This window comes from Leyella stercorea, assembly GCF_021531655.1.
Genome location: NZ_JADYUF010000005.1, coordinates 1 through 105047, shown reverse-complemented (window position 1 = coordinate 105047; position 105047 = coordinate 1). Strand labels below are relative to the sequence as shown.

At 46.3% G+C, this 105047-nt stretch carries 83 protein-coding genes and 6 pseudogenes; 71 read left to right on the top strand and 18 right to left on the bottom strand.

Features of this window, described 5'->3' with window-relative positions:
* The 12 genes and pseudogenes from I6E49_RS02655 to I6E49_RS02600 all read left to right on the top strand — a co-directional run.
* Positions 1-507, top strand: a pseudogene (locus I6E49_RS02655) (hypothetical protein); the annotation flags it as partial.
* A 46-nt stretch (positions 508-553) separates the two neighbouring features.
* Entirely contained in the window at positions 554-1507 is a 954-nt protein-coding gene (locus I6E49_RS02650) for a glycosyltransferase family 2 protein (protein ID WP_235400286.1), read from the top strand.
* Between the two features lie 4 nt (positions 1508-1511).
* Positions 1512-2465 carry a glycosyltransferase family 2 protein gene (locus I6E49_RS02645; protein WP_235400285.1) on the top strand — a complete coding sequence of 318 codons (954 nt, stop codon included), beginning with the start codon at positions 1512-1514 and terminating at the stop codon, positions 2463-2465.
* Between the two features lie 2 nt (positions 2466-2467).
* Positions 2468-3643, top strand: coding sequence for a glycosyltransferase (locus I6E49_RS02640; protein ID WP_235400284.1), 1176 nt, complete (start codon positions 2468-2470; stop codon positions 3641-3643).
* Between the two features lie 3 nt (positions 3644-3646).
* Positions 3647-5047, top strand: a complete 1401-nt coding sequence (wzy, locus tag I6E49_RS02635; protein ID WP_235400283.1) for an O-antigen polysaccharide polymerase Wzy — start codon at positions 3647-3649, stop codon at positions 5045-5047.
* The gene (locus tag I6E49_RS14510) at positions 5040-5561 is read left to right on the top strand and encodes an acyltransferase (protein ID WP_303645482.1); all 522 of its coding nucleotides are present in this window, start codon (positions 5040-5042) and stop codon (positions 5559-5561) included. The genes wzy and I6E49_RS14510 overlap by 8 nt, the downstream gene beginning before the upstream one ends.
* 6 nt (positions 5562-5567) lie before the next feature.
* A complete protein-coding gene (locus I6E49_RS02625) occupies positions 5568-6671 on the top strand; it encodes a pyridoxal phosphate-dependent aminotransferase (RefSeq protein WP_235400282.1) in 1104 nt (367 codons plus the stop codon).
* Positions 6672-6819: 148 nt separating this feature from the next.
* A complete protein-coding gene (locus I6E49_RS02620) occupies positions 6820-7836 on the top strand; it encodes an NAD/NADP octopine/nopaline dehydrogenase family protein (RefSeq protein ID WP_235400281.1) in 1017 nt (338 codons plus the stop codon).
* An 11-nt stretch (positions 7837-7847) separates the two neighbouring features.
* Positions 7848-8993 (top strand): adenylyltransferase/cytidyltransferase family protein, encoded by a 1146-nt coding sequence (locus tag I6E49_RS02615; RefSeq protein WP_235400279.1) that lies wholly within the window; start codon positions 7848-7850, stop codon positions 8991-8993.
* A 33-nt stretch (positions 8994-9026) separates the two neighbouring features.
* On the top strand, positions 9027-10226 hold the full coding sequence (locus I6E49_RS02610; RefSeq protein WP_235400277.1) for a sulfatase-like hydrolase/transferase: 1200 nt from the start codon (positions 9027-9029) through the stop codon (positions 10224-10226).
* Between the two features lie 3 nt (positions 10227-10229).
* On the top strand, positions 10230-11045 hold the full coding sequence (locus tag I6E49_RS02605) for a glycosyltransferase (protein ID WP_235400276.1): 816 nt from the start codon (positions 10230-10232) through the stop codon (positions 11043-11045).
* 1 nt (position 11046) lies between these two features.
* On the top strand, positions 11047-12108 hold the full coding sequence (locus tag I6E49_RS02600; RefSeq protein ID WP_235400275.1) for a nucleotidyltransferase domain-containing protein: 1062 nt from the start codon (positions 11047-11049) through the stop codon (positions 12106-12108).
* Between the two features lie 188 nt (positions 12109-12296).
* On the opposite strand, the gene I6E49_RS02595 is transcribed toward I6E49_RS02600, so the two are convergent.
* Entirely contained in the window at positions 12297-13682 is a 1386-nt protein-coding gene (locus I6E49_RS02595; protein ID WP_235400274.1) for an ATP-binding protein, read from the bottom strand.
* A 195-nt stretch (positions 13683-13877) separates the two neighbouring features.
* On the opposite strand from I6E49_RS02595, the gene I6E49_RS02590 reads away from it, so the two are divergent.
* The 9 genes from I6E49_RS02590 (at position 13878) to I6E49_RS02555 (ending at position 24393) form a co-directional block, all read left to right on the top strand.
* On the top strand, positions 13878-15167 hold the full coding sequence (locus tag I6E49_RS02590; protein WP_235400273.1) for a DegT/DnrJ/EryC1/StrS family aminotransferase: 1290 nt from the start codon (positions 13878-13880) through the stop codon (positions 15165-15167).
* A 160-nt stretch (positions 15168-15327) separates the two neighbouring features.
* Positions 15328-15921 carry a sugar transferase gene (locus I6E49_RS02585; RefSeq protein WP_235400272.1) on the top strand — a complete coding sequence of 198 codons (594 nt, stop codon included), beginning with the start codon at positions 15328-15330 and terminating at the stop codon, positions 15919-15921.
* An 889-nt stretch (positions 15922-16810) separates the two neighbouring features.
* A complete protein-coding gene (locus I6E49_RS14555; RefSeq protein ID WP_308268464.1) occupies positions 16811-17056 on the top strand; it encodes a DUF3791 domain-containing protein in 246 nt (81 codons plus the stop codon).
* Between the two features lie 456 nt (positions 17057-17512).
* Positions 17513-19015 carry a 2-isopropylmalate synthase gene (locus I6E49_RS02580; protein ID WP_235400271.1) on the top strand — a complete coding sequence of 501 codons (1503 nt, stop codon included), beginning with the start codon at positions 17513-17515 and terminating at the stop codon, positions 19013-19015.
* A gap of 68 nt (positions 19016-19083) precedes the next feature.
* Complete coding sequence (gene leuC / locus I6E49_RS02575; RefSeq protein WP_235400270.1) at positions 19084-20481, top strand: 3-isopropylmalate dehydratase large subunit; 1398 nt, start codon at positions 19084-19086, stop codon at positions 20479-20481.
* A 27-nt stretch (positions 20482-20508) separates the two neighbouring features.
* Positions 20509-21096, top strand: a complete 588-nt coding sequence (gene leuD, locus I6E49_RS02570; RefSeq protein ID WP_235400269.1) for a 3-isopropylmalate dehydratase small subunit — start codon at positions 20509-20511, stop codon at positions 21094-21096.
* Between the two features lie 5 nt (positions 21097-21101).
* Complete coding sequence (locus I6E49_RS02565; RefSeq protein ID WP_235400267.1) at positions 21102-22628, top strand: alpha-isopropylmalate synthase regulatory domain-containing protein; 1527 nt, start codon at positions 21102-21104, stop codon at positions 22626-22628.
* Between the two features lie 24 nt (positions 22629-22652).
* Positions 22653-23714, top strand: coding sequence for a 3-isopropylmalate dehydrogenase (gene leuB, locus I6E49_RS02560; RefSeq protein ID WP_235400266.1), 1062 nt, complete (start codon positions 22653-22655; stop codon positions 23712-23714).
* 4 nt (positions 23715-23718) lie between these two features.
* Positions 23719-24393, top strand: a complete 675-nt coding sequence (locus I6E49_RS02555; protein WP_235400264.1) for a tetratricopeptide repeat protein — start codon at positions 23719-23721, stop codon at positions 24391-24393.
* Positions 24394-24449: 56 nt separating this feature from the next.
* Here I6E49_RS02555 and hemW read toward each other — a convergent pair whose 3' ends face one another.
* Positions 24450-25586 carry a radical SAM family heme chaperone HemW gene (gene hemW, locus I6E49_RS02550; protein WP_235400263.1) on the bottom strand — a complete coding sequence of 379 codons (1137 nt, stop codon included), beginning with the start codon at positions 25584-25586 and terminating at the stop codon, positions 24450-24452.
* Between the two features lie 199 nt (positions 25587-25785).
* On the opposite strand from hemW, the gene I6E49_RS02545 reads away from it, so the two are divergent.
* The 6 genes from I6E49_RS02545 to I6E49_RS02520 all read left to right on the top strand — a co-directional run bounded on the left by I6E49_RS02545 (position 25786) and on the right by I6E49_RS02520 (position 34334).
* On the top strand, positions 25786-27945 hold the full coding sequence (locus tag I6E49_RS02545; protein WP_235400262.1) for an elongation factor G: 2160 nt from the start codon (positions 25786-25788) through the stop codon (positions 27943-27945).
* A gap of 190 nt (positions 27946-28135) precedes the next feature.
* Positions 28136-28837, top strand: coding sequence for a glycoside hydrolase family 25 protein (locus I6E49_RS02540; protein WP_235400261.1), 702 nt, complete (start codon positions 28136-28138; stop codon positions 28835-28837).
* Between the two features lie 71 nt (positions 28838-28908).
* Positions 28909-29994 (top strand): zinc ribbon domain-containing protein, encoded by a 1086-nt coding sequence (locus tag I6E49_RS02535; RefSeq protein WP_235400260.1) that lies wholly within the window; start codon positions 28909-28911, stop codon positions 29992-29994.
* A 110-nt stretch (positions 29995-30104) separates the two neighbouring features.
* Positions 30105-31856 (top strand): phospho-sugar mutase, encoded by a 1752-nt coding sequence (locus I6E49_RS02530; protein WP_235400259.1) that lies wholly within the window; start codon positions 30105-30107, stop codon positions 31854-31856.
* A gap of 98 nt (positions 31857-31954) precedes the next feature.
* Complete coding sequence (locus I6E49_RS02525; RefSeq protein WP_262911500.1) at positions 31955-34165, top strand: GH92 family glycosyl hydrolase; 2211 nt, start codon at positions 31955-31957, stop codon at positions 34163-34165.
* Between the two features lie 10 nt (positions 34166-34175).
* Entirely contained in the window at positions 34176-34334 is a 159-nt protein-coding gene (locus tag I6E49_RS02520) for a hypothetical protein (RefSeq protein WP_235400258.1), read from the top strand.
* A 153-nt stretch (positions 34335-34487) separates the two neighbouring features.
* Here I6E49_RS02520 and I6E49_RS02515 read toward each other — a convergent pair whose 3' ends face one another.
* A complete protein-coding gene (locus tag I6E49_RS02515) occupies positions 34488-36185 on the bottom strand; it encodes a putative transporter (protein ID WP_235400256.1) in 1698 nt (565 codons plus the stop codon).
* A 115-nt stretch (positions 36186-36300) separates the two neighbouring features.
* Positions 36301-37782, bottom strand: a complete 1482-nt coding sequence (proS, locus tag I6E49_RS02510) for a proline--tRNA ligase (RefSeq protein ID WP_235400254.1) — start codon at positions 37780-37782, stop codon at positions 36301-36303.
* A gap of 170 nt (positions 37783-37952) precedes the next feature.
* Between proS and I6E49_RS02505 the strand changes: the two genes are divergently transcribed.
* The 3 genes from I6E49_RS02505 (at position 37953) to I6E49_RS02495 (ending at position 41900) form a co-directional block, all read left to right on the top strand.
* Positions 37953-38627 carry an OmpA family protein gene (locus I6E49_RS02505; RefSeq protein WP_235400253.1) on the top strand — a complete coding sequence of 225 codons (675 nt, stop codon included), beginning with the start codon at positions 37953-37955 and terminating at the stop codon, positions 38625-38627.
* Positions 38628-38708: 81 nt separating this feature from the next.
* Positions 38709-39452, top strand: a complete 744-nt coding sequence (gene mtgA / locus I6E49_RS02500) for a monofunctional biosynthetic peptidoglycan transglycosylase (RefSeq protein WP_235400251.1) — start codon at positions 38709-38711, stop codon at positions 39450-39452.
* A 159-nt stretch (positions 39453-39611) separates the two neighbouring features.
* Positions 39612-41900, top strand: a complete 2289-nt coding sequence (locus I6E49_RS02495; protein ID WP_235400250.1) for an ATP-dependent helicase — start codon at positions 39612-39614, stop codon at positions 41898-41900.
* Positions 41901-42086: 186 nt separating this feature from the next.
* On the opposite strand, the gene I6E49_RS02490 is transcribed toward I6E49_RS02495, so the two are convergent.
* The gene (locus tag I6E49_RS02490) at positions 42087-43016 is read right to left on the bottom strand and encodes a glucosaminidase domain-containing protein (protein ID WP_235400249.1); all 930 of its coding nucleotides are present in this window, start codon (positions 43014-43016) and stop codon (positions 42087-42089) included.
* A gap of 215 nt (positions 43017-43231) precedes the next feature.
* Here I6E49_RS02490 and fabD point away from each other — a divergent pair, with 215 nt between their 5' ends.
* The 4 genes from fabD to pdxT all read left to right on the top strand — a co-directional run bounded on the left by fabD (position 43232) and on the right by pdxT (position 47840).
* The gene (gene fabD, locus I6E49_RS02485; RefSeq protein WP_235400248.1) at positions 43232-44119 is read left to right on the top strand and encodes an ACP S-malonyltransferase; all 888 of its coding nucleotides are present in this window, start codon (positions 43232-43234) and stop codon (positions 44117-44119) included.
* The gene (locus I6E49_RS02480) at positions 44094-46265 is read left to right on the top strand and encodes an alpha-amylase family glycosyl hydrolase (RefSeq protein WP_235400247.1); all 2172 of its coding nucleotides are present in this window, start codon (positions 44094-44096) and stop codon (positions 46263-46265) included. Before fabD ends, I6E49_RS02480 begins: the two co-directional genes overlap by 26 nt.
* A gap of 105 nt (positions 46266-46370) precedes the next feature.
* Positions 46371-47246, top strand: a complete 876-nt coding sequence (gene pdxS, locus I6E49_RS02475; RefSeq protein ID WP_235394113.1) for a pyridoxal 5'-phosphate synthase lyase subunit PdxS — start codon at positions 46371-46373, stop codon at positions 47244-47246.
* Between the two features lie 9 nt (positions 47247-47255).
* Positions 47256-47840 carry a pyridoxal 5'-phosphate synthase glutaminase subunit PdxT gene (pdxT, locus tag I6E49_RS02470; RefSeq protein WP_235400246.1) on the top strand — a complete coding sequence of 195 codons (585 nt, stop codon included), beginning with the start codon at positions 47256-47258 and terminating at the stop codon, positions 47838-47840.
* A 130-nt stretch (positions 47841-47970) separates the two neighbouring features.
* On the opposite strand, the gene I6E49_RS02465 is transcribed toward pdxT, so the two are convergent.
* A complete protein-coding gene (locus I6E49_RS02465; RefSeq protein ID WP_235400245.1) occupies positions 47971-50190 on the bottom strand; it encodes a RelA/SpoT family protein in 2220 nt (739 codons plus the stop codon).
* 164 nt (positions 50191-50354) lie between these two features.
* On the opposite strand from I6E49_RS02465, the gene I6E49_RS02460 reads away from it, so the two are divergent.
* The 3 genes from I6E49_RS02460 to I6E49_RS02450 all read left to right on the top strand — a co-directional run bounded on the left by I6E49_RS02460 (position 50355) and on the right by I6E49_RS02450 (position 53026).
* Complete coding sequence (locus I6E49_RS02460) at positions 50355-51872, top strand: DUF4301 family protein (RefSeq protein WP_235400244.1); 1518 nt, start codon at positions 50355-50357, stop codon at positions 51870-51872.
* Between the two features lie 192 nt (positions 51873-52064).
* Positions 52065-52514 carry a DUF4186 domain-containing protein gene (locus I6E49_RS02455; protein ID WP_235400243.1) on the top strand — a complete coding sequence of 150 codons (450 nt, stop codon included), beginning with the start codon at positions 52065-52067 and terminating at the stop codon, positions 52512-52514.
* Positions 52511-53026: a methylated-DNA--[protein]-cysteine S-methyltransferase gene (locus I6E49_RS02450; protein WP_235400242.1), complete on the top strand. Its 516-nt coding sequence runs from the start codon at positions 52511-52513 to the stop codon at positions 53024-53026. Before I6E49_RS02455 ends, I6E49_RS02450 begins: the two co-directional genes overlap by 4 nt.
* Before the next feature lie 181 nt (positions 53027-53207).
* On the opposite strand, the pseudogene I6E49_RS02445 reads toward I6E49_RS02450, so the two are convergent.
* Together I6E49_RS02445 and I6E49_RS02440 are read right to left on the bottom strand one after the other, a co-directional pair.
* A pseudogene (locus I6E49_RS02445) lies at positions 53208-53456 on the bottom strand (DUF1016 N-terminal domain-containing protein); the annotation flags it as partial.
* A 178-nt stretch (positions 53457-53634) separates the two neighbouring features.
* Positions 53635-54072, bottom strand: a complete 438-nt coding sequence (locus tag I6E49_RS02440; protein WP_235400241.1) for a DUF6078 family protein — start codon at positions 54070-54072, stop codon at positions 53635-53637.
* A gap of 560 nt (positions 54073-54632) precedes the next feature.
* Here I6E49_RS02440 and I6E49_RS02435 point away from each other — a divergent pair.
* From I6E49_RS02435 to I6E49_RS02405, 8 genes and pseudogenes are all read left to right on the top strand, one after another.
* Positions 54633-55055: a flavodoxin family protein gene (locus tag I6E49_RS02435; RefSeq protein ID WP_235400240.1), complete on the top strand. Its 423-nt coding sequence runs from the start codon at positions 54633-54635 to the stop codon at positions 55053-55055.
* A gap of 6 nt (positions 55056-55061) precedes the next feature.
* A complete protein-coding gene (locus I6E49_RS14550) occupies positions 55062-55391 on the top strand; it encodes a 4Fe-4S binding protein (protein WP_369681599.1) in 330 nt (109 codons plus the stop codon).
* Between the two features lie 71 nt (positions 55392-55462).
* On the top strand, positions 55463-56245 hold the full coding sequence (locus tag I6E49_RS02430; RefSeq protein ID WP_235400238.1) for a ZIP family metal transporter: 783 nt from the start codon (positions 55463-55465) through the stop codon (positions 56243-56245).
* A 35-nt stretch (positions 56246-56280) separates the two neighbouring features.
* Entirely contained in the window at positions 56281-56409 is a 129-nt protein-coding gene (locus tag I6E49_RS02425) for an AzlD domain-containing protein (RefSeq protein WP_235400288.1), read from the top strand.
* 185 nt (positions 56410-56594) lie between these two features.
* Positions 56595-57620, top strand: coding sequence for a CNNM domain-containing protein (locus I6E49_RS02420; RefSeq protein WP_262911499.1), 1026 nt, complete (start codon positions 56595-56597; stop codon positions 57618-57620).
* 169 nt (positions 57621-57789) lie between these two features.
* A pseudogene (locus I6E49_RS02415) lies at positions 57790-58517 on the top strand (PLP-dependent transferase).
* Positions 58518-58554: 37 nt separating this feature from the next.
* Positions 58555-58728: pseudogene (locus tag I6E49_RS02410) on the top strand (cystathionine beta-lyase); the annotation flags it as partial.
* Between the two features lie 673 nt (positions 58729-59401).
* A complete protein-coding gene (locus I6E49_RS02405) occupies positions 59402-59509 on the top strand; it encodes a smalltalk protein (protein ID WP_235400236.1) in 108 nt (35 codons plus the stop codon).
* Between the two features lie 165 nt (positions 59510-59674).
* On the opposite strand, the gene I6E49_RS02400 is transcribed toward I6E49_RS02405, so the two are convergent.
* Together I6E49_RS02400 and I6E49_RS02395 are read right to left on the bottom strand one after the other, a co-directional pair.
* Entirely contained in the window at positions 59675-62095 is a 2421-nt protein-coding gene (locus I6E49_RS02400) for a TonB-dependent receptor (protein WP_235400235.1), read from the bottom strand.
* Positions 62096-62223: 128 nt separating this feature from the next.
* Entirely contained in the window at positions 62224-62565 is a 342-nt protein-coding gene (locus tag I6E49_RS02395) for a hypothetical protein (RefSeq protein WP_235400234.1), read from the bottom strand.
* Between the two features lie 219 nt (positions 62566-62784).
* Here I6E49_RS02395 and I6E49_RS02390 point away from each other — a divergent pair, with 219 nt between their 5' ends.
* The 3 genes from I6E49_RS02390 to I6E49_RS02380 are packed head-to-tail and all read left to right on the top strand — an operon-like array spanning position 62785 to position 65332.
* Positions 62785-63714 carry an Rpn family recombination-promoting nuclease/putative transposase gene (locus I6E49_RS02390; RefSeq protein WP_235400233.1) on the top strand — a complete coding sequence of 310 codons (930 nt, stop codon included), beginning with the start codon at positions 62785-62787 and terminating at the stop codon, positions 63712-63714.
* A gap of 42 nt (positions 63715-63756) precedes the next feature.
* Positions 63757-64218 (top strand): peroxiredoxin, encoded by a 462-nt coding sequence (locus I6E49_RS02385; RefSeq protein WP_235400232.1) that lies wholly within the window; start codon positions 63757-63759, stop codon positions 64216-64218.
* Between the two features lie 40 nt (positions 64219-64258).
* Positions 64259-65332, top strand: coding sequence for a glycerate kinase (locus I6E49_RS02380; RefSeq protein ID WP_235400231.1), 1074 nt, complete (start codon positions 64259-64261; stop codon positions 65330-65332).
* Between the two features lie 86 nt (positions 65333-65418).
* Here I6E49_RS02380 and I6E49_RS02375 read toward each other — a convergent pair whose 3' ends face one another.
* Entirely contained in the window at positions 65419-66285 is an 867-nt protein-coding gene (locus I6E49_RS02375) for a hypothetical protein (RefSeq protein ID WP_235400229.1), read from the bottom strand.
* Between the two features lie 55 nt (positions 66286-66340).
* Positions 66341-68130, bottom strand: a pseudogene (locus I6E49_RS02370) (TonB-dependent receptor plug domain-containing protein); the annotation flags it as partial.
* Between the two features lie 207 nt (positions 68131-68337).
* Here I6E49_RS02370 and I6E49_RS02365 point away from each other — a divergent pair.
* Positions 68338-69972: an ABC-F family ATP-binding cassette domain-containing protein gene (locus tag I6E49_RS02365; protein ID WP_235400228.1), complete on the top strand. Its 1635-nt coding sequence runs from the start codon at positions 68338-68340 to the stop codon at positions 69970-69972.
* Between the two features lie 94 nt (positions 69973-70066).
* Positions 70067-71121, top strand: a pseudogene (locus I6E49_RS02360) (glycerate kinase).
* Between the two features lie 117 nt (positions 71122-71238).
* On the opposite strand, the gene rprY reads toward I6E49_RS02360, so the two are convergent.
* The 5 genes from rprY to I6E49_RS02335 form a co-directional block, all read right to left on the bottom strand.
* Positions 71239-71937 carry a response regulator transcription factor RprY gene (gene rprY, locus I6E49_RS02355; RefSeq protein ID WP_235400226.1) on the bottom strand — a complete coding sequence of 233 codons (699 nt, stop codon included), beginning with the start codon at positions 71935-71937 and terminating at the stop codon, positions 71239-71241.
* Between the two features lie 88 nt (positions 71938-72025).
* On the bottom strand, positions 72026-73585 hold the full coding sequence (locus I6E49_RS02350) for a sensor histidine kinase (protein WP_235400225.1): 1560 nt from the start codon (positions 73583-73585) through the stop codon (positions 72026-72028).
* Positions 73586-73818: 233 nt separating this feature from the next.
* On the bottom strand, positions 73819-75354 hold the full coding sequence (locus tag I6E49_RS02345) for a DUF5687 family protein (RefSeq protein ID WP_235400224.1): 1536 nt from the start codon (positions 75352-75354) through the stop codon (positions 73819-73821).
* A gap of 24 nt (positions 75355-75378) precedes the next feature.
* Complete coding sequence (locus tag I6E49_RS02340) at positions 75379-76005, bottom strand: LolA-like putative outer membrane lipoprotein chaperone (RefSeq protein ID WP_235400223.1); 627 nt, start codon at positions 76003-76005, stop codon at positions 75379-75381.
* A 6-nt stretch (positions 76006-76011) separates the two neighbouring features.
* The gene (locus tag I6E49_RS02335) at positions 76012-78579 is read right to left on the bottom strand and encodes an FtsK/SpoIIIE family DNA translocase (RefSeq protein WP_235400222.1); all 2568 of its coding nucleotides are present in this window, start codon (positions 78577-78579) and stop codon (positions 76012-76014) included.
* Between the two features lie 155 nt (positions 78580-78734).
* On the opposite strand from I6E49_RS02335, the gene I6E49_RS02330 reads away from it, so the two are divergent.
* The 5 genes from I6E49_RS02330 to uvrA all read left to right on the top strand — a co-directional run bounded on the left by I6E49_RS02330 (position 78735) and on the right by uvrA (position 87165).
* A complete protein-coding gene (locus I6E49_RS02330; protein ID WP_235400221.1) occupies positions 78735-79355 on the top strand; it encodes a 3'-5' exonuclease in 621 nt (206 codons plus the stop codon).
* Between the two features lie 47 nt (positions 79356-79402).
* A complete protein-coding gene (locus I6E49_RS02325) occupies positions 79403-80584 on the top strand; it encodes a class I SAM-dependent rRNA methyltransferase (RefSeq protein ID WP_235400220.1) in 1182 nt (393 codons plus the stop codon).
* Between the two features lie 25 nt (positions 80585-80609).
* Complete coding sequence (gene tilS / locus I6E49_RS02320; protein WP_235400218.1) at positions 80610-82016, top strand: tRNA lysidine(34) synthetase TilS; 1407 nt, start codon at positions 80610-80612, stop codon at positions 82014-82016.
* Positions 82017-82370: 354 nt separating this feature from the next.
* Entirely contained in the window at positions 82371-84356 is a 1986-nt protein-coding gene (rho, locus tag I6E49_RS02315) for a transcription termination factor Rho (RefSeq protein WP_235400217.1), read from the top strand.
* Between the two features lies 1 nt (position 84357).
* Positions 84358-87165: an excinuclease ABC subunit UvrA gene (gene uvrA / locus I6E49_RS02310; RefSeq protein ID WP_235400216.1), complete on the top strand. Its 2808-nt coding sequence runs from the start codon at positions 84358-84360 to the stop codon at positions 87163-87165.
* 126 nt (positions 87166-87291) lie between these two features.
* Here uvrA and I6E49_RS02305 read toward each other — a convergent pair whose 3' ends face one another.
* Positions 87292-88098 (bottom strand): MBL fold metallo-hydrolase, encoded by an 807-nt coding sequence (locus tag I6E49_RS02305; protein ID WP_235400215.1) that lies wholly within the window; start codon positions 88096-88098, stop codon positions 87292-87294.
* 214 nt (positions 88099-88312) lie between these two features.
* On the opposite strand from I6E49_RS02305, the gene I6E49_RS02300 reads away from it, so the two are divergent.
* The 16 genes from I6E49_RS02300 (at position 88313) to mnmE (ending at position 104513) form a co-directional block, all read left to right on the top strand.
* On the top strand, positions 88313-88714 hold the full coding sequence (locus I6E49_RS02300; RefSeq protein ID WP_235400214.1) for a hypothetical protein: 402 nt from the start codon (positions 88313-88315) through the stop codon (positions 88712-88714).
* Positions 88715-88725: 11 nt separating this feature from the next.
* A complete protein-coding gene (locus tag I6E49_RS02295; protein WP_235400213.1) occupies positions 88726-90678 on the top strand; it encodes an ABC-F family ATP-binding cassette domain-containing protein in 1953 nt (650 codons plus the stop codon).
* Between the two features lie 224 nt (positions 90679-90902).
* Positions 90903-91496, top strand: coding sequence for an imidazole glycerol phosphate synthase subunit HisH (hisH, locus tag I6E49_RS02290; protein WP_235400212.1), 594 nt, complete (start codon positions 90903-90905; stop codon positions 91494-91496).
* Positions 91493-92212, top strand: coding sequence for a 1-(5-phosphoribosyl)-5-[(5-phosphoribosylamino)methylideneamino]imidazole-4-carboxamide isomerase (gene hisA / locus I6E49_RS02285; protein WP_235400211.1), 720 nt, complete (start codon positions 91493-91495; stop codon positions 92210-92212). Before hisH ends, hisA begins: the two co-directional genes overlap by 4 nt.
* A gap of 9 nt (positions 92213-92221) precedes the next feature.
* A complete protein-coding gene (gene hisF, locus I6E49_RS02280; protein ID WP_235400210.1) occupies positions 92222-92980 on the top strand; it encodes an imidazole glycerol phosphate synthase subunit HisF in 759 nt (252 codons plus the stop codon).
* Positions 92981-93004: 24 nt separating this feature from the next.
* Positions 93005-93619, top strand: a complete 615-nt coding sequence (gene hisIE, locus I6E49_RS02275; protein ID WP_235400209.1) for a bifunctional phosphoribosyl-AMP cyclohydrolase/phosphoribosyl-ATP diphosphatase HisIE — start codon at positions 93005-93007, stop codon at positions 93617-93619.
* Positions 93620-93644: 25 nt separating this feature from the next.
* Entirely contained in the window at positions 93645-94343 is a 699-nt protein-coding gene (locus I6E49_RS02270) for a cell division ATP-binding protein FtsE (protein ID WP_235400208.1), read from the top strand.
* A gap of 13 nt (positions 94344-94356) precedes the next feature.
* A complete protein-coding gene (locus tag I6E49_RS02265) occupies positions 94357-95679 on the top strand; it encodes an aspartate kinase (protein WP_235400207.1) in 1323 nt (440 codons plus the stop codon).
* A gap of 20 nt (positions 95680-95699) precedes the next feature.
* A complete protein-coding gene (gene lysA / locus I6E49_RS02260; RefSeq protein WP_235400206.1) occupies positions 95700-96851 on the top strand; it encodes a diaminopimelate decarboxylase in 1152 nt (383 codons plus the stop codon).
* Positions 96852-96854: 3 nt separating this feature from the next.
* Positions 96855-98009 carry a glycosyltransferase gene (locus I6E49_RS02255; protein WP_235400204.1) on the top strand — a complete coding sequence of 385 codons (1155 nt, stop codon included), beginning with the start codon at positions 96855-96857 and terminating at the stop codon, positions 98007-98009.
* A 1-nt stretch (position 98010) separates the two neighbouring features.
* Complete coding sequence (locus I6E49_RS02250) at positions 98011-98826, top strand: hypothetical protein (protein ID WP_235400202.1); 816 nt, start codon at positions 98011-98013, stop codon at positions 98824-98826.
* A gap of 22 nt (positions 98827-98848) precedes the next feature.
* Positions 98849-100846 (top strand): fructose-1,6-bisphosphatase, encoded by a 1998-nt coding sequence (locus I6E49_RS02245; RefSeq protein ID WP_235400200.1) that lies wholly within the window; start codon positions 98849-98851, stop codon positions 100844-100846.
* Positions 100847-100880: 34 nt separating this feature from the next.
* Positions 100881-101363 (top strand): GNAT family N-acetyltransferase, encoded by a 483-nt coding sequence (locus I6E49_RS02240; RefSeq protein ID WP_235400199.1) that lies wholly within the window; start codon positions 100881-100883, stop codon positions 101361-101363.
* Positions 101364-101420: 57 nt separating this feature from the next.
* Positions 101421-101693 carry an ACT domain-containing protein gene (locus I6E49_RS02235; protein WP_235400198.1) on the top strand — a complete coding sequence of 91 codons (273 nt, stop codon included), beginning with the start codon at positions 101421-101423 and terminating at the stop codon, positions 101691-101693.
* 21 nt (positions 101694-101714) lie between these two features.
* The gene (locus I6E49_RS02230) at positions 101715-103079 is read left to right on the top strand and encodes a PFL family protein (RefSeq protein ID WP_235400197.1); all 1365 of its coding nucleotides are present in this window, start codon (positions 101715-101717) and stop codon (positions 103077-103079) included.
* A gap of 21 nt (positions 103080-103100) precedes the next feature.
* Positions 103101-104513, top strand: a complete 1413-nt coding sequence (gene mnmE, locus I6E49_RS02225; RefSeq protein WP_235400196.1) for a tRNA uridine-5-carboxymethylaminomethyl(34) synthesis GTPase MnmE — start codon at positions 103101-103103, stop codon at positions 104511-104513.
* The last annotated feature ends 534 nt before the right edge of the window (positions 104514-105047 follow it).

The following is a 105047-nucleotide window of genomic DNA, read 5'->3' as shown; positions in this document are numbered from 1 at the left end:
GATTATGATATAAGATTTCCCAATAATATAATTCTATGGGAAGATTTGTATGTAGTATGTTCTTTATTGACCCATACTATTAAATGTGCATATTTGCCTAAGGTTTTATATCATTACGATTTAATCCTTAACAATAATAGTATTGTTCGTTACCCGACATTGAAGGGCCTAAATTCGCAAATCTATTTTATAAACCATTTCATAAGTTATGGTTACCCTGTAGAATGGCTTTATGAGTCAATGGTTTCTACAAAAATTCTGGCTTATAGATCAGGTTTATTGAAACATAACGAAATTATAGACTTGTTTGCTGAAGTAAATGACAAATACATTAAAAGTAATAGTTATTCAAGTTTGCTGCAAAAAGGGCTAGCAGCATTGCTTAAGAAGAATTATTTGGCTTCACAGTTTTATTTGAAGATGTACAGTTTACGTATGTATCTGACAGAATTATTGAAAAGTAACGATATCATATTATACATCTACAAAAAGATAAAGGGAAGATAGAGTGCCTCTTATTTATTGTTAAAAGCTATAGTTATAATATTCAGATATGCCAAAAGTAAGTGTAATAATTCCCGTTTATGGGGTTGAGAAATATATAGAGCGTTGTGCTCGTAGTCTGTTTGAACAGACTCTTGATGGTATTGAATATATTTTTGTTGATGATTGTTCGCCAGACAAATCGATAGCTATTCTTGAAAATATCATTAAAGAATATCAACCACGCTTAAAAAAAGAGCATAAAAATGTACGTATTGAAAGATTGTCGAAAAATTGCGGTTTACCAAATGTACGTAGATATGGAATCAATCTGGCGACAGGTGATTATATAGCGCATTGCGACTCTGACGATTGGGTGGATGTACATATGTATGAGGAAATGTATAATAAAGCTATCGAGGAAGATGCAGATGTTGTGGTGTGTGATTTCTGTTCAACGGATTGTGAAAATGAGCAGTATTCTAAAGGGCTTATTTCTAAAGAAAGAGAAAATGTCATTGTGGATGTTCTTTTATGGAGAATAGCTGGTTGCTTATGGAATAAACTTGTTAGACGGAAAGAATATACAGACCATGATTTAAATTATCCTACTCATAATATGGGTGAAGATGCAGCCCTTATTGTGCAAATATTATGGAACGCAAAACGGATTTCTTACTTGCCTGAACCATTTTATTATTATTATATGAATCAGACATCAATTACTAAAGATGTCTCCGATGATAATAAAATTCGACAGCGTTTTCTGCAAGCAACTGCTAATGTAGAGATTATAGAGCAATTCCTCGATGGTAAAGCCACTGGAAAGATCAAGGATGCTTTGACAAAATATATTTTTGAGCAGAGTTATTTGTTAGTTTCACTGGCAAGGAAAAACAAAGAGGACCTTTCGATATGGAGGAGAAGTGTTGGTAAAATAAGGTCGCGTGTATATAAGTGTTCATATTTGTCGATTAAAAATAAACTGGTGTTTTACTTCCTTTTGTTTAAAAGTGTAATTTAATATTATGGTAACAATAGTGATACCTTGCTATAACGTAGCTAAATATATAAAAAGGTGTATAGATTCATTAGTTGATCAGTCGTTTCAAAAGTTTAAAGTGATTCTTGTAGACGATAAGTCAACGGATGATACTTATCAATATCTACTTCAATTGCAGGCAACTTCAGGGTTGGATATAATGGTTTTGCAGAACTCATGCAATAGTGGACCAGCTGTCAGTAGAAATAAGGGAATATTAGAGGCTGATACTAAATACATAACCTTTTGTGATAGTGATGATTGGTATGAACCAGATTTCTTGAAAACAATGGTTAGTTTGCTTGAGGATAATGCTGCAGATATGGCATTTTGTGGATATAAGGTAGTTGATGAACATGGTAATTCCCAATCCCGTCCTGTCTATAATCGTTCGGGATTGATTAGTAGAGAAGAGGCTTTCTGCCTTGATGCCGATTCGCTTTGTATGCTTATGGTGAAGACAGACATTATGAAGGATACTCTTTTGCCGGATTTGCGCAATGGAGAGGATGTTGCTACAGTTCCACTTCTTATGGCTAAAGCAAATAGGTATGCAGCAACTGTGTCATGTCTATACAACTATTTTAGAAGATCGGATTCGGCATCGGAAAGGCCAACAATGAAAGCAGTAGAATCGCTTGTGTGTTCGTATAGATATGTTCAAGAGAATTTTCCTGATGAATATATTAAAGAGAAAGAATTCTTAGGAATAAAGAACTTACTTTATTCTACCATCATTACGCTTTTTAGTTGTTCTAATGACAAGCGTACGGCAAAAGAATTATTGAATGAGTTTGAGACTATCTATCCAAATTGGAAAAACAATCTATATATAACTTCTTTACGAATATATAAGAAGGTGATATTACGTATGGTTTCGTTGAAACTTTTTGGTGTTGTTAGATTGGTTGCTATTCTACGAAATGTAATTTTTAGATAGATATGGTTAGAAAAATAAAAACATTAGTTGTTATTGATAATCTCTACACTGGAGGTGTTGCAACTTCACTTTATAATTATCTTTATTTTGCACATGAGTTAATGGATATTCATTTGCTGGTTTTTGATAAGGATAGTATTGATAAAACCAAGGTTCCAGATAATGTAGAGATTGTAACTCCAGATAAGGGACTTCATATATTGGGCAAAAATCATTCAAGAATCAAGCAAGAGTCATTTCTTATGATGTTATATAGGTTGATAATGATATTCCTTGCTCGTAATATAAATGGCGTTGTATCTCGAATGATATTATGGCCATTTGTAAAAAGGCAGTCTGGTTATGATCTTGCAATAGCATATGCACAAGATGATAGTTATAAATCAATTTCTAAAGGGTGTATTGATTATATTATTAAGCGAGTTGTTGCTAAACATAAGTCTGTTATTGTCCATTGTGACTATAAAAACTTTGGAGGTTATGATCTAAGGCAGATTAACATGTTCAAGAAACTAAATTCAATAATTTGTGTTTCAGATTCTTGCAAGAGAAATTTTATAGAGTGCTTTCCAAATCTTAGAGATAAAACTATTGTTTGTGAGAATTTTACTAATGTTGATGCAATTCGTAAGTTGGCAGCAGAAGGTGTATCTTACCCAACAGAAACTGTGAATTTTGTTTCTGTTTGTAGGTTGAGTGAGGTAAAAGGGTTATATAGAACAATTGAGGCTTTGGGTGAGTTGAGAGATAACGGTATTGTTAATTTTACATGGACAATAGTAGGTAATGGTCCAGAATATGAAAAATTAAATTGTATAATTAAGGAAAAACAACTAACTTCAAAAATAACACTAGTTGGCAACAAAGAAAATCCATATCCATATATTAAGCATGCTTCATATTTTGTATTACCTTCACTCCATGAAGCTGCCCCTATGGTTTATGGAGAAGCTGCAAGTTTAGGCGTGCCAGTACTTTCAACAGAAACATGCTCAGCAATTGAACTTGTACAAGAAAGAGAAATTGGGGTTGTTGTACCTAATAATTATGATGGCTTGTTGCAAGGGTTAAGGAAATTAATTATGAATCCGAATAGTATCCATATTAAGAATAATATGGATTTCAACAAGTTTGCTATGATACAATTGAAAAACTTTATTGAATCCATAAAAAACTAAAATATGCATAAAAAATTATTTGCACTATTATATGGCTTAATAGCATTAGTATGTTGTTGGGTAGCTTTTTCTTCTGGTTATACTATTTCATCTTTAGAAAAGGTTGGTTATTGTTCTTCAATAATCTTATTTGCATATCTATATATAGATTTTAAAATAAATAAAAGATTTACATATTCTGCACTTTTTGTCATAATATTATATTTGTTTCATTTTGGCCAGTTAGTTTTGTTGACTTTTTTTTCAGGCTCTTATGAACATATACGAATATTATTATTACTGGATACAAATCATGTTTTGTATGGCTTCAGAATAATGACCGCATCTTTGGCTGCATTGTGTCTGGGTATTTTATGGAAATCGGCAGGATATATAAATAGAAAAGAGAATGAAAAACAATACAATGTTGATTGGATAAAATTATCAAAACGCATTATTTATGCGACCTTTTTTGTTAAGTTAGCTCTTGATATAACTACATTATTTATTTCCTTAACAGCAGGAGGAGATGCGGCTAGATTGTTCGTAAATACATTTCCCAATGTATTGCTTTTTTATGGCAAGATTTCTTTATTAGGCTTTGCCATATTGCTCGTGTCTCTTAAATATCAGCCACAAAAACAGAAAAGACTTTTTTTCTTTATTATTGGTTATATATTAATAATGATGTTAAGTGGTATTCGAAGTGAGAATGTAGGATATCTTGCTATTTTCCTTTTTCTATACTTGCAAACGCGATTAAAACCGTTGAAAGTTAGGCAATTCATATTGTATGGAGTTTATGCATTCTTTGGTTTGACATTTATAGTAGCCGTTGGACAATTCCGTAATTATACAAATAAGAGCTTTGATTCCTTTTCTGATTTGACAGATGAATTATTGACAAAACAAAATGTAGTGTTAGGATTGTTTGATACATGTGGTGACACCGGTTATACGGCACATGAGACATTGAACGCTTATTTACCTCAATTTGGTCCTTCATATGGTGATGCATATTATAAGGGTATAACTGCTGTTATTCCCAATTTGTTGCCGTCAATAATAGATTTTGGCGCAATTACAGAGTCTTCATCATGTCCTATTAAATTGCAACAGTCTAATGTCTTGAATAGAGATTATCTGAATATTGGTGGCTCATTTTTAGCTGAACTGTATATGAATTTTGGTGTGTGTGGTGGAGTTGTAATGTGTTTTATATGGGGCTTATTCTTTGGATGGGTCGGGAAAAAATCAGCTGTTGCTTTTGAGCAAGATAATATATACCAACTAATTATTTTGATTCCTATAATGCTAGCCTCAATATATTGGGTTAGAAGTTATTTTGGTGGAGGTGTTAGAGAGGTCGTCTGGGATATTTTGTTTGGGTTATTAATATTAAAAAAAATGTCTAAATATGCGTAAGATTCTTGCATGTATATGTTATGTCCTTTATATTACTATCGGTAAGCATTTGCCTACATTTCGTAATAGTTATAAAGATCTATTTGTGTTCATACGTTTTTGTCTTGTTAGAGGATATGTTGAAAAATGTGGTAATAAAGTAAATGTTCAACCACATACTACAATAGCAAGACGTGTTTGTATTGGAGATTTCTCAGGTATAGGACGCAAAAGTCTTGTTTCGGGGGGGGTAAAAATAGGCAAGCATGTTATGATGGGGCCTGAAGTCCTTATCTATACGCAAAATCATGATTTTAGTAGAACAGACATAACTATGGATCAACAAGGCTGGTCTGAAGAAAAACCTGTAGTTATCGAAGATGATGTTTGGATAGGGTCACGAGTTACAATACTTCCTGGTGTAACTATAGGCAAAGGCAGTGTTATTGGTGCTTCTGCTGTTGTGACTAAATCAGTTCCTCCATATAGTGTGGTTGCAGGTAATCCTGCAAAAATAGTAAAGACAAGAAAATAAAGACAAATGAATAAAAACTTATTGACAGAGGATGATAAATTCCTCAAAAAATATTATAGCCGTTACGGAGGCTTTTGGGTATATCCAGATATGCTGGACTATTGTTATCTTGTAAATCCATACTTTAATCGGTCTAAGATTATTGACGAGATGCAGGATAACTTCCGTATGCTTGTATCTGAATATCCTGCAGGTATGGCTGTTAATAGCAAACTCGCAAGTGAATGCTGGAATGTAAAAGAAGAATATATAATTCCTGGTAATGGTGCAGCTGAACTGATAAAGGCATTAATGGAGAACCTTGAAGGAAATGTGGGAGTTGTGCGCCCAACCTTTGAGGAGTATCCAAATCGTTTGCCAAATGAGCAGGTTGTTACTTTCGTTCCTCATAATGACAGCTTCCGTTATGATGCAGATGATATGATAGAATTCTTTGGTAACAATCCTGTAGATACTGTCTTGTTGATAAATCCAGACAACCCATCGGGTAACTTTATTCCTATGAGTGGAGTGCATAAACTGGCTCAATGGTGTGAAGACAATATGGTCCGCTTGATTCTTGATGAGAGTTTTGTGGATTTCAGCGTTGGTTTTAAGGATAATACTTTTATTAATAATAATATTTTGGAAAAGTATCCTCATACATGTGTAATGAAGTCTATCTCCAAGAGCTATGGTGTGCCTGGCCTTCGTCTCGGTATTCTGTGTAGTGCAGACACTGCTCTCATTGCAAAAATGAAGAAACAAGTTAGCATATGGAATATCAATTCATTTGCCGAGTTCTTTATGCAGATATACCCAAAATATCGTGAAGATTATGAGCTTGCTTGCGAACATTTTATTAAGGCTCGTGAAGACTTTGAGATTGAGTTGAGAAAGATTCCTTTCATAAGGGTAATGCCATCGCAAGCAAACTATTTCTTCTTGGAAGTATTGCCTCCTTATAAGCCTAAAGAACTCTGCGCCATTCTCTTGAAAGAGTATAATATACTTGCAAGTGCTTGTCTCGCTAAGAAGGGTATTGAGTCAAATAAGTATATGCGTATAGCTGTCCGCAATCATGGCGACAATGCAAAGTTTATTGATGCTATGCGTGAATTGATAAAATAAAAATAAGATAAACAGTGAAAATCATTTCAGAACAATTGATACGTTCTCTGGGTATTTTCCATAAAGAGGATGTTCCAAATATCGAAATAGTAAAGGAGATTGATAAATTTTGGGTCTGAAATGGTTTTCTGAATAAAAAGAAAACATTATGTTAACAATATGTATATGTGGAGGAGGTTCGCTTGGACATGTGATTGCGGGATGGCTTTCAGCTCGCAATCATGCAAAGGTAAACATTCTCACTAATCGACCAGAAAAATGGAATTATGAGATAGAGGTTGATACTCCAGATGGATCTGTTCTTAAAGGAAAGATTTCTATGATTAGTAAATATCCAGAGAAGGTTGTCCCTATGGCAGATGTTGTCCTCTTATGTCTTCCTGGATTCTTAATAAAAGAAGAACTTGAAAAATTGAAGCATGTTCTTCCACCAAATGCATTTGTAGGGAGTGTGTTTTCTTCAACTGGTTTTTTCTTTGAGGCTCAAAAAATATTGAGTGATAATCAGCCATTGTGGGGATTTCAGCGAGTACCATTTATTTCGCGTGTTGAGGAATATGGAAAATCAGCTCATCTTCTTGGTTATAAGAATGCTCATAATATTGCAGTAGAATCAGTGTCAGACGAAGAAAAAACAAACTTTGCGTTGTTAATGCAGGAGTGGTTTGAACGACCAGTTAAATTGTTGAAGAATTATTATGAAGCAAGTTTAACAAACAGTAATCCTCTTCTTCATACTTCTCGGCTTTATACAATGTTTGGAGGTGAAAATGAGGGTAAAGTTTATTCTCGCATGCAATTGTTCTATGAAGAATGGACAGAAGAAGCTGCTGATCTTTACATTAAGATGGATGCTGAATTCTTTAGTTTGTTGAAAGTTCTTCCTGTTACGGAGGGTTTTCTTCCAACAGCACTTGATTATTATGAGAGCTATGATGCAAAATCACTTGCTGCAAAATTATCTTCAATTGAAGGGTTTAAAGGTATCACTTCACCTATGGTAAAAGTTGATGATGGTTGGATTGCTGATTTTAATAGCAGATATTTTACCGAGGATTTTCCATATGGATTAAAGTACATTTGGCAGTTAGCGCACAAGAATGATATCTCTTGTCCTAACATAGACAAGGTTTATGTTTGGGGCATGAGTAAAATAGAAAAATAAATTATTTGTTTATGTCACATATAAAAACTTCAAAAGGATTTCTTGAATACAAAAGCCATCTTCTTTACTTTGGCGACAAGGTTATGAATAAGGAGGTGATGCTTGATAATTTGCGGGTGCTTGCACTCTATATGGACAAGATAGATATCAATTGGGGACCTGCATTTGGAACACTAATTGGTATTGTGAGAAATGATGATTTTCAGCCTTGGAAGCCATTGTTTGATATTTATATCCTTAAGGAGGATGAAGAACGCTTTAAGGATATTCTCTGGCTGATGATGGAAGTTGGTTTTAATCTTGTTCGTTATGAGCGTCGGGGACTCTATATTTTGGAACGAAATGAGGAGTATATCAAAGTCTTCGTGCTTCATAAAATCAGTAGTGATGTTCGCCATACGGGGGGCTCAGATTTTATTCACGAAAAGTATTTGCAAAATACTGTAAAGTGGGATTTCAAGGGTATATTATTGAATGTACCTGTAGACGTTGACGAATATCTAACATTCCAATATGGGGAGGATTGGATTACTCCCAAGCAAACTATTACCTACTCAAAAGGATTGATTCCTCAATGGATTCATTGGATGCAGACGAAACTTCAAGATATAATGCCTGATTGCATGTATTATTCTTGGTTGCTTCATCATCGACAAAAGGACTTTAGTAGGTTTAAAACTCGTTGTGATAAGGCAGGAATTCCTCTTCCCGAGAATGTGCAGTTAGCTAATATGAAGCCCCGTAAGTACAAGAAGGTGCTTACTGTAGGAGTATATGATCTCCTTCATAAGGGACATGTTGAACTTTATCGTCGTGCAAAAGGTTTGGGAGATTATCTAATTGTGGCAGCGCAAGATAGCGATTTTATTTTAAAGTATAAACCTACAGCAAAAGTGCTCAATTCTACAGAAGATCGCAAGTATATGATTAAAGCCATTCGTTATGTGGATGAGGTGATAACTTATACAGATGTAGACAAAATTGTGCAAGAAGTTGACTTTGATGTTTTTGTTACAGGTCCAGATCAATGTCATGAAGGTTTTCAACGTGCTATTCAGTGGTGTGAAGAACATGGCAAGGAACACATTGTTCTTGGTCGTACTGATGGCGTTAGTTCAAGTGAATTGAAAGCAAAGATTGCAGCAAAGAAAGGCTAATGAATCAATGTTTAAATCTTGTATGGAATAAATATGAATAAACAAAAAAAATATATTATCCTGTCAAAGGATGCAATGTGTACGGATTATCTGAAGTGCTATTCTTTTGGGAAAGAGTGTACGCCTACTCCCAATATTGATGAATTAGCAGAAAACGGTACTGTTTTTACAAATTATTATGCCGCTGGAGCCTCAACTGTAATGGCGTTTTATAGCATGTGTACTGGGCAATATAGTTTTCAGAGTAATACACAGGTCTATGAAAGAAAAAGTAAACCATATGATGGAGATACTCTCTTTACTAAATTGAAAGAGATAGGATATACTCAGCGTCATATTATTTGGAGTGATGGGTGGGAAACTCTTCCAAAATTTGAGGACTACTTTCATAATGATGTGGAATTGCATACTATAAATCATTTACGTTCATTAGTTGTTGGTAAGAATGTAAGTGAGGATTCTAATGTAGACGAGCAGTTGGCAGAACAATTCTTACACAAAATAGAAAAGATAATTGTTGATATCTTGGCTAAGGGAGAAAGAACCTTTATTTGGTTGCATTTGCCTCACGTTATAGCAGGTCGTGCGGGATATGGTTCTGATATGGATCTTTTTGACAGATATGTTGGAATGGTAAGAAAGTATTTCCAGGATGATGAAATTACAATTACGGCAGATCATGGTAATATGAACGGACATAGAGGTAAATTGGCGTATGCTTATGATGTTTATGATCCTGTAGTGAGAATTCCTTTTATACGCCCACGAGTAGGGGGAATGCACGTGTGCAAGGATTATGTTTCTTCAACTCAATTCTATAATCTTATATTCGAGGATTTGGTTCCAAAGGAGGATTTTATTTACTCCGAAACTGCTTATAAGGCACAAAAGCACAGAAAGCTTGCTATATTGTATAAGGGTTATAAGTATATCTATAATAAGGCAGATAATACCGAAGAATTGTATGATATGGAATTGAATCCGGAGGAGAGTCTTTCGCTTGTGTCTGAGAAAATATATGATCCAGATAGAAAAATCAACGTATATATTAGGGATCAGTATTATTACCCGAAATGGAAAGAGGCGCATGAGGCTTATAAAGTGCTTCATGATGAGAAGGAACGTATCTGGCAGAACGGTGATTTGAAGTATGTGCTCCAAGAATTTGTGAAGAGCAAGTTGCGACCTTTGAAAGATGCTTACATACAGTTTAAATTTCAGAAAGGAGAATAGGATATGAACAACTCTATTGCAGTCATTATGTCGCTTTACAAAAATGATAGGTTGGATTTTGTAAAGTTGGCGGTTGAAAGTATTCTTCATCAGACTTATAGTAATTTTGATTTTTATATTCAGTACGATGGGGTGATATGTGAGGAGGTAGATGCTTTCTTATCCAACATATCTGATGAACGTGTCAAGATTTATCGACGGTCGGAAAATAAAGGATTGGCGCATTCTCTTAATGATTTGCTCCAAATTGTAATGCCTAAGGGATATGAGTTTATAGCTCGTATGGATGCGGACGATATCAGTGAGCCGAATCGTTTTGAACGTCAATTGTACTATTTCGAAAGTCATCCTGAAGTGGAATGCTTGGGAACTTGGGCTGTAGAGATTATGAGTGATGGTAGTGAATATTACCGCAAACAAATGCCTGTAACTCATGAAGAATGTAGAAAATTGTTTCGTAAGCGCGATTGCATGATTCATCCTACGGTTATGTTTCGTCGTTCTTACATAGAAAAAGCAGGTTTGTATTCTCTTGATACCTATTTTGGTGAAGACACTATGATGTGGGCACAGGGCTTTGCTGCTGGGTGTACGTTTGCCAATGTGCCTGAATATTTGTTTAGATTCAGATTGGATGATAAGTTCTTTACGCGTAGAAGAGGTTGGAAACATGCAATGAATATATTTTTGCTTCGTCATAGAGTAAATAAAATGCTGCATTATGGCATGGTTGCAGATTTATGGGCGTTGGCTTATGCTGGTGCTAAGATGATGCCAACTTGCATTTTGAATATTTTGTACAAAACAGTGAGAAAATAAAATGCTAAGACTTGAATCGTCTCATCATATTTTATTTGCTCTTATTCGGAATCTGTTCATGCCTGGCTTTTTGGATGAGGTTTCTTTCCAAAACATTACCAGAAATGAGTGGACTAAAATAAGAGAAATGGCAATTACTCAAGGATTGTCAGGCGTGTGCTTGGATTCATTTGAGAGATTGCCAACTTATAACCGTCCGAATTCAGCGGTTTTATTGCCTTGGATTGGAAGTGCTTTAGCTATTGAGCGTAGCTATTATTATCAATTGAAGGTTTTAAAACGCTTTGTAAACCTCATGCGGGATAATGGGGTCAAAGTTCTTTTGCTGAAAGGTTATGAGCTAAGTAAATATTATCCAGTACCGTCTCATCGCCCAAGTGGTGATATTGATGTGTATTTAATGGGGAGTTATGAAAAAGGAATTGATATTGTTAGGCAGTTAGGTATAAATATTGAACATGAAGATGATAAGCATTGTTCTTTTGTGTTTTATGGTGTTGTTGTAGAAAACCATAAGACTCTTTTGGCAATAAACCAGTATTCTGCCGATAAAATTTCAGAGGAGCAGATAATGAAGAACATAGAATATCTGGATTTCCAACCCGAGGGTTATTACACTTTAAAACCTTTGAATAATTATATTTTCCTACTTAGGCATCTTGCAAGACATTTTGGAAGTGAAGAAGGATATAATTCACGTCAGTTGCTTGATATAATGTTATTTCTTTCAAAGAACAAGAATAATATTGATAAACATGATTTGCTGCAATGTCTAAAGGAGTCACGAATGGTGAAAACGAATGACCTTTTCCTAACTTTGGGTTTCCAGTTGTTTGGTATTGATTTGTCTGAATTTGTTTTCAATGGTGTGGATGAAAGGTATCAGCAGTTGGCTTTGCTTGATTTGATTGAGACTAAAGATGTAAAACATCGAGATAAGGATGGAATGTTGGCAAAATGGAAGGAGTTATTTGATATTCGATGGAAATATAAAGTATTGCCAGAATCGTTCTTCGAACGTTTGATTTTTGGATTGAAAAATACGATCAAGCAAAGTTTTTGAATTTAGATTTTGAAGAAAAATTAAATTCAGATATTCATGGAAATACAGGGACGTGGCACACTATAGCACGATTGGCTATGTGTGGCAGTTTGTGTATGGATTCTTAAGATGAAAAGAGTGATAAAGTTGAATCACATGGATTTTGTGCTGAATGTAAATAAAGCAGCACAAAATCCATGTGGGATAGTTTACTGAGGATTGGATGTTGTGGATCTTATTATCTGTGAAACGGCATAGAGAGGGAAAACGTTGACGTGACGAACGGTATCGGCATTTTCCTTGCCGGTGTAACTAAATTCTCCGAAATTCTCTAATGAGCAACGAACGGCTTCGGTGATATGCTTTTCACGCATAAAAGCCCACAAACTTTTCATTCCACCTTGACTGCCTGCTTTGACTTCAATGGGGAGAATATTAAGATGTGATGGCAGGAGATAGTCGATTTCTGCTAATGAATTCTTTGACAAGCGTACCCAATAATATAACTCATGCCGTAAGTTGGGTGTCATATAGTGAAGCATCTCCAAACCGGCAACAAGCTCTGCCATGGTACCCTTGTTGACAAGGTCGGCTGCTGTGGCTGTAAGTATTTGGGTGGTAAGCATGGTTGTATCTCCTATAGTGATGCCCAAAAGTCGCAGCATAAGTCCACAATCAAAGAATAGAATCTTACGATAGGAATTGTCTGCTTCGCTACCTAAAGGAAGTCCATTGGCACTGGTATGAGTTACGGGGATTAGTAATCCTGCAAGAATGAGCAGGTTGAGCGCACTCTTTACTTCTGCTGTCTTATAGTCGCCTACTTTGGTATAGACAAACTTCTTCGTGGCTTGTACGGCAGCACTACGCAATATGTTGCGAAGTAAATTGACATCAGCCTTTTTCTTGTATTTAGGAAAGTCGTCCTCATAGCTTACAAGTATATCATTTTGAACTTCCTGACAAAGCAAGTAATCGTGAGTCTCAACCCATTTGCCAACACATTCGGGCATTCCTCCTACAAGCATGTATGTGCGAAGAAGACTGACTAACTTTTCGTGCAATGGCTCAGGAAGAGGTGATTGTGAAGATGATGCGTTGCGAGCTTCGAGTAATAGATCTTCGTTGTTGGCAAGAAGAAATTCATCGAAGGTCATTGGATACATAAACATAGAATGGATTCGACCTACGCCAAATGTTGGTAATTCTGCAAGGGCGAACTCTAATAGGGAACCTGCAGCAATGACATGAAGTCGTGGCATGTTCTCCTTGAAGAAACGTAATGACATGATAGCCTCTGGACACTCCTGTATCTCGTCCATAAAAAGAAGTGTCTCGCCTTCTTCTATCCTTGAGCCTGATATTGCAGAAATCTGCATAACGATACGATTGACATTTAGGTCGGGCTGGAAGATAGCTTTGTATTGAGGCTCCATCTCAAAATTTATTTCCAAAAAGTTTTTGAATTGCTTGCCTAAATGACGCACAGCAGAAGACTTGCCTACCTGGCGTGCTCCTCGAAGTAGAATAGGTTTACGTGTATCGCGTGAAGCCCATTCTGATAGATATTTATCTATAATTCTCTTGTAGTACATAGTGATTTGTAAATTGTTGTATTTCAGTGACAAAGATAACGAAATAAAATTATCCAAACAAATAAATTGCCGAAAAATGACATTTTCCAAACAAATAAATTGACGAAAAACGAAATTATCCAAACTAATAAATCGTTGAAAAACGAAATTTTCCAAACAAATAATTTAATCAATTAAATATTTTATAATCATATTATGACAATGAAATTGCGTAATGTGCCTTTCTCTCCGCCTGATATGACGGAGGCTGAGGCTGCAGAAGTGCGTGATGCTATTTTGTCTGGTTGGATTACAACCGGACCGCGCACCAAGAAGTTAGAGAAAGAAGTAGCCGAGTTTATTGGTGTGCAGAAGGCTGTATGCCTTAACTCGCAAACTGCTTGTGGTGAGATGGCTCTTAGATTGCTTGGCATTGGTGAGGGCGACGAGGTGATTGTGCCTGCTTATACCTATACAGCAAGTGCTTCTATTGTGGAACATGTGGGTGCCAAGTTGGTGTTTGTGGATGTGCAGAAGGATTGTCTTGAGATGGACTATGAGGCAGTGGAGAAGGCCATCACTCCTAATACTAAGGCTATCATTCCAGTTGACTTGGCTGGTATTCCTTGCGACTACGACAGACTGTATAGTATCGTGGAAGGCAAGAAGGAGATGTTTACTCCTAAGACCGACTTGCAGAAGATGCTTGGTCGTATTGCCATCTGCTGCGATGCTGCCCATGCTTTCGGTGCATCACGTAAGGGAAAGATGGTGGGAGCTATTGCCGACTTCTCGTCTTTCTCTTTCCATGCTGTGAAGAACTTCACTACTGCTGAGGGTGGTGCCTTGTCGTGGAATCTGCCTTTTGGTAATGAGAAGGTGGTGAAGGACTTGGACAAGAATGTGGATAATACATTTAGTGGTGTGCCTGAGATAGAGGGAGAGACTTGGAATGAGAATCTTTATCGTAAGGCGCAGCTGTTGAGTCTGCATGGTCAGAACAAGGATGCTCTGGCTAAGACTAAACTCGGTGCTTGGGAGTATGACATCATTGGCACTTGGTATAAGTGTAACATGACGGATGTTGTGGCTGCTATCGGACTGGTACAGATGCAGCGCTATAAGGGAATGTTGGAGCGCAGACGCAAGATGATAGAGCGTTATGATGAGGCATTGAGACCTCTGAACGTGGCTGTGCTGAATCATTATGACGAGGAGCATACTTCATCGGGACATCTTTACCTGGTGCGTCTGTTGGGCAGAACACGTGAGGAGACAAACAAGGTGATTGAAAAGATGGCTGAGCGTGGTGTTGCCACTAATGTTCACTATAAGCCGCTGCCTATGATGACAGCCTATAAGAAGTTGGGCTTCGACATCAAGGATTTCCCTAATGCATATCATATGTTTGAGAATGAGATAACTCTGCCGTTGAACACGAAAATGACGGACGAGGACTTGGAATATGTAATAGAGAATTTTGTAGAGATTGTAAATAATTTGTAAAATTCGATTATAAAAGAATGTCAAAGGATATATTTAGGAGGGTATGGCATCCCTGCCATACCCACTAAATAGGTTTTGTACAATCTTGACACGCCCTCCTCCTACAGATTGCCGCTCATATATAAAGATAAAAATGAATACATACTTATATTAAAAATGTATGAAAAGATTATTTGACATAGTTGCCTCTGGTTGTGGATTAATTGTTTTAAGTCCATTATTTCTGATATTGGCTGTTTGGATTAAATTGGATTCTAAAGGTCCGGTGTTTTATAGACAAGTGCGTGTGGGACGTGGAAATAAGGACTTCCGAATTTTTAAGTTCCGCTCAATGCGTGTAGGAGCAGATAAGGGTTCATTAGTGACTATTGGCGGAAGAGACCCTCGTGTGACCCGTTCGGGTTATTATATCCGTAAGTATAAATTTGATGAACTCCCCCAACTTATAAACGTGTTTATCGGTGATATGAGTTTGGTTGGTCCTCGTCCTGAGGTGCGCCATTATGTGAATTACTGGACACCCGAACAGATGCACGTATTGGATGTTCGTCCTGGTATCACAGATCCTGCAAGTATCAAGTTTCGTAATGAGAACGAACTGATGGAGAAGGCTGAGGATCCTGAGGATTACTATATCCATGTGATTATGCAGGAGAAGATAAAGCTGTACTTGGAGTATGTGAAGAACAGCTCGTTCTGGTATGACGTGAAGCTTATCTTCCAAACATTCAAGGTTATTGTAACTGAACGATGAGTACCTTGCTGAATTAGGAGTTGGTTGCCAGAGGCAATTTTGAGTTTTGAGTTTTGAATTTTGAGTTTTGAGTTGTTCGCTGCTTCGCATGCGATGACGAATTGCTCAATTTTGAATTTAACACTTAAACCAAAGAAATTCGTGGTAATTCGTGACAAAAAGATTGCGTGAGTCTTAGTCACAAATTATCGTAAATTAATCATAAATTCTATCGAGATATTCGTTTGATTCGAGTGATTCGTGCTCTATGAAAGAGTTTTGAGTTTTGAATTTTGAGTTTTGAGTTGTTCGCTGCTTCGCATGCGATGACGAATTGCTCAATTTTGAATTTAACACTTAAACCAAAGAAATTCGTGGTAATTCGTGACAAAAAGATTGCGTGAGTCTTAGTCACAAATTATCGTAAATTAATCATAAATTCTATCGAGATATTCGCTTTCGATTCGAGTGATTCGTGTTCTATGAAAGAGTTTTGAATTTTGAGTTTTGAGTTTTGAGTTTTGAGTTGTCGGCTTTGCCGATGAGGAATTATTCAATTTTGAGTTTAACATTAACCAAAGTAATTCATGGATAATTCGTGGTAATTCGTGACAAAAAGATTGCGTGGGTCATAGTCACAAATTATCGTAAATTAATCATAAATTCTATCAAGATATTCGTTTGATTCGAGTGATTCGTGCTCTATGAAAGAGTTTTGAGTTAGGAATTTTGAGTTAGGAATTCTTCTCGGCTTCGCCTGCGATTTGGAATTGAACAATTAGGAATTTGCTCATAATTCTTGCTTTGGTAAGTGTCTTTATGGGCTGAGCGCAACATTCCTTCTAAATCAAAAGATTATGGTAAGAATACTTGTAAATGTCGGGGAAAAAACGTAAATTTGCGTTTGAAGATGAACATAAGTAGTTTGTCCAAATATGATATGATAGCCGATAAGATAGAATATATAATCATGCTCATAAAACTGTTTGCGCGTCATTTCGGTTTGAGCTATATGCAGGCTTTCCGATATGTTAGTCTGCACGATGGAATAGAGTATGCAGAGAGACATTATAACATTTTGCATACTCTGTCGTTTGAGGAACAAGTAGAAGGACTTGCTGCTTTTTGCCGTAAAAAAGGAGGGTTGCTGACATGAAACTATATCATGGGTCTAATGTAAAGGTTGAGAATATTAACCTTAGTAACCTGAGTTCGGGATAAGAAAGTCTTTGTAAAAGTTGGTAATATTCTATTATATAATAAGGTGTAGGAGGACTTGAAAGTGCTACGGCATAACAAAATGCAATAAATATGATAAAAAAAGTGATAAATTATTTGTGAGCTACCGATATTTTCTTACCTTTGTAACCGAAATAAGACGTATCACCATAAATATATTATAAATATGAATTTGTCGTACAACATTATTAGCATTATTATTCGAATTCGACTTTGGAACAATGTCGAACGGGGTAGTGTATGCTAATAGGTTGCCGCAAACAATACAGTCTCTCTTATGAGCAGATGACAAGAAAAACCTTTCTCACTAACCCCTACAAGGTAGTGTGAAAGGTTTTTTCGGTTTAAGTAATAACGTAAAACACATATAAGGATGAGTGAAAGATTGTATATTTTTGACACTACGCTCCGCGATGGCGAGCAGGTGCCAGGATGCCAGTTGAATACCGTTGAGAAGATACAAGTGGCAAAGCAGCTTGAGCAATTGGGTGTAGACGTGATTGAAGCAGGATTTCCTATTTCCAGTCCGGGCGACTTCAATTCGGTCATTGAGATTTCAAAGGCTGTGACATGGCCAACTATCTGTGCTCTGACACGTGCTGTAGAGAAGGACATAGATTGTGCTGCCGAGGCTCTGAAGTATGCCAAGCGCGGACGCATCCATACAGGTATCGGTACGTCAGATTCGCACATCAAGTATAAGTTTCACTCAAACCGTGAGGAGATAATAGAGCGTGCCGTTCGTGCCGTGGCCTATGCCAAGCGATATGTAGAGGACGTAGAGTTCTATGCCGAGGATGCCGGACGTACCGACAACGAGTATCTGGCACGTGTGGTTGAGGCTGTCATCAAGGCTGGCGCTACCGTCATCAACATTCCCGACACTACGGGCTACTGTCTGCCCGAGGAGTATGGAGCCAAAATAAAGTATCTGATAGAGCATGTGGATAACATCGACAAGGCCATACTTTCAACCCATTGCCACAACGACTTGGGTCTTGCCACAGCCAATACGCTGAGCGGAGTGCTGAACGGAGCGCGTCAGGTAGAGGTGACAATCAATGGTATCGGTGAGCGTGCGGGAAACACTTCGCTCGAAGAGATTGCCATGATTCTGAAGTGTCACAACGGCATCAATATTGACACCAACATAAACACTACAAAGATTTGCCCCACAAGCCGCATGGTTTCGAGCCTGATGAACATGCCCGTTCAGCCTAACAAGGCCATTGTGGGTCGTAACGCATTCGCCCACAGTAGCGGCATCCACCAGGACGGAGTGCTGAAGAATGTTAGCACATACGAGATTATCGACCCGAAGGATGTAGGTCTGGACAGCGGCAGCATAGTGCTGACAGCACGATCGGGCAGAGCCGCCTTGAAGTATCGCCTCGGAGTGCTGGGTGTGAAGATAGACGACGAGTCGAAGATAGACACTATCTACCAGCAGTTCCTCAAGCTTGCCGACCGTAAGAAGGAGGTCAACGACGATGACATACTCATGTTGGCAGGTGCTGACGCCAAGGCTTCGCACGCCGTGAAGCTCGACTTCCTGCAGGTTACTACAGGCATGGGCGTTAAGAGTGTGGCAAGCATCGGACTCGACATCTCAGGACAGAAGTTTGAAGAGGCTTCTACGGGCAACGGTCCGGTAGATGCTGCCATCAAGGCTCTCAAGAAGATCATTCAGAAGCAGATGACCCTGAAGGAGTTTACAATCCAGGCCATCTCGAAGGGATCGGACGACGTGGGCAAGGTACACATGCAGGTGGAGTACGACGGAAGCGTGTACTACGGATTCGGAGCCAATACCGACATCGTGACGGCTTCTGTTGAGGCTTACATTGACTGTATCAACAAGTTTCGCGTGAAATAGGCTGCCCGCTCGTTCAGCCCACAATCAATACAAACAATCAATAACATTAACAATATAAACATATTATAATGAACACATTATTCGACAAAATCTGGGATAAGCATGTTGTGCAGACGATCAAGGATGGTCCTACACAATTGTATATAGACCGTCTTTACTGCCATGAGGTGACTTCGCCTCAAGCCTTTGCCGGCATGCGTGCCCGCGGACTCAAGATGTTCCGTCCCGACCACATATTCTGCATGCCCGACCATAACACTCCTACACACGACCAGGACAAGCCCATTGAAGACCCCGTATCAAAGCGTCAGGTGGACACATTGGCTAAGAATGCTGCTGATTTCGGCGTTACACACTTCGCCATGAACTCTAAGGACAACGGTATCATCCACGTTGTAGGACCGGAGAAGGGTCTCTCTCTGCCAGGTATGACAATCGTGTGTGGCGACTCGCACACATCTACCCATGGCGCTATGGGTGCTGTAGCTTTCGGTATCGGAACTTCTGAGGTAGAGATGGTTATGGCCTCACAATGCATTCTGCAGACCAAGCCGAAGTCGATGCGTATAAGCGTCAACGGAAAGTTGGCAAAGGGCGTTACGCCTAAGGATGTAGCTCTCTACCTGATGAGCCGACTCACCACTTCGGGCGCTACCGGATATTTCGTTGAATATGCTGGCGACGTAGTGCGCGACATGTCTATGGAGGGCCGACTCACACTCTGCAACCTCTCTATCGAGATGGGTGCGCGTGGCGGATTTGTTGCTCCCGACGAGACAACATTCGAATATATCAAGGGTCGCGAATATGCTCCTAAGGGCGAGGATTGGGACAAGGCCGTGGCTTACTGGAAGACTCTGAAGAGTGGCGACGATGCCGTGTTCGACAAGGAACTCGTGTTTGATGCTGCCGACATAGAGCCGCGCATCACTTACGGCACTAATCCTGGTATGGGTATCGGTATTACAGAGACCATCCCGACACTCGATGAGATAGACAAGGCTGGTCAGGCTTCGTTCAAGAAGTCGCTTGCATACATGGGATTTGAGCCAGGCGAGAAGCTTCTCGGTCATAAGATTGACTATGTATTCCTCGGTGCCTGCACCAACGGACGTATTGAAGACTTCCGTGCATTTGCCTCTATCGTGAAGGGACGCCATAAGGCAGAAGGCGTTACGGCATGGCTTGTGCCGGGCTCATGGCTCGTAGACAAGCAGATTAGAGAGGAGGGACTGGACAAGGTCCTTACCGAAGCTGGTTTCGAGATTCGCCAGCCGGGCTGCTCGGCATGTCTTGCCATGAACGATGACAAGATACCAGCAGGCAAGTATTCGGTATCGACATCCAACCGTAACTTTGAGGGTCGTCAGGGACCAGGCTCACGCACCATCCTTGCTTCACCTCTGGTAGCAGCTGCAGCAGCAGTTACGGGAGTGGTAACAGACCCGAGAGAACTCATGTTCTAATGTTTAATGTTTAATAATTGAAGAATAATGAAACAGAAATTCAACGTTATAACCTCCACATGCATCCCACTTCCACTTGAGAATGTGGATACCGACCAGATTATACCAGCCCGCTTCCTTAAGGCTATCGACAAGGAAGGTATGGGCGACAACCTATTCCGCGACTGGCGATATAATGCCGACGGTACTCCCAAACCCGACTTCGTTATGAACGATCCGTCGTATAGCGGAGTGATACTCGTAGCAGGTAAGAACTTCGGTTCGGGCTCTTCGCGCGAGCATGCAGCTTGGGCTATTGCCGGAGCCGGATTCCGTGTGGTCATCAGCTCGTTCTTTGCCGACATTCACAAGAACAACGAACTCAACAATCTTGTGCTGCCGGTAGTGGTGAGCGAGGAATTCCTTAAGGAACTCTTTGCCAGCATCGACAAGGACCACAAGACAGAGGTGAAGGTGGATCTGCCCAATCAGACTGTGACAAACCTCGCTACAGGCAAGAGCGAGCATTTTGAGATAAACGGATACAAGAAGCATTGCCTTGAAAACGGACTCGACGACGTAGACTTCCTTGTACAGAACCGTGATAAGGTTGAAGCATGGGAGCAAGAACAATAGAAATAATGGACTGTACACTCCGCGATGGCGAGCAGACCAGCGGAGTGTCATTCCTTCCTCATGAGAAACTCATGATGGCACGTATGCTTCTTGGCGATGTCAATGTGAATCGTATAGAAGTGGCTTCGGCACGTGTCTCTGAGGGTGAGAAGGAAGCTGTGCGCATGATATGCCGTTATGCCGAGAGTGTGGGCAAGCTGAATAGGGTAGAAGTGTTGGGCTTTGTCGATGGTGGCAAGTCAATCGACTGGATTGACGAATGCGGATGCAAGGTTATAAACCTGCTTGCAAAGGGTTCGCTCAAGCATTGTACGCATCAGCTCAAGAAGACTCCCGAAGAGCATATTGACGGAATATACGAGTCGCTCACCCTTGCCATGCAGAAGGGTATGGCTGTAAATCTGTATCTTGAGGATTGGAGTAGTGGCATGAAGGATTCGCCCGACTATGTGTTCAAGATGATGGACGCCCTCGTGGAGAGTGGAATCAAGCGTTTCCTTCTGCCCGATACATTGGGCATACTCAACCCTATGGAGGTGACGAAGTATTTCGGCCAGATGGTGGAGCGCTATCCCGACACCAACTTCGAATTCCATGCACATAACGACTACGACCTTGCCGTAGCCAATTCGTTGGCTGCTGTGGTGAGTGGCGCAAGCGGTCTGCATGTCACGGTGAACGGACTGGGTGAGCGTTGTGGCAATGCCCCGCTTGCAAGCGTGCAGGCTATACTTAAAGACCAGCTCGGTATTGAAACCAGTATCCGTGAAGACCGATTGGGCGAAATAAGCCGACTGGTAGAGGGATATTCTGGTATTGCCATTGCGCCGAACCAGCCTATCGTAGGCGAAAATGTGTTCACGCAAGTGGCTGGTGTTCATGCCGATGGCGACAATAAGGACAACCTTTACTGCAACAATCTTGTGCCTGAACGTTTCGGACGTAAGCGCGAGTATGCACTTGGTAAGAATAGCGGTAGGGCAAACATCGCAAAGAACCTGGAACTGCTCGGACTGGAACTCACTCCCGAACAGACACGTCGTGTGACACAACGCATTACCGAACTGGGCGACCGCAAGGAGATTGTAACTCAGGAAGACCTGCCATTCATCGTGAGCGACGTGCTGAAGCATTCGGCTCCCGAAGACAAGATAAAGCTTGTGAGCTATATGGTGTCGCTTGCCTACGGACTGCGCCCTATGGCAACTGTTAAGGTGGAGATTGACGGCAAGCAGTATGAGGACAACGCTCTTGGCGACGGACAGTATGACGCTTTCGTGAAGGCTATGCGCAAGATATACCGCGAACGTCTTGGACGCACATTCCCAACACTTGAGAATTATGCCGTGTCAATACCGCCTGGCGGACGCACAGACGCACTCGTGCAGACTGTCATAACATGGCGTAGCGGCGAGAAGATACTGCGTACACGTGGACTCGATGCCGACCAGACCGAAGCTGCAATCAAGGCTACAATCAAGATGCTTAACATCGTGGAGCAGGAACAACTGCAAGACTCAGAATCAAAATAAACAATACAATAAAAAACAAAGGATATGAAATTATCAATAGCTGTACTTCCCGGCGACGGTATCGGACCCGAGATTATGACCGAAGGTGTGAAGGTAATGAAGGTTGTGGCTGAAAAGTTCGGTCACGAATTCAGTTTTAAGGAAGCCATTTGTGGAGCTCATGCCATTGACGAAGTGGGCGACCCCTTCCCTGAAGACACTTTCCAGACATGTCTGAATGCCGATGCTGTGCTCTTTGCAGCTGTAGGCGATCCACGTTTCGACAACGATCCTACTGCCAAGGTACGTCCTGAGCAGGGCCTTCTGGCTATGCGCAAGAAGCTCGGATTGTTTGCCAATGTGCGTCCAGTTGCCACTTTCGACTGCCTTCTACACAAGTCACCCCTTAAGGACGAATTGCTCAAGGGTGCCGACTTTGTTGTAATACGTGAGCTTACTGGCGGTATGTATTTCGGCGAGAAGTATCAGGACAACGACAAGGCATACGATACCGACATCTATACCCGTCCGGAGATAGAGCGCATCCTTAAGGTTGCATTCGAGTTTGCCATGAAGCGCAACAAGCACCTTACCGTTGTTGACAAGGCCAACGTTCTGGCTTCGTCACGTCTGTGGCGCCAGATTGCCAAGGAGATGGAACCGCAGTATCCTGAGGTGAACACCGACTATATGTTTATCGACAACGCCTCAATGCGCGTGCTTACCGAACCTACTTTCTTTGACGTTATCGTTACAGAGAATACATTTGGCGACATTCTTACCGACGAGACTTCTTGCATCACAGGTTCAATGGGATTGCAGCCGTCAAGTTCGCTTGGCGAGCACACTCCGTTGTTTGAGCCGGTACACGGTTCATGGCCGCAGGCAGCAGGCAAGAACCTTGCCAACCCAGTAGCACAGATTCTTTCGGCAGCCATGCTTCTTGAACATTTCGGACTGAATGAGGAAGGAGCGCTTGTACGTAAGGCTGTTGACGCTTCGCTTGATGCCAACGTACGTACTCCTGAGATTCAGGTTGAGGGTGGCGCACAGTACGGTACGGCTGAGGTTGGTCAGTGGATTGCCGACTATATAGCTAAAGCTTAACTTTATGAAGACCTTAATACTTGTTCTGGCATTAATTGCGCTTAATGCAAACACTATGTTTGCACAGACAAGGCAGCAGCTTCGCGACAGCTTGTCGGCTGCTTCTGAGGCATTGTCGTTCCATCCCGATTCCTTAAACCTGCGTTTAAGGAAAGCGTCGTGGAATGTGCAGCTTGAGGAATGGCAGTATGCCCGTGATGAGTACGATTATGTCTTGCGACGTGATCCGAACAATCTGGCTGCTCTGTTCTATCGCGCCTTTGTCAACGAACAGCAGAAACGCTACAAGTTTGCCCGTCTTGATTACGAGCATTTGTTGAGTCTTGTGCCGGGCAACTTTGAGGCCACACTCGGATTGGCTTTGCTTAATCAGAAAGACAGTCACTATACTGAGGCTTTGGACATGATAAACCTATTGGTGACTCAGCATCCCGACAGCGCTGTGGCGTATGCCGCACGTGGCGGAATGGAAGTGGAGCGCAAGATGTACGGTCCTGCCGAGTACGATTATAGCAAGGCAATAGAACTGAAGCCGCTCAATACCGACTTCAGACTGAATCGTGCCAATGTGCGCATATTGATGAAGCGCAAGAAGGAGGCACGTGAAGACCTGGACGAAATGGTGAAACTTGGAGTTCCAAGAGCCAACCTTATTGAATGGTATAGAAAGTGTAAATAAAAAAACGATGAGGCATCACCAACAAATGCAAGTTGGTGATGCCTCGTCGTTTTATGTTAAATTTTAATCAAGTCGCTCATAATCATATCGCTGACAAACAATCCCTCGCGTGTCAGTTGCAGACGATTGTCGGTATGCTTTAGCAATCCGTTCTTGATGTGAATGTCGGCACATTGTAGGGCGTATTGTCGGAATGTGGGGCTGATTGAGTCGAGATTCATACCGTCTGATGTTCGCAGGGCGGTAGTGACAAGGTCGTTGTAGTGGGTGGTCGCGTCAATCGTCTCGCTCTCAGAAGGAAGCATTCCGTTGTTGATGGCTTTGATATATTGGCGTATGTCGGTTATGTTCCAGCTGCGTGTACCTATGTTGTAGGAGTGGGCTGAAGCTCCAATCCCAAGATATGGCACATTATGCCAGTAACTGCTGTTGTGTATAGAGCGATAGCCGGGCTTTGCAAAATTGCTTATCTCGTAATGCTCATAGCCGGCAGCTTTGAGCGCGTCCATAAGGTACTTATACATAGCCAACGACGTTTCGTCATCAATCTGGGTTATCTTGCCTTCACTCATCATACGATACAGCGTCGTACCCTCTTCATACATAAGACTGTAGGCAGAAATATGCGTGGGCGCAAGACTGACGGCTGTCTGCACGTCAGATTCCCATTCGTCGAGCGTCTGGTTGGGAAATCCGAAGATGAGGTCGATACTTATATTCTCAATTCCAGCATCTTTTATAATCCTAACGGCATCAATGGCTTGCGATGATGTGTGGCGACGATGTAGAAACTGCAATCGCGAGTCGTCGAAAGTCTGAATGCCCATGCTTATACGATTGATACCGATTGAGCGCAACCGATTGACAAACTCAGGCGTTATGTCATCGGGATTGACTTCGATGGTCACTTCGCGCGGATTGCCGGGGAAACATTCTGACACGGTATTGAGAATTTCTTGAATGTCGGAAAGAGGGAGAGTTGAAGGAGTTCCTCCGCCAATGTAAATGGTGTCGACCATATTAGTATTGTCTATGCAGCCCAATTCTTTGAACTCGGAACTGCGCATATGCATCTCCTTGATTAAAGCTGCGGCATAATCGTGCTGCAAGCCGAATAAAGTGGAGCTGTAGAAGCCACAGTATATGCAACGACTCTTGCAAAAAGGTATGTGGATGTATATTCCTGTTTTCATCTGTCTATATAATAATGTGTAAATGGCGACATCGTGCCTTAGGAGAATGCAAAAGTACTAATAAGTAAAAAAAAATCATCACTTTTGTGGCTTTTCTTTTGGTTTCTATTCTTATTTTTATAACTTAGTAGTCGGATAAACCCCGCCCCAAGTTTATCCGCCATGAATAATTTACATTAACCATTTAAAACCTGAAGATATGAGGGTCTATCAAACAAATGAAATCAAGAACATTGCCCTTTTAGGCAGTGCGGGTAGCGGCAAGACCACTCTTGCCGAGTCTATGATTTTCGGTAGTGGTATCATCAAGCGCCGTGGAACAGTGGAGGCAAAGAACACGGTAAGTGACTACTTCCCAGTTGAGCATGAATATGGTTATTCTGTATTCCCGACTGTTTTCCATGTTGAGTGGAACAACAAAAAGCTTAATATTATTGACTGCCCGGGTTCTGACGACTTCATTGGTGGCGCAATTACAGCTTTGAACGTTACTGATCAGGCTGTTATTCTTATCAACGGACAGTATGGTCCAGAGGTTGGCACACAGAACAATTTCCGATATACAGAGAAATTGCATAAGCCAGTAATCTTCCTTGTAAACCAACTCGATTCGGACAAGTGCGACTTTGACAACATTATCAACAACATGAAGGCCATTTATGGTTCAAAGTGCGTACAGATTCAGTATCCAGTTAGTACAGGCAGTAATTTCGGAGCCATCGTTGACGTGCTTCTTATGAAGATGTACACATGGGGTCCGGAAGGCGGTATGCCTACAATTGTAGACATCCCAGAAAGCGAGAAGGAGAAAGCTATGGAGCTTCACAAGATTCTTGTGGAGGCAGCTGCTGAGAACGATGAGACGCTTATGGAGAAATTTTTTGAGGAGGAAACTCTCTCAGAGGACGAACTTCGTGAGGGTATACGCAAGGGACTTGTAACACGTTCAATCTTCCCCGTATTCTGTGTATGTGCGGGTAAGGATATGGGCGTTCGCCGACTGATGGAATTCCTTGGCAATGTGGTTCCGTTTGTTAGCGAGATGCCGAAATTACACAATACACGAGGCGAGGAAATCACCCCTGATACCAATGGCCCGGAATCTGTTTATTTCTTCAAGACTGGTATGGAGCCGCACATCGGCGAAGTAAGCTACTTCAAGGTAATGAGCGGTAAAGTGAAGTCGGGCGACGACCTGGCAAATGCCGACCGTGGCTCGAAGGAACGTATCGGACAAATCTATGTATGTGCTGGCGCAAACCGTATTCCTGTAGACGAACTTGTGGCTGGTGATATTGGTTGCACAGTTAAGCTGAAAGATGTAAAGACAGGAAACACCCTCAATGGTAAGGATTGCGAATGGAGGTTTGACTTCATCAAGTATCCTAACCCCAAATTCTCACGTGCAATCAAGGCTGAGAATACTGCCGAAACAGAAAAGCTGATGGTTGCGCTTCTGCGTATGCATCAGGAAGACCCGACATGGCTCGTTGAACAGAGCAAGGAATTGCGTCAGACTATTGTACGCGGACAGGGTGAGTTCCATCTCCGTACATTGAAGTGGCGTCTGGAGAACAACGAGAAGCTGAACGTTAAGTTTGAGCCTACACGCATTCCTTATCGCGAAACCATCACTAAGATGGCACGTGCTGAGTATCGTCATAAGAAGCAGTCGGGTGGTGCAGGACAGTTCGGTGAAGTACATCTCATCATTGAGCCGTATGCAGAAGGAATGCCCGATCCAACATCTTACAAGATTAACGGTCAGGAGTTCAAGATTAACATCAAGGGTCGTGAAGAAGTAAATCTGGAATGGGGCGGTAAGCTCGTGTTTATCAACTCTGTTGTAGGTGGTGCCATTGATACACGCTTCATGCCTGCAATACTGAAGGGTATTATGGACCGTATGGAGCACGGACCTCTTACTGGCAGCTATGCACGCGACGTGAGAGTGATTGTTTACGACGGCAAGATGCACCCGGTAGACTCTAACGAGTTGTCGTTTATGCTTGCTGCACGCAATGCTTTCTCTGCAGCATTTAAGGAGGCTGGTCCGAAGATTCTGGAGCCTATCTACGACCTCGAAGTTTATGTTCCTGCCGATTACATGGGCGACGTAATGAGTGACCTGCAGGGACGCAGAGCTCTCATTATGGGTATGGATAGCGAGGCAGGATACCAGAAACTCCAGGCTAAGATTCCATTGAAGGAACTGAGCAACTATTCTATCTCGTTGAGTAGCCTCACTGGCGGACGTGCTTCGTTCACAACCAAGTTTGCAAGTTACGAGCTTGTTCCGAACGATCTGCAGCAGAAGCTTATTGACGAACATGCTGCCGAGACAGCAGATGAGGAATAATAAGAGTTTTATAACTTATTATTAAAGGCGGTAACGCTTTAGTTACCCAAAGAAATGGTAAGATAGTTTATTTGCGAATATCGCTTGGATAAACTGTCTTACCTTTTTGTGTTCTTGCGAATAACGTGAATTTAAAATAATTTAATTTCTTTGTGTTGTCTTCTTTTTCCTGTAACTTTGCAATATGAATATGAATATCTGCAAATACATAATAACGTTGGTCTGTACGCTTAGTTGGACTGGCGTTTCTGCTCAAGACAATCAGGTGCAATGTGAAGATACGTGCTCGCATGTTCACGGAATAGATTTAAGCCACTATCAAGGCGAAGTGTTTTGGGAGGCAATAGGTGACAACTCAAAGATGGCATACGTCTATCTTAAAGCTACAGAAGGAGGCGACCGTATAGACGATAAGTATGAACGGAACATTGAACTGGCGCATAAGTATGGGTTGAAAGTAGGCTCTTATCATTTCTTCCGTCCTAAGACACCGCTTAAGCTACAGCTTGAGAATTTTATGGCTCAATGTCGTCCGTCGCAGCAGGACTTGATACCTATGATTGATGTAGAGACAAAGCAAGGACTGTCTAATGATGCCTTTCGCGATTCGTTGATGACATTTCTGACAATGGTGGAGAAAGCATATCACCAGAAGCCGCTAGTGTATACCGGAACCAACTTCTACAATAAATATATGTCTGGGCTGATGAACGGCTACAAGCTTATGATAGCCCAGTATTCTTTTAACGAGCCTGTACTGAACGATGGTAACGACTATATGTTGTGGCAGTATACGGGTAAGGGACATATTGACGGTATACGTGGATATGTAGACAAGAGTCGCTTTATGGGACGTCACGGATTGCGCGAAATCCGATTCAGACATTATTGATGTAAAACACTTGTCGTATAAAGCTCATATAATAAACTATAACGTGATAAATCAAATATTAATATCGTATAATGGCAATAATAAAATGTCCGGAGTGCAATCACGAGATTAGTGATAAGGCTCCAGTATGTCCCTGTTGCGGGGCTCCTATTGCAGACCATGTAGTGACATGCCCGGAATGTGGCAAGGTGTATTTCTCTAATCAGACAGAATGTCCGCAATGTCACCATTTGACGGGGAAGGAAGTGGCTGCTCAAGCCGAAGTCCATACCAAACCTACCAATGTGCATAAGAACAATCGTATTATAATAATGGTGGTGGTGGCTGTAGCATTGGTAGTATGCGGAATTTGCTATGCCTTCTATCACAATGCCCAGTCGGACAAGGAGCAGATCGCTTATGAAGCGGCTATGGCAAGCCAGGATGCAGACGTATTGCAGAATTATCTTGCAATGTATCCTAATGCACCCGAAGAGCATGTTGACTCCATACAGTCGCACCTTGAAATGCTTAAAGCTATCGACCGGGATTGGACTAATGCTATGGTAAGTGGTTCGAAGAGTGCAATAGAGCGCTATCTTGCAGAGTATCCCAACTCACCTTTCAAGAATACTGCACAGCATATGATTGACTCTATAGACTGGTCGGTGGCAAGTGCAGCTGGTAATGTGGAGTCGTTGGAGGCTTATATTGAGAGCCATCCCGATGGCGACTATGTTGAAGAGGCCAATGATGCAATTAAGAATCTTAACACAACAACGGTACAGCCAGAGGATAAACTTCTGGTGGCTGGTGTGTTCAACAGCTTCTTCCAAAGTCTGAATGCACGCGACGAGGAAGCTCTTACAAGCACAACAAGTCCGCTTATGACAAAGTTTCTCGGCAAAAGCAATGCCACACGTAGTGATGTCGTCACTTTCATGCATAAGATATATAAGAATGGTGTAAGCACAATGAAGTGGCAGCCGATGGACGATTACAAAATCAGCAAGAAAGACATAGGAAGCCAGAAGATAGAATATACTGTTGTCTTCTCGGCAAAGCAGACTGTAACACATGATGACGGAAGCGCCGAAGATTTGCAATACCGTGTAAATGCTAAAGTTAGTCCCGAAGGACTGATTTCTGAATTTAATATGGTAAAGATACTTGAATAAATATTTGCAGCGAAAAAAAACTGCAATTATGCTGACAATTCATTTTTTATAGTTAACTTTGCCGTTGACCTAAATTGAAGTAATTTTAAACGTTAAAATATGAATTTATTATGGAAAATAACCAGAAGCTAATAGCCCAGTGTGAGGCAAGAGCCAAGCAGTGGCTTACGCCGGCATTCGACGAGGACACTCGTAAAGAGGTACAGGCTATGTTGGATTCAGAAGACAAGTCAGCCCTTATTGATGCATTCTATCAGAATTTGGAATTTGGTACAGGCGGTTTGCGTGGCACTATGGGTGTCGGTACTAACCGTATGAACAAGTATATAGTAGGTATGGCCACACAGGGCTTTGCCAACTACATCCTCAAGGCTTTCCCTGGTGAGGAAAACCTCTCTGTTGTTGTAGGTCACGACTGCCGCAACAACTCACGTCTCTTCGCTGAGACTGTAGCAGCTATCTTCTCTGCCAATGGCATCAAGGCTTACTTGTTTGAAAGCCTTCGTCCGACACCTGAGATTTCATTTGCTATCCGCGAGTTGGGAGCTAAGGCTGGTGTTAATGTTACAGCTTCGCACAATCCTAAGGAATACAACGGCTATAAGGCTTACTGGAGCGACGGCGCACAGGTGCTTGCTCCGCACGATACCGGCATCATCGATGAGGTGAACAAGGTTTGTATCGACGACGTTAAGTTCGAGGCTAACTGGGATAATATTCAGATTATCGGTGGCGAGATGGACTACGACTATATGGAGGCTGTTCGCTCGGCAATGGTCGACCAGGACGTTATCAACCGTCAGAAGGATCTCAACATCGTTTATACTCCGATGCACGGAACAGGTCGTGTTATCGTGCCTCTCTGCTTGCGTTCTTGGGGATTCCAGAACATCAACGTTGTGCCAGAGCAGATGATAATCGACGGCAACTTCCCGACAGTAGTATCGCCTAACCCAGAGAACTCTGAGGCTATGACTCTCGGTATGAAGCTCGGTACAAAGCTCAATGCTGACCTTGTAGTTGCTACTGACCCTGACGCTGACCGTCTTGCTATTGTATGTCGTGACGACAAGGGCGAGTGGGTGATCATCAACGGCAATCAGACTGCTATGATGTTCTGCTACTACATCATTGAGAACAAGAAGAAGCTTGGCAAGCTTAAGCCGACTGACTTCCTCGTTAAGACTATTGTTACAACTGAGGTTATTGCTGAGATTGCCAAGAAGAATAACGTAGAACTGCGCGACTGCTACACAGGCTTCAAGTGGATTGCACGCGAGATAGCTATCTCTGAGGGCAAGCAGCAGTATATTGGTGGTGGTGAGGAGAGCTTCGGCTTCTTGCCATACGACAAGGTTCGTGATAAGGACGCTCCTGCTTCTATCTGCCTCATCTGCGAAATCGCAGCCTGGGCTAAGGACCAGGGCAAGACTCTCTACGACCTTCTCATGCAGATTTATGCTGACTATGGATTCTCTAAGGAGTTTACAGTTAACGTAGTACGTCCGGGTAAGACAGGTGCTGACGAAATCAAGCAGATGATGGCAGACTTCCGTGCTAATCCTCCTAAGGAGCTTGGCGGAAGCAACATTTGCCTCTGGAAGGACTATCAGACCCTGACAGCAACACGCGAGGACGGTTCTGTAGAGAAGCTCGAAATGCCTACTACAAGCAACGTTCTGCAGTGGTTCTGCACAGACGGTACTAAGGTGAGCGTACGTCCGTCGGGTACTGAGCCTAAAATTAAGTTCTATATTGAGGTGAAGGATCCTTCGTTCAAGTGTGCCGGATGCTACCAGCGTTGCAATAAGGCTGCTGAGGAGAAGATTGAGGCCATCAAGAAGAGCCTTAACCTCGACTAATCTGTCTTTAACCTAAGTAAGATAATCAGATAAAATAATGTGGGAGACTTCGGCTAAAAGTATTTTTGCCTAAGTCTCCCTTTTTGGTTTTTAGGAAAATGAACAATAAACTCTTCATTACTGCAGCAATTGCATTCGGACTGGCGCATACGGCTGTCAGTATGGCTGCTGCTGATAACGCCTCGAAGGCTAATTTTTCCACGAAGGTGAACACGCTCATTGGGACCGACTATACAGGTAATACTTATCCAGGAGCCCAAACCCCGTTTGGAATGGTGCAACTCAGTCCTGACAACGGATTGCCTGGTTGGGACCGTATTGCGGGCTACTTCTATCCCGATAGCACAATCGCCGGATTTTCGCATACACATCTTTCGGGAACGGGTGCTGGCGACTTGTATGACATTTCTTTCTTGCCAGTAACGTTGCCCCTTAATGATGCGCCCGCTCCACTCGGCATTCATTCCAAGTTCAGTCACGATGATGAGACTGCACATGCCGGATATTATCAGGTTCGTCTCACCGACTATGACATTAATGTAGAGCTTACAGCAACACCAAGATGTGGAGTGCAGCGTTACACATTTCCTAATAAAGGACGCCAGCGTATGGTAATCCTTAACCTTACGAAGGCTATGAACTGGGACGCCACCAAAGACACCAAGATAACGCAAATAGACAAGTGTACTATTGAGGGCTATCGCTTTTCTGACGGTTGGGCGCGTAATCAGCGTGTGTGGTTCCGTACACGATTCTCGCAACCTATAGATAACATCCAGTTCGAACGTACCGAACTGAAGACTGAGGATGGACATGTTACAGGCTATGGTTATGTGGCACGTATCATGTTTGCTGCTGACGGACCATCGCAGCTGACGCTTGTCACGGCTTTGTCGGCAACGGGTCAGGATGGTGCAGCAAAGAACCTGGCTGCTGAGGCCCCTAATGATGATTTCGATTATTATCGTAGTCTGGCAGAAGGACAATGGAACCAGGAATTGGGAAGAATAGAGGTGGAAGGTGGCACAGCGTCTCAGCAGACAACATTCTATACTGCTTTATATCATGCCATGATAGCCCCCACATTACTTAATGATGTAGACGGAACCTATATGGGAGCCGACCGTAAGATACACCATGCAAGCGGATGGAATAATTATGAGACTTGTTCGTTGTGGGATACCTATCGTGCCGCTCATCCTTTGTATACCATTGTCGACCCCAAGCGTGCCGGCGATATGGTAAATTCGCTTGTCGCATTCAGTAAGGAGAATGGCAGGCTGCCCGTGTGGAATATGTGGGCATCGGAAACGGATATGATGATAGGTTATCATGCCGCATCGGTTATTGCTGAAGCGGTATTGAAGGGTGTTCCGGGAATAAATGCGGGTGAGGCCCTTGCTGAATGTGTGAAGACAGCCAATCTTGATGATTATCGCGGCATAGGACTGTATAAACGTCTTGGCTATGTGCCATATGATGTGAAGGAACCTACATTGGGTGATGACTGGTCGCTGTCGCGTACTTTGGAGTATGCATACGATGACGCTTGTATTGCTGCCCTTGCAAAGCATTTGGGCAAGAAGGACATAAACAAGACGTTTGCAAAGCGTGCCCAAAACTATCGTAATGTATATTGTCCGGGTTCTACGTTCATGCAGCCGCGTGACTCCAAGGGCAACTTCCAGCCCAATTATTCGCCCGACGATTATACGTCGCACATCTGTGAGTCGAACGGATGGCACTATATGTGGTCTGTACAGCACGACATAAAGGGACTTGAGGCGCTTGTGGGAGAGCAACGCTTTGCTGACAAACTCGACAGCCTGTTCACGTATACACCTGCTGCCAATGCCGAATTGCCTCTCTTCAGTACGGGAATGATAGGGCAGTATGCTCACGGCAATGAGCCGAGTCATCATGCAGCCTATATATTCAACAAGATAGGACAGTCCGAGAAGACCCAGCGCTATGTTCACGAGATTCTGACAAAACTCTACAACGACTCTCCGGCTGGCTTGTGTGGCAACGAAGATTGCGGACAGACGTCGGCATGGTATGTCTTCTCAGCCATGGGTTTCTATCCGATGAACCCGATAAGCTGCGAGTATGAGATGGGTACGCCACTCTTCGATCGTGTAACGTTGCACTTGGATAACGGCAAGACTTTTGTCGTTGAGGCTATAGGCAAGACTCCTGACGGTTATAAAGTTAAGGACGTAGAACTTAACGGCCGACGATTGAAGGCGACTTACATTACCCACAAGGACATAGTAAGAGGCGGCAAACTGAAGTTCATTATGAAATAAAAAGTAGCGTATGAATGATTTCTGGAATAAAAGACTTGGTAGCGACGATGACTATAGGCGCGACGAGTTGATAAAGAAAATTGTTGATGTGATAGAACATATGAGTATAGAAGAGCTTGAAGCTTTGGCTTACGGAATGTCTACCAAGACGGCTGCTTCGGAACTATAACCTGATTGGTACTGGAGTTTATTATTAATATACTTTGCGGTTTATTATTAATATACTTCACGTTTTATTATTAATATACTTTGCGGATTAAATAAAAATAGGGGTGTGTCACTATTCAGACGCACCCCTATTTATGTTTTATATATTATGTGTTTATCCGCAGCAGAACAGCACGATGAGCTGTGCTGTGAAGATACGCAAGAACATTGACAGCGGATATACTGTAGAGTAGCCGATGGCAGGGGCCTCACGCGAGCAGATAGAGTTGGCGTAAGCCAATGCTGGAGGGTCGGTACATGTACCGGCAAGCATACCCATAATGGTGAAGTAGTTGAACTTGAACTTCAATCGGGCTATCGTACCGATTATAAGAATAGGTATGATAGTGATGAGGAAGCCTGTGAACACATACATCAATCCGTCGCCTTCTACTACTGTATCCCAGAAGTGTGCGCCTGCCTTTACGCCTACGCTGGCAAGGAAGAGTACAAGACCCATTTCACGGAGCATCATATTGGCTGATGTGGTGGTATAGGTGTTGAGCTTCATACGATGGCCGAAACGACCGATGAGGATAGCGATGATAAGCGGACCACCTGCGATACCGAGCTTCATAGGAACTGGCATACCAGGGATGGCGAAAGGTATGCTTCCGAAGAGAATACCTATAATGATACCGATGAAGATAGTGGCGATGTTAGGAGTGTCAAGACGCTTGACAGAGTTGCCCATAAGGTCGGCAATGCGGTTGACATTGTCTGTAGGACCAACTACAAGAATCTTATCGCCTACCTGGAAACGGTAGTTGCGCGATGCGAAGAGGTCCATACCCTGACGTGAGATACGTGTCACAGTCACACCATAAACGCTTGAGAAGTGCATCTTGCCGAGTTCCTTGCCGTTCATTGACGGGTTGGTGATGACGATACGCTTAGATATAAGCGGCTGGTTGCTTTGGTCTTCCTCCCAAGGCTTTTCTATCTCCGGGCCGATAAAAGCCTGGATAGCCTCTGCGTCAGCTGCAGCACATACTACGAGTACTTCGTCGCCCATATGGAATACGTCTCGTGAACTTGGTATAGACACATTGCCATCATGCAGAAGACGTGAGAAAACAACATCGCGGTTCAGAAACTCGTTAATCTGCTTGACTGTGCGTCCTGCAAGATAGGTGTTGTCTACCTTAAGGTGCATCTGCAAAGGCTTGGTGTGAGCGTTGTCGCCTGCTTCTTCTTTGAGTTCTTCTTCTTCCTCTTCGAGCTTAGTACGTGTGAGGAAGCGTACGGCAATTGTAGCTCCGATAATGCCAAGCACGCCGAGCGGATAGGCGCAGGCATAACCGGCTGCAATCTGAGGTACAGCACCGTCTACAGCCTTCCATACTGATTCGAGAGCCTCATTGGCAGCACCAAGACCCGGGGTATTGGTCACGGCACCATAAAGAGTGCCCACCATCATAGGCAAGTTGGTCTTGTCGTTGGTGTCGAAGAAGATGAAGTAGCATGCGAACATTACGCCGACGTTCAGCAATACAAGTGTTGTAGAGAGCAAGTTGAGCGTAACGCCACCCTTTTTGAAACTCTCGAAGAAGCCCGGACCAACCTGAAGACCGATACAGAATACGAACAGAATAAGTCCGAAGTCCTGAATAAAGCTCAAGATGTTGGTAGGGCCGGTAAAACCGATGTGTCCTGCCACGATACCGGCAAAGAGCACAAACGTCACTCCGAGTGAGATGCCGCCAATCTTAATTTTTCCCAACAGAATACCAACGGCAATTACCACGGCATAGAGCAGGGCGATGTGGGCAATGGACTCGGTGTTTGTGAATAAGTTGATTATCCAATCCATTGTTTTGAGTGATGTTTAAATTAGTATATTAATAATGTCTCTGTTTTTTTCTTAGGCAACTTTATTAATGAGAGGATATGGTGTTTGAAGCCATAGCCTCTCATTGTGTGTGTAATTAGTAGCTGCGAGCTATGATGACGCGTTGTGTAGCGGGCTTGCCCGATACCATATCCACGCCTGGTGTTTGTTCGAACATGAACGGCACGCAGCGTATTGTTGCCTGTGTGTCTTCTTTGATCTTGGCCTCAGTCTCGGCTGTGCCGTCCCAGTGGCAGAGGAAGAAACCGCCATCCTTGACGCGCTCCTTGAACTCCTCGTAGTTGTCGCACTCGTAGATGTGTGCGTTGCGATAGTCGAGAGCCTTCTTGAATATGTTGTCCTGAATGTTGTCTAGCAGTTTCTCAACATATTCGGCAATGCCTTCGATAGGACGTGACTCCTTCTCAAGTGTATCACGACGCATAACTTCAATAGTGCCTTCCTCCAGATCGCGTGCTCCGAGTACAAGACGTACTGGTACACCCTTCAGTTCGTAATCGGCAAACTTGAAGCCCGGACGCTTGTTGTCGGCATCGTCGTATTTAACGCTAATGCCCTTAGAGCGCAGTTCGTTGATAATAGGTGTGAGCTTTTCGGTTACGGCGTTGAGCTGCTCTGCATTCTTTGTTACGGGGATGATAACAACCTGTATCGGGGCGAGCTTCGGAGGCAATACCAGTCCGTTGTCGTCAGAGTGAGTCATGATAAGAGCGCCGATGAGTCGTGTAGACACGCCCCATGAAGTAGCCCATACATACTCAGGCTTGTTGTCCTTGTTGAGGAATGTTACGTCGAAAGCCTTGGCAAAGTTCTGTCCGAGGAAGTGTGATGTACCACTCTGCAGAGCCTTGCCGTCCTGCATCATAGCCTCGATAGTATAGGTGTTCAAGGCACCTGCGAAACGCTCGGTCTCGCTCTTTACGCCCTGGACTACAGGTACAGCCATCCACTTCTCTGCGAAGTCTGCGTAAACATGCAGCATCTTCTGTGCTTCTGCCTCAGCCTCCTCGCGTGTAGCATGAGCTGTATGGCCTTCCTGCCAGAGGAATTCTGATGTGCGCAAGAAAGGACGTGTACGCATCTCCCAACGCATCACGTTGCACCATTGGTTGCACATTAATGGGAGGTCGCGGTAGGAGTGTATCCAGTTCTTATATGTGTTCCATATGATAGTCTCGGATGTCGGACGTACGATGAGTTCCTCCTCAAGCTTGGCGCTCGGATCGACCTCAATACCCGACTTGTCGTCATTGACGCGCAGACGATAGTGAGTTACTACGGCGCACTCTTTGGCGAAACCTTCTACGTGCTCAGCCTCGCGGCTGAAGAAAGATTTCGGGATGAGCAATGGGAAATAAGCGTTCTGTGCACCAGTCTCCTTGAACATAAGGTCGAGCTGATGCTGCATTTTCTCCCAAATAGCGTAGCCGTAAGGCTTGATGACCATACATCCGCGTACGGCTGACTGCTCTGCGAGGTCAGCCTTGGCAACGATATCGTTGTACCACTGGCTGTAGTTCTCTGAGCGTTTTGTCAGATGTTTTAATTCTTTTGCCATTGTTTGTGTGATATAATTTTAAATTCTAATTCAATTCTTAATTTGCTCTGCAAAAATACAAAAAAATGTTGTAATATTGCTACACTATCGAAAAAACAACTATCTTTGCATTTATAAAATGCGTCGTGTGGCGCAGAATTCATATTTTTAACACATTAATATAGAAGAAAATGAATAAGTTAAAAGGAGCAACATTAGCAATGGGTATGCTTGCTGTAGTAAGTTGCAACACAAAACAGGGTACAGGCTCACTTATAGGTGCCGGCGGTGGTGCCCTTATTGGTGGTATTATTGGAAAGCTTGCAGGCAATACTGCAGTTGGTGCTGCAATTGGTGGCGCTGTAGGTGCTGGTACTGGAGCTTTGATAGGTCGTCATATGGACAAGGTGGCTGAGCAGGCTAAGCAGATAGAGAACGCCAAGGTAGAGAAGGTTACAGACAGCAATGGTCTTGAGGCTGTTAAGGTGACATTCGACTCTGGTATCCTTTTCGCAACTAACAAGGCTGACCTCAACGCCTCTTCAAAGAGCGCTTTAGCCAAGTTCTCTAATACTCTGAAGGAGAACAACTTGCTCTCGGTTGACATCTATGGTCATACCGATAGTACTGGCAACGACGGCATCAACATTCCTCTTAGCAACAAGCGTGCTCAGAGTGTGGCTAATTATCTGCAGAGCTGTGGCGTTTCTAATTCACAGTTCAAGAACATCTCTGGTAAGGGTAGCTCAGAGCCTGTTGCCGACAACTCAACTCAGGCTGGTCGTACTCAGAACCGCCGTGTAGAGGTTTATCTCTATGCAAGCAAGGCTATGGTAGATGCTGCCAATGCTGGAACACTTAAGTAAATCGTTATAAACATCTGATAGACAATCGTCTGTGTGTAAGTTCAAGCTTCACTCAGACGATTGTTGCGTGTATAAGAATATATGAAATTTGGTATTATTTCCAAGGTCGTACGTTGGGCTGCGGCTCTTTTCTTCGGTTCTACCATTCTGGCTGTAGTAGCTTATCGTTTTTTGCCCGTTTATGTTACTCCATTGATGGTAATACGTTGTGTGCAGCAGGTAGGCGAGGGCAAGTCGATAACCTTGCATCATAGCTGGAAGTCGCTTGACGAGATCTCGTGCCATCTGCCCGTGGCTGTAATGGCGAGCGAAGACCAGCGCTTTCTCATACATCACGGCTTCGACTTCGGGGCAATACAGAAGGCAGCCCGTAATAATGCTCGTGGTTCCGGACGCAAGCTTGGAGCCAGCACTATATCGCAGCAGACAGCAAAGAATGTGTTTCTTTGGCCCGGACGCAGCTGGACGCGTAAGGGTTTTGAGGTGTATTTCACGGCTCTTATTGAGATGCTCTGGAGCAAGCAACGCATTATGGAGGTCTATCTGAATTCTATCGAGATGGGTGATGGAATATATGGTGCCGAGGCTGTGGCTAAGTATCATTTCGGCAAGGCGGCATCCGAGCTCACCCGTTCGGAATGTGCCCTTGTTGCAGCAACCTTGCCCAATCCCCGCAAGTTTGACAGTAGCAATCCGAGTGCCTATATGCGTGCTCGTCGTGGCAGTATAGAGTATCAGATGAAGTTCATCCCGTCATTTCCGCGCGAAGGCGAGGATTACGACCCGAACACCACTTCGGGAGGGGTCTATCATCGTCGCAGATAATCTGGCTGAATATTCTCCTCCCCCTTGACAAGCAACTTCAGTTTGCTCGACAGGCAATTTCATTTCTCTCGGGAGGCAACTTTATTTTCCCGGCAAGAAAATTTTGCAACTACGCGAGGAAACAATAAAACTATAACAAAATAACAAATACGAAAACAAGTGGAAAATCTTCTTTCATCGCTCAATCCCAACCAACGGGCTGCCGTAGAATATGTTGACGGCGCCCAACTTGTTATTGCTGGTGCAGGATCAGGCAAGACGCGTGTGCTTACCTATAAGATTGCTTATCTGTTGAGCCGTGGCATGAATCCGTGGAACATTCTTGCCTTGACATTTACCAACAAGGCTGCACGGGAGATGAAAGACCGTATCGCCCAATTGGTAGGCCATGACCAGGCACGCTACTTGAATATGGGCACTTTCCACTCCATCTTCTTGCGCATATTGCGTGTCGAAGCCGAGACGATAGGCTTGAGCTCAAACTTCACTATTTATGACGATTCTGACTCGCGTGGTCTTGTCGGTTCAATCATCAAGGAGATGCAGCTCGACGACAAAGCGTATAAGCCCTCGGCAGTACTCTCGCGTATAGGGATGGCAAAGAACAATCTCATCACTCCCGACGCCTATCTGTCAGATGCCCAGCTGCGTGACCGCGACATACGCTCCAAGATGCCACGTATTGGCGACATCTATCGCATCTACGCCCAACGTTGTCTGGCTGCCAATGCTGTCGATTTTGACGATATGCTTCTCTTTACCTACATCCTTTTCCGAAACCATCCCGAAGTGTGCCGCAAGTATGCCGAGAGGTTTGCTTATGTCCTTGTTGACGAGTATCAGGACACCAACTACGCTCAGCAATGTATTGTCACTCTGCTTACGCATGAACATAACAGAATCTGCGTAGTGGGCGATGACGCTCAGAGTATCTACGCCTTCCGCGGAGCCAATATTGACAATATACTCAACTTCCAGCGTATGTATCAAGGCGCCAAGCTGTTCAAACTCGAGCAGAACTACCGCAGCACACAAAACATCGTAGGAGCAGCCAATTGTCTTATACGTCACAACCGCCGCCAGATAGAGAAGACTGTATTCAGCGAGAATCCTGAGGGCGACAAGATTACGCTCAATATTGCCTATAGTGATAAGGAGGAGGCTGCTATTGTGGCTAACGAGATTCGCCGCTTGCACAATCGTGAACATGTGCCTTATGGAGGATTTGCCATCCTGTATCGCACTAACGCCCAGAGCCGTATCTTCGAGGATGAATTGCGCAGGCAGGGCACACCTTATCGTATTTATGGCGGAATGAGCTTCTATCAACGTAAGGAAATAAAGGACATAATAGCTTATTTCCGACTCGTGGCCAATCCTAACGACGAGGAGGCTTTGAAGCGCATCATCAATTATCCCAAACGTGGAATCGGAGCTACGTCGGTAGACAAGCTTATAGCGGCAGCACGTCGCTATGACAAGAGCTTGTGGACTGTCGTTTCCAGCCCAACCGCTTTTGCTCCGGAAGTAAGTGCTGCAGCCGCACGCCGTATAGTGGCGTTCCGCGACATGATGCAGACCTATATCGACCAGCGCAAGCAGACTGACGCTTATGCTCTCGGCAAGTTGATAATAGAGCAGACCGGACTTGCAGCCGAGATTTTTTCCGGTGGCGACGATGATGCTTTGGACAGACGTGAGAATGTGGAGGAATTCCTCTCCGGACTCCATGACTTTGTTGACAGCAAGCGTGAGGAAGACCATGCCGATGAGGTCTATATCGACCGCTTCTTGCAGGAGGTGGCTCTTATAACTGATGCCGACCGCGATGCGGATAAGGACGAGAATTCATTGGTGTCGCTTATGACAATACATGCTTCTAAGGGACTTGAGTTTGATACGGTCTTCGTGGTTGGTGTTGAGGAAAATCTGTTCCCGAGTCCGAGAGCATGCGAGTTCCCTCGTGAACTTGAGGAGGAGCGTCGTCTGTTCTATGTGGCAATCACCCGAGCTGAGAAACGATGCTTGCTGTCTTGTGCCAAGAGCCGTTACCAATACGGCAACATGCTGTTTAATGAACCGAGCCGTTTCTTGCGTGAGATTGACCCGCAATGGATGAATGTAAATGGAAGGCTCTCGTCAAATCGCAGCAGATCTGAAGAGAACGCCTTCGATAGCCAGCCGTTTGGAAAGAACGGTTACATCCGTAGCCACTTTGGCGATACGAATAATGTCCGTAATAGACATGAGGATAGTACAAAACCTTCAGGCACGTTCTCAAAGTCAAGCGTTTCGGTTGGTGCTCGTATCGAGCATCAACGCTTCGGGCTTGGTAGTGTGATTCGTGTCGAAGGAAGTGGCGAGAACGAGAAGGCCACGGTCGAATTTGATAATGCAGGAGTCAAGACGTTGCTGCTTAAGTTTGCAAGATTTAATATAGTAGGGTAGAGCAGCTCTTGGCTTCGGGATGCGTTCGGGATGCGTTCGGGATGCGTTCGGGACAGACTGCTTTGGAAACTGTCCGACATTAGGCCGTAAATATACAAAAAACAACATTGTCAACACTACTATTGAAGTGAGACAATGTTGTTTTTGGTATCTATGATGATCTTTCGAATGTTCAGCCGTTATTGGTTAGCGTACTCTCAGACGGTCGCCCACCTGAATCTGGTAGTCGGGCTGCAGATGGTTCATCTTGTAAAGACTCTTCAGTCGGATGCCATACAACTGGGCTATAGAGTACATGCTCTCGCCAGCTCTTACAACGTGCGGAGTACGACGGTACTGTTTCTCGGCACGCTTCTGCTTCTTTTTCAGATACACCACGTCGCCTTGGGCAAGCATATCCTTCTTGTTGCGCTCGTTATAGCGTGCCAGCTTGCGAGCCGAAATGCCCGTTTCGCGAGCCAGTTCCTTAAATGTGTCGCCCGTCTTGGCTATTACATAATAGTTCTTGTTGTAGAACTTCACGACATGTAAAGAGCCGTCAGGAGCAGGCTTGTCGGTAGATACATGACGCGCCATAAAGCGGTCGTACGAAGTGGCACGGTCGTAGCAGCTGAGGTTGTACAGCTCGATTATCTGTATCAGTTTTGTTGCATACTGAGGGTTGGTAGCATATCCGCAGGCCTTCAGTCCACGTGCCCATGAGCGGTAGTCGGTACGCTTGTAGTCAAACAGTCTGGCGTATCGCGACTGAGTGGCCAGAAAACGGCTATGGTCCTCGTAGCTCTGTCGTGCGTTGTCGTAGGCACGGAAGCATTCGCCTCGTGCGTCGTCATCATGATACACGCGTCGTCCGGTCCATCCGTGACACTTTATGCCGAAATGGTTGTTGCCTGCACGTGTCAGGTCACTACGTCCGGCAGCACTCTCAAGCAGTCCTTGTGCGAGCGTGATGCTGGCAGGTATATTATAACGTAGCATCTGCTCTATGGCCAAATCCTTGTATTGGTCGACGTATGCCTTGTAAGCCGAGTTCCACTTCATTTGTGCCAAGGCTGCCGAAGAGCCGATAGTTATGCATAATATGAGCAGACAGGCTGTTTTCTTCAGAATATTCATGTTGTTTTGGATTGTTATTTGCTTGATTTTGTACTTTACGCACTTATTTTGCTATGTAAATGCAAAGTTACTGCTTTTCAGCAATAAAACATCAAAGAGTTTTAGGTTTTGACAAAAATTGTTGTACCTTTGCATTTGTGTTGTTGCGTAGCCTGTAGGCTATGCAGTAATGGATGAAATACACAAATATAAACAAAGAAAAATAATATAAGATTATGAAAGCATTTGTTTTCCCCGGACAGGGATCGCAGTTTGTAGGTATGGGCAAGGACCTCTACGACAACAATGAGACAGCTAAGGAACTCTTCGAGAAGGCCAACGAAATCCTCGGATTCCGTATTACAGACGTCATGTTTGCCGGTACTGACGACGAGCTGAAGCAGACCAAGGTGACACAGCCTGCAGTATTCCTGCATAGTGTAATCTCGGCAATCTGTCTTGGCGACGACTTCGCTCCTGCAATGGTGGCTGGCCACTCTTTGGGCGAATTCTCGGCACTTGTTGCAGCAGGCGCACTCTCATTTGAGGATGGCGTCAAGCTCGTAGCTGCCCGTGCTATGGCTATGCAGAAGGCATGCGAGGCTGCTCCTGGCACTATGGCTGCTGTTATCGGTCTGCCCGATGAGAAGATAGAAGAAATATGCAAGGAGTCGAGCACAGACGGCAACATCGTTGTGGCAGCCAACTACAACTGCCCGGGCCAGCTCGTAATAAGCGGCAATATCGACGCTATCAATGCCGCTTGCGAGAAGCTCAAGGCAGCAGGTGCCAAGCGTGCCCTTCCTCTCAAGGTGGGCGGAGCATTCCACTCGCCCCTGATGCAGCCTGCCAAGGAAGAGCTTGAGGAGGCAATCAAGGCTGTAGAGGTTAAGGCTCCCAAGTGCCCCGTATACCAGAATGTAGACGGAATGCCTCACACCGACCCTGCCGAAATCAAGGCCAACCTTATCGCGCAGCTTACAAGTAGCGTTCGCTGGACAGCAAGTGTGCAGAACATGATAAAGGACGGAGCCGACGACTTTACCGAGTGCGGACCGGGCAAGGCTCTGCAGGGTATGATAGGACGTATCGACAAGAATGTCAGCGCTCACGGTATCGCCTAATATATTTATGGGACGACAGAAGATAATAATCTATCAGATATTCACCCGCCTTTTCGGCAACCGCTCCAATGGTTGCAAGCCTGGAGGCACGATTGCCGAAAACGGCTCGGGCAAGATGAGCTTTTTTACTGACGAACTGCTGCATGGCTTGCGTGCCAAGGGCTACTCGCACGTGTGGTATACAGGCTTGATACGCCATGCTACCACAACCGACTATACCCGGTACGGCATCCCCAGCCAGCATCCAGCCATCGTCAAGGGCAAGGCTGGCTCACCCTATGCCATCGTCGATTATTACGACATCGACCCCGACCTGGCCGACGATGTCGACAATCGTATGCAGGAATTTGAACAGCTTCTTGACCGAAGCCATCGTGCCGGATTGAAGGTGATCATCGATTTTGTGCCAAACCACGTAGCACGCCAATATCATTCTACGGCCAAGCCCGAAGGGGTGCGCGACCTTGGCGAGGACGACAATACATCGATGGGTTTTTCTGCTGCCAATAATTTTTACTATTGTCCTGGCACAGCATTCCAGCCATATATCGACACCTATGCAGGTGAGGCTGAACCATACGCCGAATTCCCAGCCAAGGCTACAGGCAACGACCACTTCGATGCCTCGCCTTGCGTAAACGACTGGTACGAGACGGTAAAGCTCAACTATGGTGTCGACTATCTTGATGCAGGCGGACGTTCCGACCACTTCGAACCAATGCCCGACACATGGGTCAAGATGACCGATATATTGATGTATTGGGCAGCCAAGGGCGTTGACGGATTCCGTTGCGACATGGCTGAGATGGTGCCTTCCGCATTCTGGCATTGGGCCATAGCCAAGGTAAAGAAGGCTTATCCCGAGATGATTTTCGTGGCTGAGGTGTACAATCCGCTCGATTATAACCGATATGTTGAAGCCGGTATGGACTACCTGTATGATAAGGTGGGAATGTACGACACGATGCGCTCGGTAGTGTGCGGCAATTGCCCCACATCGCAGATTACCACAGCATGGCAATGGGTGGACGGCATAAGCAGCCACATGCTCTATTTCCTTGAGAACCATGATGAGCAACGCATAGCGAGCGACTTCTTTGCAGGCGACCCGTTCAGAGCCTATCCTGCACTTGTGGTCAACGCCTTGATGCGTAGCAATCCGTTCATGGTGTACGCCGGACAGGAGTATGGCGAGCGAGGAATGGACCAGGAGGGATATAGCGGACGCGACGGACGTACTACAATATTCGACTATTGGACCGTACCTTCGCTCTATCGTGCACACGTCAGCCATTCGCTCCGAGACGACGAAAAAGCCTTGGCGTCACTATACGACAAGGTGCTCAACATAGCTGCTACAGAAAAGGCGGTAGGCGAGGGCGACTTCTTTGACCTCATGTATGTCAACGAGCATCTGGCACAACGGCAGTACGCTTTCTTGCGCAAGGCAGGTAATGAAATGCTGTTCGTAGTGGCAAACTTTGGCGATGAGCGTATGGCGTGTATGGTAAACATCCCGGCACACGCTTTCGACTTCCTCAATATCCCGCATGCCGACATTACGGCCGATGATATGCTTGGAGGCGCTCCGCTCAAAGCACAGCTCAAAAGCCAGAACTTCATCGACGTTGATGTTGAGGCGCACAACTGCAGAATATTCAAATTCAATCTGGTTATGGACAAAGAACCGATATTCAACGAGCACAATAAGGAGGAATTTCCCCCGGCACACACAGCCGAGCATCTGCTCAATCAGACCATGATAAGACTGTTCGGATGCGAGCGCTCGTCAAACACACACATCGAGCGCAAGAAGAGCAAGATGACGTTCGTCCTCGATCATAAGCCCTCACGTAAGGAGGAGAAACAGATTGAGGACTGTATGAACGAGCTTATTGCCGAAGACCTCCACGTAACCTACGAGGTAGTCGACCGCGACCACATCCCGGCTGACGTGCAGATCGACCGTTTGCCCGAAGACGCATCCGAGCAAATCCGACTCGTACGCATAGGCAACTACGACGTGTGTCCGTGTATAGGCAAGCATGTCCGTTCTACTGCTCAGATTGGCAAGTTCGTAATGTTGGGCACCAACTGGGACGAGATGAAGAAGGCCTTCCGTGTAAGGTTCAAGATTGTGCAGTAGTACAATCGGAGTAATCACAGAGAATAAGAAATAAAAAACAGTAATATACAACAATAAAAGCAATTACCGTAAGGAAGATCTTTTATTAAAAATAAAATTTAAATCATGACAGAAAACAGACAAACACTAAACCGCAACCTTGCTCAGATGCTTAAGGGCGGTGTAATCATGGACGTTACAACTCCCGAGCAGGCTCGTATTGCACAGGAAGCTGGAGCATGTGCCGTAATGGCATTGGAGCGTATTCCTGCAGACATCCGCGCTGCTGGTGGTGTTTCACGCATGAGCGACCCCAAGATGATCAAGGGCATTCAGGAAGCTGTCTCAATCCCGGTAATGGCAAAGTGTCGTATCGGTCATTTTGCTGAGGCACAGATTCTGCAGGCCATTGAGATTGATTATATTGACGAGAGCGAAGTACTCTCACCAGCCGATGATGTTTACCACATCGACAAGAACAAGTTTGACGTGCCTTTCGTTTGTGGCGCAAGAAATCTTGGCGAGGCTTTGCGTCGTATTGCCGAGGGTGCTACTATGATTCGTACAAAGGGCGAGCCAGGCACAGGCGACATCGTTCAGGCTGTACGTCACATGCGCATGATGCAGAGCGAGATCCGTCGTCTCGTCTCAATGTCAGAGGACGAGCTTTACGAGGCAGCCAAGCAGTTGCAGGTTCCTTACGACCTCGTTAAGTATGTACACGAGAACGGCAAGTTGCCAGTTGTCAATTTCGCAGCTGGTGGCGTAGCTACTCCTGCCGACGCAGCTCTTATGATGCAGCTTGGTGCCGAGGGTGTATTCGTAGGTTCTGGTATCTTCAAGAGCGGCGATCCTGCCAAGCGTGCCAAGGCTATCGTTCAGGCCGTTACCAACTTCAACGATGCAAAGAAGCTTGCTGAACTCTCAGAGGACTTAGGTGAGGCCATGGTAGGCATCAACGAGCAGGAGATTCAGGTTCTTATGGCCGAAAGAGGCAAATAATCCGGCATTATGAGAGTAGCCATTTTAGCTCTCCAGGGCGCGTTCATCGAGCATGAGAAAATGCTCGCGCGCCTTGGCGTTGAGACTTTCGAAGTGCGCCAGCTGCGCGATTGGGAGCAGCATAAGGACGGACTCATCATTCCTGGAGGCGAGAGTACTGTACAGATCAAGCTCTTGCGCGACCTCGGACTCTACGCTCCTGTGGCAGAAGCCATCAAGAACGGACTGCCCGTATTCGGAACATGTGCCGGACTTATCATGCTTGCCAAGACACAGGATGGCGAGCCTGCCAACCGTCTCTCGACAATGGATATTGACGTGCGTCGTAACGCTTACGGACGTCAGCTCGGCAGCTTCTATACCGAGGCTCATTTTGAGGGTGTTGGCGACGATGTGCCGATGACGTTCATTCGTGCGCCTTACATCAACGGAGTGTCTGCCGATGCCAAGACACTTGCCACAGTTGGTGGACATATTGTAGCCGCCCGTCAGGGCGCACAACTCGTTACAGCGTTTCACCCCGAGCTGAATGACGACACACGCATACATGAATACTTCATCGATATGATCAGACAGTCGAAGTCTGAAATATAAAAAAGTTGAGGGTTGAGAGTTGAGAATTGAAAGTTATGATTTGTTCTTATGATAACATTTTATTTATATGTTTATCAAAGTAATCATAAATCTCAATTCTCAACTCTCAACCCTCAATTCTCTTTTTTTTTTATAATCTCACTACCGACTTTACGCCTCTTACCGTGCGCAGCTTCTTAAGAAGCGATTCAAGTTTGCCCGTATCTTCTACAAGCACGTCGAGGTTGCCGCTGAACAGACCGTCGTGGCTGTCGATATTGATAGATTTCATTACAATCTTCTCCTCCTTGGATATGATGCTTGTAATGTTGTTGACAATACCCAAGTCGTCGTTGCCTACAATACGGAGTGTGATGTTGTATTGTGACGCACCCTTGCCGCTCCAACGTGCCTTCACTATACGGTAGCCGAAACGTTTGCGTAGCTCAGGCGCATTAGGACACCCCTTGCTATGGATTTTTATACCGCCGTTTACCGTAACAAATCCGAATATCGGGTCGCCGTAAATAGGACGGCAGCACTTAGCCAGCGAGTAGTCCAGACCTTTTAGGTTTTGGTCGATTACCAGCTCGTCGTCGTTGCCCGCAAGACGCTTCATCTGCAAGTCCTGCTGGCTTTCGAAATTGTATTCGCCTGCCGAGCGTACCACGCCAGATGTCTTCAACCCTGCCTCATGGTCGCGGTATTCCACATATTGGTCAATCACGTCGTTGGCATCAATTTTCTCTTCAACAAGCTGGCGGTAGAAGTCAGACATCTCCTTGAATCCCATCTTCTTTATCAGATGCGACATCAAGGCGTCCTCCATCTCTATCTTGCGGTTTCTGAACTTGCGCTCCAGTATCTCCTTGGCATACAGACCGTTCTTCACCTGCAGTTCCTTTATTGCCTGTCTTATCTTGGCTTTAGCCTTGCCCGTCTGCACAATGTTGAGCCAGTCTTGTTTAGGCGACTGGTTGTTTTGCGTCTGGATCTCAACCGTGTCGCCCGAGTGCAGCTGCTCGCGTATCGGGACGTTACGTCCGTTGATTCTGCCGCCCACACATTTGTTGCCTATACCAGAGTGTATGCGGTAGGCAAAGTCGAGAATCGTGGCACCCTTGGGGAATTTTATCAAGTCGCCCTTCGGAGTGAACACAAACACCTCGTCCTCATACAGATCCATCTTGAACTGGTCCATCAGTTGCAGGTTGTCGTTGCTCTCAAGCGCCGAGCGTATGTTGCCCAGCCACTCGTCCAGTCCCGATTCGCCCTTAATGCCCTTGTATCGCCAATGGGCAGCCAGACCTCTCTCGGCAATCTCGTCCATGCGTTCGGTTCTGATCTGCACTTCCACCCACTTGTTCTCCGGACCAAGTACCGTGATGTGCAGACTCTCGTAGCCGTTCGATTTAGGCACAGAAAGCCAGTCGCGCAGACGTTTGGGGTTAGGCTGATACATATCAGTAATGAGCGAGTAGGTCTGCCAGCACAGCATCTTCTCCTGGTCGATAGGCGAGTCGATTATGATGCGTATGGCGAATAGGTCGTAAATGCCCTCAAAACCACATTGCTGCTTCTTCATCTTCTGCCATATTGAGTGTATGCTCTTGGTGCGGCCCTTGATGTGGCATTTGATGCCCATCTGCTTCAGTTTGTCGTCGATAGGCTGTATGAACTTCTCTATATATGCATCGCGCGAACGCTTTGTGGCGTTCAGCTTGTCCTTGATCATATAGTAGGCATCGTGCTCCAGATATTTCAGACTCAGGTCCTCCAGTTCGCTCTTCAGCTTGTAGAGTCCCAGTTTGTGAGCCAAAGGAGCGTACAGATAGCTTGCCTCCTCTGCCACCCGGCTTTGTGCCTCCTTGTTGGATGTGTCGCGTATCTGTCGCATCAGATTGACGCGGTCGGTAATCATAATCAGAATAACGCGCATGTCTTCGGCAAATGACAGCAGCAGATTGCGGAAGTTCTCGTTCTCGATGATAGGTGTGCGTTGGTAGAGTTCGTGAATGCGCACCAATCCGTGAATGATTTGCGCCACGCTGTGTCCGAACTTGCGCTCCACCTCCTCTGGTGTCAGAATGCCGTTGATTATGCTGTTGTATAGAAGTATAGCCAGTACACACTCGCGCTTCATGCCGATTTCGGCAAGTTCCAGTTCAGCCGTCTGAAAACTCAGCAGAATAGGATTAAGTCCGAATACGTCTCTTTTTATCTTGTTGTCGCTGATTTCTTTTTCCAGTTGCTGGCGCAGATAATTCTCGTCGTCAGGTTCAAGCGTGTCTCCCACAGTAGTCTTCAAGTGAGCGGCTATTCTTTGCAGTTCAGCCAGCTCTTCAGTCGTAAACTTGAATTTTTCTTCCATAATTCACCCCTTTTGATGTTAATTACAAGGCAAAGATACAAAAAAATGGTAGAAAATTTCCTATTTAGCAAAAAAGTATTTACATTTGTACATAGTAAGATGTCGCCACGAACAACACTTACTAACCTTACATGACATTTTCAAAACCTAAAAGTCAAAATATTATGTTATCTACAAACGATTTAAACCAGATCCAGCAACGTGGAATTACACAACAGCAAGTGGAGCATCAGCTCGAACAGATAAAGGCTGGTTTCCCATTCTTGCGTATTGAGGCAGCAGCTGCTATCGGCCATGGCATCATGGCTCCCGATGAAGTCCAGCGTGACAAGTACGTTACCGACTGGAAACAGTATCTTGAGGAAGGCCACAAGGTTGTGAAGTTTGTGCCCGCCAGTGGTGCAGCCAGCCGTATGTTCAAGAATCTCTTCGCTTTCCTTTCTGCCGACTACGACGTTCCGACAACCGACTTTGAGAAGCACTTCTTCGACAATATCAACAAGTTTGCTTTCAAGAAGGAGCTTTGTGCCAAGTGCAAGGCCAATACCGGACTTAGCGTATGCAAGCTGATTGAGGCTGGACGCTACAAGGACGTGGTTGCCAATCTGCTTGAAGCCAAGGGTCTTAACTATGGTCAGCTGCCCAAGGGATTGCTGCTCTTCCATAAATACGAGCAGGGTCCGCGCACTCCTATGGAGGAGCACCTTGTGGAGGCTGCACTCTATGCCAGCTCTGACGGCGAGGCCAATATCCACTTTACCGTTTCGCACGAGCATCTTGAGCTGTTTAAGGGCAAAGTGGCTGAGAAACTTGAGTCGTTTGAGAAACTCTATAACATCCGTCTCAATGTAAGCTTCTCTGAGCAGAAGCCCAGTACCGACACCATCGCAGCCAATCCCGACAACACTCCGTTCCGCAACGAAGACGGCACTCTGCTGTTCCGTCCAGGCGGTCATGGTGCTCTCATCGAGAACCTCAACGACATCGATGCCGACGTAGTGTTCATCAAGAACATCGACAACGTAGTGCCCGACCGTATCAAGGCCGATACCGTATTGTATAAGAAGGTGCTGGCTGGTATCCTCGTTGACGCCCAGAAGAAGGCATTCGAATATCTGCGCATACTTGAGTCGGGTTCTTACACCCACGCCCAGATAGAGGAGATGATTCGCTTCGTACAGCAAGACCTCTACTGCCGCAAGCACGACATCAAGGATCTGGAGGATGCCGAACTCGTAATCTATCTTAAGAACAAGCTCAACCGTCCGATGCGCGTATGCGGAGTCGTAAAGAATGTGGGCGAGCCTGGTGGCGGTCCGTTCGTATGCTATAATGCTGACGGAACCGTGAGCCTTCAGATTTTAGAGTCGAGCCAGATAGATACTAATAATGCCGAGTATGTAGCCATGTTCAAGAACGGCACCCACTTCAATCCCGTTGACCTCGTTTGCGCTACAAAGGACTATAAGGGCAATCGCTTCGACCTCCTCAAGCATGTCGACCACAACACAGGCTTCATCAGCTCTAAAAGCAAGAACGGCAAGGAGCTCAAGGCTCTTGAATTGCCGGGCTTGTGGAATGGAGCTATGAGCGACTGGAGCACTATATTCGTAGAAGTGCCCGTAAGCACTTTCAATCCCGTCAAGACTGTTAACGACCTGCTCAGAGAGCAGCACCAGTAAGCGGCACTCACAGGTTGAATATCTATAAATAACAAGAACTCGTTGCGTATCCCCAGAGTAGGAGAGATGTAACGAGTTCTTTTATTATACAAATTAGTATTTATAATAAACAAGACAATATGCAGATATGATTAGCAAATGCCAAAAAAATGCTTGACAAGGCAGACTGGCAACCGCATAAATAAAAAATACATGAAATACGTAGAGTTGAATTTATTTCCAGAGGAAGAGGACATCGCAAGGCATTCTGCCCCGAATGGCTGCCAAGAGCAAGCTTCGTCTGCAAGCAAGGATTACGACCTTACAGATTTGTTTGTGAGGCTTTCCAGGTCCTCCTTCCGCAGTCGTTTCCGCCTTTCTGCGAAGGACAAGGAATACGTAGCCTCAAAAGGATTGACCACTATACGCCAGCATGCTGAGGACTTCGTAGCCCGAAGGCTCGCTCCTGCTGATATTCCAAATGACGGCAAGCAGACTCCCATGCGAGGCCATCCCGTATTCATAGCCCAGCATGCCACGGGCTGTTGTTGCCGCGGCTGCTTCAGCAAGTGGCACCATATACCCGCAGGCAGACAATTGACAATAGCCGAACAGCAGTATGCTGTAGCCGTACTTATGGCATGGATTGAACGACAAATATGAAGAACGACAGATATAAGATAAATCTCCAGTATTACCACTCGCCATGTGGGGAGCTGGTATTGGCTTCGGTTGGCGAAGAGTTGTGTCTTTGCGATTGGACCGATAATCCATGTGCCGAACGCAACATGCACCGACTTACAAGGTATTTGAATGCCGAACTCAAGATAGAGACCTCTCTCGTCTCGAACGAAACCCGAAGGCAACTCGAAGAATACTTTGCAGGAAATCGTAAGGCGTTCAGCATCCCTTTGCATCCCGTGGGCACAGACTTCCAGCTACAGGTGTGGAAAGCCTTGCTCAATATCCCATATGGAGCTACACGGAGTTACAAGCAAATAGCTACAGGCATAGGTCATCCTGATGCTGTAAGAGCTGTGGCAGGAGCCATAGGAGCCAACGGCATCAGCATCCTCATCCCTTGCCATCGCGTCATAGGCAACAACAGCTCTTTGACCGGTTATGCAGGAGGACTGGAGGCAAAGAAAATGCTGTTGGAGATTGAGAAAAAATGAATAATTGTAATTTTTTCTCTCTCATAGATTATTACTACCTTTGAATTATTAACAACAGAAAATTCTTGAACAAGAACAATACCGATAAAATGAAGATAGATAAAGAATTTAACAGACAAAAACCGACTGACCTTAGGCTTGATGCTTAATGTCAGTCGGTAGCTTTTCCTTCGTTAGTGGATTAAAGCAAATCATACAACATTGAATTGATTTGGCGCTCAAGCTGACGGCCTGACCAGCCCTCGTTTACAGTCTCCAGTTCGTAATACTCTCGTTTGTCTGGGTCGGGAATCTGAATAAGCATTCTATATTGTGACCAGTTCAATTGGGAACGCAGTGCGTTCCCAATTGGATATGTATTGTAAAATTGGCGGCAAAACTTTAGTTGACGCTCACCAAATCCGCTACCATATTCTGGCTCGATCTCCTTGGCAAGGTTCTTTTTGTTCCTTTATATGTATTACAATAAGCTTGATACACGTTCTCAGTACCACTTTTAGTACCACCTAACTGGTACTGGAGTTTCATATAGGTGGTACTGGAGTTTCACTTATGTGGTACTGGAGTGTTACTTATGTGCTACTGTCAAAGAACTTATATACATAAAATCAGGCATTCCAATTGATGTGCTCCTCGTAGTTATCAAACGCCATCTTGGAGTCTGCTCCTACCTTTTCGAGCATATGGCGTATCTCCTCTTGCTCCTCAGGAGATATAAGAATGTCACCACGTCTGCGCTTGAAATATTGGTTGCGTCCGAAGTGGAAACAGAGTGTAGTCATGAACTGGTCATACTGCTGTGGGAACATATGCTTTTGGAAGTTGGTGAATCCTCGGGCGAATATCACCGGCTTTTTGTCATGATAGTATGTACAAGTCTTGTCTTTGCTGCATCTGGTTGGATTGATCAGACGAAGATACTCTTCATTCTGCTCCAGCATCATGGTGTAAGCAATATGATGCAAGCAAGTAGCAGCCATAGGGCAACTGCTATGCTCACATACAGGATAGTTTGTCGGTAAAGACGTAGTTGCTTTCTTTGGCATAATTTACTTGGTTATTGATACATTTAATATGTTGTGTTATTTTCTGTTATGCAAATTTACAATTATTATGACTAATTCAGTTCTAACGTGAAAGGAAAAAACTGTGGAGAAGCAAAAATAACTAACGATTTCGTTGTTTTGTTCCCTAAAGTATAGTAATAAACTGAACTTTCGCAAGTTCAGAGACTTAAGAAGTTAAAGGAGTTTTTCGCAAAGCTCAAGGAAACTTCACTCCCTTCGGTCGTTAGAAATTCTTGCTAAGGCAAGCGGCAAAGCCGAGCGATAGCCATTACTCTTCTTGCTGAATATTCAGCTGTAAGGTATACGGTTTTTAAATTCTATAACTTCCGAACTTGCGAAAGTTCAATTATTTTTAGTTTGTTCTACACTTCCTTGTAGTACAAAGCTGCTGTTTCTCTAAGTTTTATTTCAGTTAAAGATTCACAATTTCGGTCGGCTAAAACCATAAGATTATAACAAAATCGATATCTTTGTATCGATAAATGATATATCGATTGGTCAAACATCATAAAGCCCCTCGTTGGGAGGGAATCATATATATGAATATATATCAAATAACTTTCAGCCCTACTGGCGGAACTCGTCGTGTGAGCGAATCAATATGCAAGGCTTTCGATGTAGAGAGCTATATTACAGAACTTTGTACAAAGCAGGAGAATTTGAAATATCCAGACATTAATGTTGATGACTTGGTAGTGATTTCCATGCCCGTATATGCTGGTCGTGTGCCTGCCCTTGCTGTTGAAAGACTGAAAGGCGTTAAGGCGAATGGAGCGAAGTGTGTTATTGTTGCAGTATATGGCAATAGGGCATACGAGGATGCCTTGATTGAAATGCAGGATGTGGCAACAGAAATTGGCTTTCAGGTGATAGCTGCTGTAGCAGCCATTTCCGAGCATAGTATTTGCAGAATGTATGGTGCTGGCAGACCTGACGATGGGGATGCAAAGGTTTTGGCGTAGTTCGGTTTGGATATAATTAACAAGCTAAACGATACACGGTCTTTCGAACCTCTCGCTTTGCCAGGAAACAGACCATACAAACAAGGTTGCTCTGGCCCTTATCCTACAGCTAATGAAGGGTGTGCTGAATGTGGAGTTTGCGCGAGCGAATGTCCTACGGGAGCTGTTTCTCCTGACAATCTCAAAGCTGTCAATCAGGAACTATGCATCGGCTGTATGCGATGTGTTTCTGTTTGTCCTACTCAAGCAAGAGGCATAGGTGAACGCTTGAACTTCCTTAACGCACACCTCAAGCCACTATGTAGCGAGAGGAAAGAAAATGAGCTATTCATATAGCTGTTGTACTTTTGCTTCGTAATTACATAAGTAAATACATCTTTTTTATAAATAAAGATATGATGACAGATATGACAACAACAATAGTCGTAGGACTTCTGATACCGCTATTAGGTACGATGCTTGGTTCTGCTTTCGTTTTCTTGATGAAAGGCGAGATGTCGGCACGCTTGCAGAAGTCTTTGTTAGGTTTTGCCTCAGGCGTAATGGTGGCAGCGTCCGTATGGTCGTTGCTCATTCCTGCCATGGAGATGAAGGCCGAAAGTGGAGTGTGGTCGGTAGTGCCGGCAGCAGTAGGCTTCTTGATGGGTATAGGCTTCCTGCTGCTTATAGACGAACTGACTCCTCATCTCCATATAGGTACAGACAAGCCCGAAGGCATAAAGTCGCACTTGTCGAAGACAGCCATGCTTGCCCTTGCCGTCACCATACACAATCTGCCCGAAGGCATGGCGGTAGGAGTGGTGTTTGCCGGAGCAGAAAATACAGCAGCCCACATCTCTTTAGCTGGAGCCATATCTGTATCTTTAGGCATAGCTATTCAGAACATTCCCGAGGGAGCCATAATCTCTATGCCCATGCGGGCTGCAGGCAACAGCCGTTGGAAATCCTTCATGTTAGGGTCGCTAAGTGGAGTCGTAGAGCCTATCGGAGCTGTAGCCGTCCTGCTGCTTGCCACATTTATTATGCCCGCACTTCCCTATATGCTTGCCTTCGCAGCAGGAGCCATGTTTTACGTGGTAGTGGAAGAACTCATCCCCGAAGCCTCCAGCGGACAGCACAGCAACCTAAGTACAGTAGGCTTCGCCTTAGGTTTCGTTCTGATGATGGTGCTCGACGTGGTGATGGGATGAAATCAGCTATTTGGATTTAAGGTGATGTGGCACAGATGATAGCCGTAGTGTTCACAATCCTCGTCCATGTGTGGAGAAGAAACCTGATGTGGTCGATAGTGGTAGGTACGGTCTGCTATATGGCACTCATCAGAGTGCCAGGCTTATTAGCAAACACAACATAAAACAATGTTTTTAGTTAAAAAATTGCAATATCTGACAGCTAAAACTGTAAGATTATAACAAAATCGATATCTTTGTGTCGAATATGAAATATCGACTATTCGTACATCACAAAGCCCTTCGTTTATAGTAGGTTGTCTAAGCACCCCTTATTCAGACAACTTATTATAAACGAATTATATATTTAATGGGCTTAATAATTTTATATTTTTTAGGTGCTCTGTCACTTTCCTTTTTATGTTCCGTCCTTGAGGCGGTACTCCTTTCAACCCCTATGTCATATATCTCGATGAGGGAGAGTCAAGGCAACAGGACTGCCTCTTTGATGAAACAGTATAAGAACAACGTAGACCGTCCTGTAGGCGCAATCCTTTCGCTCAATACCATTGCTCACACTATCGGTTCGGCAGGCGTGGGTGCGGAGTCGATGAAGCTGTTTGGCGAAGAATATTTTGGAGTGATTTCTGCAATATTGACGCTTCTGATACTTGTGCTTTCCGAAATCATCCCAAAGACAATCGGCGCTTCTTACTGGCGTTCGCTTGCCATGCCGTCCGCCAGGATTATCCGTGTGCTTATCTTCGTCACCTATCCGCTGGTATTGCTCTCCGAGCTCATCACCAGAGTGTTCACGCCGAAGAACCACCAGGCATCGGTAAGTCGCGAGGAGGTGTCGGCCATGGTTGATGTGGGTACGACCGAGGGCGTCTTCCGCGAGTCAGAAAGCAAGATTATCAAAAACTGCATACGTCTGGCTGGAGTCAAGGCGCGCGAGGTGATGACGCCATCTATAGTGGTAGAGTCAGCCAATGTGAACCTTACCATAAAGGAGTTCTACGAACAGCAGACCTGGAATTTCTCGCGCATACCGGTATACGACAAGAGCAAGGAATACATCATAGGCTATGTGCTGAAGGACGTGGTGCTGAAGCAATTGTCGGATGACAAGTTCGCTACAAAGCTGTCCGACATTATGCGCCCGATTCTTTCGTTCAACGAGGACGACTCGGTATATCAGATATGGGAGAAGATGCTGGAGAAGCGCGAGCATATCTCTATAATCGTTGACGAATATGGCTGCCTGCGTGGCGTAGTCTCGATGGAAGACGTTATAGAAACCATGACTGGTGTGGAGATAGTAGACGAAGACGATGTGGCTGTAGACATGCAGGCTTTTGCCAAGGAAAAGTCGCGTAGGATGTTGAAGAAGTAAAAAGAATAAAGAGATAGTAGCGTATAATGTATATCTATACTTTTCGACTACAAAATTTCTAATCTTCTTTTAATAAACGAACAATAATCTATGATGGCAGGCTGTATTTGTTCTGCGTTTTTGTATCTTTGTACCGTCTTCTATGAAAAACATACATATAAACAGAAAAATGGAAAAAGAAACAAAGGCAATTCATACCCCTTTTCAGAAGCGCGACGCTTATGGCGCATTATCGTTCCCGGTCTACAACACGGTAGCCTACGAGTTCGATTCGGCTCAGGTCATGACTGAGGCATTCGCAGGCCGTGTGCCCGAACCCGACTACTAGCGCGTAATGAACCCGACCGTGACCTACTTCGAGAACCGTGTAAAGGCTCTCTCCGATGCCGACAACGTGTTTGCCCTGACCACGGGCATGGCTGCCATATTCCACACTCTGCTCGTGTTTGCTGAGGCTGGAAAGACCATTGTCATGTCCAACCACCTTTTCGGCAACACCTTCTCGCTCATAACAACTACTTTGGTGCGATTGGGCGAAAAGGCACAGATAGCCGATTTCTCCGACCTCGCACGACTCCTCCTGCAGGTTCCGCAGGTGAAGCGAGTCAACTATCCCGGACTCCAACTCCAGAAACCTTTCGGTGCCATGCTCACCATCGACCTCGAACCGAGCAGAAGTGCTACGACTTCCTCAACAGCCTGCGCCTAATCCCCAGAGCTACAAATCTGTTTGACAGCAAGTCGTTGGCAATACATCCTTACTCCACGATTTTTGTCAACTTCACTCCTGAGGAAAAGAAGAAGATGGATGTGTCTGACACAACTGTACGTCTCTCTATGGGTCTGGAAGATGTCAACGACCTCTATGAGGATATCGTACAGGAGCTTGGACAATAAATTTATATTCGTAATCTATTATTATTGAAAAACATTTATGAAATACGATTTTGACAAGATAATCGACCGCTCCTGGTCGGGCGACCTTAAGCACGAGGTGCTCAAGGCACGTTATGGACGCGACGACCTGATTGCGTTATGGGTGGCAGACATGGATTTTGAAACACCCTCATTAGTCCTTGATGCCGTAAAGAACCGTCTGCAGCATCCCTTTGTTAACAAGGCACGACTGGCGCTCAACGATGGCGAAATATTCGATACCGCACTCAATCCTTACGCCACGCCTCTACACCAGAAGAAATGCGTGTCAAGAGGCTTCATGCGGCTTAACGTGGGCACCCCACGCTCTGTTCTCCGCCAGGCCTTGAGCAGTTGGCAGAAGCGCTGGCTTAATTCGGGGGACGGTAATGTTGAGTTGACGGATCATGAACATCGAACGGCTTGCCGAGAGAGTGAAGAACGAAATACGCATGGCTGCAAGATGCTGCGCGGATAAGGGCCTCAGAGAGGTGAAGTGGATGCTGGGCAACAATTCCAGCTATATCAATTCTGGTTTCTGATGGACCAATCTTCCAATATTCCAGTTCTTCCAAATTCCAATAAGGGTACATTAGGGCAATACCCCCTTTCTATAGACTATATAACTAATTGATTATTAAGTAGTTATATATAAGGAAGCAAAACGCAACCCACCACCACCTCAACATCACAACACAACAACTTTTTTCGAAGAAAAAATCTGCATCGTACGCCAACGTATGATTGCCATCCGCAAATGTTGTAACTTTGCAATATAAACAAAAGGACTCGTCAGCCGAACGCATCCCGAACGCATCCCGAACGCATCCCGAAGTCATATCAATAACTTTAATAATCAAAAAAACATGAAAAACTCAAACAAAGAAACCCTCAAGACCGTGCTTCAGTTTATCGTGAGTGTACTCACCGCACTCCTCGCCACTCTCGGCGTACAAAACTGCGTCTGCATTTAGAATGTTGAATTAAGAATGTTGAATTCGAGGAGGTGAATTTAATGTTTAATTCTAGGGGAACGAAGTAAACTATAGAAGGGTATGGCGTGGACACCATACCCTTAGAAACTTTCATTTACAAGTCCTTCACTCAGCCTTATTGATAGTCGGTTGACTTCGGTTTGACTAGTAGCTTACCTTCACCCCTACATAATAGCTTCTTGGCAGAGACGGACCGTAGATGTAGCCGGAGTCGCGGTTCCATCCCTTGTCGAAGTCGTTCTGATAGGCGTTGGTGATGTTCTGTATGCCGGCGTTAAGCTGGAGCGTGAGGCTGTTGTAGACGGGGAAGTCGTAGTCCAACTTCATGTTCACTTCCATAAACTTAGGAGTGTTCACAGCCACGGGATTATCAACGCCCGAACCGGCAGAGTGACCAACGAGCATAGTGCCCGTATAGTTGCCAGTAACCGAAGCCGTGAAGCGCTTCACGGGGGTAAAGCTTGCCGTGAAATAACCATAGGTGTTAGGAGTACGCATCATCTTCTTGTACTTCTGCTCAGGCACCTCGTCGTTCCACGCTATTGCTTCGTCGTAAAGGCTCTTCTGTAGGGTTAGTCCTGCCTGGAGCGTAAACCATCTTGTGAACATCGCCTTGCCCTCAAGGTTCAGTCCGAACACCTTGGCTCCATAGGCGTTGTAGCGTTCCTGCACGCTATTGCCCTGGGCATCGGGCTGGTCGAGCTTGCGAAGGGCAAACACATTGTTAAGGTCGGTATAGAATCCCTCTATGAGGAGATTGGTCTGAACAGAACCGAACTTATGGTACAAGTCGGCAGAAAGGCTGAAGCTGTTTGAACGCTCCTCCTTCAGATTGTCGGCCAATACCGTAACCAGTCGCTCGCCTCCTACTACGCCCACATGCAAATCCTCGTCGAATGCCTGAGGAGCACGGAATCCGTCAGCATAGGTGAGGCGCAGGTTAATGTTCTCGGTAGGGTTGAAACGCAGGTTGGCACGTGGCGAGAAGATGATGTGGTCCATAAGGTTGTGCTTGTCCAAACGGCCTCCAAGGAGAAAGCTCAATTGCTTGTTCTTCCACTCGTTCTGGAAAAAGAAACTTCCGATGTGCACATCCTGCTTGAAGTGGCGGCCGTAGCCGAGGATTACATCCTTCAGTCCATCGTGGTTGTACTCAGCACCGATGGTGAGGTCTGACGGCATAAAGAGCAGTTTGTCGAACGAGTGCACATACTGCGTTCCTGCCACGTAAGTAAAATTATGAGTAGTGCCGTATGCCTTCTCTGCCGTTTCCTTGTCTTCTTCCGTTCCCTCTCCAATACCGCCATAATAACTCTTGCGGGCTGTGGTCTGGAATGAGAAATAGGCCGACAGACGGTTCTTCTCGTCAGGAGAGTAGAAGTCGTAGGTGAGTCCGCCACCCTGGATGTCGTGTTCTACCTGCTCGGCGATATTAGCCTCATGGGCTATCTGGTCGAGTTTGTTGCCACCACGGCGGAATTCGTGAATGCCGTGATACTGAAGGTTCAGCTTAGAATAAGGACTGAGGCGTAGATAGGAATTGAGTCCGAATGTCTGGTTGTTCAGTTCCGGCAACTCCGTGTAGCCATCTCCGTCATAATCGTAACCCTGTCGGGTGCGAGTCTGTCCGTAGGCATACACACCAGCCTTGTTGTCGTCAGTCACCAGCGAGACATTACCCGTAGTCACATTGTCAAAGCTATTTGAACCGCCATGCGACATGAATGTATGACCGAAGGAAGCCGAATTGCGAGTTGGCTCCTTGGTGATGATATTGATGGTGCCGCCTATGGCAGATGCGCCGAAGAGGGCTGAGCCTCCACCACGTACCACTTCTACACGGTCAATCATATTGGCAGGAATCTGCTCCAGACCATACACACCATTCAGAGACGAGAATACCGGGCGCGAATCCACCAGTATCTGCGAGTAGTGGCCGTCAAGTCCGTTGATGCGCACCTGGGTGAATCCGCAGTTCTGGCAGTCGTCCTCGGTGCGCACATCCGGCTGGAAGTTGAGCCCCTGCGCCAGGCAGGTCGACTGTGTAATGTCGAAGAGTTTGCCGCCAATCACGCTCACCAAGTTGGGAGCCAGTCGGCGCTTGGTCTCGTTACGATTGGCAGAAACCACCACCTCGTCAAGACTAAGATCGCTCGGGCTGAGAGTGAAGTTCAGCTCCTTGCTGGTGTCTTGCTTGATGGTTATGCTCTGGCTTTGGGTGGAATACCCCATATATTTCGCCTCGATGACAAACGAACCCTCGGGCAGGTTCTTTAGAAAGAAGTGGCCGGTCTTGTCGGTTGTCGTGCCTATGGTAGTGCCCTTAATCTGGATTACTACGTAAGGCAGGTGTTCGCCCGTCTTGGCATCCTTCACGTGTCCGTAAACGTTAGCGTCCGTATTCTTTACAGGTTCGTTCGTAACGGCGCTTTTATTGACAGAGGAAGTAGCGACTCTGTTGTCGTCCGTTACAATACTCTTGTTGCTTACTCCGGCTGCATGAGCCGCAAATGAGACTGTCAATGCGCCCGAAAGGAGCATCAACTGACAATTATTTGATTTCATTCTTTGTCTTTATAACTGATGATAATAATGATTATAATGAAGGGACATGTCGCCCCGTATCATACGCATTGGTGTGAGCGCATGACTAAAGTTGATGAAAAACAGAATTCTTCATCATCTTGAAAAAACTACAAAGAAAGAAGTACGGGTGGTGCACGAGTGGAATGAATGTCGCCCTGGCGGGTCTTGACAAATGGACAAGACGTGACTAAAGCGACGTGAACCATAGCTATGAATACAGCTATGCGTACGATAGTAGGTACCACGTATGGCAGGCTGTGCAGCTGGCAGAGCACGCAATCGTGAGCGAAATTCTGACTGGCTGTAAGATGTCCGTCGTGGTGGATATGATGCTCACACTCGTAACAATGAGACACAGCGACAACTCCCTCCGCCTCCGAGTGGTGGTGGAAGGTAATGGCTATCATCATTGGCAGATACACCAACATCAGCAGCCATGCAAACCTCATACGTCTATTGTCGAATTTGGGCATTATTCTGAAAAACCTCTATTAGAAACCTCTTACAAAATTAATACTTTACTTTATATCTTCAAAACAAACATTTTTTAAGTTAACTAATTCCAACTTTTCAGGTCAACAGATTCTAATTGAAATATTACAGTTGTTTGGATTTTGTAGATTGACAAAAATACCGTATATTTGCCGTGAAATCCAAAATGCAGTATTATGATAGACAAATATATAAATCCACATACCGACTTCGGCTTCAAGCGGCTCTTTGGCTCAGAGTTCAACAAGGAGCTGCTCATCAGCTTCCTTAACGCCATGTTCCACGGTGAGCAGAATGTGCAGGATGTCACTTATCTCAACTCCGAGCAGCTTGGCGACCGTGCCGACGCTCGACGTGCTATATTCGACGTGTATTGTGAGAACGATAAGGGTGAGAAGTTCATCGTCGAGATGCAGAACGTATATCAGGAGTTCTTCAAGTACCGCACCATCTACTATTCCACTTTCCCTATACGCGAGCAGGCACAACGTGGCGGAGAGTGGGACTTCCGTCTCAACCCGGTCTACACCATCGGTCTGCTCAACTTCAACTTTGCCGACGGACTCGAAAATGCCAAGCGCTGGCACCACGAAGTGAAGTTAATGGAGGTGGAGACGCACGAGGTGTTCTACGACAAATTGACGTACATATACGTCGAGATACCCAAGTTCGACAAGATGGAGTCGGAACTCGTGACCATGTACGATAAGTGGATGTACGTGCTGAAAAATCTATCACGACTCATGCAACGTCCTGCAGCCCTTCAGGAACGTGTCTTCACCCGACTCTTCGAGCAGGCCGAGATAGCCAAGTTCAATAACGAGGAACTTAAGCTGTACGAGGACAGCATGAACGCCTACCGTGATATAGTCAACGCCATACGGACTGCCGAGAAGACGAAATATGCCGAAGGTGAAGCCGATAGTATGGCAAAGGGACTGGCAGAAGGACTTGAAAAGGGACGTGCCGAGGGTCTTGAAAAGGGTCGTACAGAAGGCATAACTAAAGTTGCCATTAATATGCTTGGCAAAGGAATGCCTGCCGAACTTGTAGCCGAAATGACTGGACTGCCAATAGATGAAGTACAACGCATTCAGAATTTTTGATATAGAATTTTTATTAAACCAATACATTAAAGCATTACAATTATGAATATCGGAGATAAAATTCCTGAGGTTCTTGGCGTCGACCAAGACGGACGTGAGATTAAGGCAAGCGACTATCGTGGCAAGAAAATTGTGCTCTACAGCTATCCTAAGGCCAATACAAGCGGATGTACAGCTGAGGCATGCTCGTTGCAGGCGCATAAGGACGAGCTGGCTGCAGCTGGCTACGAGATAATTGGCGTGAGCAAGGATAAGCAGGCTCTTCAGAAGAAGTTTGCCGATGCCAAAGGGTTGCAGTTCCCCCTTATAGCCGATACCGAAACCACTCTGTTGCAGGAGCTGGGATGCTGGGGCGAGAAGGTGACCTGCGGTAGAAAAACCATCGGAATACTTCGCACTACTTATCTTGTCGATGAGAATGGCATCATACAGAAAATCTTCACTCCCAAGGAAATCAAGACCAAGATACATGCCGAGCAGATACTCGACTATATCAACAAGTAAGGTTCGGACGATTAAGGTTCGGACGATTAATGCTTAGGCTATGAAAAAGGTTGTGTTGGCCTTCGACTCCTTCAAAGGCTGCATCTCGGCACGGGAGGCTTGTGAGGCGTGCGCCCAAGGTGTGTGTGAAGCTTGGCAGGATGCCGTGATTGTGCAGATTCCCTTGAGCGATGGGGGCGAAGGACAGGTGGAGTGTGTGAGGCGGATGTTGCCCACACGGAGCGTGACTGTAGAAGTACACGGTCCTCTAATGGATAGGGTAGAGGCTGAATACGCAATTTCTGCAGACGGCAAGACCGCCTATATGGAAATGGCGGCAGCAAGCGGATTGACGCTCGTGCCGCAGGAACAACGCAACCCCATGACTGCCACCACTTATGGTGTGGGCGAAATGATAGCCGATGCCGTGAAGCGCGGTTGCCAGACAATCGTTATGGGCATTGGAGGTAGCGCTACCTGCGATGGGGGACGTGGCATGATTGAGGCTCTGGGCGACTGCCGATGTATCGATATGGACTGTCGGGTGATTGTAGCTTGCGACGTCAACAATCCCTTGTTTGGCAAGAACGGGGCTGCTTATGTCTTTGCTCCGCAAAAGGGTGCCACGCCCGAGCAGGTGGAGCTGCTTGACGGGCGGTTGCGCGCTTTTGCAAAGGAGACCGAGCAGACAGGACGTGCCACTCCCGAGCTTGCCCTTAGTCCGGGTGCCGGAGCAGCTGGCGGACTTGGCTACGCCCTCCTTGCTTATCTGAATGCCGAGCTGCATTCGGGCATAGACATTATGCTTGATATTGCCGACTTTGATGCTGTGATCAAGGATGCCGACCTTGTCATTACGGGCGAAGGGAAGTCGGATGGGCAGACCTTGATGGGTAAGGTGCCGCATGGCGTGCTGAAGCGTTGCCAGGAAGCTAATGTGCCCGTATGGCTGCTCTCGGGAATGGTAGACGATGCTACGGGCAGGCTGGCTGAAAACTTTGATGTGGTAAGGAGTATCAACGAAGGCGAGACGCGTCCGCTCTCGGTACTTATGCAGCCGAATGTGGCTAAACAGAATCTTAAAGAGAGCGTGTCTTTCTTAGTCACGAATTACCACGAATTATCCATGAATTAAAGCCTTAGGCAATGTTAAATATTGAGTTGTTTCGCATCCCAACAATTTAACACTTAACATTTAACATGCAATATTTGCATTGAAAATCATTCCTTGTTCTTTTGCTTTCTTGCTGCCACGACGATATATACCAGCAGCATCAGGAAAACCACGAGGATGCAGATCATTTGTGTGGCATATTCTTGTGGCTCAACCCAGAACTCACGGAAGAAGTCGAGTCGGCCGAGCACCTCTACCGGCACCCAGAACACCACTACTGTAGCTATAGCCATACGTATGTTGGCACCCCACGACGACAGGCGCAGCTGCTTTTTGAAGATGAATATGCTGCCAAGCAGACAGCCTGCCGCTACTATGCTGGTGACGGGATGGCGGTCGCCAAGGAAGTTGCTGTCGTAGCAAAACATCAGCAGCAGATAGCTTGCCCAGAGTATCATGTTCAGTTCCATGAACGTCACTAAGCTTGTGTGGCGGGTCATGGGGCGTGCCGCAATCTCATTCTTGCGCGAACCGAGTAAGCGGCGTTGCCACCAGTTGATGAAGTTGCAGCCGTTCTTCGTGGAGAATATGTAGAGTGTCATCATCATCATCCACATGCCGAACGAGGCAGGCAGAATAAGATATTCGGGCTTGGTCACCACCTCTCCATTGACAATCTCGGGCTGCGTGCCCCATCGTGTAGCGTAGTACTGGAAGAGGAACTCCACCCAACCGGTCCAGAACAGCAGGCCTCCGATCAGTCCGAAGACGGTCTGCTTGGTGTCGCCCTTGACAAACACACCCGTTATTACTATGAAGAGTCCTACCAGTCCCATCAGAAAGGCTGAGTAGTGTAGCGCCACGGGCGTTATGGTCTTCTCCATTATCATCATCAGGGCATGTCCCAAAGGCATGGTAAAGAGTACTACGAGAAACGATGCTATTGCTTTCCACCAATTAGTTTTCATAATCATTTTTTAGTGTTATTGTATTCAATAATAATTTGTATGTATCTATTTCGTCTGTATCTTATTTAAAGAATTTGTCTATATCTATCGACATTCCTATCTGAAACGTCGCTCCGTCTGTTGTCGGACTGTTCAGATAGTAATATTTGGGCTTGTATCCGAAGATGTTGTCGATGTCTGCCGTCAGCTTTACGGCTTTGCCGAAACGTTGTACAAGCGATAGCTTCCATAAAGTATAGGCAGGATATTCCACGTCGATGGTTCCCTTGCCCATGTCGTAATAGTCCTTGTATTCCACGTTCTTCACGCCCGAAAGCACACGTCCCTGCAATCCGATGTTCAGTCCGTAATGCTTGCCGAACTGGTGGTCGTAGTCCACACGTGCGTTAAGGGCATGCTCGCGAGCTGGAATATACTGGTTGTTGATGGTGTGGCCTTCCTTGTCCTTGGCAAGCTGCTCCTTGGAGTAGGCGTATGTGATGCGGGCGCCCAGACCGTTGTTCCACTTTGCCTGCGCCCCAATCTCGCCTCCGCACACACTATAGTCGTCGAGGTTAGCGTAGGGCAGATAGGGCAGGCGGTCTGTAGCTGACTTGAAGTAGGGTGCCGAGGTGGCAAGCTTGTTCTTCACCTTGTTGTAGTAGACCGAAACCGTGAAGTTGTAATGGCTCTTGGTGTATTCAGCAGAGAGGTTGAAGTTGTGGCTCACCTCCGACTTGAGGTTGCTATTGCCCTCGACAATCCATATTCCCGACATGTCGAAGTTGTAGTATTTCTCCTTGAGCGTAGGCGCACGGAATCCCATGACGTAGCCAGCACGTATCGAAAGATTGCGTAGGGGCTTGTAGCAGAGGTTGAGCTTGGGCGTAACGTGCGACTCATCTCCGTCGGAGAAGTAGTCGTAGCGGAGTACTCCTACTATCTCCAGCTTCTCGTTCACGCGCCAGTCGTACTGGGCGAAGAGGTCTCAGCTGTCCTGCTTGCGTGTATTGCCCTCAGGACTTGTGTTGTACAGATAGTCGTGCATGAGGTCGGAGCCTATGGTAAGGATGTCGCCACGCACGAAAGTGTGGTTGTTGGGCAGGCGTAGGAGTTCTGCACATTACTGTAGTCGCGTATGTCGAGGCGTGTGATGTGTTGGTAGTCCGACTTGTCGTACTGGTCGAAGGCGTAGCTTGCCTGCAAGTGGTCTTGCGCGTTAATGCTCCAGTTCATGCGGAGTCCGCCCGTGAAGTCGCGATAGCGCTCGGGCTGTTCGGCAGAGCGTACTGTCTCGCGAAAGAAGTAGCCTGCACGTCCTGTAAGGTTGAAGCTTGTTGCCGGGCTCCACGTAAGCTGCTCCTTGAGGTTTATGGTTTTGTCGCCATATACGGTTGATATGATGCGCGTCACGGGATTGGAGGTGCTATGCACGTCGTAATTGTCGCGACTGTTGTAGTTGGCTGTGAGCATGTTGCTCCAATGTTTGCCGCTCAGGCCGAACGCGCCTCCGTAACGTTGCTCGTTATGCTTGGCGTAGCGTGCGTTAAGGTTGAGCGTCCAAGGCTGGATGTTGCGCTTGGTTATAATGTTGATGACGCCGCCCGTAGCGTTGCTGCCATATAGAGCTGAGACTGCCCCCTTTACTATCTCTATGCGCTCTACATTATCCATATTGAGTCGGGTGAAGTCCACGTCGTCCATCGTCTCACCAGCCAGACGCTCGCTATCCACAAGAAACAGAACGCCTTGGCCGCCAAAGCCCGAGAAGTTGAGGTGAGTCTGCTGGTTTATGGCATACGAGAACTCCACTCCGGGCAACTCCTGCTGCAGGAGGTCCTGCACGTTGGTAGCGTCGAGACGTGCTATTTCCTTCATATAATCCTAAAATATTAATGTGCGTATTGCTTTTAGTTTGTACGGGCGGCTTGCAGCAAGCCACCTTACTTTTCGGAGTGCAAAGTTAGTAAGCTTCCAAAGGGTGCGCAATACTCAAAAATAGGTAAATGGTATGACCGACATTTGAAGATTTTTAGCTAATTTTGCAGCATTATTTCACAATAAGCACAACAAACAGATATGATCACAGTAGATGGACTGACCGTTGAATTCGGCGGCACCACCCTTTTCAGGGATATTTCCTTTCAGATAAACGATAAAGACCGTATAGCCCTTATGGGCAAGAATGGCGCAGGCAAGAGCACTCTGCTCAAGATAATTGCCGGGGTGCGCAAGCCGATGCGTGGCTCCGTATCGGCTCCTAAGGATTGCGTAGTGGCCTATCTGCCACAGCACCTGATGACCGAAGACGGACGTACCGTTTTTGACGAGACGTGCCAGGCATTTGCCCATCTGCACGAGATTCAGGCCGAGATAGACCGTATCAACAATGAGCTTACCGTGCGTACCGACTACGAGAGCGAAGAATATATGCAGCTCATTGAGAAGGTGTCGACTCTCTCGGAGAAGTTCTATGCCATTGACATGACCCACTTTGAGGAGGACGTAGAGAAGACGCTGCTTGGACTGGGATTCGAGCGTGAGGATTTCAACCGCCCTATGAGCGAATTCTCGGGTGGCTGGCGCATGCGCATCGAGCTTGCAAAGCTGTTGCTCAAGTCGCCCGACGTGTTGCTGCTCGACGAGCCTACCAACCATCTTGACATCGAGTCGATAGGATGGCTCGAGGACTTCATCATCAACAGCTCGAAGGCTGTGGTAGTGATCAGCCACGACCGCAAGTTTGTCGACAACATCACAACCCGTACCATTGAAGTCACCATGGGGCGCATCTACGACTACAAGACCACATACAGCCAGTATCTCGAGCTGCGCAAGGAGCGTCGCGAACAGCAGATGAAGAAGTATGAGGAGCAGCAGAAGATGATAGCCGAGACCAAGGACTTCATCGAACGATTCAAGGGCACTTACTCAAAGACCTTCCAGGTGCAGAGCCGTGTGAAGATGCTCGAGAAGCTGGAACTTGTCGAAGTGGACGAGGAGGATACAAGCCACCTGCGCCTTAAGTTCCCGCCAAGTCCGCGCAGCGGTGCCTATCCTGTACAGATGAGCGATGTGGCTATGTCGTTCGACGACAAGACGGTGTTCAGCGGTGTTAACCTCACAGTAGAGCGTGGTGACAAGATAGCCTTTGTGGGCAGAAACGGCGAGGGTAAGTCGACGCTCGTAAAGTGCATCATGGGACAGCTGCAGAATCAGGGCAAACTCGAACTCGGTCACAACGTGCAGATAGGCTACTTCGCACAGAACCAGGCCTCGCTTCTGGATGGCGAACTCACGGTGTTCCAGACCATCGACGATGTGGCAAAGGGCGAGATACGCAACAAGATACGCGACCTGCTGGGCGCATTCATGTTCGGAGGTGAGGAGTCGACCAAGAAGGTGAAGGTGCTTTCGGGAGGCGAGCGCACACGTCTTGCCATACTCAAGCTCTTGCTCGAACCCGTCAATCTGCTCATCCTCGACGAGCCTACCAACCACCTCGACCTCAAGACAAAGGACGTGCTCAAGCAGGCTCTTCAGGACTTCGACGGCACGCTCATTGTAGTTAGCCACGACCGCGACTTCCTCGACGGACTCGTTAGCAAGGTCTACGAATTCGGTCATGGACGGGTGCGCGAACACTTGTGCGGCATCTACGAGTTCCTGGAGTCGAAGAAGATGGAGAGCTTGCAGGAACTGGAAAGAAAATAAAAAAGGCTTAATGATGGTTCGTGACCGATACTCACATGATATTTGTCACGAATTATTACACGAATTCAGATAATGTACGCAACATTCGTTACTTATAAAGAAGATAGTATTAGCATTCGACTCCTTCAAGGGGAGCATTTCTGCCAACGAAGCATGCGAGGCGTGTGCCCAAGGCATCCGTTCGGTATTGCCCGAAGCCATAGTCGTGCAGGTTCCGTTGAGCGACGGGGGAGAAGGACAGGTGGAATGCGTGCGACAGATGTTGCCCACACGTAGCGTTAGCGTCGGGCTGCACGGCCCCCTCATGAAGCCGATAGAGGCACAATACGCCCTTTCTGCCGACGGCACGACAGCTTATATGGAAATGGCTGCTGCAAGCGGACTGACACTCGTGCCCTCCTCCCTACGCAATCCTCTCAACACCACAACTTATGTGTGGTTGAGATGATGGCAGATGCCGTGAAGCGAGGCTGCCAGACGATAGTGATGGGCATAGGCGGAAGTGCCACATGCGATGGCGGACGCGGCATGATAGAAGCCATGAGAGCCAAAGGATGCCTTGACATGAAATGCAGGGTAATAGTAGCTTGCAACGTTAACAATCCGCTGTATGGCGAGAATGGCGCAGCCTATGTCTTTGCTCCGCAGAAGGGCGCCTCCTCCGAGCAGGTAGCGACGCTCGACCGTCAGTTGCGTGCCTTTGCCAGGCAGACCGAACAGGCTGGCTATGCCACTCCCGAGTTGGCTTTTCGTCCCGGAGCAGGCGCAGCAGGCGGACTGGGTTACGCCCTCCTTGTCTATCTTGATGCACAGCTTCATTCGGGCATAGACATAATGCTCGAACTTGCCAACTTCGACACTCTCATTCATGATGCCGACCTTGTCATCACGGGCGAGGGCAAATCCGACGAACAGACCCTTATGGGCAAGGTGCCTCAAGGCGTGCTCAACCGATGTGCCAGAGCTAATGTACCGGTATGGCTGCTCTCGGGCATGATAGACGATACCACGGGCAGACTGTCGGAAGAGTTTGATATAGTAAGTAGCATCAACGATGCCGACAACCGTCCCCTTCATGTTCTGATGCAACCGGAAGTGGCAATACAGAATCTGAAACAAAAAGTGATGCAGCTCATCACAAACGCATGAAGTCACTCCCCACGCAGCATTCTCTATATATTTAAACGTTTATCATAACACAAAAAAGTAGAGGGAACTTCACAGCCCCCTCCACTACTACTAATATGAAAAATTAAATCATTTTGCTTATTCTTCTTCTGGGGTGATAAGCTTGTACCCCTTTCCGTGTATATTGATTATCTCAATCTGATCGTCGTCCTTAAGATGCTTGCGCAACTTGGTGATGTACACGTCCATAGAACGGGCGTTGAAGTAGTTGTCGTCAATCCAGATGGTCTTCAAGGCGAAGTCGCGTTGCAGAATCTCGTTGGCGTGGCTGCAGAGCAAGGCGAGCAGCTCGTTCTCCTTAGTGGTGAGCTTAGTCTGCTTGTCGCCAATACTGAGCAGCTGCTTCTGGGTGTCGAAAGTGAAGCGGCCGATGTGGTAGACCGTACTCTCCTTGGTCTTCTTGCCACGTACGCGACGCAGGATGGCCTCAATACGGAATACAAGCTCTTCCATAGAGAAAGGCTTGGTGATGTAGTCGTCGGCACCAATCTTGAAGCCTTCGAGAATGTCCTCCTTCAGCGTCTTGGCTGTGAGGAATATGATAGGTATCTCGGCGTTGGCCTGACGTATTTCCTGGGCGAGTGTGAATCCGTCTTTCTTGGGCATCATCACGTCGAGAACACATATATCAAACTTTGTCTTCATGAAGGCGCGGTAGCCGGCTTCGCCGTCTGGGCACAATTCGGCTGTATAGCCCTTGGCCTGCAGGTATTCACGTAGAAGCATACCGAGGTTTTCATCGTCCTCGCAAAGCAGAATTTTCAAATTTTCGTCCATAGTCGTATTGTTTTAAATTGTTTTTTTACTGTTTATTTTTACCAAATGTCCACTCTCGTTTTATTAGACGAGGCAGACATCAGAAAGTTTAATCCTTGATGACGGGTAATTTTATTGTGAACTTGGTTCCCTTGCCCAGCTCGCTGTCTATAGTGATGTCGCCGTTGTGGAGCATTATGATTTTCTTGACGTAAGCCAGTCCGAGTCCGAATCCCTTCACGTCGTGCACGTTGCCCGTGTGTACGCGGTAGAACTTGTCGAACACCTTCTTCAGGTTTTCCTTCTTTATGCCCAGTCCCGTGTCGCGTACCGAGAGGTAGAGGTGGTTGTCGTCGTTCCATGTGCGCAGGTAGATGTTAATCGGCTGGTCGGGCTTGCGATACTTCACGGCGTTGTCGAGCAGATTGTTTATCACGTTCTGGAAGTGTACCTCGTCGACGTAGAGAGCCGACTCGATGGCTTCTATCTCGGTGTATATCTTGCCTCCGGTATGCTCTACGCGCAACGTGAACGAGTTGGCTATGTTCTCCACCATTTCGTTCAGGTCGAGACGCTTCTTCTTGAACACGGCCTTCTTGCGGTCGAACATCGACATCTGCAGCACTTTCTCCACGAGGAATCTAAGGCGTTTTGATTCGTCGTTGATCACCTTGCCGAGATGCTTGGTCATGACAGGACTCTTGGTGACACTCTCGTCGTTCATCATCTGTGCTGCCAACGAGATGCTGGCTATCGGCGTCTTCAACTCGTGTGTCATATTGTTGATGAAGTCGTTCTTTATCTCGGTATAGCGCTTCTGACGGAATATCACCACGATGGTGAATATGAACGTTATGAGCAGCACCATAGTGAACGCTACCGACGGTATCATGAAGCGTACCGACGAGTAGATGTACGAGCCCATATCGGGGAAGTGGATGCGTACTACGCCCATCTTCGACTGCGGGTCGTTGCGGAACAGCACCTGCGAATATGTGAACTCTTCGCCCTCGTCGGTATAGTCGGGACAACGGTACACTTCGCGTCCGTCCTGGGTGCTGACGGTAAAGTGATAGGTGATGTTGATGCCGTTGTTCATCAGCTCTGCCTTCAGGTCCTGGTCGAGCAGCTTGAAGTTGATGCGCTCCTTGAGCGGCTTCTCCGAGGCTGAATAGAGTATGGAGTATACCACTTCGTCAAGCAGGGCTTTCTGGTAGACATAGCGGTTTTTCACTATCTGCTGCATCGACTTGGCCGCCTCGCTGAACGAGTTCTTGTCCGTATGGAGTATCATGGCCTTGGGCATCTGTGAGGGGCGTGTGGTTATGGTCTTCAGTTCGAACGACGAGTATATGGTGCCGTCCTTGCCTATTACCGAGTACTGGTGCGACTGCTGTATGCTGCCGTCGAGCTTGCCCGTGAGCGTGCCTATGGAGTCTTTCTTGAATGAGCGGCGTTCGGTTTCGTTGACATCCTTCTCAAGATAGCGCAGGGTTTCGTTAAGCTCCAGATTGCGCGAGGCCTGATAGAGTGCGCGGTTTACCGACTCGTCAAATTGCTCCTTCTTCATGTCCACCATCTCCTGGATGTATCTGAGCTGCAGATACAGCAGGGCGAGAAACGAGAATCCCATGATGATGGCTATTGTCCATATTGTTCTTTTCTTCATGCCTGATGTTGTGTTACGGATGATGTGCATCGAGCGCGCCACTTGCTGTATGGAGTGGTGCTGGGGGTGTCGGCACTTTTATTGATTGCAAAGATAGATTAAAATGTGTAATGTCAAAACGTTTTGTACGACTATTACTGACGGATTGCGATTTATTAACTAAAAACGGCGTCTATAATTGCCGTATGCTAATTATAGACGCCTTGCGGTTTTGCTTTCTGTTTTTTGAAGTTTTATCGGGTGGAGGTAAATCCCTCCAGATTGTCGTATTTGCGCTTCATCATGCGGTTGTATATGTTGCGCAGCCACAGGCGGTTGGTCAGCACGAACGCGAGTCCGATGGCAAGCATTATGCCATATGTCGTCTCGGGGCTGAACATGGTCTGTAGCGTGGTGACGATGATGTTGGGTATGATGAATACCACGCCCGTGATAATCATCTGTACGTAATTGCCGTCTAGTCCGCCCTTCGACGTTATCTTCTCGTTCATGGGTATGGTCTGGTGCGTGTATACTGCCGACTGGAATATCACGAAATACTGGAATCCCATGGTGTAGACGGCATAGCTGGCAAGCATCATAAGCGGCATCTTGCCGGCTATGACCATAGGCTGCATCAGCACGAACGGCAGCAGGAGCATGGCCGAATAGAATATGTATTTGGCGTGCAGCAGGGCGAGTATGTTCTCGCGCCTTACGAACAGCAGGTCCACGTAGTTGCCTTCGTATCCCATCACCTTGACGAGTATTGTGGCTCCAGGCAGTATGAATATGTATAGTGCCCAGAAGTTGGTCATTACGTCCGAATCGTATATGTCGGTAGTGATGATGAGCATGCTTAGTATGATGGTGAACACTATGCTCATGATTATCGCCTTGCGTGGGTTGCGGTTGCGCATGAGCTGCTTTATCTCCAGCTGGAGGAATGTGCCAAGCTCGCCGTAACGTTCGAGGAAGCTGAACCTAATGACGTGCTTCAAGCTCTTGGGCTTGCTGGCGCCCATGGTCTCCATGCATACTGCTGCATATTGCACATGGCGGTTGGCGAGGACGAGTATTGCCGTCAGTGCCATCATGGCAAGTAGCGGCCACATGCTGTGTCCGCCTATGGCGTCGCCCGGCAACGAGTAGACGCGCAAGTATTGCTGTAGCCCGGCATCATGGCCCAGATAGAGCGGAGACGCTTCGAGTGCGTAGAAGCCCACGGGCAGGAGCCACCACAGAAAAGAGCGGTTGGCGAGGGTGCGTGTCAGACTGTACCATTGGCTGTTGGCGACAGCTGCCAGTAGCGTCACAATCACAAGATAAACCATCGTGAGCATGCCGTAGCTGAACGCTACCGACATGATGGAGTAGGGGATGACGAGGATGAGCCACGTAAGATTGCCCCACGATGTGAGCGACGAGAATATGAATGCGTCGACGCAGGCGTGTCGGGGTAGCGGCAGCAGCATGTAGGGCCGTGCTATCTGCGAGGGAGTCTGCTGCACGGCTAACCTCATTAGGAAGTCAATGCACATGACGGCTGGCAGAAGGGCGCACATCAACTCTACGCTTGTCATGGAGCGCATGTCGTTGGCTATCAAGGCAAACAATACCGCCAGCATTATAAGGTAGCCTACAATAAAGAGCGAGGCTATGCTAACCATTACCTTGGCAAAGCGGTTGCTCTCGTAGTCGAATGCGCGTCGGTCGGCAAGCCGGCGATGGCTTAGCAGCAGGCGTATTGTCTGCCATATTGTAAGGCGTGTCTGCATAGTATGTGTCATGGGGATAAGGTGTGTAATGTGCTACTATCTGAGGTCGATTACTTCGGCCGACGGATAGTCCTTGGAGTTGAACGTGAAGAGGCTGTCGGGCTGCTTCTTGGCTGAGAAGTTGCTTATCGTGACGGTATACCAGCGTCCGTTGTGCTTCATCTTGACGCGCGACGGCACGTATGTCTTGCTGTTTACCGTGACGTACATCTCCTGGATGCTGCGCTTCTGGTTCTGCGCTACAAGGTGAACCTCGTAGCTGGCACCAGCCTTGGCAGACGACATCTTGTATCCTGTCTTGTACACATTAATAAATGTATATGGGTTCATCATCTGCTGCTGCGCCTGAGTTGGGGTGCTTATGTTCACCTCGTTGTTCTTCTTCATGTAGGTCCATTGTGTCTTGCCGTTGAACCATACTATGGCCTGCGGAGTGCGGGCGTTGAACTTGCCGCCCTTGACGGCTATCGTGCCCGACACGTTGCCCGTGGTGGGATTGTTGAGGGTGAACGATGCGCTTACGCCACTCTTATGTCCTATTACCTTCGATGTCTTGTCGAGTATGGCACGAGCCTGCGCTGTGTTTGACTGTGCCATTGACTGAACGCTTGATACTACCGCCATGGCGGCTACAAGCAGAATACTTAACAATGTGTGTTTCATAATCGTTTACATTCGTTTCAGTTGTCCTATAATGTTATCCAGTTGGTTCTCGTCGGCTATGAGCACGTCGCGTGGCTTGCCTCCGTGTGCCGCTCCTACTATGCCTGCCTTCTCGAGCTGGTCCATGAGTCGTCCGGCACGGTTGTAGCCTATGGAGAATCTGCGTTGTATCATACTTGTGCTGCCTTGCTGGCTGATGATTACCGAGCGTGCTGCCTCTTCGAAGAGGGGGTCGATGGCTCCTATGTCGCTTGACGAGCCTGATGCTCCGTCGCCAGCCTCGTCGTTCTTGGGCTCGGGCAGCTGCATGGGGCTTGTCGGTCCCGACTGCTTGGCTATGTACTCGTTTATCTGTATTATCTCGGGAGTGTTGATGAATGCACATTGTACACGTGTAGGCTCGTTGCCGTTGAGATAGAGCATGTCGCCCATACCGATGAGCTGGTTGGCTCCCGGACGGTCGAGGATGATGCGCGAGTCCATCATCGAGCTTACCTTGAACGCTATGCGTCCGGGGAAGTTGGCCTTGATGTTGCCCGTGATGATTGATGTAGTAGGGCGTTGGGTGGCTATAATCATGTGTATTCCCACGGCACGTGCCAGCTGGGCGATACGTGCTATAGGCATCTCCACCTCCTTGCCGGCTGTCATGATGAGGTCGCCAAACTCGTCGATGATTACTACGATGTATGGCATGAACTCGTGGCCGTGCTCGGGATTGAGCTTGTGGCGCAGATACTTGTCGTTATATTCCTTGATGTTGCGCGCTCCTGCCAGTTTCAGCAGGTCGTAGCGATGGTCCATGAGTGTGCAGAGGCTCTTGAGCGTGCGCACCACCTTGGTCACGTCGGTAATGATAGGCTCGTCGTCGTCGTCCACCTGCGCCATGAAGTGGTCGGCTATGGGGGCATAGACGCTGAACTCAACCTTCTTCGGGTCGATGAGCACAAGCTTCAGCTCGTTGGGATGCTTCTTGTACAATAGCGACGTGATGATAACGTTCAGACCTACCGACTTACCCTGGCCCGTGGCACCTGCTACGAGCAGATGCGGAATCTTGGTGAGGTCGGCCATGAACACCTCGTTGGTGATGGTCTTGCCGAGCGCTATAGGCAGGTCGAACTTGGTCTCCTGGAACTTGCGCGAGTTCAATATGCTCTCCATCGACACGTTGTGGCGCTTCTTGTTCGGCACCTCTATGCCTATGGTTCCCTTGCCAGGTATCGGGGCTATAATACGCACGCCAAGAGCCGAGAGTCGCAGGGCTATGTCGTCCTCAAGGTTGCGTATCTTGGTGATGCGTATTCCCTCGGCAGGAGTTATCTCGTATAGGGTGATTGTAGGACCTACAGTAGCCTTGATCTCACGTATGTCGATGCCGAAGCTCTTGAGCACCTTCACAATCTCCTCGTTGTGCGCCTTTACCTCCTCCATGTCTACGTATGGCTTGCCGTCGTTGGAGTCTTTGTTTAGCAGGTCGAGTCCCGGATAGCGGTATCTCGTGAATGGTTCGAGCGGATTGATTGGGGTGTCTATGTCGTGATTTTGTGTGCTTATGTTGCCGTTGGCCTTGTCTTCCTTGCCCACCTCAACCGTAAGCTGGCTGTCGGCTCCGTCAGGATTACCCTTGATGTTGTTGTCGGAGAGTTTGGCAGCTGACTTTGCCGGCTTGGTGTCGGGCTGCGCACCGCTCATGTCTGTAAGGTCGATTACCGACGTTAGCTCTGGCTCGTCGTCGCCCTTGCCGGCATTCTTGCCGTTATTGTCTTTGTTGCCGTTCTTGCCGATATTGTCGTTATTGTCGGCGGCAACGGTCTTGCCGGTGATGTTGTCGACAGGCTCTTCGTCGTCATAGTCGGCATCGGCCTGGTCGGTTTCCCCGTCTTTGCCGGTCTTCTCCACTATGCTCGATACGGCCGACGACACAGCCCGTCCTGCGTTGGCTGTACCCTTGGCAAGAGGATTGAGCATACGGCGGAAGCATGTGATGGTCTGAGTGCTGATGAATGTGAGTAGCGCTATGGCTGTGAAGAAGAGTATGGCTGCAAGTCCAGGAGGACCTATCACGTTCTCGGCATACTCTACACACAAGGCTCCGTGTCGGCCGCCAGGATTGAATGTCAGTTCGCCCGTAAATGGAGCCACCACCTTGGCGAGGAATACCGACAGCCAATACATAGCTATTGCCATTCCGAAGAACCATTTCCACATGTTGACCATGCAGATGCGCATCAGCCTTACTCCGGCAAGCACCAGGAACGAGGGAATCATGAATGCTGCAAATCCGAAGTTCTCGGTCATGAAGAAGTAGGACAGCATGGCTCCTACCGAGCTGCAATAGTTCTGGAATATACGTTCGGTATTGAACCACTCGCCAGGACGCATGCTCTCGAGTATGCTTTGGTCGGCTGCGCCCGTGGTCAGAAATGACGACATCGCCACAAACAGATATATAGCGAACAATATGATAATCAATCCTAAGAGAAAATCGGTTCTCTCGCTTCTCAGAAAACTCGAAAGTCCGAGCGCTTCCTTAATGTTAGCGGGTTTGCGTTCCGCCTTTTTCTTTGCCATTTTATTTAGTTTAGATTTTATTACACATTTGTGCCTTCTCTGCAGAAAATCTCTTTCGCAACAGAATATTCATCACAAAATTAGTGGAAAAAACTCGTAAAGCACCATAATTTCATAACTTTTTTCTAATTTTGCAGTATCTTTAAATGTTCGGAATGAAAAAGACAATATACAACAAGTTTGACAAAGCTACCATTAATGCCCTTCCATTAGTGGAGTATCCATATAAAATCAACGTCATCTTGAACGAATACGAGGCTGAGCGTGCCGTCGACTATCTGCTCACGTGTGACATCCTTGGTGTAGACACGGAGACGAAACCTGCCTTCCGCCGTGGACAGAACCATAAGGTGGCGTTGCTGCAGGTGGCCACACGCGAACAATGTTTCCTTTTCCGCCTCAATCATCTGGGACTCCCTCAGTCGATAATCAGACTACTCTCCAATCGCATGGTGCCAATGGTGGGGCTCTCGTGGCACGACGACATAATGTCGCTTCATAGACGTGCCGAGTTCACACCCGGATGGTTTATCGACATTCAAGACATAATAGGCAATATCGGTATTGAGGACAAGAGCCTGCAGAAGCTGTATGCCAACCTCTTCGGTGAGAAGATAAGCAAGCGCCAGCGACTCACCAACTGGGAGGCAGACGTGCTCTCCGACAAGCAGAAGGAGTATGCCGCCATCGACGCTTGGGCGTGCATCAACCTCTATGACGAAATAATGAGGCTTATGGCTACGGGCGATTATGAATTGAAGAAGGTTGAACTTTGATTCCAGAATTCTCAAAAACTCAAAACTCTAAAAGATTCTAAAAGACTATGTATAAGAAACTATATCTGAAAAAAGGCAAGGAAGAGAGTCTGAAGCGCTTTCATCCTTGGATATTCTCTGGAGCCGTAGCCAATGTGGACGAGGGCGTGGAGGAAGGCGAACTGGTGCGTGTCATTACCGCGTCGGGCGATTTTATTGCTGTCGGCATGTTCCAGATAGGCAGCATAGCCGTGCGTGTGCTCTCGTTTCGTGACGTGGAAATCGATGCCGAGTTCTGGGAGTCGCGACTGGAGTCGGCTTGGCAGATGCGCAAGGCTATCGGACTCATCGGACGTGACAATAATAACACGTTCCGACTGGTACATGGCGAGGGCGACAACCTGCCAGGACTCATTATCGACTGCTATGGCGATACTGCCGTAATGCAGGCTCATTCGGTTGGTATGCACGTCTATCGTAATGAAATCTGCGAAGCTCTCGTCAAGGTGGCTGGAGGCGAAATCGCCAACGTCTACTACAAGAGCGAGACAACCCTGCCGTTTAAGGCTGATATTGAGCACGAGAACGGATTTATATACGGCTCGATGGGAAGCGACGTCGCCATGGAGAACGGACTTAATTTCCATATCGACTGGCTCAAGGGCCAGAAGACAGGGTTCTTCGTTGACCAGCGCGAAAACCGACACTTGCTCGAAACTTACTCGAAAGGACGCTCGGTTCTGAACATGTTCTGCTATACCGGTGGCTTCTCGGTATACGCCATGCGTGGTGGAGCCAAACTTGTACACTCGGTAGACAGTAGCGCCAAGGCCATCGAACTCACCAACAAGAATATTGCCATGAACTTCCCTGGCGACGAGCGTCATGCCGCATTCTGCGAAGACGCATTCAAGTATCTTGATGCCAACGACAAGATGTACGACCTCATCGTGCTCGACCCGCCTGCTTTTGCCAAGCATCGCGCAGCTTTGCGCAACGCGCTCAAGGGCTACACGCGCCTTAATGTGAAGGGTCTGCAACGCATCAAGCCGGGAGGCATCCTCTTCACGTTCAGCTGCTCGCAGATTGTGTCGAAGGAGAACTTCCGTAATGCGGTATTTACTGCTGCAGTCCAGGCCAACCGCAAGGTGCGCATCCTGCATCAGATTCATCAGCCTGCCGATCATCCCATCAATATCTATCACCCGGAGGGCGAATATCTGAAGGGACTGGTACTCTACGTGGAGTAAGAGAAGGTCATTCTATATATGTATAATGAACAATAACGTACTGAATAATTTCATCAATAGGGTGGGGGCGTTCGCCTCTGCCCATCGTTTGTTTGTGACGGGTGGCAAATATATCGTCGCCCTTTCGGGAGGTGCCGATAGCGTGGCGTTGCTGCTTGCTATGCGGAGTATGGCTGCCAAGTGGCAAATGCAGGTTGAGGCTGCCCATTGCAATTTCCGTCTGCGTGGCGACGAGTCCGACCGCGACGAGCGCTTCTGCCAGACTCTGTGTGCCGATTGCAACATCCCGTTGCATCTCGTTCATTTCGACACACGCGAGTATGCCTCGCTACATCATGTCAGCATCGAGATGGCTGCCCGACGCCTGCGCTATGACTATTTCGAGCGTCTGCGCCATGACATCGCAGCCGACGGCATCTGTGTGGCTCATCATCGTGACGATAGCGTTGAGACGGTTCTGCTGAATCTTGTGCGTGGTACGGGCATTCGCGGTCTGCGTGGCATTCAGCCTCGTAACGGCTATATTCTGCGTCCTATGCTCTCTGTCAGCCGTAATGACATAGTCGGCTATCTCAATAGCCAGGACCAGTCGTACGTTACCGATAGCACCAATCTCGTGCCCGACGTAAAGCGCAACAAGATACGCCTTGAGCTTATGCCTCTATTGCAACAGCTCAATCCTAATGTGGCGCAGTCGATATTCGAAACGTCCTTGCGTGTAGGCGAGGCCGTGAATGTCTACGACGATGCCATAGGCAGGGCTATGGCTGATGTTGTCGAAGGCTGCAGCCAAAGTGTCTTTACAGTAGACATCGCTCGCCTGCTTGCACAAGTGTCGCCCGAAAGCGTGTTGTTTCATGTCCTCAGTCCGTGTGGCTTCACTTCGTCGCAGGTCGAAATGCTGTATTCGGTTCTCGCACGTCAGTCGGACCGCACCCGTGTATTCGCCTCCAATACACACGAATTGTGTTTCAATCGCGACAGCCTTCTCGTTCAGCCTCTTAACTATGGTGTCCATACCCTTGACAAGAAGGTTCCCGAATGCGGACTCTATTCGTTTGCAGACAATCTGAAGTTCGACTTCCACATCGCTCCCGTTGACGACAACTTCAAGCCAAGTGTCGCCCCCCTCTGCGTAACGCTCGATGCTGAGATGGTAGCATGGCCGCTTACCGTCCGTAATACTTCCGATGGCGACCGCTTTACACCATTCGGAATGAAGCATTCCAAACTCGTAAGCGATTATCTTACCGACCGCAAACGCTCTATATTTGACAAGCGTCGCCAGCTCGTAGTAGCTGACGCTAACGGTAGAATAGTATGGCTGGTGGGCGAACGTACCGACAACCGCTTCCGCACAACTGCTAACACAACTCAGGTGCTGACGATTTCCGTAGAGAATCAGGAGCATACAACCCCCTATCGCAAGTGAAGCCGATTTCGCCCGAACACATCCCGAAGGCATCCCGAACACATCCCGAAGACCCACATGACTTCTATTAAACAAAAAAATGGTTCATCCGACATTTGTCAATATACTTTCAAGCATCCCCACTTCTATCATCATTACTCCAAATGTCAGATGAACCATATTTATGCTCTTTTGAGTTTTACAGGACAGCAATAAATTTTGATGTACAGTTAATATTGGTTAAATGTTTCGTAAGTTGTTTTTCTACCTTGTGCCACTTTACGAAAAAAACTGTAACTTTGCATTATAATTCAACTCAAGATTACATCGACTTCTGTTCTGAAGCGTAATCTTTCATTTTTTTTTAGAAAATCCATGTATAGTAAAGAAGAATTGTCAGCCAAGGATATGGCTGAATTGCAAGATATTGCGCACGAAATGGGCATTGAACCTCCGGCAGAAGGCAATCCTGAAGAGCTGGTGTATGCAATACTCGACAGGCAAGCCGAGATTGAAGGCAACAAGAACCCGCTCGGAACAAAACGTCGTCGCACCAGAATTACCAAGAAAGATACCGACCGCGTGTATACTGTGAATGGCAAGGAAGGCGAAAACTTTGACGTTAAGAAAAACAAGGCCGACGATGCTGAGCCTAAAGCACAGACAAAGGCTGATGCCGAAGCTGCAACGATGACTCCCGAAGAAATGCTCTCGGCAATACCCAAGCATAGAGGACGCAAGTCGAAGAAGGAACTTGAACTGCTCTCGGCAATACAGGAACGTAAACGCCAGGACGAGTTGGCTGCGCAAGAGGCTATGGAGGTACAGGCTGCACAGCCTGATGCCATACAGACTATGCAGCAGCCTGAACCCGAAATGATTCCGGCTGAACCACTGACAGAAGACGGAATGAACGACGGCGACATACCAGAAGCGTCATTTGCACACCAAGAGCAGACTGCCGAAGATGGTGTGAATGAAGACATGCTGGCACAACTGCAGGCAAAGATAAAGTCGCACAACGAAAATGCCGACACCAACGCATCTACACCCGACGGAGTGTGGGCAGGCGACCCAGGCGACGGTACCGACTTTATCACAGTTGTCGACCTGCCTATCGAAGACCAGGGTGCCGTACCGACATACGACATGTTCGACAATCCTACTACAAACGTACAGCATACAGCCCAGCCGTACCAACAGCAGCCACAACCCCAGCCCGAAGAGCCTCTGTATGACTTTACCGATCTTGTTAAGGCCAACGGAGTGCTTGAAGTTATGCCCGACGGATATGGATTCCTCCGCTCAAGCGACTACAACTATCTCTCGTCGCCCGACGATATATATGTATCCACACAGCAGGTTAAGAGCTACGGTCTCAAGACAGGTGACGTTGTCGACTGTCACGTACGTCCGCCACACGACGGCGAAAAATACTTCCCGCTCACAAGTATCGACATGATAAACGGACGCAACCCCAACGAGATACGCGACCGTGTGGCATTCGAACATCTTACTCCTCTGTTCCCCGACGAGAAATTCAACCTTTGTGGCGATAGAGCCACGACAAATCTCAGTACACGTATTGTCGACCTCTTCTCGCCTATAGGCAAGGGACAACGCGCGCTAATCGTGGCACAGCCCAAAACCGGCAAGACAATCCTTATGAAGGATATTGCCAACGCTATTGCTGCCAATCATCCGGAGGCTTACCTTATGATGCTGCTCATCGACGAGCGCCCCGAGGAGGTTACAGATATGGCACGTACCGTAAATGCTGAGGTGATTGCCTCTACATTCGACGAGCCTGCCGAACGCCACGTCAAGATTGCTGGAATAGTACTCGAGAAAGCCAAACGTATGGTAGAGTGTGGACACGACGTCGTGATATTCCTCGACTCGATAACACGTCTGGCACGCGCATACAATACCGTTTCGCCTGCATCGGGCAAGGTGCTTACCGGTGGTGTCGACGCAAACGCTTTGCAGAAGCCCAAGCGATTCTTTGGCGCAGCACGTAATATCGAGAATGGAGGTTCGCTCACAATCGTAGCAACAGCCCTCATCGATACCGGCTCGAAGATGGACGAAGTGATATTCGAGGAATTCAAGGGAACTGGCAATATGGAGTTGCAGCTCGACCGCTCATTGTCGAACAAGCGTATCTTCCCAGCTGTCAATCTTGTGGCTTCAAGTACGCGTCGTGACGATCTGCTGCAGGACAAGACCACACTCGACAGAATGTGGATTCTGCGCAAGTACATTTCGGATATGAACCCTATAGAGGCGATGAATACCATACACGACCGTATGCATCGTACTCGCGACAACGAGGAGTTCCTCTTGTCCATGAACGACTGATATGGAAAAATTCATAGAAGTAAAAGGAGCGCGGGTAAACAATCTGAAGGACATCAGTCTGAGGATACCGCGCGACAAGCTTATTGTAATAACCGGAATCTCTGGTTCCGGTAAATCATCGCTGGCTTTCGACACCTTGTATGCCGAAGGCCAGCGACGTTATGTAGAGTCGCTTTCTTCGTACGCCAGACAGTATCTTGGCAGAATGAGCAAACCCGAATGCGACTATATAAAGGGTCTGCCACCAGCTATTGCCGTAGAACAGAAGGTAATATCGCGAAATCCAAGAAGTACAGTTGGTACTTCTACCGAAATTTACGAATATCTCCGTTTGCTTTTCGCACGTATAGGTCGTACCTACTCGCCCATAAGTGGCAAGGAGGTGAAGACGCATACCGTAGACGATGTGCTGGAGTGTACGCGTCAATACTCCGAGGGCACCAAATTTGCTGTCCTGGCACCTCTTAATGTTGTCAAGGGACGCACGCTACACGAACAGCTGACAGCCGAATTGCAACAAGGCTATTCGCGCATTTTGTATAAAGGAGATTTTCTGCGCATAGACGATTTCCTGGCTGGTGATAAGAATGATGCGATTGCCGAACCGCTTTATGTATTGATAGATAGAATGAGCGTAAGCTCTTCAGAATCAAGCGTCTCACGATTGACAGAATCGGTCGAGACTGCTTTCTATGAGGGCTACGGTACATGCCGACTTGTATTCCCGCCATCAAATATATGCTACGACTTCTCTACATCGTTTGAGGAGGATGGCATAACATTCGAGAAGCCTACCGACAATATGTTTGCATTCAACTCTCCCGCAGGAGCTTGTCCTGAGTGTGAGGGATTTGGCAAGGTGATAGGTATTGACGAGAAACTGGTTGTCCCCAACACGTCGCTTAGCGTGTATGACGGATGTGTACAATGTTGGCATGGCGAGAAGCTGGGAGCGTGGAAGACAGAATTCTGTCGCAGGGCTGCCAACGACAAGTTCCCTATTTTTGAACCTTACTTCAATCTTACAAGGGCTCAGAAGGACATGCTGTGGCATGGTCTTCCGTCCGATCGCAACCGGGATGTACGAGATAGGGTGTGCATCGACTCCTTCTTCCAGATGGTGAAGGAAAACCAGTATAAGATACAATACCGTGTCCTGCAAAGCCGTTATCGTGGAAAGACTATCTGTCCCGTATGTCATGGCACCCGACTCAAGAAGGAGGCTACATGGGTTAAGATAGGCGGAATGAGCATAACCGAATTGGTGGAGATGTCGGTAGTAAACTTGAAGGCTTGGTTTGAAAATCTACAGCTCAGCGAACATGAGGCTAAGATTGGCAAGCGCCTGCTTACGGAGATAAACAAACGTCTGCAGTTCTTGCTCGATGTAGGCCTGGGGTATCTTACACTCAATCGCCCGTCTGATTCGCTTAGTGGTGGCGAGAGCCAGCGCATCAATCTTACTACAAACCTCGGAAGCTCGCTTGTGGGTTCGGTCTATATTCTCGACGAGCCAAGCATAGGATTGCATAGCCGAGATACTGATAGACTGATACATGTGTTGCGTGAACTGCAACAGCTTCACAATACGGTTATTGTCGTAGAGCATGACGAGGATATAATGCGTGCTGCCGATTATATTATTGATGTGGGTCCGGATGCAGGCCGACTCGGAGGCGAGATAGTGTTTGAGGGTACGCTCGATGACATAAATCATACCGACCCCAATGCCACACGTAGCTATACCGTACGCTATCTTTCAGGAATGGAGAGCATACCCGTGCCGCAGTCGCGACGTCAATGGAATCATGCCATAAAGATAAATGGTGCACGAATGAACAATCTTCGTGGTATAGACGTCACTCTGCCGCTTAATGTTCTGACGGTAGTAACAGGTGTGAGCGGCTCGGGTAAGTCGTCGCTTATTAAGGGAATTCTGTATCCGGCATTAAAGCGGCATCTTAACGAGGTGGCTGATGCTCCTGGCGAATACTCGTCATTGGGAGGCGACTGGCAGATGGTGAAGCATGTGGAATTTGTCGACCAAAACCCTATAGGCAAGAGCACACGTTCTAATCCTGCTACTTACATCAAGGCCTATGACACCATACGTCAGCTCTTTGCAAGTCAGCCCCTGGCAAAACAAGAGGGATATACAGCCCAATACTTCTCGTTTAATGCCGAAGGTGGACGTTGTGAGGAGTGTAAGGGTGCAGGAGTGATAACGGTAGAGATGCAGTTTATGGCCGACCTTGTACTGGAGTGTGACGCATGCCATGGCAAACGATTCAAGAAGGAAATTCTCGACGTACGCTTCCATGACAAGAACATCTATGACGTTCTGAACATGACTGTTTCGGAAGCTATCGATTTCTTTGAGAAGTATGGCGAAAAGCAGATTGCCGACAAGCTGCAGCCGCTTGATGCTGTAGGACTTGGATACATCAAGTTGGGTCAAAGTTCGTCAACCCTATCGGGGGGTGAGAACCAGCGCGTCAAACTTGCCTATTTTATAGGACAAGAACGTCAGGAACCTACACTCTTCATATTCGACGAGCCAACAACAGGACTGCACTTTCATGACATCCATCGATTGCTCAAGTCGTTCAATACGCTCATCGAGAAAGGGCATTCAATCATCGTGATTGAACACAATATGGACGTTATAAAATGTGGCGACTATGTGATTGATCTCGGTCCGGATGGAGGCAATAAGGGTGGTAATATTGTGTGTTGTGGCACTCCAGAGGAAGTGGCAAAATGTAAGGCGAGCGCAACAGGACGATATTTAAGCGAGAAGTTAAGGTGAGTATAAAACGATAATACAACAAGAACAATATTGTTAACTTTTTATTGGATTTAACGATATTGTTCTTGTTGTTTTTTTTTGTTCAGGTGTTGTTCTTTGTCTTACGTTCTGATATTGTTGGATTATCTACGTCAAACTGAATATGCCTGTAGGTAGTGTGCGACGTAGAACCTCTACTTTCACGTCTTCGCCAACCCTTATGCCTGTCATTTCAAGCGTTTGGCTGATTGTGTTGAGTGCCAGCTCTGGCTTGTTGTTCTCTTGGCTGAGATGACACAGCCATACGTGCTTGAGGGTGTGGGTGAAGTTCTCGGCCAAGGCTTGGGCACATTGTGTGTTGCTCAGATGGCCGTGTCCGTTCTTGATGCGGTCCTTCAGATAGCGGGGGTAAGGTCCGGTCTCAAGCATCTGCGGGTCGTAGTTGGCCTCGATTACCAGATAGTTGGCGCGGCTGATTATGCTTTTCATCTCATCGGTTATGGTACCCACATCTGTTAGCAGACAGAATACAACGCCGTCAGCCTCAATCAAATATCCCACGTTGTCCGAACTGTCGTGGGGCACGTTAAAGGGAGTGATGCTGAAATCACCTACATTGAAGCTCTGTCCCTTGACTACCTTCATGCGGTTGGAGTGGGCGAGTTTGCAACGCATGCAGTAGTTGCGGTCCATACCTGCATGAACAGTCTCGGTAGCATATACCGGCAGATTGAACTTCTTGCTCAAGCTGCCTACCGACTTGATGTGGTCAGCATGGTCGTGAGTGACAAGTATGCCATCGAAACCATCGACAAATCGCAATCCGTAATCATGAAAAGCCTTCTTGAGCGATCTTGTACCAACGCCTACATCAATAAGTAGACCCGAATTTTGCGTGTATAAATAATAGCAGTTGCCACTACTTCCGCTTCCAAAAGATATAAAGTTCAGCATTTTTTTCTTCTATAAACATTAAAACGCCGGCAATGGTAAAGCGTCATAACTTGACTGTTTTACCTTTGTCGGCTTCAATTTTAATACAAAATTAAGCAAAAGGGGTGAATATGCCAAAGAAAATAAGTAATTTTGTACTTGTTATAAAACAAAGAAGCAATTGGATATGTCGGTAAAACATATATTATTGGTCACTTTTGCCTGTGTTATGGCAATGTGCCTTGCAAGTGCATGCTCGCTAAAAGATGATGCTGCTGTAGAAATTTGTGCCAAAAACTTTGGACAGAATTACTTCAACCTCCGTCTGTGTCAAGCTTCCATTTTGTGTACTGAACGCTCGCATAAGTGGATGGCTTTCTATGCGTCGAACATCAGCCAGGAAGATGTCAATGTGGTTAATGCACAGGCTGATAGCGCATTGTGCGACATAAGCGATATTGATATAGACAGCGATAGCGCACGAGTGAAAATGACGGTACAGAACTTTCTGATGTGCGACTCGATAGGACGTCATGGCAGAATGTGTAAGAAAGGCAAGTGTGAGCTGATTCTAAGAAAAGAAGTAGAAACGTGGAAGGTCGACCTCAACGGCCCAATCACAATAACAGAAGAATAAGAAACGAAAATATGATATCAATAGAAGGACTCTCAGTAGAGTTCAGCGCAAAGCCATTGTTCAGAAATGTGAGCTTTGTAGTGAACGACCGCGACCGTATAGCACTTGTTGGCAAGAATGGAGCAGGCAAGTCGACTATGCTGAAGATTATATGCGGAATGCAGAAACCTACAGACGGTAAGGTTGCCATACCTAACGACACAACAATAGGCTATCTGCCACAGGTGATGATTCTGCAGGACAACACTACTGTCAAGGAGGAGGCACTCAAGGCTTTCTCGGACGTGACAAAGATGAAGGCCCGTATTGACGACCTGAACCATCAGCTGACAGAGCGTACCGATTATGAAAGCGAATCATATGCCGCACTTGTGGAGAAATTCACACAAGAACACGACCGCTACATGATGCTCGGTGGTGACAACTATGAGGCGGAAATAGAGCGCACGCTTACCGGCCTTGGCTTTTTGCGTACAGACTTCGACCGCCTTACAAGCGAATTCTCGGGCGGATGGCGAATGCGTATAGAGTTGGCTAAGATATTGTTGCGTCGTCCAGACATCTTATTGCTCGACGAGCCTACCAACCATCTTGATATTGAAAGTATAGGATGGCTTGAGAGATTTCTGCAACAAAGCGCCAAGGCTGTGGTACTGGTTAGTCACGACCGTGCATTCATCAACAATGTTACCAATCGCACAATCGAAATCACCTGTGGACAGGTTAACGACTATCGTGTGAAGTACGACGAATACATAAAGCTGCGCGACGAACGCCACGAACAGCAGCTGCGTGCTTATGAAAACCAGCAGAAGGAGATAGCCGACATAAAGGACTTCATAGAGCGTTTCCGATACAAGCCGACCAAGGCTGTGCAGGTACAAAGCCGCATAAAGCAGCTGGAGAAGATAGTACCAATTGAGGTGGACGAGGTGGACAATGCCACGATGCACTTGAAATTTCCTCCATGTCTGCGCTCGGGCGATTACCCCGTGATATGCAACGGGGTGGGTAAGACTTATGGCGACCACAACGTGTTTGCGAATGTAGACCTTACCATTAAGCGAGGCGAGAAGGTGGCATTTGTAGGCAAGAACGGCGAGGGTAAGTCGACGCTTGTGAAATGTATCATGGGCGAGATACCATTCGACGGCAACCTTAAGGTTGGACACAACGTGCAGATAGGCTACTTTGCGCAAAATCAGGCGCAGCTGCTTGACGGCGAACTTACCGTGTTTGAAACCATAGACAATGTGGCAAAGGGCGACATTCGACTGAAGATAAAGAACATTCTGGGTTCGTTCATGTTCTGTGGCGAGGATGTAGACAAACAGGTGAAGGTGTTGTCGGGTGGCGAACGCAGTCGATTGGCAATGATAAAACTGCTGCTCGAACCCGTTAATCTGCTAATCCTCGACGAGCCTACCAACCATCTTGACATCGCCTCGAAAGAGGTGCTGAAGGAAGCTATCCTCGCCTTTGACGGCACGGCTATCATAGTCAGCCACGACCGTGAATTTCTTGACGGTCTCGTAAGCAAGGTCTACGAATTTGGTGGCGGCAAGGTGAGAGAGCACATAGGTGGCATATACGACTATCTGAGGGCACATAATGCCGAAGACATGACTGCGCTCAATACGTCGGGCACGTTTGCTGCTAATACGGCTAATGCCGAGTCGGCAAAAAAGGCAGACGATGCCGAGAAGTCGCAAGCTAAGGAAAGCTATGCCGAGCACAAGGAGAAGCAGAAGAAAATACGCAAGATAGAAAAACTCGTGAAGGAATCGGAGGCAAAGATAGAGTCTATGGAAAACCGACTGAAGGAACTCGACGAGAAACTCTGTACGCCAGAAGGTGCTTCAGACATGAAACTTGTCAACGAATACACATCCGTGAAGATGCGTATGGACGAAGAAGAGGAACGCTGGACCCAACTGTCGGAAGAACTTGAGGCTTTGGCGTGACAAATCGTAAAATGAGGTGCGTATATTTGTATAAAATTGACATATATAAGTCATTATACGAGTCAAACGTGTTATAATGAGCTGACAGGACATTAAAAAACGGCAAAATCATATTCTAAACACAGAAAAATTTGTAACTTTGCCGAGGATAGCACCCCTAATATGTCAAATTTTCATGCTTAATGGGCATGAAGCCTTATGTATCTCAACAAAACACAAAGCTTATGCAGATAGCTATAGTCAAGTATAATGCTGGTAATATCAGGTCGGTAGTGAACGCCTTGCAACGCATCGGGTGCAATCCTGTTATAACAGATTCTCCAGAAGTCTTGCAATCGGCCGACAAGATAATATTCCCTGGACAGGGGGCTGCCGGCGAGACAATGAAGTATCTGAAAGAACACAAGCTCGACAGACTGATATGCGACTTGCGGCAGCCTGTACTTGGAATATGTATAGGGCAACAGCTTATGTGCCGACATTCGGAAGAGGACAATACCGATTGTCTTGGAATATTTCCTGTAGATGTGAAGCGGTTTATACCGACTGACAATTCGGAAAAAGTGCCGGCTATGGGGTGGAACAATATATATAGCCTGAAAACAGAGCTGTTTGAACATATTAGCGAAGACGATTTCGTGTATTTCGTACATAGCTTTTATGTGCCGGTTTGCGAATATACTGTTGCTGTGGCTGACTATACTCTGCCATTCAGCGCAGCTCTGAGAAAGGATAATTTCTACGCAACACAGTTTCATCCGGAGAAAAGCGGTGGTGTGGGCGAAAAGATATTAAGAAACTTCATTGAACGCGTATGATAGAACTGATACCTGCCATCGACATTATCAATGGTGAATGCGTGAGACTGACAAAAGGCGACTATTCGCAGAAGAAAGTGTATGGCAAGCCAATAGATATGGCTGCCGAACTGGAACGGACCGGATTCAAGCGACTGCATATGGTAGACTTGGACGGAGCGAAATCGAAACATGTGGTAAATGCTAACGTACTAAACGAAGTATGTAAAGCTACAAACCTTACGGTAGACTTCGGCGGAGGCATTAAGACACAGGACGACATGGATACGGCATTCGATAATGGAGCCTCGATGGTGACAATAGGAAGCATCTCATATACCAATCCGCAGATGTTTTCCGAATGGCTGAAACGATACGGACCGGAACGTATAATTCTGGGTGCTGACGTTCTTGACGGCAGGATTGCCATAAACGGATGGCTGGAACATACCGAACGTGACATTTTCGATTTTATTGGTTTCTACAAAGCCAAAGGTGTTAGCAAGGTGTTGTGTACCGATATCTCAAAGGACGGCGCACTTGCAGGTACATCTATAGAACTGTACCGGAAGATAATGAAGCACTTCCCCGATCTGCATCTCATAGCAAGTGGCGGTGTGTCGTCGGCTGATGACATTATCGCTCTCGATGAGGCAGGTATTCCTGCTGTAGTATTCGGAAAGGCATACTACGAAGGCCGCATAGACATTAACCGTATAAGTCACCTCATAAAATAATGAACGATTATGGGACTTGCCAAAAGAATCATACCATGCCTTGATGTGAAAGACGGAGAAACCGTTAAGGGTGTCAATTTCGAGAATCTGCGTAATGCTGGCGACCCTGTGGAGCTTGCCAAACGATATAGTGCAGAAGGAGCCGACGAACTTGTGTTTCTTGACATTACAGCAAGTGTAGAAGGACGCAATACATTCACCGAGATGGTGGAAAAGGTAGCTAAAGTAATAAACATACCCTTTACTGTGGGTGGTGGTATTAATGCTTTCGCGGATGTCGAACGACTGCTGTATGCAGGAGCCGACAAGGTCAGTGTCAATTCTGCAGCTATACGCAACCCGCAACTGATAAACGAAATATCGTCAAAGTTCGGCTCGCAAGTGTGTGTCTGTGCTATTGACGCACGTCAGGAGGCCAATGGCGAATGGTATTGCTATGTGAAGGGTGGACGAGAGCGTACCGAACACCGCCTTTTTGATTGGGCTGCTGAAGTAGCCGATCGTGGAGCTGGCGAAATACTCTTTACGAGTATGAATCACGACGGAGTGAAGACTGGCTATGCCAACGAGGCATTGGCACAACTATCAACGTTGCCAATACCAATCATAGCTAGTGGTGGAGCAGGCAGTATGCAGCACTTCTACGATGCTTTCACTATAGGTAAGGCAGATGCTGCTCTTGCTGCAAGTGTATTCCACTTCGGCGAGATAAACATAAAGAAACTCAAACGGTTTCTGAATGAAAAGGGTGTAAAAACAAGAATATAAAACAACCTCATTAAAATATTGGTTATGAATATAGATTTCGAAAAAACGGACGGACTCGTTCCTGCTATTATACAAGACAATACAACTCGTAATGTGTTGATGCTTGGATACATGAATCGCGAAGCCTACGAGAAGACAATGGCTACGGGCAAGGTGACTTTCTGGAGTCGCTCACGCAATTGCTTGTGGACTAAGGGCGAGACATCCGGAAATTTTCTCAATCTTGTAGACATTAAAGTTGATTGCGACAACGACACGCTTCTGGTAAGGGTTAATCCTACCGGACCGGCTTGCCACCTCGGTACTGACACTTGTTGGGGTGAGACCAATGATGCCAACCCTCTGTTGTTCCTGACTGAGCTGCAGGACTTCATCAACAAGCGACACGAGGAGATGCCCGAAGGCTCATACACTACATCGCTATTCAAGGATGGATTGAACCGTATGGCACAGAAAGTAGGCGAGGAGGCTCTTGAGGCTGTAATCGAGGCTACCAACGGCACTAACGACCGACTCATATATGAGGCTTCTGACATGTTCTATCACCTGATAGTATTGCTTACAAGCAAGGGACTGCGAATAGAAGACATTGCCAAGGAACTTAAGGAGCGACATGCTCCAAGTTGGCACAAACATTAAAATATAAGAATTCAAAAAACATATTATGTTGATAGAATATAACAAGGTCAATATCTATCAGGCTGACGAAATGATTCTCGAAGGCGTTGACTTTCATGTGGATGCTGACCAGTTTATTTATATAATAGGAAAAGTGGGGTCTGGAAAGTCGACTCTGCTTAAAACCCTATATTGTGAGGTGGACATCGACAAGAACGATGCCGAGACAGCCAATGTGCTCGGTCGCGACCTGACAACGTTGAAGCGCAAGGACGTACCGGCTCTACGCCGTGATATGGGCATCATCTTTCAGGACTTCCAATTGCTTCACGACCGTAACATCTACAAGAATCTGGAGTTTGTGCTCCATTCTACAGGATGGAAGAACAAGAAGGAGATTGACGACCGTATAGACAACGTTCTGGCGGCTGTAGGCATGGAGGACAAGAAGATGAAATGTCCGCACGAACTGTCTGGTGGTGAGCAACAGCGCATAGCCATAGCACGAGCTCTGCTCAACCATCCTAAGGTGATTATCGCAGATGAGCCTACCGGCAATCTTGACCCGGATACAGCAGAGAAGATAGTCGGACTGCTATATGAAATAAGCCATACCGGCACTCCGGTTGTAATCTCAACTCACAACCACGGATTGATTGAACGTTTTCCTGGACACGTGTACAAATGCGAGAATGGAAAACTGATAGAGATGACAGATAAAACAAATAAGGAAAATAACAAATAAAAATACACACACTATGAAAGTAATGAAGTTTGGAGGAACCTCCGTAGGAACACCGGAACGCATGAAGGCGGTAGCGTCAATGGTGTCAGAATCGGGCGAACAGGTTTTTATTGTCCTCTCGGCAATGTCGGGAACAACCAACTCGCTTGTCGAGATTTCAAACTATCTCTACAAGAAGAATTCGGATGGAGCTAATGATGTAATCAACAATCTCGAAAGAAAATATATGGAACATGTGGAGGAACTATACTCCACAGACGAATATAAGCAGCGTACAAAGGAATTCCTCGCTTCGGAATTCAACTATCTGCGTTCTTTCACTAAGGACTTGTTCACAAGCTTTGAGGAGAAGAACATCGTTGCTCAGGGTGAGATAATGAGCACCAATATGGTGGCAAACTATCTTGAGGAGCAGGGTGTGAAAGTGTGCCTGCTCTCGGCTCTCGACTTTATGAGGACCGACAAGAACGCCGAACCTGACTCACAGTATATTAAGGAGAAGCTGGGTGCCATTATGAAGGAGAATGAGGGCTACCAGATATATATTACACAGGGCTTCATCTGTCGCAACGCTTATGGCGAGGTCGACAATCTGCTGCGTGGCGGAAGCGACTTTACAGCTTCGCTCATAGGTGCAGCACTTCCTGCCGAGGAGATTCAGATATGGACCGACATCGACGGTATGCACAACAACGACCCGCGTGTTGTAGACAATACCGAGGCAATACGTCAGCTCAACTTCGAGGAGGCTGCCGAGTTGGCTTACTTTGGTGCAAAGATTCTGCATCCTACATGTGTACAGCCTGCTAAGTTTGCCGGCATTCCCGTACGCCTTAAGAACACTCTCGATCCTAAGGCTGAAGGCACCATTATCGATAATGTGCTTCTGAAGGGTAAGATTAAGGCTGTTGCCGCTAAGGACAACATTACAGCCATCAAGATTAAGTCATCGCGCATGCTTTTCGCTACAGGCTTCCTGCGTAAGGTATTCGAGATTTTTGAGTGCTATCAGACTCCTATCGATATGATTACCACAAGTGAGGTAGGCGTTTCGATGAGTATCGACAACACTACACATCTCAATGAGATTGTCGACGAGTTGAAGAAGTATGGTACTGTTACTGTCGATTCTGATATGTGTATTGTATGTGTGGTAGGCGATCTTGACTGGAGCAACCTGGGCTTTGAGACTATCGTTCTCGATGCCATGAAGACTGTTCCGGTACGTATGATATCATACGGAGGAAGCAACTACAACATTTCCTTCTTAATAAGAGAAGCTGACAAGGCTCGTGCTCTGCAGAACCTTTCAGACCTTCTGTTCAACAAAAAGTAAAAGATATAAATCAGTAAGAAATGTTCCCCGTAGATAAATTTCAGGATATACGTACGCCGTTCTACTATTACGACACACAACTTCTGCGTCAGACACTTCAGACCATAAAGGAAGAAAGTGGCAAACATGCCAACTATCATGTCCACTATGCAGTTAAGGCTAATGCCAATCAGAAGATTCTGCAAATAATAAAACAATATGGTCTGGGAGCAGATTGTGTGAGTGGCGGCGAAATAAAGGCGGCACTTGAGGCAGGATTTCCTGCCGACAGTATTGTGTATGCAGGTGTAGGCAAGAGTGATTGGGAGATAGAACTCGGACTCCAGAACGACATCGCCTGCTTCAATGTGGAGTCGATAGCCGAACTTGAGGTAATAAACAGTCTTGCACAGAAACTTGGCAAGACGGCTCGTGTAGCGTTCCGTATCAATCCTAATATTGGTGCGCACACCCATGCCAACATCACTACCGGACTTGCCGAGAACAAGTTTGGTATTGCTATGCAAGACATGGACAAGGTGATTGATGAGGCTATGTCAATGGACAATGTCGATGTTATCGGACTCCATTTTCATATTGGCTCTCAGATACTTGACATGGGCGACTTCAAGGCCTTGTGCAATCGTATCAACGAACTGCAGAGTCTGTTGGCCAAGCGTAATGTGTTTCTTAAGAACATAAATGTGGGTGGTGGATTAGGCATAAGCTACGACAATCCCGACCGTGAGCCTATACCCGATTTCAAGGACTACTTCAATACCTATGCTTCGCATTTGCATCTGCGTGAAGACCAGCACTTGCACTTCGAGCTTGGACGTTCGGTAGTGGCACAATGCGGTACGCTTATCACACGCTTGCTCTATGTCAAGCAGGGCTCGTACAAGCAGTTTGCTATTGTTGATGCAGGAATGACCGACTTGATACGTCCGGCTCTGTATCAGGCTCTGCACAAGATTCAGAACATCAGCAGCGATGAGCCAAAGCAGACATACGATGTAGTAGGTCCTATATGCGAGTCGAGCGACGTGTTTGCCAAAGCTATCGACCTCAACACGTGTCATCGTGGCGATTTGCTTGCAATACGTTCTGCGGGAGCCTATGGCGAGATAATGGCAAGTGGTTACAATTGCCGTCCTTTGCCAGTAGGATACATTTCTGAAGAATTCAGATAAGATATGATTATTGATACATTATCAATTATTTCATGCATTATTATCACCATATTTATGGTGGTGTCGGTCGTAGCCAATCCGTTCTTTCGCAAGACGGATAAGGCTGACGACTCGGACGCTTCTCACTCTGTCGACGATAGCGACATGCCACAGCTTACGGTGCTTGTGCTTGCCAATAACAACGCACAGGCTCTGGACGCTAATCTGCCACTCATACTGACACAAGACTATGCTCCAGGCTATGAAGTCATCGTAGTAGGTGAGAAAGGCGATTTGCCAACAGAAACTGTTGTTGAACAATATGCGTCGAAAGGCCATTTGTATGCTACATACATTCCACACCGCTCGCTCTTTATGAGCAAGTCGAAGCTTGCTGTAGCATTAGGCGTAAAGGCAGCACACAACGAATGGATAGTAATGGTCAATGCCGATTGTCGTCCTCAGTCCGACCTGTGGCTCAAGACACTTGCTTCACGTATGGACAGCGATGCCAATCTTGTTATAGGCTACAGCAACTACGATTCAGCCTCACGAGGCTATTATCGATTTGCCCGTCTGCGTACGTCGTGCTATATGTTGCGTCGTGCTTTACGTTCTACGGCATATCGCGTCAATGGTACAAACATAGCGTTCCGTCGCTCTGAATTCATATCGCAGGAAGGCTATCGTGGCAATCTTCAGCTTGTGAATGGCGAGTACGACTTCATCATCAACAAGTATGCCCAACGTGGGCAGACACGTGTTGTTACTGATGAGAATGTATGGATACGCGAAGACAGTCCTACATCCAAGCAATGGCACTATCGTGATGTATGTTATGCTCATATACGCAAGTTTCTGAGCCGTTCGGCAGCCCCACGCATTCTGTTCAACTTCGATATGACTATGATGTATGCCAATTATGCTGTTCTGATAGCATCCATAATTGTGGCAGCAATGACCCAACGATGGATATTGCTTGCTACAGCATCTTTGTATATCGTCCTGACAATCGTGTTGCGTTCGCTCATAGCTCGCAAGGTGTACATAAAGTATGGTGAGGATATTCCTGCATGGCGTACAGTCTTCTACGAGCTTTCAATAGTGTGGCGTCAGTTGTCTACCAACATTCGTTATTCACGTGCCGACCAATACGATTTCACTACTCATAAATTATAATATGAGAATAAAATACGTCATACCATCCAAGCCAAGCCCTTCTTGCATCAATATGGAGATGTGGCAGATGTTGGTTCACGGACTTACAGTTTGTGATCAGATAGATATTGTGGACATGTCACCCGACATCGTCCACATTTTTGGCATTTGGAATATACATAATGTACGGCTGGTGGAGCAATATCGAAGCAAGGATATTCCCGTTGTCTTTACCTCAATAAATGGTATGCTTGGTATAGTAAATCGTAATGGTCGACAGGTCTATACCCCTAATGTTTTATATGCCATACGTCGTATTGTCCGTTTAGGTGCAGTAGTACATGCTTGCGGACAGACAGAACAGAATTTTTTGACAGGCATAGTCAAGTCTTCCGCCATACATGTCATCACGAATGCGGCATTTACTTCTACAATCTCGGTTGACGATATGGTAGCGTCGTTCCGTTCTCTTTATGTCGATACGATACAGTCAAACGACACATCCGTTCGCAATCGTATAAGTCGTCAGTTATCAAAATACAATATCCAGGACAAGTCTATACATGACGTATGTACACGTCTGATGTACATACGTCAGAGATTCAAGATGCTCAACATTCCTCAGTCATTACTTGATGAGACATCACAAGTGCTGACAGAAAGCGATTACGACGAGAAATCCATGCGTAATACACTTGATGAAATGCATCTGTCCAAATTTGCCTCTTACACAATGGCGTTGCTCGAATCCAACAGTAGTCTTACAGAAGGCTTTATGCCTATCGACAGCATTGATGGAAAAGTGGTGAGTGAAATGAAAAAACAAATCATTAACTAATATAAAAGCAGGTTATACTAAAATGGCACACATACATCCCCCTAAACAGCAGGACATGAAGTATCTTCATCTGTTGTCTCAGTCGTTTCCCAATATCTCTGAGGCAAGCATGGAGATAATCAACCTTCAGGCTATTCTGCACCTCCCCAAGGGTACAGAACACTTTCTTGCAGACATTCATGGCGAGTACGAGGCATTCCAGCATATCTTGAAGAATGCTTCGGGTAACATCCAGCGTAAGGTTGACGAACTCTTCGGCAACACTATGCGCGAGTCAGACATGAAGGAACTTTGCACGCTCATCTACTATCCCGATCAGAAGCTTGAGTTAATCAAGGCGGTAGAACCCAATATCATCGATTGGTATCGCATCACGCTTCACCAACTTGTTTCTGTGTGTCGTCTCGTTGCGAGCAAGTACACCCATTCCAAGGTTCGCAAGTCGTTGCCTCATGACTTCTCTTATATTATTCAGGAACTCCTGCATGAGCGTACCGACGATGCCAACAAGGCCGACTACGTCAACGTCATCATCGACACCATTATATCTACAGGTCGTGCCGACGACTTCATAGTGGCTATATCCAACGTAATCCAGCGCCTTTCTATCGACCAGCTTCATATACTTGGCGACATTTACGATCGTGGTCCTGGTGCACACATCATATTAGACACTCTTGCGTCATATCATTCATGGGACATCCAATGGGGCAATCACGACATATTGTGGATGGGAGCCTTGGCAGGCAATCGTGCTTGTCAATGCAATGTCATTCGTCTGTCGTTGCGTTATGCCAATCTTGCCACACTCGAAGAGGGTTATGGCATAAACCTTGTGCCCCTTGCCACATTCGCTATGGAGACCTATGGCGACGACCCTTGCGAGGAGTTCGTTCCCAAGATAGCCTCAGCCGATTCGGCACGTATCGACCAGAAGACCACCCGTCTGGCAGCCCTTATGCACAAGGCTATTACCATCATACAGTTTAAGGAGGAGGCAGCCATCATCAAGCGCAATCCGGCTTGGAATATGTCCGACCGTCTGCTGTTCAATAATATTGACTATCAGAAGGGCACTATACTTCTTGATGGCAAGGAGTATGAGCTTAAGAGCAACTCCTTCCCAACCATCGACCCTCGTCATCCCGACCGCCTTACACCTGAGGAGAAGCAGCTTATGGACAAGCTCAACCATTCGTTCCAGGTGTCAGAGAAGCTGCACAAGCATATCCGTATGCTTCTTCAGCACGGTTGTATGTATGCTATATACAACAACAATCTGCTTTTCCATGCCTCTATTCCTCTTAATGCCGACGGCACATTGAAGGAAGTCGAAATTGCAAAGGACATGAAGTGTTCGGGCAAGGATTTGCTATACAATATCGGTATGATGATACGTACAGCATTCCAGTCCGACTCAAGTATTGAAGAACGCAACTATGCCACCGACTATTTCCTATATCTGTGGTGTGGTCCTGACAGCCCGCTCTTCGACAAGTCGAAGATGGCCACCTTCGAGCGCTACTTCATAGCCGACAAGGCAACGCACAATGAAGAGAAAGGCAACTACTTCAAGTTGCGCGACAACGAGCAGATTGTCGACAACATTATGGATGCATTCGGAGTGACAGGCGAGAACCGCCATATCATCAATGGTCACGTCCCCGTGCATGTATGCAATGGCGAGAACCCTATCAAGGCCAATGGCAAGCTTATGGTCATAGATGGAGGTTTTTCACAGGCTTACCATAAGGAGACTGGTATTGCAGGATACACGCTTGTCTACCACAGCCGTGGATTTGTACTCGTACAGCATGAGCCTTTCACCTCAACCCTCGATGCCATACAGAAATGTACCGACATTAAGTCAACCACCCAGATTGTGGAGATGTCAGCTCATCGTATGCGTGTAGCCGATACCGACATAGGTCGCGAACTGTCCAAGCAGATCAACGACTTGCAGCAGTTGCTCTATGCCTACCGCCATGGATACGTCAAAGAGGCTATGTCCAATAAATAAGTTAGAAATTGAACTTTCGCAAGTTAATACCGAAATGATTAGAAAAGTCAGGATACAGGATGCTGCTGATATTGTGGCAATATATAATAGGTATATAGTCGACACGACCATCACGTTCGATACCGAACCTGTTTCAGTCGACGAGATGCGCAATCGTATCCACGACATAGCCTCCTGTTTTCCCTACTTCGTTTATGAGCATCAGGGTAGGGTAGCAGGCTATGCCTATGTACATCAGTGGAAGGAGCGTGCCGCCTATGCACGCACACTTGAGACAACCGTCTATCTCAGTCCCGACGCATTTCATTCTGGTATTGGCACCACTCTGATGCAGCACGTCATTGATGAGTGTCGCAGTTTGGGTTACAGGGTTCTTATAGCTTGCATTACAGCCGAAAACACAGGAAGCCTTGAGTTTCACAAGAGTTTGGGATTCACTCAAGTATCGTTTTTCCACAATGTCGGCGAGAAGTTTGGACGACTTCTTGATGTAATCGATATGGAACTTCAGTTATAAAGCAAACACAACCCCTAAAATAATATTTTCAAGAATAGTAACAAATTAACATTAATTATGAACAGAACCATCATTACAGTAGTAGGCAAGGACACCAAGGGTATCATTGCTAAAGTGTGTACTTATCTTGCTGACAACAATGTCAACATTCTTGACATCTCGCAGACCATCGTGCAGGAGTATTTCAACATGATGATGATTGTTGATATGGCAAAAATGGAGAAACCATTCGTTCAGGCTGCCGACGAACTTACCAAGCTTGGCGAGAGTGTAGGCGTGCAGGTGAAATGCCAGCGCGAGGAGATATTTGATGTAATGCACAGAATCTAATCACACACAAAAAATCACGTCATGATAAATATCAATGAGGTTATCGAAACCAACAAGATGATAGAGCAGGAGAACTTCGACGTGCGCACCATCACCATGGGCATCAGTCTCATGGATTGTGTGAGCGACAGTCTTCCTACGCTCTGCCAGAACATCTACAACAAGATAACACGTCTCGCCAAGAACCTTGTCAGTACGGGCGAGCAGATTTCCAAGGAGCTTGGAGTTCCTATCGTAAACAAGCGCATCGCCATCACTCCTATAGCTCTTGTGGGTGGCAATGCCTGCAAGACATCCGACGACTATGTAGAACTTGCACGTACACTCGACCGTGCAGCCAAGGCTGTAGGTGTCAACTTCCTCGGAGGCTATTCTGCCATAGTTTCCAAGGGTATGACTCATAGCGACGAGCTTATGATACGTTCCATACCTAAGGCTCTCGCCGAGACCGACCTCATTTGCAGCTCGGTAAATATAGGTTCTACCAAGACAGGTATCAATATGGATGCCGTGCGTCTTATGGGCGACATTGTGCGTCAGACAGCCGAGGCTACCAAAGAACGTATGTCAATCGGTTGTGCCAAGCTTGTTGTCTTGTGCAATGCTCCTGACGACAATCCCTTTATGGCAGGAGCCTTCCTTGGTGTTAGCGAACCCGATGCTGTCATAAGCGTAGGTGTAAGCGGACCTGGTGTAGTCAAGTATGCTTTGGAACAGGTGCGTGGCGAGAGCTTCGAAGTGCTATGCGAAACCATCAAGCGCACAGCTTTCAAGATAACACGTGTAGGTCAGCTTGTAGCCAAGGAGGCATCACGTCGCCTTGGCATTCCGTTCGGCATCATCGACCTTTCACTTGCTCCAACTCCTGCAGTAGGCGATTCAGTTGCCGACATTCTTCGTGAGATAGGTCTCGAGCATCCTGGTGCTCCTGGTACAACGGCAGCCCTTGCCTTGCTCAACGACCAGGTGAAGAAGGGAGGCATCATGGCTTCTTCTTATGTAGGAGGTCTTAGTGGTGCGTTTATCCCCGTAAGCGAGGATCAGGGCATGATTGATGCAGTAGAGGCAGGTGCCCTCACCATCGAGAAGCTTGAGGCTATGACATGTGTCTGCTCTGTAGGTCTCGACATGATAGCCATCCCCGGCGACACACCCTCTACAACTATTGCTGGTATCATTGCCGATGAGGCAGCCATCGGTATGATTAATCAGAAGACCACAGCCGTGCGCGTCATTCCTGCCATTGGCAAGAAGGTTGGCGACAAGGTCGACTTTGGCGGACTCTTGGGTTATGCTCCCATCATGCCAGTCAACACCTTCTCATGCCAGCCGTTCGTAGACCGTGGTGGACGCATTCCGGCTCCAATTCACAGTTTTAAGAACTAACGTATTTAAGTAAATATCTAAATGCTCAACAACAATACCATTTGCGCCATCGCTACCGCCCCTGGTGGTGCTATTGGCATTATTCGTATCTCAGGCTCCGAAGCCATAAGTATAGCCGATAGGATATTCCGTCCTATCGGCTCCAGTCTTTCTTTGTCCGAGCGCAAGGCTTACACCCTCGCATTCGGCAATATCGTCAACTCTGATGGCGATGTTGTCGACGAGGTACTCGTGTCCATATTCCGCGCGCCTCATTCTTATACAGGTGAGGACTCTGTCGAGATTTCGTGCCATGGTTCTGCCTATGTGCTTCAGCAGGTTATGCTTCTGCTTACAGAGAATGGATGCGTACCTGCCGGACCAGGCGAGTTTACCCAGCGTGCTTTCCTAAATGGCAAGATGGACCTCTCGCAGGCAGAGGCGGTAGCCGACCTTATCAGCTCTACCAACAAGGCAACACACGACATGGCTATGAGTCAGCTCAAGGGTCACTTCAGCAACGAGTTGGCTGATCTTCGTGCCCATCTGCTTAAGCTCACATCGCTATTGGAATTGGAACTCGACTTCTCCGACCATGAAGAGTTGGAGTTTGCCGACCGTTCCGAACTCTACACCCTTGCCAATGACATCCATAAGCGCCTCCTTGCGCTTGCCCGTTCCTTTGAGGTGGGCAATGCTCTTAAGAATGGCATTCCCGTGGCTATCGTTGGCAACACCAATGTGGGTAAGAGCACGCTCCTCAATCATTTGTTGCATGAGGAGAAGGCTATTGTGAGCGACGTACATGGTACGACAAGAGATTTCATCGAGGATTCCACTGTCATCAATGGCATACAGTTCCGCTTCGTCGATACAGCTGGCATCCGCGATACAGATGATGTTGTTGAGAATATAGGCATAGAGCGCACCTACCAGAAGATGCAGGAAGCCAAGATTGTACTCTGGCTTGTCGACAGGCAACCTGAAGCTTCAGAGATAGAGGATATAAAGAAGCGTGTTGCAGGCAAGAAACTCATCATTGTGCGCAACAAGATGGATCTCACCAATTCATCATGGAACAATTCCTCATCGGCGAAGCCGACAATTCAACATTCAACATTCAATATTCAAAACTCCTCATCGGTCGACATTAGCGCAAAGTATGGCACAAATATATCCAAGCTTGAGCAGCTAATAGTTGAGGCAGCCAATATTCCTCAACTCTCCGAGAGCGACATCGTCATAACATCCGTTAGGCATTATTCCGCTTTGCTCCATGCCGACGAAAGCCTACAACGTGTCATCGATTCAATGAACCTTGGACTTAGCGGCGACTTGCTTGCCGAAGACCTCCGAATGGTTATTGAGCACTTGGGCGAAATTACCGGCGAAGCAAAAATTACCCCGCAAGAAACGCTCAATTCCATATTTAGCTCATACTGCATCGGAAAGTAGATTCTGCGTGGGAAAGTGATTTTTTGCAAAGAAAAGCATATTATCTGCAAATATTGCTCATAATTTGCTTTGTTCAAGCAATTAATTTTTTGTCTGTTTTTGCAGATTTTTGATTTTTAACTTCGATATTTGCAGATTATCACCCATTTTGTCCCCCAGCTGTCCCCCGAGATAGTCGAAAATAGCCGAGGGACAAAAATATCTCATAGGTGGTGATTTACGTTTTCACATGTTATTTTGGAAGATATACATTCCAACTTATACAATGTAAAGCGCCACATTCTTTTGCAATTTCTACCATTTCTATTTGACTATTACAGCAATCTATTGTTCATATCCATAAAGCCTATCTTTGAAATTCTTGAAATCTTGATATAACGTTTCATTATCAGGTCGTACATTGTCATGATATTGGTAAAGGATATTGTTGACTTTAGCTTCAACTGACTGATTTGATCTAATTAACCTGAGTTCGGGATAAGAAAGTCTTTGTAAAAGTTGGTAATCTCAATAATTTTTAGTACCTTTATGATT

Coding starts and splice junctions, on each gene's coding strand:
- I6E49_RS02650 (WP_235400286.1), top strand. CDS start 554: ATGCCAAAAGTAAGTGTAATAATTCCCGTTTATGGGGTTGAGAAATAT.
- I6E49_RS02295 (WP_235400213.1), top strand. CDS start 88,726: ATGATATCAATAGAAGGACTCTCAGTAGAGTTCAGCGCAAAGCCATTG.
- I6E49_RS02525 (WP_262911500.1), top strand. CDS start 31,955: ATGAACAATAAACTCTTCATTACTGCAGCAATTGCATTCGGACTGGCG.
- I6E49_RS02330 (WP_235400221.1), top strand. CDS start 78,735: ATGAAAAAGACAATATACAACAAGTTTGACAAAGCTACCATTAATGCC.
- I6E49_RS02230 (WP_235400197.1), top strand. CDS start 101,715: ATGATAAATATCAATGAGGTTATCGAAACCAACAAGATGATAGAGCAG.
- hisIE (WP_235400209.1), top strand. CDS start 93,005: ATGAATATAGATTTCGAAAAAACGGACGGACTCGTTCCTGCTATTATA.
- I6E49_RS02480 (WP_235400247.1), top strand. CDS start 44,094: ATGTCAGCGCTCACGGTATCGCCTAATATATTTATGGGACGACAGAAG.
- I6E49_RS02390 (WP_235400233.1), top strand. CDS start 62,785: ATGATAGACAAATATATAAATCCACATACCGACTTCGGCTTCAAGCGG.
- I6E49_RS02590 (WP_235400273.1), top strand. CDS start 13,878: ATGACAATGAAATTGCGTAATGTGCCTTTCTCTCCGCCTGATATGACG.
- I6E49_RS02430 (WP_235400238.1), top strand. CDS start 55,463: ATGACAACAACAATAGTCGTAGGACTTCTGATACCGCTATTAGGTACG.
- I6E49_RS02610 (WP_235400277.1), top strand. CDS start 9,027: ATGAATAAACAAAAAAAATATATTATCCTGTCAAAGGATGCAATGTGT.
- rprY (WP_235400226.1), bottom strand. CDS start 71,937: ATGGACGAAAATTTGAAAATTCTGCTTTGCGAGGACGATGAAAACCTC.
- I6E49_RS02365 (WP_235400228.1), top strand. CDS start 68,338: ATGATCACAGTAGATGGACTGACCGTTGAATTCGGCGGCACCACCCTT.
- I6E49_RS02545 (WP_235400262.1), top strand. CDS start 25,786: ATGAGGGTCTATCAAACAAATGAAATCAAGAACATTGCCCTTTTAGGC.
- I6E49_RS02380 (WP_235400231.1), top strand. CDS start 64,259: ATGAAAAAGGTTGTGTTGGCCTTCGACTCCTTCAAAGGCTGCATCTCG.
- lysA (WP_235400206.1), top strand. CDS start 95,700: ATGTTCCCCGTAGATAAATTTCAGGATATACGTACGCCGTTCTACTAT.
- leuC (WP_235400270.1), top strand. CDS start 19,084: ATGAACACATTATTCGACAAAATCTGGGATAAGCATGTTGTGCAGACG.
- I6E49_RS02395 (WP_235400234.1), bottom strand. CDS start 62,565: ATGAGGTTTGCATGGCTGCTGATGTTGGTGTATCTGCCAATGATGATA.
- I6E49_RS02505 (WP_235400253.1), top strand. CDS start 37,953: ATGAATAAGTTAAAAGGAGCAACATTAGCAATGGGTATGCTTGCTGTA.
- I6E49_RS02520 (WP_235400258.1), top strand. CDS start 34,176: ATGAATGATTTCTGGAATAAAAGACTTGGTAGCGACGATGACTATAGG.
- mtgA (WP_235400251.1), top strand. CDS start 38,709: ATGAAATTTGGTATTATTTCCAAGGTCGTACGTTGGGCTGCGGCTCTT.
- I6E49_RS02620 (WP_235400281.1), top strand. CDS start 6,820: ATGTTAACAATATGTATATGTGGAGGAGGTTCGCTTGGACATGTGATT.
- I6E49_RS02600 (WP_235400275.1), top strand. CDS start 11,047: ATGCTAAGACTTGAATCGTCTCATCATATTTTATTTGCTCTTATTCGG.
- I6E49_RS02425 (WP_235400288.1), top strand. CDS start 56,281: ATGATAGCCGTAGTGTTCACAATCCTCGTCCATGTGTGGAGAAGAAAC.
- I6E49_RS02640 (WP_235400284.1), top strand. CDS start 2,468: ATGGTTAGAAAAATAAAAACATTAGTTGTTATTGATAATCTCTACACT.
- I6E49_RS02585 (WP_235400272.1), top strand. CDS start 15,328: ATGAAAAGATTATTTGACATAGTTGCCTCTGGTTGTGGATTAATTGTT.
- I6E49_RS02455 (WP_235400243.1), top strand. CDS start 52,065: ATGAAATACGTAGAGTTGAATTTATTTCCAGAGGAAGAGGACATCGCA.
- rho (WP_235400217.1), top strand. CDS start 82,371: ATGTATAGTAAAGAAGAATTGTCAGCCAAGGATATGGCTGAATTGCAA.
- I6E49_RS02565 (WP_235400267.1), top strand. CDS start 21,102: ATGGACTGTACACTCCGCGATGGCGAGCAGACCAGCGGAGTGTCATTC.
- I6E49_RS02625 (WP_235400282.1), top strand. CDS start 5,568: ATGAATAAAAACTTATTGACAGAGGATGATAAATTCCTCAAAAAATAT.
- pdxT (WP_235400246.1), top strand. CDS start 47,256: ATGAGAGTAGCCATTTTAGCTCTCCAGGGCGCGTTCATCGAGCATGAG.
- I6E49_RS02435 (WP_235400240.1), top strand. CDS start 54,633: ATGAATATATATCAAATAACTTTCAGCCCTACTGGCGGAACTCGTCGT.
- I6E49_RS02580 (WP_235400271.1), top strand. CDS start 17,513: ATGAGTGAAAGATTGTATATTTTTGACACTACGCTCCGCGATGGCGAG.
- I6E49_RS02645 (WP_235400285.1), top strand. CDS start 1,512: ATGGTAACAATAGTGATACCTTGCTATAACGTAGCTAAATATATAAAA.
- I6E49_RS02405 (WP_235400236.1), top strand. CDS start 59,402: ATGAAAAACTCAAACAAAGAAACCCTCAAGACCGTGCTTCAGTTTATC.
- leuB (WP_235400266.1), top strand. CDS start 22,653: ATGAAATTATCAATAGCTGTACTTCCCGGCGACGGTATCGGACCCGAG.
- I6E49_RS02460 (WP_235400244.1), top strand. CDS start 50,355: ATGTTATCTACAAACGATTTAAACCAGATCCAGCAACGTGGAATTACA.
- I6E49_RS02515 (WP_235400256.1), bottom strand. CDS start 36,185: ATGGATTGGATAATCAACTTATTCACAAACACCGAGTCCATTGCCCAC.
- I6E49_RS02385 (WP_235400232.1), top strand. CDS start 63,757: ATGAATATCGGAGATAAAATTCCTGAGGTTCTTGGCGTCGACCAAGAC.
- hisF (WP_235400210.1), top strand. CDS start 92,222: ATGGGACTTGCCAAAAGAATCATACCATGCCTTGATGTGAAAGACGGA.
- I6E49_RS14510 (WP_303645482.1), top strand. CDS start 5,040: ATGCGTAAGATTCTTGCATGTATATGTTATGTCCTTTATATTACTATC.
- I6E49_RS02245 (WP_235400200.1), top strand. CDS start 98,849: ATGGCACACATACATCCCCCTAAACAGCAGGACATGAAGTATCTTCAT.
- I6E49_RS02325 (WP_235400220.1), top strand. CDS start 79,403: ATGTATAAGAAACTATATCTGAAAAAAGGCAAGGAAGAGAGTCTGAAG.
- hemW (WP_235400263.1), bottom strand. CDS start 25,586: ATGAAAACAGGAATATACATCCACATACCTTTTTGCAAGAGTCGTTGC.
- I6E49_RS02305 (WP_235400215.1), bottom strand. CDS start 88,098: ATGCTGAACTTTATATCTTTTGGAAGCGGAAGTAGTGGCAACTGCTAT.
- I6E49_RS02535 (WP_235400260.1), top strand. CDS start 28,909: ATGGCAATAATAAAATGTCCGGAGTGCAATCACGAGATTAGTGATAAG.
- I6E49_RS02450 (WP_235400242.1), top strand. CDS start 52,511: ATGAAGAACGACAGATATAAGATAAATCTCCAGTATTACCACTCGCCA.
- fabD (WP_235400248.1), top strand. CDS start 43,232: ATGAAAGCATTTGTTTTCCCCGGACAGGGATCGCAGTTTGTAGGTATG.
- I6E49_RS02615 (WP_235400279.1), top strand. CDS start 7,848: ATGTCACATATAAAAACTTCAAAAGGATTTCTTGAATACAAAAGCCAT.
- I6E49_RS02270 (WP_235400208.1), top strand. CDS start 93,645: ATGTTGATAGAATATAACAAGGTCAATATCTATCAGGCTGACGAAATG.
- I6E49_RS02540 (WP_235400261.1), top strand. CDS start 28,136: ATGAATATCTGCAAATACATAATAACGTTGGTCTGTACGCTTAGTTGG.
- hisH (WP_235400212.1), top strand. CDS start 90,903: ATGCAGATAGCTATAGTCAAGTATAATGCTGGTAATATCAGGTCGGTA.
- proS (WP_235400254.1), bottom strand. CDS start 37,782: ATGGCAAAAGAATTAAAACATCTGACAAAACGCTCAGAGAACTACAGC.
- I6E49_RS02335 (WP_235400222.1), bottom strand. CDS start 78,579: ATGGCAAAGAAAAAGGCGGAACGCAAACCCGCTAACATTAAGGAAGCG.
- I6E49_RS02605 (WP_235400276.1), top strand. CDS start 10,230: ATGAACAACTCTATTGCAGTCATTATGTCGCTTTACAAAAATGATAGG.
- tilS (WP_235400218.1), top strand. CDS start 80,610: ATGAACAATAACGTACTGAATAATTTCATCAATAGGGTGGGGGCGTTC.
- I6E49_RS02255 (WP_235400204.1), top strand. CDS start 96,855: ATGATTATTGATACATTATCAATTATTTCATGCATTATTATCACCATA.
- hisA (WP_235400211.1), top strand. CDS start 91,493: ATGATAGAACTGATACCTGCCATCGACATTATCAATGGTGAATGCGTG.
- I6E49_RS02555 (WP_235400264.1), top strand. CDS start 23,719: ATGAAGACCTTAATACTTGTTCTGGCATTAATTGCGCTTAATGCAAAC.
- I6E49_RS02530 (WP_235400259.1), top strand. CDS start 30,105: ATGGAAAATAACCAGAAGCTAATAGCCCAGTGTGAGGCAAGAGCCAAG.
- uvrA (WP_235400216.1), top strand. CDS start 84,358: ATGGAAAAATTCATAGAAGTAAAAGGAGCGCGGGTAAACAATCTGAAG.
- I6E49_RS02350 (WP_235400225.1), bottom strand. CDS start 73,585: ATGAAGAAAAGAACAATATGGACAATAGCCATCATCATGGGATTCTCG.
- leuD (WP_235400269.1), top strand. CDS start 20,509: ATGAAACAGAAATTCAACGTTATAACCTCCACATGCATCCCACTTCCA.
- I6E49_RS02595 (WP_235400274.1), bottom strand. CDS start 13,682: ATGTACTACAAGAGAATTATAGATAAATATCTATCAGAATGGGCTTCA.
- I6E49_RS02235 (WP_235400198.1), top strand. CDS start 101,421: ATGAACAGAACCATCATTACAGTAGTAGGCAAGGACACCAAGGGTATC.
- I6E49_RS14555 (WP_308268464.1), top strand. CDS start 16,811: ATGAACATAAGTAGTTTGTCCAAATATGATATGATAGCCGATAAGATA.
- I6E49_RS02345 (WP_235400224.1), bottom strand. CDS start 75,354: ATGACACATACTATGCAGACACGCCTTACAATATGGCAGACAATACGC.
- I6E49_RS02490 (WP_235400249.1), bottom strand. CDS start 43,016: ATGAATATTCTGAAGAAAACAGCCTGTCTGCTCATATTATGCATAACT.
- I6E49_RS02300 (WP_235400214.1), top strand. CDS start 88,313: ATGTGCCTTGCAAGTGCATGCTCGCTAAAAGATGATGCTGCTGTAGAA.
- I6E49_RS02240 (WP_235400199.1), top strand. CDS start 100,881: ATGATTAGAAAAGTCAGGATACAGGATGCTGCTGATATTGTGGCAATA.
- I6E49_RS02465 (WP_235400245.1), bottom strand. CDS start 50,190: ATGGAAGAAAAATTCAAGTTTACGACTGAAGAGCTGGCTGAACTGCAA.
- I6E49_RS02440 (WP_235400241.1), bottom strand. CDS start 54,072: ATGCCAAAGAAAGCAACTACGTCTTTACCGACAAACTATCCTGTATGT.
- mnmE (WP_235400196.1), top strand. CDS start 103,101: ATGCTCAACAACAATACCATTTGCGCCATCGCTACCGCCCCTGGTGGT.
- I6E49_RS02375 (WP_235400229.1), bottom strand. CDS start 66,285: ATGATTATGAAAACTAATTGGTGGAAAGCAATAGCATCGTTTCTCGTA.
- pdxS (WP_235394113.1), top strand. CDS start 46,371: ATGACAGAAAACAGACAAACACTAAACCGCAACCTTGCTCAGATGCTT.
- I6E49_RS02250 (WP_235400202.1), top strand. CDS start 98,011: ATGAGAATAAAATACGTCATACCATCCAAGCCAAGCCCTTCTTGCATC.
- I6E49_RS02340 (WP_235400223.1), bottom strand. CDS start 76,005: ATGAAACACACATTGTTAAGTATTCTGCTTGTAGCCGCCATGGCGGTA.
- wzy (WP_235400283.1), top strand. CDS start 3,647: ATGCATAAAAAATTATTTGCACTATTATATGGCTTAATAGCATTAGTA.
- I6E49_RS02420 (WP_262911499.1), top strand. CDS start 56,595: ATGGGCTTAATAATTTTATATTTTTTAGGTGCTCTGTCACTTTCCTTT.
- I6E49_RS02400 (WP_235400235.1), bottom strand. CDS start 62,095: ATGAAATCAAATAATTGTCAGTTGATGCTCCTTTCGGGCGCATTGACA.
- I6E49_RS02265 (WP_235400207.1), top strand. CDS start 94,357: ATGAAAGTAATGAAGTTTGGAGGAACCTCCGTAGGAACACCGGAACGC.